Annotated in this window: 109 protein-coding genes and 1 riboswitch (2 of these 110 running past the window's edge); of the genes, 47 read left to right on the top strand and 62 right to left on the bottom strand. The window is 71.4% G+C overall.

Translation table 11 applies throughout. The features are described 5' to 3' along the window. The 12 genes from ftsZ to mraZ form a co-directional block, all read right to left on the bottom strand. A protein-coding gene (ftsZ, locus tag P5P86_RS08535; RefSeq protein ID WP_280610892.1) for a cell division protein FtsZ crosses the window boundary here: on the bottom strand, positions 1–739 show its 5' portion. 461 nt of this gene lie to the left of the window's left edge; 739 of the gene's 1200 nt are visible here — the first part of the coding sequence; the start codon lies at positions 737–739; the stop codon falls past the left edge of the window. Between the two features lie 415 nt (positions 740–1154). After that, entirely contained in the window at positions 1155–1934 is a 780-nt protein-coding gene (locus tag P5P86_RS08530; protein ID WP_280610891.1) for a cell division protein FtsQ/DivIB, read from the bottom strand. Further along, entirely contained in the window at positions 1927–3360 is a 1434-nt protein-coding gene (gene murC, locus P5P86_RS08525; RefSeq protein WP_280610890.1) for a UDP-N-acetylmuramate--L-alanine ligase, read from the bottom strand. Before murC ends, P5P86_RS08530 begins: the two co-directional genes overlap by 8 nt. 76 nt (positions 3361–3436) lie before the next feature. Further along, complete coding sequence (gene murG, locus P5P86_RS08520; protein WP_280610889.1) at positions 3437–4513, bottom strand: undecaprenyldiphospho-muramoylpentapeptide beta-N-acetylglucosaminyltransferase; 1077 nt, start codon at positions 4511–4513, stop codon at positions 3437–3439. 12 nt (positions 4514–4525) lie between these two features. Continuing rightward, positions 4526–5791, bottom strand: coding sequence for a putative lipid II flippase FtsW (gene ftsW / locus P5P86_RS08515; protein WP_280610888.1), 1266 nt, complete (start codon positions 5789–5791; stop codon positions 4526–4528). A gap of 23 nt (positions 5792–5814) precedes the next feature. Next, entirely contained in the window at positions 5815–7323 is a 1509-nt protein-coding gene (gene murD / locus P5P86_RS08510) for a UDP-N-acetylmuramoyl-L-alanine--D-glutamate ligase (protein WP_446724935.1), read from the bottom strand. Further along, positions 7305–8396 carry a phospho-N-acetylmuramoyl-pentapeptide-transferase gene (gene mraY, locus P5P86_RS08505; RefSeq protein ID WP_280610886.1) on the bottom strand — a complete coding sequence of 364 codons (1092 nt, stop codon included), beginning with the start codon at positions 8394–8396 and terminating at the stop codon, positions 7305–7307. Before mraY ends, murD begins: the two co-directional genes overlap by 19 nt. Before the next feature lie 79 nt (positions 8397–8475). Further along, a complete protein-coding gene (locus P5P86_RS08500; protein ID WP_280610885.1) occupies positions 8476–10101 on the bottom strand; it encodes a UDP-N-acetylmuramoyl-L-alanyl-D-glutamate--2,6-diaminopimelate ligase in 1626 nt (541 codons plus the stop codon). Between the two features lie 97 nt (positions 10102–10198). Then, entirely contained in the window at positions 10199–12016 is a 1818-nt protein-coding gene (locus tag P5P86_RS08495) for a peptidoglycan D,D-transpeptidase FtsI family protein (protein ID WP_280610884.1), read from the bottom strand. A 77-nt stretch (positions 12017–12093) separates the two neighbouring features. After that, positions 12094–12699: a cell division protein FtsL gene (gene ftsL, locus P5P86_RS08490; protein ID WP_280610883.1), complete on the bottom strand. Its 606-nt coding sequence runs from the start codon at positions 12697–12699 to the stop codon at positions 12094–12096. Then, positions 12696–13661: a 16S rRNA (cytosine(1402)-N(4))-methyltransferase RsmH gene (gene rsmH, locus P5P86_RS08485; protein ID WP_280611231.1), complete on the bottom strand. Its 966-nt coding sequence runs from the start codon at positions 13659–13661 to the stop codon at positions 12696–12698. Before rsmH ends, ftsL begins: the two co-directional genes overlap by 4 nt. Positions 13662–13902: 241 nt before the next feature. Continuing rightward, complete coding sequence (mraZ, locus tag P5P86_RS08480) at positions 13903–14319, bottom strand: division/cell wall cluster transcriptional repressor MraZ (protein ID WP_280610882.1); 417 nt, start codon at positions 14317–14319, stop codon at positions 13903–13905. Positions 14320–14571: 252 nt separating this feature from the next. Between mraZ and P5P86_RS08475 the strand changes: the two genes are divergently transcribed. From P5P86_RS08475 to P5P86_RS08465, 3 genes are read left to right on the top strand one after another with little or no spacing between them, the layout of a single operon-like run. Then, the gene (locus tag P5P86_RS08475) at positions 14572–15531 is read left to right on the top strand and encodes an AAA family ATPase (RefSeq protein WP_446724928.1); all 960 of its coding nucleotides are present in this window, start codon (positions 14572–14574) and stop codon (positions 15529–15531) included. A 22-nt stretch (positions 15532–15553) separates the two neighbouring features. Further along, a complete protein-coding gene (locus P5P86_RS08470; RefSeq protein ID WP_280610881.1) occupies positions 15554–16828 on the top strand; it encodes a DUF58 domain-containing protein in 1275 nt (424 codons plus the stop codon). After that, a complete protein-coding gene (locus tag P5P86_RS08465) occupies positions 16828–19125 on the top strand; it encodes a transglutaminase TgpA family protein (RefSeq protein ID WP_280610880.1) in 2298 nt (765 codons plus the stop codon). Before P5P86_RS08470 ends, P5P86_RS08465 begins: the two co-directional genes overlap by 1 nt. A gap of 9 nt (positions 19126–19134) precedes the next feature. On the opposite strand, the gene P5P86_RS08460 is transcribed toward P5P86_RS08465, so the two are convergent. From P5P86_RS08460 to P5P86_RS08450, 3 genes are all read right to left on the bottom strand, one after another. Then, complete coding sequence (locus P5P86_RS08460; RefSeq protein ID WP_280610879.1) at positions 19135–19581, bottom strand: SCO2097 family morphological protein; 447 nt, start codon at positions 19579–19581, stop codon at positions 19135–19137. A 119-nt stretch (positions 19582–19700) separates the two neighbouring features. Then, positions 19701–20417, bottom strand: coding sequence for a class I SAM-dependent methyltransferase (locus P5P86_RS08455; RefSeq protein ID WP_280610878.1), 717 nt, complete (start codon positions 20415–20417; stop codon positions 19701–19703). A 29-nt stretch (positions 20418–20446) separates the two neighbouring features. After that, positions 20447–20959, bottom strand: coding sequence for a hypothetical protein (locus tag P5P86_RS08450; RefSeq protein WP_280610877.1), 513 nt, complete (start codon positions 20957–20959; stop codon positions 20447–20449). A gap of 46 nt (positions 20960–21005) precedes the next feature. Here P5P86_RS08450 and P5P86_RS08445 point away from each other — a divergent pair, with 46 nt between their 5' ends. Together P5P86_RS08445 and P5P86_RS08440 are read left to right on the top strand one after the other, a co-directional pair. After that, positions 21006–21479 carry a YbaK/EbsC family protein gene (locus P5P86_RS08445; protein ID WP_280610876.1) on the top strand — a complete coding sequence of 158 codons (474 nt, stop codon included), beginning with the start codon at positions 21006–21008 and terminating at the stop codon, positions 21477–21479. Between the two features lie 59 nt (positions 21480–21538). Continuing rightward, positions 21539–22858: a phytoene desaturase family protein gene (locus P5P86_RS08440; protein ID WP_280610875.1), complete on the top strand. Its 1320-nt coding sequence runs from the start codon at positions 21539–21541 to the stop codon at positions 22856–22858. Between the two features lie 29 nt (positions 22859–22887). On the opposite strand, the gene metF is transcribed toward P5P86_RS08440, so the two are convergent. Further along, positions 22888–23778: a methylenetetrahydrofolate reductase [NAD(P)H] gene (metF, locus tag P5P86_RS08435; protein ID WP_280610874.1), complete on the bottom strand. Its 891-nt coding sequence runs from the start codon at positions 23776–23778 to the stop codon at positions 22888–22890. Positions 23779–23818: 40 nt separating this feature from the next. Between metF and P5P86_RS08430 the strand changes: the two genes are divergently transcribed. Beyond that, on the top strand, positions 23819–24886 hold the full coding sequence (locus tag P5P86_RS08430) for a polyprenyl synthetase family protein (RefSeq protein WP_280610873.1): 1068 nt from the start codon (positions 23819–23821) through the stop codon (positions 24884–24886). An 80-nt stretch (positions 24887–24966) separates the two neighbouring features. On the opposite strand, the gene P5P86_RS08425 is transcribed toward P5P86_RS08430, so the two are convergent. Beyond that, positions 24967–25386 (bottom strand): Rv2175c family DNA-binding protein, encoded by a 420-nt coding sequence (locus P5P86_RS08425; protein WP_280610872.1) that lies wholly within the window; start codon positions 25384–25386, stop codon positions 24967–24969. Between the two features lie 107 nt (positions 25387–25493). Between P5P86_RS08425 and pknB the strand changes: the two genes are divergently transcribed. The 5 genes from pknB to P5P86_RS08400 all read left to right on the top strand — a co-directional run bounded on the left by pknB (position 25494) and on the right by P5P86_RS08400 (position 30391). Further along, positions 25494–27515, top strand: a complete 2022-nt coding sequence (pknB, locus tag P5P86_RS08420) for a Stk1 family PASTA domain-containing Ser/Thr kinase (protein WP_280610871.1) — start codon at positions 25494–25496, stop codon at positions 27513–27515. A gap of 68 nt (positions 27516–27583) precedes the next feature. After that, entirely contained in the window at positions 27584–28498 is a 915-nt protein-coding gene (locus tag P5P86_RS08415; protein ID WP_280610870.1) for a deoxyribonuclease IV, read from the top strand. Further along, positions 28495–29394 carry a DMT family transporter gene (locus tag P5P86_RS08410; RefSeq protein ID WP_280610869.1) on the top strand — a complete coding sequence of 300 codons (900 nt, stop codon included), beginning with the start codon at positions 28495–28497 and terminating at the stop codon, positions 29392–29394. Before P5P86_RS08415 ends, P5P86_RS08410 begins: the two co-directional genes overlap by 4 nt. Before the next feature lie 62 nt (positions 29395–29456). Beyond that, positions 29457–29909: a zinc ribbon domain-containing protein gene (locus P5P86_RS08405; RefSeq protein WP_280610868.1), complete on the top strand. Its 453-nt coding sequence runs from the start codon at positions 29457–29459 to the stop codon at positions 29907–29909. 20 nt (positions 29910–29929) lie between these two features. Continuing rightward, positions 29930–30391 carry a GNAT family N-acetyltransferase gene (locus P5P86_RS08400; RefSeq protein ID WP_280610867.1) on the top strand — a complete coding sequence of 154 codons (462 nt, stop codon included), beginning with the start codon at positions 29930–29932 and terminating at the stop codon, positions 30389–30391. A 78-nt stretch (positions 30392–30469) separates the two neighbouring features. Here the strand turns inward: P5P86_RS08400 and P5P86_RS08395 are convergent, their stop codons facing one another. Together P5P86_RS08395 and P5P86_RS08390 are read right to left on the bottom strand one after the other, a co-directional pair. Next, positions 30470–31477 (bottom strand): threonine aldolase family protein, encoded by a 1008-nt coding sequence (locus P5P86_RS08395; protein WP_280610866.1) that lies wholly within the window; start codon positions 31475–31477, stop codon positions 30470–30472. 153 nt (positions 31478–31630) lie between these two features. Continuing rightward, complete coding sequence (locus P5P86_RS08390) at positions 31631–32962, bottom strand: class II 3-deoxy-7-phosphoheptulonate synthase (protein WP_280610865.1); 1332 nt, start codon at positions 32960–32962, stop codon at positions 31631–31633. Positions 32963–33018: 56 nt separating this feature from the next. On the opposite strand from P5P86_RS08390, the gene P5P86_RS08385 reads away from it, so the two are divergent. Then, a complete protein-coding gene (locus tag P5P86_RS08385) occupies positions 33019–33963 on the top strand; it encodes a quinone oxidoreductase family protein (RefSeq protein WP_280610864.1) in 945 nt (314 codons plus the stop codon). On the opposite strand, the gene P5P86_RS08380 is transcribed toward P5P86_RS08385, so the two are convergent. After that, positions 33947–34543: a nucleotidyltransferase domain-containing protein gene (locus P5P86_RS08380; protein WP_280610863.1), complete on the bottom strand. Its 597-nt coding sequence runs from the start codon at positions 34541–34543 to the stop codon at positions 33947–33949. The genes P5P86_RS08385 and P5P86_RS08380 overlap by 17 nt on opposite strands. A gap of 31 nt (positions 34544–34574) precedes the next feature. Between P5P86_RS08380 and P5P86_RS08375 the strand changes: the two genes are divergently transcribed. Next, entirely contained in the window at positions 34575–35372 is a 798-nt protein-coding gene (locus P5P86_RS08375) for an endonuclease/exonuclease/phosphatase family protein (RefSeq protein ID WP_280610862.1), read from the top strand. An 80-nt stretch (positions 35373–35452) separates the two neighbouring features. On the opposite strand, the gene P5P86_RS08370 is transcribed toward P5P86_RS08375, so the two are convergent. Together P5P86_RS08370 and P5P86_RS08365 are read right to left on the bottom strand one after the other, a co-directional pair. Beyond that, positions 35453–37009, bottom strand: coding sequence for a lipase family protein (locus P5P86_RS08370; protein WP_280610861.1), 1557 nt, complete (start codon positions 37007–37009; stop codon positions 35453–35455). Positions 37010–37092: 83 nt separating this feature from the next. Further along, a complete protein-coding gene (locus P5P86_RS08365) occupies positions 37093–38769 on the bottom strand; it encodes an APC family permease (protein ID WP_280610860.1) in 1677 nt (558 codons plus the stop codon). A gap of 90 nt (positions 38770–38859) precedes the next feature. Here P5P86_RS08365 and P5P86_RS08360 point away from each other — a divergent pair, with 90 nt between their 5' ends. Genes P5P86_RS08360 through P5P86_RS08350 form a run of 3 tightly spaced genes read left to right on the top strand, consistent with a single transcriptional unit; the run spans position 38860 to position 42577 of the window. Beyond that, on the top strand, positions 38860–40269 hold the full coding sequence (locus P5P86_RS08360) for a hypothetical protein (protein ID WP_280610859.1): 1410 nt from the start codon (positions 38860–38862) through the stop codon (positions 40267–40269). Beyond that, positions 40266–41096 (top strand): DUF1028 domain-containing protein, encoded by an 831-nt coding sequence (locus P5P86_RS08355; protein WP_280610858.1) that lies wholly within the window; start codon positions 40266–40268, stop codon positions 41094–41096. Before P5P86_RS08360 ends, P5P86_RS08355 begins: the two co-directional genes overlap by 4 nt. After that, positions 41093–42577, top strand: coding sequence for an FGGY family carbohydrate kinase (locus P5P86_RS08350; protein WP_280610857.1), 1485 nt, complete (start codon positions 41093–41095; stop codon positions 42575–42577). The genes P5P86_RS08355 and P5P86_RS08350 overlap by 4 nt, the downstream gene beginning before the upstream one ends. Before the next feature lie 316 nt (positions 42578–42893). Here P5P86_RS08350 and P5P86_RS08345 read toward each other — a convergent pair whose 3' ends face one another. Genes P5P86_RS08345 through P5P86_RS08335 form a run of 3 tightly spaced genes read right to left on the bottom strand, consistent with a single transcriptional unit; the run spans position 42894 to position 45030 of the window. Beyond that, positions 42894–43778 carry a hypothetical protein gene (locus P5P86_RS08345; protein ID WP_280610856.1) on the bottom strand — a complete coding sequence of 295 codons (885 nt, stop codon included), beginning with the start codon at positions 43776–43778 and terminating at the stop codon, positions 42894–42896. Further along, a complete protein-coding gene (locus P5P86_RS08340) occupies positions 43775–44272 on the bottom strand; it encodes a flavin reductase family protein (protein WP_280610855.1) in 498 nt (165 codons plus the stop codon). The genes P5P86_RS08345 and P5P86_RS08340 overlap by 4 nt, the downstream gene beginning before the upstream one ends. Beyond that, positions 44269–45030: a lysophospholipid acyltransferase family protein gene (locus tag P5P86_RS08335; RefSeq protein ID WP_280610854.1), complete on the bottom strand. Its 762-nt coding sequence runs from the start codon at positions 45028–45030 to the stop codon at positions 44269–44271. Before P5P86_RS08335 ends, P5P86_RS08340 begins: the two co-directional genes overlap by 4 nt. A 64-nt stretch (positions 45031–45094) precedes the next feature. Here P5P86_RS08335 and P5P86_RS08330 point away from each other — a divergent pair, with 64 nt between their 5' ends. From P5P86_RS08330 to P5P86_RS08310, 5 genes are all read left to right on the top strand, one after another. After that, positions 45095–45895: an alpha/beta hydrolase gene (locus P5P86_RS08330; protein ID WP_280610853.1), complete on the top strand. Its 801-nt coding sequence runs from the start codon at positions 45095–45097 to the stop codon at positions 45893–45895. A 45-nt stretch (positions 45896–45940) separates the two neighbouring features. Next, entirely contained in the window at positions 45941–46384 is a 444-nt protein-coding gene (locus tag P5P86_RS08325; RefSeq protein WP_280610852.1) for a hypothetical protein, read from the top strand. Positions 46385–46733: 349 nt separating this feature from the next. Beyond that, positions 46734–47993, top strand: coding sequence for an HNH endonuclease signature motif containing protein (locus tag P5P86_RS08320; RefSeq protein ID WP_280610851.1), 1260 nt, complete (start codon positions 46734–46736; stop codon positions 47991–47993). Positions 47994–48042: 49 nt separating this feature from the next. Beyond that, a complete protein-coding gene (locus tag P5P86_RS08315) occupies positions 48043–48606 on the top strand; it encodes a DUF6318 family protein (protein ID WP_280610850.1) in 564 nt (187 codons plus the stop codon). A gap of 98 nt (positions 48607–48704) precedes the next feature. Beyond that, a complete protein-coding gene (locus P5P86_RS08310; protein ID WP_280610849.1) occupies positions 48705–49385 on the top strand; it encodes a hypothetical protein in 681 nt (226 codons plus the stop codon). 8 nt (positions 49386–49393) lie between these two features. Here the strand turns inward: P5P86_RS08310 and P5P86_RS08305 are convergent, their stop codons facing one another. Genes P5P86_RS08305 through P5P86_RS08285 form a run of 5 tightly spaced genes read right to left on the bottom strand, consistent with a single transcriptional unit; the run spans position 49394 to position 53517 of the window. After that, positions 49394–50374, bottom strand: coding sequence for an ROK family protein (locus P5P86_RS08305; protein WP_280610848.1), 981 nt, complete (start codon positions 50372–50374; stop codon positions 49394–49396). A 5-nt stretch (positions 50375–50379) separates the two neighbouring features. After that, on the bottom strand, positions 50380–51324 hold the full coding sequence (locus P5P86_RS08300) for an ROK family glucokinase (RefSeq protein WP_280610847.1): 945 nt from the start codon (positions 51322–51324) through the stop codon (positions 50380–50382). Next, positions 51321–51836, bottom strand: a complete 516-nt coding sequence (locus P5P86_RS08295; protein ID WP_280610846.1) for a hypothetical protein — start codon at positions 51834–51836, stop codon at positions 51321–51323. Before P5P86_RS08295 ends, P5P86_RS08300 begins: the two co-directional genes overlap by 4 nt. Further along, entirely contained in the window at positions 51833–53083 is a 1251-nt protein-coding gene (locus tag P5P86_RS08290) for an ArsA family ATPase (RefSeq protein WP_280610845.1), read from the bottom strand. Before P5P86_RS08290 ends, P5P86_RS08295 begins: the two co-directional genes overlap by 4 nt. Further along, positions 53080–53517: an SRPBCC family protein gene (locus P5P86_RS08285; protein WP_280610844.1), complete on the bottom strand. Its 438-nt coding sequence runs from the start codon at positions 53515–53517 to the stop codon at positions 53080–53082. Before P5P86_RS08285 ends, P5P86_RS08290 begins: the two co-directional genes overlap by 4 nt. A gap of 165 nt (positions 53518–53682) precedes the next feature. On the opposite strand from P5P86_RS08285, the gene P5P86_RS08280 reads away from it, so the two are divergent. The 10 genes from P5P86_RS08280 (at position 53683) to P5P86_RS08235 (ending at position 65009) form a co-directional block, all read left to right on the top strand. After that, complete coding sequence (locus tag P5P86_RS08280) at positions 53683–55470, top strand: AMP-dependent synthetase/ligase (RefSeq protein ID WP_280610843.1); 1788 nt, start codon at positions 53683–53685, stop codon at positions 55468–55470. Positions 55471–55776: 306 nt separating this feature from the next. Then, positions 55777–56487 carry a Flp pilus assembly protein CpaB gene (gene cpaB / locus P5P86_RS08275; protein ID WP_280610842.1) on the top strand — a complete coding sequence of 237 codons (711 nt, stop codon included), beginning with the start codon at positions 55777–55779 and terminating at the stop codon, positions 56485–56487. Positions 56488–56492: 5 nt separating this feature from the next. Next, on the top strand, positions 56493–57677 hold the full coding sequence (locus P5P86_RS08270) for a CpaE/TadZ family protein (protein WP_280610841.1): 1185 nt from the start codon (positions 56493–56495) through the stop codon (positions 57675–57677). Positions 57678–57681: 4 nt separating this feature from the next. Beyond that, on the top strand, positions 57682–59289 hold the full coding sequence (locus P5P86_RS08265; RefSeq protein WP_280610840.1) for a TadA family conjugal transfer-associated ATPase: 1608 nt from the start codon (positions 57682–57684) through the stop codon (positions 59287–59289). A 5-nt stretch (positions 59290–59294) separates the two neighbouring features. After that, positions 59295–61217 (top strand): type II secretion system F family protein, encoded by a 1923-nt coding sequence (locus P5P86_RS08260; RefSeq protein ID WP_280610839.1) that lies wholly within the window; start codon positions 59295–59297, stop codon positions 61215–61217. A gap of 1 nt (position 61218) precedes the next feature. Next, positions 61219–62148: a type II secretion system F family protein gene (locus P5P86_RS08255; protein WP_280610838.1), complete on the top strand. Its 930-nt coding sequence runs from the start codon at positions 61219–61221 to the stop codon at positions 62146–62148. Continuing rightward, on the top strand, positions 62145–63761 hold the full coding sequence (locus tag P5P86_RS08250; protein WP_280610837.1) for a sensor histidine kinase: 1617 nt from the start codon (positions 62145–62147) through the stop codon (positions 63759–63761). Before P5P86_RS08255 ends, P5P86_RS08250 begins: the two co-directional genes overlap by 4 nt. Next, on the top strand, positions 63758–64405 hold the full coding sequence (locus P5P86_RS08245; protein WP_280610836.1) for a response regulator transcription factor: 648 nt from the start codon (positions 63758–63760) through the stop codon (positions 64403–64405). Before P5P86_RS08250 ends, P5P86_RS08245 begins: the two co-directional genes overlap by 4 nt. A 153-nt stretch (positions 64406–64558) precedes the next feature. Further along, a complete protein-coding gene (locus P5P86_RS08240; protein WP_280610835.1) occupies positions 64559–64780 on the top strand; it encodes a Flp family type IVb pilin in 222 nt (73 codons plus the stop codon). A gap of 4 nt (positions 64781–64784) precedes the next feature. After that, positions 64785–65009 carry a Flp family type IVb pilin gene (locus P5P86_RS08235; RefSeq protein ID WP_280610834.1) on the top strand — a complete coding sequence of 75 codons (225 nt, stop codon included), beginning with the start codon at positions 64785–64787 and terminating at the stop codon, positions 65007–65009. 12 nt (positions 65010–65021) lie between these two features. On the opposite strand, the gene P5P86_RS08230 is transcribed toward P5P86_RS08235, so the two are convergent. The 5 genes from P5P86_RS08230 to P5P86_RS08210 all read right to left on the bottom strand — a co-directional run bounded on the left by P5P86_RS08230 (position 65022) and on the right by P5P86_RS08210 (position 70482). After that, complete coding sequence (locus P5P86_RS08230; RefSeq protein WP_280610833.1) at positions 65022–66245, bottom strand: M48 family metallopeptidase; 1224 nt, start codon at positions 66243–66245, stop codon at positions 65022–65024. Next, positions 66242–67492 (bottom strand): hypothetical protein, encoded by a 1251-nt coding sequence (locus tag P5P86_RS08225; protein WP_280610832.1) that lies wholly within the window; start codon positions 67490–67492, stop codon positions 66242–66244. Before P5P86_RS08225 ends, P5P86_RS08230 begins: the two co-directional genes overlap by 4 nt. A 53-nt stretch (positions 67493–67545) precedes the next feature. Next, positions 67546–68532 (bottom strand): C40 family peptidase, encoded by a 987-nt coding sequence (locus P5P86_RS08220; protein ID WP_280610831.1) that lies wholly within the window; start codon positions 68530–68532, stop codon positions 67546–67548. A gap of 13 nt (positions 68533–68545) precedes the next feature. Next, positions 68546–68719, bottom strand: a riboswitch (cyclic di-AMP (ydaO/yuaA leader). A gap of 168 nt (positions 68720–68887) precedes the next feature. Next, a complete protein-coding gene (locus tag P5P86_RS08215; protein ID WP_280610830.1) occupies positions 68888–69094 on the bottom strand; it encodes a hypothetical protein in 207 nt (68 codons plus the stop codon). A gap of 83 nt (positions 69095–69177) precedes the next feature. Next, complete coding sequence (locus P5P86_RS08210; protein ID WP_280610829.1) at positions 69178–70482, bottom strand: NYN domain-containing protein; 1305 nt, start codon at positions 70480–70482, stop codon at positions 69178–69180. A 73-nt stretch (positions 70483–70555) separates the two neighbouring features. Between P5P86_RS08210 and P5P86_RS08205 the strand changes: the two genes are divergently transcribed. Together P5P86_RS08205 and P5P86_RS08200 are read left to right on the top strand one after the other, a co-directional pair. Further along, positions 70556–72349, top strand: a complete 1794-nt coding sequence (locus tag P5P86_RS08205) for a DEDD exonuclease domain-containing protein (protein WP_280610828.1) — start codon at positions 70556–70558, stop codon at positions 72347–72349. A gap of 10 nt (positions 72350–72359) precedes the next feature. Next, positions 72360–72638 (top strand): Lrp/AsnC family transcriptional regulator, encoded by a 279-nt coding sequence (locus P5P86_RS08200; protein ID WP_280610827.1) that lies wholly within the window; start codon positions 72360–72362, stop codon positions 72636–72638. Positions 72639–72685: 47 nt separating this feature from the next. Here the strand turns inward: P5P86_RS08200 and trpD are convergent, their stop codons facing one another. Genes trpD through P5P86_RS08185 form a run of 3 tightly spaced genes read right to left on the bottom strand, consistent with a single transcriptional unit; the run spans position 72686 to position 75357 of the window. Beyond that, positions 72686–73717, bottom strand: coding sequence for an anthranilate phosphoribosyltransferase (gene trpD / locus P5P86_RS08195; RefSeq protein ID WP_280610826.1), 1032 nt, complete (start codon positions 73715–73717; stop codon positions 72686–72688). 17 nt (positions 73718–73734) lie between these two features. Then, complete coding sequence (locus P5P86_RS08190) at positions 73735–74139, bottom strand: Rv3143 family two-component system response regulator (protein ID WP_280610825.1); 405 nt, start codon at positions 74137–74139, stop codon at positions 73735–73737. Between the two features lie 24 nt (positions 74140–74163). Beyond that, entirely contained in the window at positions 74164–75357 is a 1194-nt protein-coding gene (locus tag P5P86_RS08185; protein ID WP_280610824.1) for a putative hexosyltransferase, read from the bottom strand. A 130-nt stretch (positions 75358–75487) separates the two neighbouring features. On the opposite strand from P5P86_RS08185, the gene ctaE reads away from it, so the two are divergent. The 5 genes from ctaE to P5P86_RS08160 all read left to right on the top strand — a co-directional run bounded on the left by ctaE (position 75488) and on the right by P5P86_RS08160 (position 80889). After that, positions 75488–76066: an aa3-type cytochrome oxidase subunit III gene (ctaE, locus tag P5P86_RS08180; RefSeq protein WP_446724927.1), complete on the top strand. Its 579-nt coding sequence runs from the start codon at positions 75488–75490 to the stop codon at positions 76064–76066. Between the two features lie 31 nt (positions 76067–76097). Beyond that, positions 76098–76973, top strand: a complete 876-nt coding sequence (gene qcrC / locus P5P86_RS08175; RefSeq protein ID WP_446724926.1) for a cytochrome bc1 complex diheme cytochrome c subunit — start codon at positions 76098–76100, stop codon at positions 76971–76973. Then, entirely contained in the window at positions 76970–78064 is a 1095-nt protein-coding gene (gene qcrA, locus P5P86_RS08170; RefSeq protein WP_280610823.1) for a cytochrome bc1 complex Rieske iron-sulfur subunit, read from the top strand. Before qcrC ends, qcrA begins: the two co-directional genes overlap by 4 nt. After that, positions 78061–79749, top strand: coding sequence for a cytochrome bc1 complex cytochrome b subunit (gene qcrB / locus P5P86_RS08165; RefSeq protein ID WP_280610822.1), 1689 nt, complete (start codon positions 78061–78063; stop codon positions 79747–79749). Before qcrA ends, qcrB begins: the two co-directional genes overlap by 4 nt. Before the next feature lie 102 nt (positions 79750–79851). Next, a complete protein-coding gene (locus P5P86_RS08160) occupies positions 79852–80889 on the top strand; it encodes an LLM class flavin-dependent oxidoreductase (RefSeq protein WP_280610821.1) in 1038 nt (345 codons plus the stop codon). A gap of 49 nt (positions 80890–80938) precedes the next feature. Here the strand turns inward: P5P86_RS08160 and P5P86_RS08155 are convergent, their stop codons facing one another. The 4 genes from P5P86_RS08155 to ctaC form a co-directional block, all read right to left on the bottom strand. Beyond that, positions 80939–82222 (bottom strand): L,D-transpeptidase, encoded by a 1284-nt coding sequence (locus P5P86_RS08155; protein WP_280610820.1) that lies wholly within the window; start codon positions 82220–82222, stop codon positions 80939–80941. Positions 82223–82371: 149 nt separating this feature from the next. Then, complete coding sequence (locus P5P86_RS08150) at positions 82372–82788, bottom strand: cytochrome c oxidase subunit 4 (RefSeq protein ID WP_280610819.1); 417 nt, start codon at positions 82786–82788, stop codon at positions 82372–82374. Further along, positions 82785–84497 carry an aa3-type cytochrome oxidase subunit I gene (gene ctaD / locus P5P86_RS08145; RefSeq protein ID WP_280610818.1) on the bottom strand — a complete coding sequence of 571 codons (1713 nt, stop codon included), beginning with the start codon at positions 84495–84497 and terminating at the stop codon, positions 82785–82787. The genes P5P86_RS08150 and ctaD overlap by 4 nt, the downstream gene beginning before the upstream one ends. Continuing rightward, on the bottom strand, positions 84494–85417 hold the full coding sequence (gene ctaC / locus P5P86_RS08140; protein ID WP_280610817.1) for an aa3-type cytochrome oxidase subunit II: 924 nt from the start codon (positions 85415–85417) through the stop codon (positions 84494–84496). The genes ctaD and ctaC overlap by 4 nt, the downstream gene beginning before the upstream one ends. A 96-nt stretch (positions 85418–85513) precedes the next feature. On the opposite strand from ctaC, the gene P5P86_RS08135 reads away from it, so the two are divergent. Then, positions 85514–86662 carry a cysteine desulfurase family protein gene (locus tag P5P86_RS08135; protein WP_280610816.1) on the top strand — a complete coding sequence of 383 codons (1149 nt, stop codon included), beginning with the start codon at positions 85514–85516 and terminating at the stop codon, positions 86660–86662. Beyond that, a complete protein-coding gene (locus P5P86_RS08130; protein WP_280610815.1) occupies positions 86659–86922 on the top strand; it encodes a sulfurtransferase TusA family protein in 264 nt (87 codons plus the stop codon). The genes P5P86_RS08135 and P5P86_RS08130 overlap by 4 nt, the downstream gene beginning before the upstream one ends. Before the next feature lie 22 nt (positions 86923–86944). Here P5P86_RS08130 and P5P86_RS08125 read toward each other — a convergent pair whose 3' ends face one another. Then, complete coding sequence (locus P5P86_RS08125) at positions 86945–87925, bottom strand: carbohydrate kinase family protein (protein ID WP_280610814.1); 981 nt, start codon at positions 87923–87925, stop codon at positions 86945–86947. 62 nt (positions 87926–87987) lie between these two features. Between P5P86_RS08125 and P5P86_RS08120 the strand changes: the two genes are divergently transcribed. Then, positions 87988–88218: a hypothetical protein gene (locus P5P86_RS08120; RefSeq protein WP_280610813.1), complete on the top strand. Its 231-nt coding sequence runs from the start codon at positions 87988–87990 to the stop codon at positions 88216–88218. Between the two features lie 75 nt (positions 88219–88293). Here the strand turns inward: P5P86_RS08120 and P5P86_RS08115 are convergent, their stop codons facing one another. Both P5P86_RS08115 and P5P86_RS08110 read right to left on the bottom strand, forming a co-directional pair. After that, positions 88294–88650, bottom strand: a complete 357-nt coding sequence (locus P5P86_RS08115; protein ID WP_017933943.1) for a HesB/IscA family protein — start codon at positions 88648–88650, stop codon at positions 88294–88296. Between the two features lie 65 nt (positions 88651–88715). Beyond that, positions 88716–89846, bottom strand: a complete 1131-nt coding sequence (locus P5P86_RS08110; protein ID WP_280610812.1) for a glycerate kinase family protein — start codon at positions 89844–89846, stop codon at positions 88716–88718. Between the two features lie 127 nt (positions 89847–89973). On the opposite strand from P5P86_RS08110, the gene nadA reads away from it, so the two are divergent. Then, positions 89974–91125 (top strand): quinolinate synthase NadA, encoded by a 1152-nt coding sequence (nadA, locus tag P5P86_RS08105; protein WP_280610811.1) that lies wholly within the window; start codon positions 89974–89976, stop codon positions 91123–91125. A 16-nt stretch (positions 91126–91141) separates the two neighbouring features. Here the strand turns inward: nadA and P5P86_RS08100 are convergent, their stop codons facing one another. From P5P86_RS08100 to P5P86_RS08050, 11 genes are all read right to left on the bottom strand, one after another. After that, the gene (locus P5P86_RS08100; protein WP_280610810.1) at positions 91142–92590 is read right to left on the bottom strand and encodes a sensor histidine kinase; all 1449 of its coding nucleotides are present in this window, start codon (positions 92588–92590) and stop codon (positions 91142–91144) included. A gap of 44 nt (positions 92591–92634) precedes the next feature. After that, positions 92635–93378: a response regulator transcription factor gene (locus P5P86_RS08095; RefSeq protein ID WP_280610809.1), complete on the bottom strand. Its 744-nt coding sequence runs from the start codon at positions 93376–93378 to the stop codon at positions 92635–92637. A 48-nt stretch (positions 93379–93426) separates the two neighbouring features. Then, positions 93427–95256, bottom strand: coding sequence for an efflux RND transporter periplasmic adaptor subunit (locus P5P86_RS08090; protein ID WP_280610808.1), 1830 nt, complete (start codon positions 95254–95256; stop codon positions 93427–93429). Next, entirely contained in the window at positions 95253–96182 is a 930-nt protein-coding gene (locus P5P86_RS08085) for a hypothetical protein (protein WP_280610807.1), read from the bottom strand. Before P5P86_RS08085 ends, P5P86_RS08090 begins: the two co-directional genes overlap by 4 nt. A gap of 13 nt (positions 96183–96195) precedes the next feature. After that, a complete protein-coding gene (locus tag P5P86_RS08080) occupies positions 96196–97425 on the bottom strand; it encodes an ABC transporter permease (protein ID WP_280610806.1) in 1230 nt (409 codons plus the stop codon). Continuing rightward, positions 97422–98138, bottom strand: coding sequence for an ABC transporter ATP-binding protein (locus tag P5P86_RS08075; RefSeq protein WP_348537916.1), 717 nt, complete (start codon positions 98136–98138; stop codon positions 97422–97424). Before P5P86_RS08075 ends, P5P86_RS08080 begins: the two co-directional genes overlap by 4 nt. A gap of 41 nt (positions 98139–98179) precedes the next feature. Continuing rightward, entirely contained in the window at positions 98180–99418 is a 1239-nt protein-coding gene (locus P5P86_RS08070; RefSeq protein ID WP_280610805.1) for an efflux RND transporter periplasmic adaptor subunit, read from the bottom strand. A 164-nt stretch (positions 99419–99582) separates the two neighbouring features. Further along, positions 99583–100170 (bottom strand): PspA-associated protein PspAB, encoded by a 588-nt coding sequence (gene pspAB, locus P5P86_RS08065; RefSeq protein ID WP_280610804.1) that lies wholly within the window; start codon positions 100168–100170, stop codon positions 99583–99585. Positions 100171–100182: 12 nt separating this feature from the next. After that, a complete protein-coding gene (htpX, locus tag P5P86_RS08060) occupies positions 100183–101100 on the bottom strand; it encodes a zinc metalloprotease HtpX (RefSeq protein ID WP_280610803.1) in 918 nt (305 codons plus the stop codon). Between the two features lie 57 nt (positions 101101–101157). Continuing rightward, complete coding sequence (gene pspAA, locus P5P86_RS08055) at positions 101158–101436, bottom strand: PspA-associated protein PspAA (protein WP_280610802.1); 279 nt, start codon at positions 101434–101436, stop codon at positions 101158–101160. Then, positions 101433–102224, bottom strand: coding sequence for a PspA/IM30 family protein (locus P5P86_RS08050; RefSeq protein ID WP_280610801.1), 792 nt, complete (start codon positions 102222–102224; stop codon positions 101433–101435). Before P5P86_RS08050 ends, pspAA begins: the two co-directional genes overlap by 4 nt. Positions 102225–102373: 149 nt before the next feature. Between P5P86_RS08050 and P5P86_RS08045 the strand changes: the two genes are divergently transcribed. Continuing rightward, entirely contained in the window at positions 102374–102958 is a 585-nt protein-coding gene (locus P5P86_RS08045) for a DUF3043 domain-containing protein (RefSeq protein ID WP_280610800.1), read from the top strand. An 86-nt stretch (positions 102959–103044) separates the two neighbouring features. Here the strand turns inward: P5P86_RS08045 and dapB are convergent, their stop codons facing one another. Beyond that, on the bottom strand, positions 103045–103791 hold the full coding sequence (gene dapB, locus P5P86_RS08040) for a 4-hydroxy-tetrahydrodipicolinate reductase (RefSeq protein WP_280610799.1): 747 nt from the start codon (positions 103789–103791) through the stop codon (positions 103045–103047). A 100-nt stretch (positions 103792–103891) separates the two neighbouring features. On the opposite strand from dapB, the gene P5P86_RS08035 reads away from it, so the two are divergent. After that, a complete protein-coding gene (locus P5P86_RS08035; protein WP_280610798.1) occupies positions 103892–104407 on the top strand; it encodes a class I SAM-dependent methyltransferase in 516 nt (171 codons plus the stop codon). A gap of 395 nt (positions 104408–104802) precedes the next feature. On the opposite strand, the gene P5P86_RS08030 is transcribed toward P5P86_RS08035, so the two are convergent. From P5P86_RS08030 to rpsO, 3 genes are all read right to left on the bottom strand, one after another. After that, positions 104803–106176, bottom strand: a complete 1374-nt coding sequence (locus P5P86_RS08030; protein WP_280610797.1) for a M16 family metallopeptidase — start codon at positions 106174–106176, stop codon at positions 104803–104805. Next, a complete protein-coding gene (locus P5P86_RS08025; RefSeq protein WP_280610796.1) occupies positions 106173–108416 on the bottom strand; it encodes a polyribonucleotide nucleotidyltransferase in 2244 nt (747 codons plus the stop codon). The genes P5P86_RS08030 and P5P86_RS08025 overlap by 4 nt, the downstream gene beginning before the upstream one ends. A 150-nt stretch (positions 108417–108566) precedes the next feature. Beyond that, complete coding sequence (gene rpsO / locus P5P86_RS08020) at positions 108567–108842, bottom strand: 30S ribosomal protein S15 (protein ID WP_017933961.1); 276 nt, start codon at positions 108840–108842, stop codon at positions 108567–108569. A 173-nt stretch (positions 108843–109015) separates the two neighbouring features. Here rpsO and P5P86_RS08015 point away from each other — a divergent pair, with 173 nt between their 5' ends. Continuing rightward, positions 109016–109795, top strand: coding sequence for a L,D-transpeptidase family protein (locus P5P86_RS08015; protein WP_280610795.1), 780 nt, complete (start codon positions 109016–109018; stop codon positions 109793–109795). A 5-nt stretch (positions 109796–109800) separates the two neighbouring features. On the opposite strand, the gene P5P86_RS08010 is transcribed toward P5P86_RS08015, so the two are convergent. Further along, the gene (locus tag P5P86_RS08010; protein WP_280610794.1) at positions 109801–111948 is read right to left on the bottom strand and encodes an MMPL family transporter; all 2148 of its coding nucleotides are present in this window, start codon (positions 111946–111948) and stop codon (positions 109801–109803) included. 130 nt (positions 111949–112078) lie between these two features. On the opposite strand from P5P86_RS08010, the gene P5P86_RS08005 reads away from it, so the two are divergent. Then, positions 112079–113290, top strand: a complete 1212-nt coding sequence (locus P5P86_RS08005; protein ID WP_280610793.1) for a sensor histidine kinase — start codon at positions 112079–112081, stop codon at positions 113288–113290. Beyond that, a complete protein-coding gene (locus P5P86_RS08000) occupies positions 113242–113883 on the top strand; it encodes a LuxR C-terminal-related transcriptional regulator (RefSeq protein ID WP_280610792.1) in 642 nt (213 codons plus the stop codon). The genes P5P86_RS08005 and P5P86_RS08000 overlap by 49 nt, the downstream gene beginning before the upstream one ends. Positions 113884–113927: 44 nt before the next feature. On the opposite strand, the gene P5P86_RS07995 is transcribed toward P5P86_RS08000, so the two are convergent. Next, positions 113928–114193, bottom strand: partial view of a DUF475 domain-containing protein gene (locus P5P86_RS07995; RefSeq protein ID WP_280610790.1) — the 3' end only. Its footprint extends 760 nt past the window's final position; 266 of the gene's 1026 nt are visible here — the last part of the coding sequence; its start codon lies beyond the right edge, outside the window — the gene reads right to left on this strand; its stop codon occupies positions 113928–113930.

Genomic DNA, 114193 nt, shown 5'->3' with positions numbered 1-114193 from the left:
GCAGCGGGCTCGCCACGGCGATCTCGGCGGCAGCGACGGCCCGGTCCTCGCCTCGCGCCGAGCCGATGCCCATGAGCGCGGAGCCGGCGTTGGACATGACCGCCTTGACGTCGGCGAAGTCGACGTTGATCAGGCCGGGCGTGGTGATCAGGTCGGTGATGCCCGAGACGCCCTGGAGCAGCACCTGGTCGGCCTGCTTGAACGCGTCGATGACCGAGACGTTGCGGTCCGAGATCGACAGCAGCCGGTCGTTGGGGATGACGATGAGGGTGTCGACCTCCTCGCGGAGCTTCTCGATGCCCTCGTCGGCGGACTTGCGGCGACGCGCGCCCTCGAAGGCGAACGGACGGGTGACGACACCGATGGTCAGGGCGCCGAGGCTGCGCGCGATCCGGGCGACGACCGGGGCACCGCCGGTGCCGGTGCCACCGCCCTCACCGGCCGTCACGAAGACCATGTCGGCCCCCTTGATGACCTCCTCGATCTCGTCCATGTGGTCCTCGGCGGCCTTCTCGCCGACCTGCGGCTGCGCCCCGGCGCCAAGGCCCCGGGTCAGCTCGCGACCGATGTCGAGCTTGACGTCGGCATCGCTCATCAGCAGCGCCTGCGCGTCGGTGTTGATCGCGATGAACTCGACCCCCTTGAGGCCGACCTCGATCATGCGGTTGACGGCGTTGACACCGCCCCCACCGATGCCGACGACCTTGATGATCGCCAGGTAGTTCTGTGCAGCTCCCACGGTGGTCGCCCCTCACTTATCGCTTGCTTGCCGACGCTGTTGCTTCCGAAGTCTTCCGGCGAGTCTCTCAACCCTGACCCTCATCCTGAGGGTTATAGTTATGTCAACCTCGCCGTGATCAGAACACTAGGCAGCGCAGCCCGCCAGATCGCGCAGACACGCGGGCCCGCTCGTGACTGGCGCACAATTCGCCGTACGACGTGGCGCGCCGAGCCGGGCCGGGTCTGCGACGCTGCCGGAGGACGGGGCGCCGGGTCGGGGGCAGCGGGCGGCGCCGAAGCGGCGCTGCCGGAGGACGCGCCGGCGAGGAACGAGCCGCCGCGCGGCCGTAGGCCTGCCGCGAGGGGCCGACCCGCGGCCCCCGGCCCGACTCACCACGGACGGAGGCCCGACTCAACCGGGACGGAGGCCCGACTCAACCGGAGGTGACAGGCTGTCCTGGGACCGACACGTCGTAGGTGCGCGCATCGGGCTTCGCCTTCATCAACGCCGCCAGCACCTCGGCCTTCGTGGCCGAGTCCGATGCGCTCCCCCACTGCACGTTCTTCCCCGACGACAGCGCGAGCGAGATCTCGTCGACGCTCTTGACCTCGACGTGGTCGACGTCGGCGGAGAGGTCGCGCGGCAGGGCGGTCACCACCTCCGCCGCCTGCTGCAGCGCCGAGGCGTCGGTACCGGCCGGCGTGGAGACCTTCGGCAGGCCGCTCGGTGCGCGCTTGTAGGAGGAGAACACCACGCCGTCGGCGTCCAGCGCGTGCAGCGCCCCGCCGATCTCGATCACCGCGACGGGGGTGCGCTCGACGACGTCGATCCGGACCTTGGAGGGCCACTCCCGCGACACGTCGACCGACTTCACCGCCGCCAGGGCGGCGACCCGGCGCTGGACCGCGGCGAGGTTCGCGCGCAGCAGCGGACCCCCGGTCGGCACGTCGGCGGCGCGACGGATCTGGGCGGAGGTCAGCGTGGTGTCACCCGAGACCCCCTGGACGTCGACGCTCTTGACCGAGAGCCAGGAGGAGAAGTACGCCGCCCACAGGCCTCCTGCGACCAGCAGGAGGACCACGAGCACCGCGACGACGTACCGCCAGGCGAGCCAGCGGCGACGCCACTGCCGCCGGGCGAACCGCCTGCGGGTGCGCTCGGCGGTGTCGGCCTCGGCGGCGCCGGTCCCCGCGCGTCGGCGCAGGCTAGGCACCCCGCTCCCCGAGCAGCTCGAGCACCTTCGGCCCCACCTCGGTCACGTTGCCGGCACCGAGGGTGAGGACCAGGTCGCCGGGTCGCGCGAGGTCGGCCAGCGCGGCGGCGGCCTCGTCCAGGCTCGCCACCAGTCGCTTGCGTTCGTGCGGGATCGCATCCGCCACCAGCGCGCCGGTCACCGCCGGGTCGGGCTCCTCCCGCGCGAGGTAGACGTCGAGCACGACCACCTCGTCGGCGGCGCCGAGCTCGCGGCCCATCTGTGCGCCGAAGATCCGGGTGCGGGAGACCAGGTGGGGCTGGAAGGCGACGATCAGCCGACCGGCTCCGGCGACGGACCGGGCCGCCACCAGGTCGCCCGCGATCTCCGCCGGGTGATGGGCGTAGGAGTCGTAGACCCGGACGCCGGCGGCCTCGCCCTTGCGCTCCATCCGCCGCCGGGTGCCCGTGAAGCTCTCCAGCCCTGCCTTGAGCCGGTCGAAGTCGTAGCCCAGCCGCAGCCCGACGGTCAGCGCGGCCAGCGCGTCGGCGACGTAGTGCCTGCCCGGGATCTGCAGGGTGATCCGGCCGAGCTCGCGGACCACGGCGCCGTCCCGGTCGAACACGGTGAAGGAGGAGGTGGTCCCTTCCAGGACGACGTCCACGGCCCGGACGTCGGCCAGGTCGGACTCGCCCACGCCGACGAACCTGCGACCCAACGAGGTCGCCACCGAGCGCAGCGCCGCAGCACCGTCGTCGTCCACGCAGGCGACCACCAGGCCACCGCGCTCGGCCGGGTCGACCCGGCCGATGAACTCGGCGAAGGCCTCCTGATAGGCCTCCTCGGTGCCCCACTGGTCGAGGTGGTCGGCCTCCACGTTCGTCACCACCGCGACGTGCGGGCGGTAGACGAGGAAGGCGCCGTCGCTCTCGTCGGCCTCGGCCACGAACAGGTCGCTGCCGCCCTGCCCCGCGTTGGTACCGGTGTCGGACAGCTCGCCACCGACGGCGTACGTCGGGTCGGCACCGGCCGCCTGGAGCGCCACGGTCAGCAGCGAGGTGGTGGTCGTCTTCCCGTGCGTGCCGGCGACCGCCAGCACACGGCGGCCGGCCATCACGGCCGCCAACCCGGCCGAGCGCGGCAGCAGCCGCAGCCCCAGCCGGCGGGCCTCGACGATCTCGGGGTTGTCCTCGCGCACGGCGGTGGACACGACCAGCGTGTCGGCTCCGTGGACGTGCTCGGCGGCGTGCCCGACGAAGACGGTCGCGCCCGCCTCTCGGAGCCGGTCGAGCGTCGAGGAGGCGACACCGTCCGATCCGCTGACGGTGATGCCGCGCGCCAGCATCAGCCGGGCGATCGCCGACAGGCCGGCGCCGCCGATGCCGACGAAGTGCACCCGGCCGAGCTCCTCGGCCGGGAGGATCCGCTCCGGAACGGGAACCCTCATCGACCGGCCCGCTGCGCTTCGGGCGCCGAGCCCGCGGGTGACCCGCTGGACCGGACGATCCGCTCGATCCCCGTGCTCATCGCCGCGCCACCTCCAGCACGATGCGCGCCAGCTTCTCGTCGGCGTCGCGCGGGATGAGTGCGCTCGCCCTGGCGCCCATCGTGGCGAGACGGTCCGCGTCCGAGGCGAGCGGCACGACCGTGTCGGCGACCCAGTCGGCGGTGAACTCGGCATCCGGCACGAGCAGCGCACCACCCGCCTCGACGACCGGCAGCGCGTTGAGCCGCTGCTCGCCGTTGCCGATCGCCAGCGGCACGAAGACGGCCGGTACGCCGACGGCAGCGGCCTCGGTGACGCTGGAGGCGCCGGCCCGACAGACCATCAGGTCGGCGGCCGCGAGGGCGTAGTCCATCCGGTCCACGTAGTTGACGGCGACGTAGGGCACGCCGCTGGCGGGCACCCGGGGCAGCTCGTTCCTCGGCCCGACCACGTGCAGCACCTGCACGCCGGCGTGGGCGAAGACCGGCGCCGCGGCGGTGATCGCCTCGTTGAGCCGGCGCGCGCCCTGGGAGCCACCGGTCACCACCACCGTGGGACGCGAGGCGTCGAGGCCGAAGAACGCCCGGGCCTCGGCCCGGACGGCCGCCCGGTCCAGCGTGGAGACCAGCCTGCGGATGGGCAGGCCGACGTACTCGGCGTGCGGGAGCGGGGTGTCGGGGAAGCTCACACCGACACGCGCTGCCACCCGCGCGCCGATCCTGTTGGCCAGCCCCGGCAGCGCGTTCTGCTCGTGCACCACCACCGGCACCCTGCGGCGGCGGGCGGCCAGGTAGACCGGCAGCGAGACGTAGCCGCCGTACCCGACGACGACGTCGGGCTCGACCCGGTCGAGGACGGCGCGCGCGGCCCGCACGGCGCGACGCAGGTTGGCCGGCACCCGCATCAGCTCGGCGTTGAGCGCACGCGGGAGCGGCACCGGCGGGATGAGCTCGAGCGGGTATCCGGCGGCGGGGACGACGGCGTTCTCCAAGCCTCGCGGCGTGCCGACGCAGGTGATCTCCGCGCCGGGTTCGAGCCGGCGCAGGGCGTCGGCGGTGGCGAGCAGGGGCGAGGTGTGGCCGGCGGTGCCGCCGCCGGCGAGAAGGACGCGCATGGTGCTTGAAATCTACCGGGCCGAGACGCCGGCCGAACGGGACCTCTTGCGCTGCGCGAGCGCCTCGGCGGCCTCCGGCTCGCGGCGGGCGAAGCCGATCACCAGACCGAGCGCGACCAGGGAGGGCAACAGCGCCGATCCCCCGTAGGAGACCAGGGGCAGCGGGATGCCGATGACCGGCAGGAAGGCGAGCACCATCCCGATGTTGATCACCGCCTGCCCCACCAGCCACACCACCACGCCGAAGGTGACGTACCGGACGAACGGGTCGCTGGTCTGGCGCGCCACCCGGATGGCCGCGTAGGCGAGCACCACGAACAGTCCTATCACCAGCATCGTTCCGACCAGGCCGAGCTCCTCGCCCAGGACGGCGAAGATGAAGTCGGTGTGCGCCTCGGGCAACTGGCCCCACTTCTGCCGCGACGCGCCGATCCCCTCGCCGAACCACCCGCCGGAGGAGAGCGCGTAGAGGCCGTGACCGGCCTGCCACCCGGCCCCTTGGAAGTCCTTGAACGGGTTCAGGAAGTTCTCGATGCGCACCTGGCGCTCGTGGCTGATGCCGACGAAGAAGAGCGCTGCCGAACCGACCACGAGCAACGCGATGACGAACCACTTGCTCGGGAAGCCGACGACCCAGAGCAGACCGAGCAGGATGGCGCCGAAGACCAGCGCGGTCCCGAGGTCGTGCCCCACCAGCACCAGCATCGTGGCCAGCAGCAGGCCGGGCACGACCGGCATGATCATGTGGTGCACGCTGCGCAGCCGGCGCTCCTTGAGTGCATAGATGTGCCCGGCCCACAGCACCAGGGCGAGCTTGGCGATCTCCGAGGGCTGGATCTGGATCGGGCCCAGCGCCAGCCAGTTCTTGTTGCCGTAGACCGAGATGCCCATGAAGGCGGTCATCAGCAGCAGACCCAGGGAGAGCACGTACGCCGGCCACACCAGCCGCCGGATCCAGCGCTGCGACATCCGACTCGCCAGGTAGGCGACGGGAAGACCGAGCAGCACCCACATCAGCTGCTTCTTGACCACGGCGTAGGAGTCGCCGTTGTAGTAGTGGTAGGCGTAGACGCTGGACGCACTCATCACCATGATCAGCCCGATGACCAGCAGCAGCGCCGAGGCGCCGAGCAGCAGGTAGTAGGACGTCAGCGGCCGCTCGAGCGCCTCCTGGAGCGTGGTGAGCCGGTGGCTGAGCCACGAGCCGGCCCACGCGCGGAGCGGGAGCCGCTCGGGAGAGGCGGCGCCGGCGGTCTCCTCGGGGTTGGCCGTGGTCACCGCTCCCCCTCTCCGCTCGACAGCTAGCTGATCTGGTCCCGCACCGCGGCGACGAACGCGTCGCCCCGCGCCTTGTAGTCGCGGAACTGGTCCTGACTCGCGCAACCCGGCGCCAGCAGCACCGTGTCTCCGGCGACTGCGAGCCGGGCGGCGGCCTGCACCGCGTGCCCCATGACTGCGGCACCAGTCTCGTCGGCGGGCAGCGCGATCACCGGGACATCGGGGGCGTGTCGCGCAAGAGCCTCGGCGATCACGTCCTGGTCACGTCCGATCAGCACCACGCCCCGGAGGCGGTCGCGCACCGACGGCACCAGCCCCTCGAAATGGGCGCCCTTGGCCAACCCGCCGGCGATCCACACCACCGGGTCGTAGGCCTGCAGCGAGGCCTGGGCGGCATGCGGGTTGGTGGCCTTGGAGTCGTCCACCCAGGTGATGCCGCCGTGAGTGGCGACGGTCTCGATCCGGTGTCCGTCGGGGCGGAAGGAACGCAGCCCGTCCCGGACCGCCCGGGGGCTGACGCCGTGCGCCCGGGCCAGCGCGGCCGCGGCGAGAGCGTTCTGCACGTAGTGAGGTGCCGGGGTGTGCCCGAGCGCCTGGCCCAGGTCGTCGATCGTGCACAGCTCGGCAGCGCTCGTCTGCCGCTCGGCGATGAACGCCCGGTCGACCAGGATGTCCTCCACCACCCCGACCATGCCGACGCCGGGCATGCCCAGGGTGAAGCCGATCGCCCGTGCACCCTCCTGCACCTCGGCCTCCTCGACCAGGTGGCGGGTGAGCTCGTCCGCGGCGTTGTAGACGCACGCCCGGCTGACACGTTCGTAGATACGGCCCTTGTCGGCGGCGTACTCCTCCATCGAGCCGTACCAGTCGAGGTGGTCCTCGGCGAGGTTGAGCACCGCTGCGCTCTCGGCCGCCATCGACTGCGTGTAGTGCAGCTGGAAGCTGGAGAGCTCGACCGCGAAGACGTCGTAGGGCGCCGGATCCATCACCGCCTCCACGATCGGCAGGCCGACGTTGCCGACGGCGACCGAGCGCAGGCCGGCGGTGCGCAGGATGGTGTCGAGCATCTGCACGGTCGTGGTCTTGCCGTTCGTGCCGGTCACCGCCAGCCACGGCGCGGCGTTGCCGCCGGGTCCGGTGTCGCGCAGCCGCCAGGCCAGCTCCACCTCGCCCCAGATCGGGATCCCGCGGTCGCGGGCCTGCGCCAGCAGCGGCGCCGACGGCCGCCACCCGGGAGAGGTCACCAGCACGTCGACGTCCTCGGGCAGCCGCGCCGTCTGGCCCGCACCGAGCCGTACGTCGGCGCCCAGCACCCGGAGCAGCTCGGCCTTCTCCTGACGCTCCTCGTCCCCGGTCGACTCGTCGAGCGCCGTCACCTCCGCGCCGAGATGGAGCAGGTTGTCGGCGGCGGCGAAGCCGGAGACGCCGAACCCGGCGACGACGGCGCGCACGCCCTCCCAGGAGTCGCGCCGCCCCAGGGCCGCGGGGTCCGGGCCGGTGGATCCGGAGCGGGTCACGAGACCGCCACCCAGGCGCCGTAGAAGAGTCCGAGGCCGGCGGCCACGCAGATGCCGGCGATGATCCAGAACCGGATCACGACGGTCACCTGCTCCCAGCCGAGCATCTCGAAGTGATGGTGGATGGGCGTCATCCGGAACAGTCGCCTGCCGGCGCCACCGTTGCGCTTGGTCAGCTTGAAGAAGCTGACCTGCAGGATCACCGAGAGCGTCTCGAGCACGAAGATGCCGCCAATCACGGCCATCAGCAGCTCGGTGCGGCTCATGATCGCGAAGCCGGCCAGCGCGCCGCCCAGCGCGAGCGAGCCGGTGTCGCCCATGAAGATCTTCGCCGGGGAGGCGTTCCACCACAGGAAGCCGAAGCAGGCCCCGGTGATGGCGGCGGCCACGATCGCCAGATCGAGCGGGTCGCGCACGGTGTAGCAGTGCAGCTGGTCGACGTTGGGCCTGGTGCTGCCGCAACGCTGGTTGTTCTGCCAGATGCAGACCAGGGTGTAGGCGCCGAAGACCATCATCGACACGCCGGTGGCCAGCCCGTCCAGGCCGTCGGTCAGGTTCACCGCGTTGCTGGTGGCGGTGACGATGAACCAGATCAGCACGATCACGATGACCAGCGGAAGCTTCGGTCCCCAGTCGTGGATGGTCGAGAGGTAGCGCGAGGCCGGGTGCACGCCCCGGTCGTCGGCGAAGAACATCGTGGCCAGGATGCCGAAGATGACCGCGACCGCTGTCTGGCCGATCATCTTCGCACCGCTGCGCAGGCCGAGGTTGCGCTGCATGAAGACCTTGATGAAGTCGTCGAGGAAGCCCACCAGGGCGCACCCGAAGAACAGGAAGATCAGCAACCAGCCGCTCGCGCTGGGCGCGTCGCCCTCGGCGAACTTGGCCACCAGGTAGGCGACCACCGCCGCCAGCACGATCGCGACGCCGCCCATCGTCGGCGTACCGCGCTTGGTGTGGTGGCTGGTCGGGCCGTCGTCGCGGATCTCCTGGCCGTAGCCCCACTTGGTGAACTGCCGGATGGCCAGCCGGGTGCCCAGGAGCGAGAGGAGCAGCGCGATGACGCCACTCAACAGGATCGCTCTCATGCACCCACCTTCACTTCGCTGACACGGCCGTCGCCATTCTTCCTCACCCGGGACCCGGGTGGTCGCTGCCCCGCCGGGGCTATGCGTCGGTTGTGAGACTGCTCTCGGGCGCGGCCCCTGCGGCCTCGACCTCGAGGCGTGCGCGGATGACCTCGCGCGCCACGTCCCGGTCGTCGAACGGGTGCGTCCGCTCGCCCACGATCTGTCCGCTCTCGTGCCCCTTGCCGGCGATCAGCACGATGTCGCCTGCGGCGGCCGAGACGATGGCGGACAGGATCGCCTCCCGCCGGTCGCCGATCTCGCTGACCTCGGCGCGGCCCTCCGCGGCGCCGGCGAGCACCGCCGCCCGGATCGCGGCGGGGTCCTCGGTCCGTGGGTTGTCGTCGGTCACCACGAGTACGTCGGAGAGGCGTGCGGCGATCTCGCCCATGATGGGCCGCTTGCCCGGGTCGCGATCGCCACCCGCGCCCAGGACCGTGATGATCCTTCCCGCGGTGAGCGGGCGCAGCGTCCGGATGGCCGCCTCGACGGCGTCGGGCTTGTGGGCGTAGTCGACGACGACGGTGAAGTCCTGGCCCTCGTCGATCCGTTCCAGCCGGCCGGGCACGCCACCCGAGCCGCCCAGCGCCGCGGCGAACGCCTCGGCGTCGAGCCCGGCCTCGGCCACCGCCGCCACCGCCGCGAGCGCGTTGCTGACGTTGAAGTCGCCCGGCAGCGGCACGCGCACGTCGTAGCGTCCGGTCGGTCCCACCGCGGTGAAGGTGGAGCCCTCGGGCTGCAGGTGGATGTTGCGGGCGCGCCAGTCGGCCTTGGCCCCTTGCGCGGAGAAGGTGCGGACCGGGAGGTCGGTCTCCCGCGTGAGCCGGCGACCGTGCTCGTCGTCGATGCAGATCAGGGCCAGCCGCGCGCGCTGCGGGGTGAAGAGGGAGGCCTTGGCGCGGTAGTAGTCCTCGAGGTCGGCGTGGAAGTCGAGGTGGTCGCGACCCAGGTTGAGGAAGACGGCCACGTCGTAGACGACACCGTCGACCCGTCCCATCACCAGCGCGTGGCTGGAGACCTCCATCGCGCAGGCCTCGACGCCGGCCTCCCGCATCACCCCGAAGAGCGCGTGCAGGTCGGGGGCCTCCGGGGTGGTCAGCGCCGTCCTCAGGTCGCGGCCGGCGACCCGGGTGCCGACCGTGCCGATCACGCCGGCCGGCACCTCGGCGGCCTCCAGCCCCGCGGTGATGAGCCGCGTGGTGGTGGTCTTGCCCTGGGTCCCGGTCACGCCGATCATGCGCATCTCGGTGGCCGGCTCCCCGTAGATCCGGGCGGCCAGGCGGCCGAGCAGCCGGCGTGGGTCGTCGGCGAGAAGCACCGGTACGCCGGCCAGCACGGGTGCGTTCGGCCGCACCCGCTCGATGCCCTCCTGGTCGGTCAGGACCGCCACCGCACCGGCCTCGACCGCGTCCTCGACGTACTCGATGCCGTGCACCCGGCTGCCGGGTAGGGCGGCGTAGAGGTCGCCGTCCAGGATGCGCTGGGAGCTCAGCGAGATCCCCGTGACCTCTGTGTCGGGATCGCCCGCGAGGGTCAGCATCGGGTCGCCGGTCTCGGCCAGGATCTCGGCCGCGAGCGCACCGACCCGCGTCCGCAACGGTCGCTGGGGGCGGGTACTGGCGATCTGGCGCTGATGCTCGCGCCGCTCGCGGTCGGCAGGACTCATGGTGGGCTCAGGCTAGTCCAGCACAGGCACGAGGCCGCACCGACCCGCCTCCCGTCCGGCCGCGCATCGTGGCGAGCGCGAGGAGGTCAGGCGTGGGTCAGGGGCGACCGTGCTTGTCGTTGCCCTTGCCCCACATCGTCGGCAGGTTGGAGGGCGTCGTGTCCGTCGGGGCGACGCCGTAGCGACGCAGCGCGAAGCTCATGATCTTCTGCCACACCGGGCCGGCCGTGACGCCGCCGCCGACCGCGCCGCGGCGGGCGTCGTTGACCACCACGTAGACGGTGAAGCGGGGGTTGTCGGCGGGCGCGAAGCCGGCGTACGACACGGTCAGGCTGCCGTCGTAGCACGTGCACGCCGGGTTCACCCGCTGCGCCGTACCGGTCTTGCCGGCGACCCGGTAGCCGGGGATCTGGGTCGCGGGGGCGGTGCCGGTCTTGGGATCGGGGACCCGCTCCATCATCTTCATCATCTGGGTCGCCGCCCGGGCGCTGACGACGCGGTGACTGGTGGTCTCGTCGGTGCCGACCTTCTCCCCCGCGTCGGTGGTGGCAGCGCCCTGGATGATGTTGGGATCCACCCGGACACCGCCGTTGGCGACCGCGTTGACGGCGCTGACCATCTGCAGCGCGTTGACCGAGACGGACTGGCCGAAGTCGACGCGGTCCTGGATCTGGTGGTTCCACTGCGTCGTGGAGGGCAGGATGCCCGGCGACTCGCCGAGCAGGCCCACGTTGGTCCGCTGACCGAGGCCGAACTGCTCGAGGTACTGGTGCAGCTGACCGTCACCGAAGCGGTCGGCGGCGAGCACCGTGCCGATGTTCGAGGAGTTGGCGATGACACCGGCCAGGGTCAGCCGCAGCGTGCCGTGGGTCCACCAGTCGTGGATGACCCGGTCCTGCCGGTGCAGGTCCGGAGGCACGACCAGCTTGGTCCGGTCGGTCACCTTGCCCGCATCGATCAGGGCTGAGAGCGTCAGGATCTTCTCCACCGACCCCGGCTCGTAGACCTCGTTGAGCGAGCGCGCACCGCGATCGGCCTTCGGCGAGGCGCCGGGGTCCGAGGCGTCGAACGTCGGGTCGTCGGCCAGGGCGAGGATCTCACCGGTCTTGACGTCCTGCACGATCGCGATGCCGTTGAGGGCGTCGGCCTTCTCGTCGGCCTGGCGCAGCACCCGCTGGGCGTACCACTGCAGCTCGCGGTCGATCGTGGTGTGCACGTCGGTGCCGTTGACCGGCTCGACGGTCGAGGAGTCACCGAGCGGGATCCGGGTGCCGCCGGAGACCTCGTAGGTCTCGTGGCCGTCCTTGCCGGCGAGCTGGTCGTTCAGCGACTTCTCCAGACCGGCGAGCGGTCCGTCCGTGCCCAGGAAGCCGACCACGTTGGCGGCCACGTCACCGGCCGGGTACTCACGGATCGGGTCGTCGGCGGTGTAGAGACCCTTGTAGCCCGCCGCCTCGGCGGCGTCGACGGCCTCGGTCACCTTCGCGGCGGGCTGCTTGCGCGCGACATAGACGTAGTGCTCACCGCTGCCGCTCGCCTTGCCCTCCAGCGCCGTCAGCGTCGTGGTGTAGTCCAGGTCGAGCTTGTTGGCGAGCAGGGTGGCCAGCTCCGGGGCGTACTGCTGGGTGATGGTCGGGTCGGCCGTGATCATCAAGCCGTCGGCGGAGTCGGCGAGCGGCTCGCCGTTGCGGTCGAGGATCTCGCCGCGCTGCGCCGGCAGCACCTGGTGCTGCAGGTTCTCCTGCTCGGCGGCCTGGGCGTAGGCGTGCGGATCGAAGCCCTGCAACTGGATGAGTCGGGCACCGAAGAGGGAGAGCACCATCGCGATCAGCAGGAAGCCGATCCGCATCCGCAGGTGCGGGGAGCCGCGGCGCAGGCCTCGGCGCTCGTCGGTGGGGCGCACTGAATCCCTCATCTGTGACTGGTGTGACTGTTGAGCACTTGTCTACCGTGCGCCGGCCCCGGCACAGGGCAGCCCGCCCGCGTGTCGTCTCAGTGCTGCGCGGCGTTCGCCCCGGCAGCCTTCAGCGCCGCCTTGTTGGCAGCCTTCTTCGCAGCCTTCTTCGCAGCCTTCTTGGCAGCCTTCTTCGCCGCGGCGCTCGCCGACGGCCCCATCATCGGCTTCGCCTTCGGGGCGGTCGTGGCCGGCTTCGGGTTGCGCGCCCACAGCTGCGGCGTGGAGTCGGCGGTCGCGGGCACGGGCGTGCCCTCCACCTTCCCCGACGGCACGTTCAGCACGGCCGGGCTGCCGGCGATCACCATGCCGTGGGCCTGTGCCTTGGCCGCGATCACCTGCGGGTCGTCGAGCTGCTGCAGGTCGGACTGGAGCGCCTGCTGGCGCGCGGCGAGGTTGTCGGCCTGGGTCTGCAGCCGCGCCTCCACGAAGGCCGCCTGCTGCATCGAGGTGTTGAACATCAGGAGTCCGATCACGCCGGCGAGCAGGATCGCGGTGATCAGCGCGATGAACGGCAGCCGCGGCGCGCGCGAGCGACCCACCCGCGGCACCACGGTGAGCCGGGCGCGCTGGAGCGCGACCGGATCCGCCCAGGCCGCGATGCGACGTACCGAACGAACGGCTGCTGCGGCGGTGTTGCTCATCGGCGTGCTCCCCGGGTGGATGTTGTCCTGATGCGTTCGACCGCGCGCAGCCGGACCGAGGCGGCACGCGGGTTCTGCTCGATCTCCTCGGGCGTGGCCTGCTCGGCGCCACGCGTGAGGAGTCGGAAGTCGGGCTCCATGCCCTCGGGCACGAACGGCAGATCCGGCGGTACGTCGAGGCGGGTCACCGCGGTGAACGCCTGCTTGACCAGCCGGTCCTCGAGCGAGTGGTAGGACTCGACCACGACGCGACCGCCGGGGCCGATCGCCGCCAGCGACGCCGGCAGCGCCCGCCGCAGCGCGCCGAGCTCGTCGTTGACCTCCATCCGCAGCGCCTGGAAGGTGCGCTTGCCCGGGTGACCGCCGGTCCGCCGCGCGGGCGCCGGGATCTCCGCGTAGAGCAGCTCCACGAGCGGACCGCTGGTGCTCCACGGCTCGACCTCGCGGCGCCGCACGATCGCTGCAGCGATCTTCTTGGCGAATCTCTCCTCGCCGTAGTCACGCAGCACCCGGGTCAGCTCGGCGGCGGAATAGGTGTTGAGCACGTCGGCGGCGGTGAGGCCGCCGGTGGCGTCCATCCGCATGTCGAGCGGAGCGTCCTCCGCGTAGGCGAAGCCGCGCTCACGCTGGTCGAGCTGCATCGAGGAGACGCCGAGGTCGAACAGGACCGCGTCGGCGCCCCCGACCGGGTCGAGTCCCTGGCCCTCGAGCACGTCGGCGATCTCGTCGTACACCGCGTGCACGCCCCGCCACCGCTCGCCGAACCCGGCCAGGCGCTCGCCGGCCAGGGTGAGCGCGGAGGTGTCGCGGTCGATCCCGAGGATCCGAACACCGGGCAGCCGTCGCAGCACCGCCTCGGCATGGCCGCCGTGCCCGGTGGTGGCATCGACCAGCACGGCCGGCGCTTCGGGCGTGCCGTGGGCGAGAGCGGGAGCGAGCAGGTCGACGATCCGGTCGAGCATCACCGGCACGTGCTGCTGCTCCACTTTCCCCCACCTCCCTGTGGCGTCGAACGTGTCTCGGACTCGGCGCGGGCCACACGGACCCGAAAAGCGGACCCGCAGAGCCAGGTCTCATGCCCGCTCCCGGGGTTGCGTCGAACCCCGTGGAGACCTCTTCTGGAGCCGGGGAAGTGACCCCAGAGAAGTCGGGAGAGCGGGACTGAGACCTCGTCCTGCGGATCCGCTGTTGTGTTGTGTCCTGCTACTGCACGGGTGCCTCGTCGAGGTCGGAGAACTTGTCCGCCGTCTCGGCGTCGTACTCCAACCAGCGCGCCTGGTCCCAGATCTCGAGCCGGTCGCCGACGCCGATCACGGCGACGTCCTTCTCCAGCCCTGCGTAGGCCCGCAGCAGCGGCGCGATGGCGATCCGCCCCTGCTTGTCCGGGGTCCCGGAGTCGGCGCCGGAGAAGAAGGAGCGGGTGACGTCACGCGTCCCCCGCAGCTCCCGCGGCTGCGCCATCACCCGGGCCGCCTCGGCCGAGAAGACGTCCTCGGGCCACACGACCAGGCATCGCTCCTGCCCCCGTGTGATCACGACGCCCTCCGCCAATCGGTCCCTGAACTTGGCCGGGAGGATCAGCCGCCCTTTCTCATCGAGCTTGGGAGTGAAAGTCCCCATGAAGAACATGGCGCCCCTCCACTCCCATGGCCTCTTCCTCCACTTTGCTCCACACTACTCCACTTCCCTCCACCGTCAACCACATCCCAGGCGTTTCGCTCCCCCTGCCACCCCCGGCCACGCGGTGGCGCCCTCCCCGTGCGCCCCGTGCGCCCCCGTGCGCCCCCGTCGCGGCGCGGGTGGCCGATGAGTGCCCGATGAGTGCCCGATGAGTGGCAGACACCCCCACCGCCCACGCCGTACGGTTGAGGCGTGAGTACGCCGAGCGCCGACCTGGAGACCGTGGCCCGGGTCTCCGGCCGCATCCGGGGCAACGTGGAGCGCGTCATCGAGGGCAAGTCCGACGTGGTCTTCTCGACCCTGGTCGTGCTCCTCGCCGAGGGCCACCTGCTGATCGAGGACGTGCCGGGGGTGGGCAAGACGCAGCTCGCCAAGGCGCTGGCCCGCTCCATCGACTGCACCGTGCGGCGGGTGCAGTTCACCCCCGACCTGCTGCCCTCCGACGTCACAGGGGTCTCGGTGTTCAACCAGAACACCCGCGAGTTCGAGTTCCGGCCCGGCGGCGTGTTCGCCAACATCGTGGTCGGCGACGAGATCAACCGGGCCTCCCCCAAGACCCAGTCGGCGCTGCTGGAATGCATGGAGGAGCGCCAGGTCACCGTCGACACCACCACCTACCAGCTCGAGTCGCCGTTCCTGGTGATCGCCACCCAGAACCCGATCGAGATGGAGGGCACCTACGTGCTGCCCGAGGCGCAGCGCGACCGCTTCATGGCGCGGGTCTCGATCGGCTACCCGCCGGCGGCAGCCGAGATGGCGATGATCGCGGCGCACGCCGGAGCCAACCCGCTCGACGACCTCGAGCCGGTCACCGACGCCGCCGAGATCCGCAAGCTGATCGGCATCGTCAACCAGGTGCACGTCTCCGAGCCGGTCCAGCGCTACGCCGTCGGCATCGTGAGCGCGACCCGCGCCACCAACGAGCTGTCCCTGGGCGCCTCGCCCCGCGCCACCCTGCACCTGGTCCGCGCCGCGAAGGCGGCCGCGGCACTGCAGGGCCGCGACTTCGTGCTGCCCGACGACCTCAGCGGCCTCGCGGTGCCGGTCCTCACCCACCGCCTGCTCCTCAGCGCCGAGGCTGCCCTCGGCGGCCGCCAGGTCCCCGACGTGCTGCGCAGCCTGCTCGGCGCCGTCCCGGTCCCGTCGGCCTGATCGACGAAGCGAAGCGAGAGCGATGCGCGAGGCACTGCGAGGACTCACCCTCCGCGGCCGCGCCTTCCTCGCGGCCGGCGTGACGGCGATCGTGTGTGCCGTGATCCTCGGCCAGCCGGGCCTGACCCGGATCGGCGTCCTGCTGGTGGTGCTGCCGCTGCTGGTGGCGATCGTGGTGGCGCGCAGCCGTTACCGGCTCGCGCTGACCCGGTCGGTGGTACCCGCCGTCGCGGCGGTCGGGCAGCCCGTGCGGGTACGGATCCGGGTGAGCAACGAGGGCGCCCTGCCGACCGCACCGCTGCTGCTCGAGGAGGCGGTGCCGTTCACGCTGGGGGCACGACAGCGCTTCGTGGTGCGTCGGCTGGGTCGCCGCCGGGAGCTGGACTACCAGGTTCGCGCGGAGCTGCGCGGACGCTACGAGCTGGGCCCGCTGACAGTGAACGTGTGCGATCCGTTCGGACTCGTCCGGCTGGGGCGTGCGTTCTCCTCCACCGCCCCCCTCGTCGTCACGCCCCGAACGGTCCCGCTGGACCGGATCAACCTGACGCCCGCTCGCAGCGGCACCGGCGACAACCGGCCGCGGGCCTTCGCCGGCGGGAGCGCCGAGGACGTGACAGTGCGCGAGTACCGTCGCGGCGACGACCTGCGGCGGGTGCACTGGCGCAGCTCGGCACGCATCGGCGAGCTGATGGTGCGGCGGGAGGAGCAGCACTGGCAGGCGCGCGCCACCGTGCTGCTCGACACGCGTACGGCCGCCCATCGTGGCGCCGGCAGCACTGCCTCCTTCGAGGCCGCCGTCAGCGCGGCCGCGTCGGTGGCGGCGCACCTGACCGAGCGCGGGTACGCCGTACGCCTGGTCGCCACCGACGGCCGCGACCTCACGGCGTGGCAGCAACCCTCGGTGGAGGCCGCCAGCACCGCGACCCTCCTGGAGGCGCTGGCGGTGGTGCAGACCGCCCCGAGCACGGGCATCGAGGTGGACTGGCTCGACGGTCCCGGCGCCGGGGGGCTCCTGGTGGCGGTGCTCGGCGCCCTGGACGGTACCGAGACCGCAGCGCTGCGGCGGCTGCGCAACCAGTCCCCCGCCGCTCTCGCACTCGTCCTCGACGTCGCCGGCTGGGGTGCCGCCGAACCCGGCGAGATCGCTGCCCCGGTCGAGGCCACGGTGCTGCTGACCCAGCAGGGCTGGCAGGCCGCGCCGCTCGGGGCCGGCGACCGGCTGGAGACCGCGTGGCGGCGACTGACGGTCGGTCGGGCCGGGGCGTCGACGGCTGTGCGCGCGGGCGGAGTCGGCTGATGCGTGCCTCCCGCGACTTCCTGCTCACGCTCCTCACCGCGGCGACCGTCCTGCTCGCGATCGCCTCGTGGAGTCGCATCACCGTCGGGATCAGCCACGCCATGGCGGCGATCGTCCTGACCGGCGCCGTCGTGGTGGTGGCCGGCTGGGGGCTGCGGCTGACCCGCACACCGCGCTGGGTGATCCCGCTGGTGCAGCTGGCGCTGGCCTGGTCGGTGGTGTCGATCCGGCTCACCCGCGCCCCGGTGCCGCTGCGGCACGTTCCGCGGCTGCGGCTGGAGGACGCGTTCCTCGCCGCCGGCGACACGGTCGCGCACTCCGCCCCACCGGTACCGGTGGTGCAGGGCGTGCTGCCGTTCGTGCTCTGCGGGGCCGCGCTGGCCTTCGTGGTGGCGGACCTGCTCGCCCACACCCTCCGGCTGCCCGCGGTGGCGGGGCTGGTGCTGCTCACCGTCCTGGCCGTGCCGATCAGCGTGGTCAGCAGCGAGGTCGGCATCACCGGCGCCGCTCGCAGCGGCGTCTCACCATGGCTGTTCGCCCTGGTCGTGGCCGGCTGGCTCACCCAGGTGGTGGTCACGGAGGGCGATCGGCTCGAGCGCTGGGGGCGTCACCTCGACGACGAGCCACCAGGTCCGCAGGTCAGCACCCGCTCGCTCACCGGCACTGTCGCGGTCGGCGGCACGGCCACCGTGCTGGCCCTCGTCGTCCCGCTGGCGGTCCCGACCATGCACGTGCGGCTGGACGGCTTCGGCGGCGGTGCGGGCAGCGGTCACGTCACGGTGACGAACCCGATGGTCGACGTACGGCGCAACCTGGTGCAGGGGCAGGACGTCCCGTTGGTCCAGGTGCGCACGGACGACCCCGATCCGGGCTACCTGCGGATCGCCGTGCTCACCCGGTTCACCGCCACCCAGTGGTCGGCCGGCGACCGCAGCATCCCCAAGACGCAGGACTCGCACGGCGCGGTGCCGATTGCCGGGCTGTCCCCGCAGACGCCCGTCACGACGCACCGCTACAGCATCTCGGTGAACCCGGACTTCGACTCGCGCTGGCTGCCCACCCCGGCGCCGATCGACGCGATCGAGGCCGCCGGCGACTGGCGCTACGACACCAACACCGACGACTTCGTCGCGGTCGGCAAGGGCCTGACCACGGCCGGCCTGGACTACACCGCCGTCAAGTCCGAGCCCGACCTCACCGCCGCCGAGCTGGACGACGCGAGCTCCGCCCTGGGCCAGGTCTCGGCCACCTACACCGACCAGCCGGCGGATCTGCCCTCGATCGTGTCGCAGCTGGCGCAGAAGGTCACCCGGGACGCCGATGCGACGACCCCGCTGGAGCAGGCGGTGGCCCTGCAGAGCTGGTTCCGCGACAGCGGCGAGTTCACCTACTCCACCGCCACCGACCTGGGCTCGGGGGCGACCGACCTGGCCCGGTTCCTGGGCACCGGCCCGGACAGCAAGACCGGCTACTGCCAGCAGTTCGCCGCGGCGATGGCGGCGATGGCTCGCACGCTCGGGATCCCCTCGCGGGTGGCGGTCGGCTTCCTCAGCCCGACCCGGGAGTCCGACGGCAGCTATGTCTACTCCAGCCACGACATGCACGCGTGGCCCGAGCTGTACTTCGCCGGCGCGGGCTGGGTCCGGTTCGAGCCCACTCCCGCCTCGGGCACCGTCGTGCCCAGCTACGCCCATGCCCCCAGCGCCGTCACGCCCGAGCCGTCCACGGCTCCCAGCGCCTCCGCGTCGGCGCAGCCGCGGACGGCGCAGACGGCGAAGCCGCGGGCCAACGCCCAGCAGAACGCCGGCGAGAAGTCGAGCCCGATCCCACTCACCGACCACCACACCTGGCGCTGGGTCGCGCTGGGTGCGCTGATCGCGGTGCTGGCCGCGCTCGTCGCGCTGCCCGGAGCGGTACGCCGCAGGCGTCGGCGTACCCGCCTGCGCAGCGGATCGGCCGAGGAGGCCTGGTCCGAGATGCGTGACACCGCCATCGACCTCGGCATCCCGTGGGCCGACGGCGTCTCGCCGCGGGCGACCCGGCAGTTGCTCGACCGCTACCTCGGCACGCACGACGGCTACGTCGCTCTCGACCGGCTGGTCGAGGCGGTGGAACGGGAGCGCTACGCCGCCACCAGCGACCCGTTCGACCGCCAGGTGCTCACCGACGTGTTGCACGGGCTCGAGCAGGGCGAGCCGGCACGGGCGGTGCGGCGGGCCGCGTGGTGGCCGCGCTCGGTGCTGCGCGGGCGCCGCGACACCGGGTCGGCCGATCGGACGATGGACCGGGTGGGCTGATCGCCGCTTCTACCAGCCGAAGCCGCCGCGTCGACGACGCCAGCGGGCCTCGACCTTCTGCATGAACGTACCGCTGCTGCGCTGGTTGCGCCGCCCACCGCGACCGGCGCGGCCGCCGTCGAACACGGTGAAGCCGTGGGAGGGGCGCGGACGGTGCTGCTGGTGGCCACGGCCGGCGAACGGCAGCGAGCGGCCGCGCATGGTCGTCAGGCCGACGGTCGCGGCACCGAGCATGATCAGGAAGCCGACGATGCCCAGCGCCCACAGGCTCGTGACCACGCCGGCCATCAGGAGCCCGACCCCGATCAGGAAGGCGATGCCGGCGATGATCACGCGCCGCTGGGCGGCGCGTCGCAGCGAATGACCGCGCAGCGTGGAGGCGAACTTGGGATCCTCGGCGGAGAGGGCGCGCTCCATCTGCTCGAGCAGTCGCAGCTCCTCTTCCGACAGCGGCACCGGATCCTCCTTGGTTGCGGTGCGGACAAGTCTAGGCAGGCAAAGCCGGTGGCGGTAGCGGGCGGGGTGAAATTCCTGACGCCCTCCCAGGCGGCAGCGGTACCCCGCGGCCCGACGACTCACGCGCGAGCAGCGAGCAGGTGCAGCTGCGAGGCCAGCGGCAGGAACTCGGCGCGCTGGGAGACGGCCCGCTCGAGCTCGATCAGCGACGCCGTCGCGCCGGTCTCCAGGTCGAGCAGGGACCCCGGGACGAGGTCGGCGAAGACGCGCACCCCATGGACGGCGAGCACCTCGAAGTCCGCGCTGACCGCTGCCACTGTCGCCTCTCCCGCGGTGAAGCGGCGACCGGCGCGACCGGTCGGCGCGGGATCGTCGAGCATCGCCAGCGCCTGGGTGAAGTGCCCGGCCATGGCACGTGCCACCACCGCGGCGGTGCGCTGGGCGACCATCAGGCTCAGCACGGCACCGGGACGCAGCACGTCATGCAGGCTGCGCATCGCCTCGCCGACGTCCGCGACGTGCTCGAGCACACCGTGACACAGCACGAGGTCGGCACCCTCGGCGCCCACGACGCCGAGGAGGTCGGCCAGGTCGCCCTGCTGGGCGACGACCTCGGCACCCTCCTCGCGGGCCCGGCGGTCGAGCGCCGCCAGCGCGTCGGGACTCGGGTCGATGACCGTCACGCGGTGCCCGAGCCTGGCCACCCGTACGGCGAACCCGCCGGTGCCGCCGCCGATGTCGACCACGTCGAGCGGGGCGCCCTGCAGGTGCGGCTGCAGCGCCTCCCACACGATCGCCTCGCGGGCGACGCTGCGCCGCTCGCTGGGAGTGCTCATCGAGGTGTCCACGACTGCTCTGCTCTCGTTCAGCCCCGGGCGGCGGGGACGGCCGGATGCGCGGGCTGTGCCGCCACACTCGGGTGGATGTAGCGCGTCACCGGCGGCAGCCACATCAGGACCAGCGAGGTCACGCCGGTGATGATCGCCACGATCGTGCAGACGACGAACAGAGCCGGCGGGTCGGTGAGGATCGCGCCGACGCTGGCCACCGCCGAGCCGAGCAGCAGCACGGTGATGCCGATCCGGCCCCACTCGAAGCCGTTGCGCAGGAACTGCGCGAGCACCCACAGCAGGCCGACCATGACGACGTAGAGCGTGAGGGCCGGCGCGACGAAGTGCGGCGGCTTGACGGTGCCGGCCCGCACCGCCGCCAGCCCCTGCGTGCGGAGCAGGTGGCGGGTGGCCGGGTTGCCCTCGGCCCACGCCCGAGCCAGCGAGTCGCGGAAGAGCACCACGAAGAGCACCGTGATGCCACCGATCACCACGAGTGCGGTCAGAGCCTGCAGCGCGCGGGTCAGCTCGACTGGTCTCTCGTCCACGTGTCTCCTCCTCCGGCCCGCTCCGCGCCTGGGTAGGGTCCCGGACGTGGCGAGCGAACATCCCTCGATCAGCATCTTCCGGGCCGCGCACCAGGAGCGGGGCGGCACCGGCGACATCGTCATTCTGCCCGACTCGGTCCATACCGCGGCACTGGCGGCGGAGGCGCTGGGCTGCGAGGTCGGCGCGATCGCGAACAGCCTGCTCTTCGAGGCGGCCGGAGAGCCGGTGCTGATCCTCACCTCCGGCGCCCATCGGGTGGACACCGCGCGGGCCGCCGAGCGGATCGGCGTGCCGAGGCTGAAGCGCGCCCGCCCCGAGTTCGTCCGCGAGCACACGGGTCAGGTGATCGGCGGCGTGTCACCGCTGGGACATCCCACGGCGGTCCCGACGTACCTGGACCGCTGGCTCGCCCGCTACCCGGTGGTGTGGGCCGCCGCGGGCCACCCCGCGGCGGTCTTCTCCACCACCTATGCGGAGCTGCTCGCGATGACCGGCGCGACCGAGCTGACCGTGGACTGAGCGCTGCTGCCGAACCGCCCGGGTGAGCTGCGCGCTCCGCACCCGCTAGCCTTCCGCGAATGGCGCGTGTGGTGGTGATCGGTGGCGGGTTCGGCGGGATGGCCGCGGCCGCCCGGCTCGCCAAGCTCGGCCACGAGGTGACGCTGGTGGAGGCGTCGGACCACCTCGGCGGTGCGCTCGAGCCGATCCGGCAGGACGGCTTCACCTGGGACGGTGGCCCGACCATGACCCTGCTGCCGGCGGTGATCCGCGACCTGTTCCGCAAGTCGGGCAGGCCGCTGGAACGCGAGCTGGACCTGGAACCGGTCCAGGTGATCCGCGAGCACCGCTTCGAGGATCGCAGCAGGGTGCAGATGACGGGCGGCTCCCGAGCTGCGCAGCTAGAGGCGTTCGACACGCTCGGCACGGGCCTGGGCAAGCAGTGGGTCGACTTCGTCGCGTCCTACGCCGAGGACTGGGAGGTGCTGCGCCAGCACTACTTCGAGGTGCCGTGGACCCCGGCGGCTCTCCCCCGCGAGGTGGCCGCGCGGCTCGACTCCCGTGAGACGCTGGCCAAGCGGATCCGCCGGCGGTTCAAGGACCGGCGGATGCGGCAGGTGGCCGGCTTCCCGTTCGAGGCCGAGGGCCACAGCCTGCGCGACGTACCGGCCTGGGCGGGGCTGGTGCACTACCTCGAGCAGCGCTTCGGCGCCTGGAGCGTGCCCGGCGGGATGTTCCAGATGGCCGGGGTGCTCGAGCAGCGGCTGGCCACCCGCGGGGTGGACGTGCACACGAGCACCGTGGCGACCGACGTGGTGCTGCGCGAGGGCCGGGTCGCAGCGGTCACCCTCAGCGGTCCCACCGGCGAGGTCGAGCTCGCGACCGAGATGGTCGTCGCCGCCATCGACCCCCGCCGCCTGCCGGTCACCGAGCGCTACGCCGAGCGGACGCTCCCCGCGATGCCGCCACAGATCGTCCACCTCGGCCTGGCGGACGGCCCCGAGCTGCCGGCCGCGGAAGTGGTCCTGCACGGCGACCCGCTCCTGGTCGTGCGCGGGTCGGGCAACGCCTGGACCGTGCACGTGCGAGGACGGCTGTTGGAGGACGTCACCGTCGCGCTCGCGCGGCATCGGCTCGACGTCCGCGACCGCGTCCTGAGCCGGGTGGATCTCGGTCCGCGCGAGCTGGTGGGTCGCTGGGGCGGGTCGCCGTACGGGCCGGCGTGGATGGGGCGCGGCACGGTACGCCGACGGCTCGGTCCGACCACCCCGATCCCGGGCCTGTACGCCGCCGGAGCGCATGCCACGCCCGGCGCGGGGCTGCCCTTCGTCGGGCTCTCGGCCGCGCTGGTGGCGCAGGCGGTGACCACCGACACCGGCGGGGGCGACCTGCGGGCCTGACCCGCGCCCGACCCGGGGCCGAGCCCGGCTCAGACCCGGACGTTGAGCCGGTCGAAGATCTCCAGCGTCGCGGTGGAGCGGTTGAGCGTGTAGAAGTGCAGGCCCGGTGCACCGCGGTCCAAGAGCTCCTCGCACAGCTCCGCGGCGATGGCGATGCCCTCGGCCCGGATGGCCGCCTTGTCCTCGCCGTGGCGCTGGATCCGTTCGACCACACCCGCCGGCACCGAGGTGCCGATCAGGTCGCCCTGACGCTGGATCGCGCCGAGGTTCAGGATCGGCATGATGCCCGGGAGGATGGGGAGGTCGACGCCGCGCTCGCGCACCCGCTCCACCAGCGCCACGTAGTCGTCGGCGCTGAAGAACATCTGGGTCACGGCGAACTGCGCACCCGCTCGGGCCTTGGCGGCCAGCACGTCGGCGTCGGCGTCCAGCGAGGCGGCGGTCGGGTGGCCCTCGGGGAAGGCGGCCACGCCGATGTCGAACCCGCCGCGGCGCCGCACCAGCTCGACCAGCTCGCTGGCATAGGTCAGGCCGCCCTCGGTCGGCGTCCACGGGGCGCGCGGGCCCTCCTGCGGATCACCACGCAGCAGCATGACGTTGGCGATGCCGGCGGCGGCGTACGCATCGAGCACGCCCTCCACCTCCGCGACGGTGTGCCCGACGCAGGTCAGGTGCGCCATCGGCAGCAGGCTGGTCTCGCGGGCGATCCGGCCGGTCACCCGGACGGTGGTGTCGCGGGTGGACCCGCCGGCGCCGTACGTGACGGACACGAACGTCGGACGGTAGGGCTCCAGCGCCTCGATCGCCCGCCACAGCTGCGTCTCCCCGGCCTCGTCCTTCGGCGGGAAGAACTCGAAGGAGAAGGAGCGCTCACCCGAGCGGAGCCGCTCGGCGATGCCCTGCGGTGAGACCTCTGACATGACCCGAAGTCTAGGGTCGACCCGCCGCTAGGGTTGAGCCGTGAGCAGTACGTGGGACGCCGAGGGTTTCCGCAGCAGCGTCCAGACGACGCTCGACGCGTTCCTCGACGCCCAGGCCGGGCTGCTCGCCCCGCTGGGTGCCGACGCCTCCCGGCTCGTCGCGCAGGCCCGGGTGTCGGTGACCGGTGGCAAGCGGTTCCGGGCGGCCTTCTGCTACTGGGGTCACCGGGCGTTCCAGGCCGCTGTGCCCGATGAGGCAGCGTTGCTGCGCGCCTGCTCCTCCCTCGAGCTGCTGCACGCCTCGGCGCTGGTCCACGACGACCTCATGGACGCCTCCGACACCCGCCGCGGTCGCCCCTCCACCCACCGCGTGCTGGAGGCTCAGCACCGGGAGTCGGGCTGGCGCGGCTCGCCCGAGCAGTACGGCGCAGCGGGCGCGATCCTGCTCGGTGACATCCTGCAGGCCTGGGCCGATGAGATGCTGCGCGGTTCCGGCTTCCCGGTCGCGGTGACCCTGGCGGCGCTCGGGCTGTTCGACGTCACCCGCAGCGAGGTGATAGCGGGCCAGTTCCTCGACGTGTCGGTGCAGGCGCGCGGGCACGCCTCGATCGAGACGGCGATGACGGTGCTGCGCTACAAGTCGGCGAAGTACTCGATCGAGCGGCCGCTGCACATCGGCGCCGCCCTGGCCGGCGCCTCGGCCGGCGAGCTGGAGGCGCTCAGCGCGTTCGGCCTGCCGCTGGGCGAGGCGTTCCAGCTGCGCGACGACCTGCTGGGCGTCTACGGCGATCCGGCGACCACCGGCAAGCCCGCCGGCGACGACCTGGTGGAGGGCAAGCGCACGGTGCTGGTCGCGCTCGCCCTGGACGGCGCCTCGGTCGAGGAGGCGAAGCTGCTGGACTCATCGCTCGGCCAGCAGCTCTCCGCGGCGGAGGTCGACCGGCTCCGCGCGCTCATCACCGGCTCGGGTGCGCAGGAGCGGGTGGAGACGATGATCACCGAGCTGTGCCGGCAGGCCGTGGCCGCGCTCGAGTCGGCCCCGATCGATGGCGCTGCCCAGGAGGTGCTGCGCGGGCTGGCCGCGGCTGCGACCCAGCGGGCGCTGTAGCCCGTCGGCGGGGTAGTCCGGGGCGGAAATCAGGGGTTGTCGGCCGGGAGGGCTGATGTGCGCCCCGGACTACCCCGACGTCAGAACGCCATCGCCTGCGCCCGGCGCTTGACCTCCGAGCCGCGGTTCTCCCGCAGCGCGTCGATCGGCCGGCCGGGCAGGTCCTGGTCGAGGAACAGCCACGCGATGCACTCGCGATCGTCGTACCCGCCGTCGTGCAGCACCGTCAGCAGCCCGGCCAGTCCCTTGACCGGGAAGCCGTCCTGGACGAACAGCGCGGGCACCCGCTGGCCCGCACCCTTCTCCCCCGGGTTCGGTACGGCGGCGGCCAGCTGGTGCTCGCGCACGAGCGTCCGGACCTTGGCGGGCGTGACCCCGAGGAGCTTGCCCGCCTGCGCCCAGTCGAGCCAGTCGGTGACGAGCTCGGCCAGGTTGTGATCGGCGAGTCGAGGCTGGTCGGCGGCGGGAGCCGCGGCGTGCTCAGGGTTGTGCTCGGACATGGCCTCACTCTCCCACCTCACGTGTCGCGGCGGGAAACTCGCTCCCGCCTCCGTACCATGGGGGTCCCGGTCGCCTTCCCCGCCCGGGTCAGCAGGAGGAGTTCCACGTGCAGCCAGACCGACGTGGTCGCACGCGCGACGAGTCGCGCGCGCAGCGTCGTGCGCACGCCTCCTCCGGCGCCGCCGGCGACCCGATGATCGGCCGCGTGCTGGACCGGCGCTACCGCATCACCGAGCGGATCGCCCGTGGCGGGATGGCCAGCGTCTACCAGGCGCACGACCAGCGGCTCGACCGCATCGTCGCGGTCAAGATCATGCATGCCGGCCTCGGCGACGGCGGCGGTGACGACGCCGCGTTCGCGGCCCGCTTCGTGCGCGAGGCGCGCGCCGCCGCCCGGCTCGCCCACCCGAACGTGGTCGCCGTCTACGACCAGGGCGAGGACGACGGCACCGTCTTCCTGGCGATGGAGTACGTCCCCGGTCACACCCTGCGCGACACCGTGATCGCTGAGGCCCCGATGCCGGCCCGCAAGGCGCTGGCGGTGATGGAGCCCGTGCTCGGCGCGCTGGCCGCCGCCCACCGGGCGGGCCTGGTGCACCGCGACGTCAAGCCCGAGAACGTGCTCATCTCCTCCGACGGCCGCCAGATCAAGGTGGCCGACTTCGGCCTGGCCCGCGCCGTCACCTCCGAGACCCAGCACACCTCGACCGGCGTGCTCATCGGCACCGTCTCCTACATGGCGCCCGAGCTCGTCACCGACGGCACCGCGGATGCCCGCGCCGACGTCTACGCTGCCGGCGTACTGCTCTACGAGCTCCTCACCGGCACCAAGCCGCACGCGGGCGAGACGCCGATCCAGGTGGCCTACAAGCACGTCCACGCCGACGTTCCACCACCGTCGCGGCAGGTGCCCGGCCTGCCGGCGTACGTCGACGCGCTCGTGGCCCGCGCCACCGCGCGCGACCGCACGCTGCGCCCCGCCGACGCCGGCGTCTTCCTCCATCTGCTGCGCCGGGTCCAGCACGCGCTGGCCAACGGCGTCACCGACGACCCGGCGCTGGTCGCCGACCTGGCGCTGCCCGCCGGGGCGCTGCACGCCGATCCCGAGACGGCGTACGCCGAGCGCACCGAGGCGCTGCGCTCGCCCACGACGTACCTGCCCGACGGTCGCACGCAGCACGTGCGCACCACGCCCAGCGCGAGCCGGGAGACCGCTGCCCCCTCCGGCCGGGGCCGCCGTCGGCGCCGGCGCGGACCGATCCTCGCGGTGCTGGCGCTGCTCCTCGCCGTCGCCGTGGGCCTCGGCGCGTGGTGGTTCGGCTTCGCCCGCTACACCTCCACGCCGGGAGTGCTGCAGCTGACCCAGGCCGCTGCGACCAGCAAGCTGCAGGCGGCCGGGCTCGAGGTGAAGGTGTCCGATCCGGCCTACTCCGACACCGTCGCCGAGGGCAAGGTGATGGCCTCCGATCCCGGTGCCGGCGACCGCGTGCTGCACGGAGGGACGGTGACGATCACCGTCTCCAAGGGCATCGAGCAGTACGCGGTGCCGTCCCTCGCCGGCAAGACGCTGGCCCAGGCCAGGGCGGCGCTGGCCCAGATCAAGATGGACGTCCCCGACCCGACCCAGGCCTGGTCCGAGACGGTCCCGGCGGGTCAGGTCATCAGCACCTCGCCCAAGGCGGGCACCGTGCTGCGCCCGGGTACGGCGGTGACGATCACCGTCAGCAAGGGCCGCCAGCCGATCAAGGTCGGCACCTGGGTCCGCAAGAGCGCCAAGCACGCCGAGGAGGTGCTCACCGGCCGCGGTCTGGTGGTCAGGACCACTCAGGACTACAGCGAGAGCATCCCCCAGGGTCAGGTGATCAGCCAGTCCCCCGGGAGCGGCACGCTCTACAAGGGCGACACCGTGACGCTGCTGGTCTCCAAGGGGCCGCCGGTGGTGACGATCCCCGGCGGTCTGCGGGGCAGCGGCGTCGATGATGCCACCTCGAAGCTGGAGGCGCTCGGGCTCAAGGTCGTGGTGAAGCACTCGGAGTTCTACGCCGGCCTCGGCTACGTGATCTCGGTCGATCCGGGATCCGGCACCGAGGTCCGCAAGGGCTCGACGGTGACGCTCTCGCTGTTCTGAGCGAGCGGGGAGTGCCAGGCGCTGCCCCGGCGCCGCGCCGGCACTCACAACGCCTAGAGTTCTCCCTCGTGCTGCGCAACCCCATCGGCTCCCACGTCCCCGTCGGCAAGGGGCTCCGGGCCGGCGCGCTGGCGACAGCCGACGCACTCGGCTGCGAGACCTTCCAGATCTTCGTCGGCAACCCGCGCGGCTGGGCCCTCTCGGCTGGCAAGCCGGCCGAGGACCGGGCGTTCCGGACCGAGCTCGAGGCCCGCGGCATCCGGGCCTACGTGCACGCGCCGTACCTGGTCAATCTCGGGTCCCCGACGCCGGCCACCTACGAGAGGTCCGCGGCGGTGCTCGCGCACAACCTGACGCGAGCCGCCCGGATCGGCGCGGAGGGGGTGGTCGTGCACACCGGCTCGTTCGTCACCCCGGCGTCCACCGACGGCGACGCCGAGGAGCAGTACGCCGCGGCGCTCGGCCGGGTGCGAGAGGCGCTGCTACCGGTCCTGGACACGCTCGGTGACGACGGGCCCTGGCTGCTCCTGGAGCCCACGGCCGGGCAGGGGCGCTCGCTGTGTGCCGGCGTCGAGGACCTGGCGGCGTACCTCGGTGCACTCGACTTCCATCCGAAGGCAGCCGTCTGTCTGGACACCTGCCACGTGTTCGCCGCCGGCGCGCCGCTCGACGAGCCGGGTGGTGTCGCGGCCACGCTCGATCGGATCGTCGCGATCGGTGGCGCCGGGCGGCTGCGACTGATCCACGCCAACGACTCGATGGACGTGCGCGGGGCCTTCCGGGACCGGCACGAGCGCATCGGTGCCGGCCACATCGGCGCCGACGCCTTCCGCGACCTGTTCGCCCATCCGGCGACAGCGGGCGTGCCGTTCATCCTGGAGACACCCGGCTCGGGCGAGCCGGGGTCCCCCGACCTCCCGCTGCTGAAGGCCCTACGCGCCGAGGCACAGGCCCTGCGACCCAACGCAGCGCCGGTGGCATGACCCGACCCGGACGGCCGGGTACGGAGTCACTCGGCGCGCTGGCGCTGCTCGCCCTCACCATGGGGTGGGGCTCGACGTTCTTCATGACCAAGGACCTGCTCAGCCGGGTGCCGGTACTCGACTACCTCGGCGTCCGGTTCGCCATCGCCGTGATCGCCCTGCTCGTGGTCGCTCCCCGGGCGGTGCTCGGCCTCCCGCGACCGGCACTGGCCCGGAGCCTGCTGCTCGGTGCTGTCTACGGCCTCGCCCAGATCCTGCAGACCACCGGCCTGGACAGAACCCCCGCCTCGACCGCCGGGTTCGTCACCGGCCTCTACGTCGTGATGACACCCCTGCTGGCCGCACCTCTGCTCCGCCAGCGCATCCCCGCAGCGGCCCGGATCGCTGTCGTGCTGGCCACCGCCGGAATGGCGGTGCTCTCCCTGCGTGGTCTCCAGGTCGGAGCCGGCGAGCTGCTCGTGCTGGCCTCGGCCCTGCTCTATGCCCTCCACATCTGCGGCCTCGGTGCGTGGTCGACGCCCGAGACGTCCATGGGCTCCTCGATCGTGCAGCTGGGGGTGATAGCGGTCATCTGCCTGGCCGGAGCGGCACCCGGCGGCCTCACCCTGCCGCACACGGGCGTGGACTGGGCACGGATGGCCTACATGGGCGTCGTCGTCGGAGCCCTCGGCATGCTCGCGCAGGTCTGGGCCCAGGCCCACCTGCCCCCGACCCGCTCGGCGGTCATCATGTCGATGGAGCCGGTGTTCGCCGCCCTGTTCGCGGTCCTCTTCGGCGGGGAGTCGGCCACGCTCCGGATGATGGTCGGCGGCGTGATGGTGCTGGCCGCGATGCTGCTGGTCGAGCTCGCGCCGCGGCGCAAGGTCGAGTCCGAGGTGCTGCATCCGGCGCAATGACCGGCCCGGCCGCCGTGATCGGATCGGGTTTGAGCACGGCTGCCGCGGGAAGCCTGGCACCTATGGAGTTCTGCGGGCGGTGCGGCACCGAACTCGGCCGAGGCCTCGATCGGGGTCGGTTCTGCCCGGCGTGCGGACACGAGGCACCGGGCAACGCGCGCTACCCGCTGTACGCCGACGGCACCGTCGCCGTGACCCGACGCCGGCCGCCCTCGGTCTCGCAGCTGCCCGACGCCACGGTCGTCGCACGCCCGGCGCGCGAACGCCTCGCGGCCCGGGTGCCGGTCGCACCCCTCGTGGAGCCGCAGGATCGCGTCCTCACCCGGCCCCGGCTGCCGGTGGTCGATCCGGCGCCGGCGCCGTTCTTCGCCTCGGCCCGTTCCGCAACGACCCCGCCTGCTCCGTCGGTGCGGCACGCCAGGAGCGGCCGGGTCGCGGTCGCCGTCGCGGCGACGGCCGCGCTCGGCGCGATGCTCCTCGTCGTACTGCTGGGGCTGTTCCTGCTGCTGCGCTGAGGCACGGCTATCGTTCGGGAATGCCCCGGATCCTCGTCGACGTCGTCAGCTCGACGCCGGAGCGCGAGCTGGCGATGCGGGTCTGGCGTGCGGCCAACCACGCGCGCCGACGCCCGGCCGGCGAGCTGCGTGCCAGCCGGGTGCAGGAGAAGATCGATCGCGCCGAGCTGCTGCTGCTCGCCCACTACGGCACGCGCCCGGCCGGGATGCTGCTGGCCGAGCAGTTCGTCGACGGCTCGCCCGAGCCGGACACGGGTCATGTGTCGATGCTGTACGTCGATCCGGCGGTCTGGGGATCCGGTGTCGGCACCAAGCTCCTGCGCAGCCTGCAGGAGCATCGGTGGGACCGACTCTCGGCCTGGGCGCGCGCCGACAACCGCCGCGGACAGCGGGTGCTGCTGGCCGCCGACTTCGCCGAGACCGCGCATCGGTCGCAGCTTCAGGACGGCGAGGAGATCGTGCAGTTCCACTGGGTGCGGTGAGCGCGGCTGCGCGGTTTTGACCCCTGGGGGTCACGACCGCCGGGCGGTTTCGACCCCCAGGGGTCAAAACCGCCGGCCTCACAGCCGCGCCAGCACCGCCGCAGCCCGCTCCGCATCGGCCTTGCTGACGTCGAGGTGCGTGACCAGCCGGACCGCCTTGGCGCCGACGGCACCGATCAGGACGCCCTGCTCGCGAGCGGCGGCCACGAAACCCGCGGCGTCCTCGCGCGGTGCGACCACGATGTTGGTCGGCACCGTCACCGGGTCGACCCCGCAGGCCTCGGCGAGCAGCCGGGCATGGGCGTGGTCCTCCGCGAGCCGCTCGAGGTGGTGGTCGAGCGCGTACAGTCCGGCCGCGGCCAGGATGCCGACCTGACGCATCCCGCCGCCGAGCCGCTTGCGCCGTACCCGGCTCTCGGCGATGGCCTCGGCGCTGCCCACCACCAGCGAGCCGACCGGAGCGCCGAGCCCCTTGGAGAGACAGACGGCGAGTACGTCGGCGACCGCGCCGTACTGGCTCAGCGGCGTCCCGGTGGCCACGTGCGCATTCCAGATCCGAGCGCCGTCGAGGTGGATCCCGACCTTGGCGCCCGGCGTGGACTGGGCGTCGGCGAAGCCGCGCAGCGCCTCGAGGTCCTCGATCGGCAGCACCGCGCCGCCGGCGAAGTTGTGGGTGTTCTCCACAGCGATCGCTGTGGTCCGCACGAAGAACGGACCCAGGTCGGGGGCGAACATCGCCGCGATGGTCGGCAGATCCACCTGACCGCGCGGGTCGTACCAGGTGCGCATCGTGATCCCGGAGAGCGCGCCGTGGGCGCCCAGCTCGGCGCGCGCGATGTGGGCGGCCGACTCGCAGAGCACCTCCTGCCCCGGCTCGACCAGCGTGCGGACGGCGAGCACGTTCGCCATCGAGCCGGTCGGGGTGAACAGCGCCGCCTCCTTGCCGAACAGCCCGGCGACACGCTCCTCGAGCTCGGCGACGACGGGATCCTCGCCGTACACGTCGTCTCCGACCTCGGCGCGGACCATGGCCGCGCGCATCGCCTCGGTGGGCTTGGTGACGGTGTCTGAGCGCAGGTCGATCACGGACTCAACCTACCCACCGCCCCGAGGCGTCACTTCCTGCGGGTCGAGTGGTCGGATACGTCCGCAGCAGATCCACCCGCCGGGCATGGGTCGGCCGCCGGGGCCGTGGTCAGACGTCACGCGATGACCCCTCCACCGGGCGAACGTGACCTCTCAGCTCTTGCGCAGCATCTCCGCGACCAGGAAGGCCATCTCCAGCGACTGCACCCGGTTCAGCCGTGGGTCGACGACCGACTCGTAGCGGTGTGCCAGCCCCTGCTCGGACAGCTCCTCGCCGCCACCGATGATCTCGGTGACGTCGTCGCCGGTGTTCTCCACCAGGATGCCGGCCGGGACGGTGCCGAGGGAGCGGTGCACGTCGAAGAAGCCCTGCACCTCGTCGAGCACGTCCTCGAACCGCCGCGTCTTGTAGCCGTTGGAGGCCTCGAAGGTGTTGCCGTGCATCGGGTCGCAGATCCATGCCACGTCGACACCCTCGGCGGTGACCTTCTCCACCAGCGACGGCAGTCCGTCGCGGATCTTGCCGGCGCCGAAGCGGGTGATGAAGGTGAGTCGGCCCGGCTCGTTGTCCGGATTCAGCTTCCGGGCCAGGGCCAGGGCGTCGTCGGCGGTTGCGGTGGGACCGAGCTTGCAGCCGATCGGGTTGCGGATGTGGCGGAAGTACTCCACGTGGGCACCGTCGAGCTGCCGGGTGCGCTCGCCGATCCAGACGAAGTGGCCCGAGACGTTGTACGGGTCGTCGGTGCGCGAGTCGATCCGGGTCAGGGCGTGCTCGTACTCCATCAGCAGCGCCTCGTGGCTGGAGTAGAAGTCGACCCGGTGGAACTCGTCCGGATCGGCCCCGATCGCCTTCATGAAGGTCAGCGCGCGGTCGATCTCCTTGCCCATCGCCTCGTAGCGGGCGCCCACCGGGCTGCTGCGCACGAACTCGGAGTTCCAGGCGTGCACCTGACGCAGGTCGGCGTAGCCACCGGTGGTGAAGGCGCGCACGAGGTTCAGCGTCGAGGCCGAGGCGTGGTAGACCTCGAGCAGCCGCTGCGGGTCGGGGATGCGGGACTCGGGGGTGAAGTCGTAGCCGTTCACCGCGTCGCCGCGGTACGCCGGCAGGGTCACGCCGTCGCGGGTCTCGGTGTCGCTCGAGCGCGGCTTGGCGTACTGCCCCGCGAGCCGACCGATCTTCACCACCGGCACGGACGCGGCGTAGGTGAGCACGACCGCCATCTGCAGCAGCACGCGCAGCTTGTTGCGCGTGTTGTCGGCCGTCGCATCCACGAAGGTCTCGGCGCAGTCGCCACCCTGGAGGATGAACGCCTCGCCCCGCGATGCGGCAGCGATCTTGTCCTTGAGCTCGTCACACTCGCCCGCGAACACCAGCGGCGGCAGGGTGCGCAGCCGGGCGACCGCCGCGTCGACGGCGGCCTGGTCGGGGTAGGTCGGCTGCTGGGCGGCGCCGATCTGGTGAAGCTCTTCGAGGGACGGAATCACCCGACAAGCCTACGGCGTTTCGGAATGCCCCGGGCACGACGCCGGTTGTCGCGGACATGAGCGAGCTCACTGCGACCTATGTCAGCGCCGACGAGCACGGTGACGTCGACGTCCTCCGGCTCCGCGAGGAGCAGCTGCCCGAGCCCGGCCCGGGCCAGGTCCGGCTGGAGGTGCGTGCGATCGGGGTCAACCCCATCGACCTGAAGGTGCGCCAGGGCATGCGTGGCAACGCCGACGGTCCCTTCCGTCTCGGCTACGAGGTCGCGGGCGTCGTCGAGGCGGTCGGTCCGGACGTCACCCAGGTCACCGTGGGCGAGGAGGTGATCGCGTTCCGGATCGACGGCGGCTACGCGTCGGCGCTGATCGTGCCGGCCGCCGACGTCGTACCGAAGCCCGCGGCACTGCCCTGGCCGGAGGCCGCCGGGCTGCTGCTCGCCGGGGTCACCGCGGTCCACGCCCTCGAGGTCACGGGGGTCGGCGAGGGCGACGTCGTCCTGCTGCACGGCGCCGCAGGGGCCGTCGGGCAGGCGGTGATCCAGCTGGCGCTGTTGCGCGGTGCGCGGGTCATCGGCACCGCGTCGGCGCACAACCACGACCTGCTGCGGTCGCTCGGGGCGGTGCCGGTGGCGTACGGCGAGGGCGTGCGCGAGCGGATCCAGGCCGCGGCCGCCGACACCGGCGCTCCCACGGCATCGATCGACGCGGCCGGCACCGAGGAGTCGCTGGCCACCTCCCTCGACCTGGTCGGCCGCGAGCGCTCGGTGACCGTCGTGGTCTCGCCGCGCAGTGCCGAGGTGGGCATCCAGGGCATCGGCGGCGCACCGGGAGCGGACCCGGGCACCGAGATCCGCAACGCTGCCCGCGCTCCGCTGGCCCAGCTGGCCGGTGAAGGCAAGCTGGCGGTCCGGGTCGTCCGCGAGTTCCCGCTGAGCGAGGTGCGCGAGGCTCACCGGTTCGTCGCGGAGAATCACGCGGCGGGCAAGGTCATCCTGCTCCCCTGACCCGCGCGCCGGGCTGGTCGGCGATGCGCAGCCGGTCGAGCAGGTAGAGGAACGCCGAGGCGTAGGGATTGTCCGCGACAGCGTGGCGAACCCTGTCCCACTCGACCTGCTCGCGCACGGCGCGCGCCGCCGGCAGGGCAGCGGAGAGGTTGCAGGCGTGCTCCTCCATCGCGAGCATCTTGTCGATCATCAGGGTGGTCGCGGAGAGCACCGGCATGGCGACGGACTCGACCTCCAGCTCGTCGACGCCCTCGAAGTGGCGGCGCGTGACCGGCGACCCGGCGCTGCGGTACAGCACGTCGACCATCGCCGGCTGGGCCGGGCCGGAACCGATGAAGACCTTGAACAGCCAGTCCTCCGGGGGCTGCACGACCTGCAGACCGTGCTCGGCCAGCCGTTCCATCACGCGCGGCGCGTCGTCCTCGGCCACGATGAAGTCGACGTCGTGGTCGGGCTCGGGACCACCTCGCGCCCACAGGCCGTAGCCGCCCGCCAGCGCGAACGGGACGCCGACCGCCTTGAGGGCTACGGCGACGGTCTTGAGGGCCTCCCGAAGCCCGTGGCGTACCTCGTCTGGCATGGCGCCCCGATACCCCAGGGGGTGATCAGGCATGCCGAACGGGTACCGCACGCGGGTGCGACTGGTGACCTTCAACATCCTGCACGGCCGCTCCCCCGAACGCGACGAGGTCGACATCGCCATCTTCGCCGAGGCGATCGCCAGCCTGGAGGCCGACGTCCTCGCCCTCCAGGAGGTGGATCGCAACCAGGCGCGGTCCGGGCGGGCGGACCTGACCGCTGTCGCCGCCGAGGCGATGGGCGCGGACGACCACCTGTTCGTGGCAGCTCTCTCCGGAAGCCCCGGCGCGACGTGGACCGCTGCGACGGGGACCGAGCAACCCGACACGGCCGCCTACGGCATCGCACTCCTGAGCCGCTTCCCGGCGGTCTCGTGGGAGGTGGTGCGGCTGCCGGTGGTGCCCGGGCCGGCGCCGATGCGGTTCCACGGCAAGCGCCTGCCCACGCTGGTCCGCGAGGAGCCGCGGGTGGCGGTGGCGGCGTGCATCGACTCGCCGCTGGGCCAGCTCACCGTGGCGACCACCCACCTGTCCTTCCTGCCGTGGTGGAACGGTCATCAGCTGCGCACCCTGGTCCGCTCGCTACGGGCCGCACCCCGCCCGCTGCTGCTGACCGGCGACCTCAACATGGACACCGCGAAGGCGGCCAGGGTCAGCGGGATGCGGCCACTCGGCGCGCGCTGCCCGACCTTCCCGGTGCGGACGCCGCAGGTCCAGCTCGACCACGTCCTGGCCGACGGCTTCGAGGGGCTGGTCGCGAAGGCCTCCGTACGCCGCCTGCCGGTCTCGGACCACCTGGCCCTGGTGGTCGATGTGGAGGCGGCGGGCTGAGGCGTTCGCTGGGGTAGTCCGGGGCGCAGATCAGGGCGAATCCGCCAGAAGACCTGACGTGCGCCCCGGACTACCCGAGCTCAGCGCAGCTTGAGCACCTTCGTGGTAGCACTCGAGGTCTTCGCCGTGGCAGCGACGTGAGCCCTGTAGCGGGTCCTGGCCGAGCCGTTGTGGTCCTTGACCTTGATGGTGACCTTGCCGTTGGCGGCGACGACACCGTGGCCGAGCACCTTGCTGTGGCCGGCCTTGGTGATCGTGACCGTCGCGCCGGCGGCGCTCACGCTGCCCTTGACGGTCACCACGAGCACGTCCTTCTTGCCCTTCGAGTGGCCCTTGATGGTGGCGTGGACGGTCGTGGGCGGCGCCATGGGCTTGAGGAGCAGAGTCGCACAGTTCGTAGCAGCGCTCTTGCCTGCGAACCGATCGCCGAGATAGCTGAGTCCCTGGAGCATGAACGACGCGCCTACGGCCGCATGCTTGCCCGCCTGCTCGGTGTACTGCACCGGGAGACCGGCCTTGCAGTAGGTCGTGGCGAGCGCCTTGACGTCAGCGGCCACCATCACGCCGTCACCGATCCCGTCGGCATTGCCCTGCACCATCAGCATCGGCGTCTTCGGCGTGGCCCCCTCGCCCATCACCAGGCCGCTCACGATCTGCTTCACGTCGGGCAGGTTCAAGAAGTCGACGTTCGGCTTGAGCAGGTCGGCCACATGGAGGCTCGGATAGTTCGCGGCGAAGTCGCCGATGCACTTGTCCGCGACCGCCTGGGTGTCCGCGAGGCCCTCGGAGCTCAGGATGTCGCTGAAGTCGTCCCCGTATCCGCGGCTCAGCGAGACCATGGCGGCCGGGATCACGCCCGCCCAGTTCGCACGGTCGCTGTCGGCACTGCTGTCGACGTACTTCATCACGTGCGCGAGGTTGACCGGCACACCGCCGATCGCGGCGCCGACGATGTTGAGCCCGGCAGCGTAGGACGGCGCGAGCTCGCTCGCCCACTCCCCCGCGATCGAGCCGCCGGAGTAGCCGATCATGCCGACCTTGGTACTCGCGGGCAGGCCGAGATTCTGCTCGGTGGCGGTGATCGCGTCCAGGGTGTCCCACCCGGCCTCGTGACCGGCCGCCCAGTCCAGTGTCTCCCCTTCGAAGTCGGGGATCGTCACCGTGTAGCCGGCCGCGAGCAAGGCATCGATCACGAACTTCTCCCCGTTCGGGGTCGCACCCTGGAGCGTGTAGCTCGGATCGCAGGTGTCACTGAGACCGTCGTAGTAGCTCAGGTACGCGACCACACCCTTGCTCTGCGCAGCCGGGTTGATAACGCTGGGCTGGATCACGGTGGTCACCGTCTCGCTCATGCCGCCGGACGCGTTGCGCGTCCGGTAGAGCACCTGCTTCGCGGTGTAGGGACCCTGCGGCGTGCCCGAGACGTCGTTGAGGGTCACGCTGACCGGCCGGTTGGCGATCACCTCGCCGTGGGTGTAGTCGCCGAGGCTGCCGGCGTCGGTCGTGTAGAAGCTGTCCGCCGACGGGAGCGGGATCGCGGCGGGATCGGCATGTGCCGGGCTGAGCACGAGCGCGCTCGGCGCGAGCACGACGGTTGCGGCGGCCAGGGCGGCGGCAGCGCGGGTGAGGAGTGACATGCGCCACATCATCGCCCACCGCTCGCTCCGCATGCACAGCGCCCCTCCGGCGTGTCCTGGCCGGCGGGCGCCGCGAGCCCGCGTCAGTGACCGGCGGGTACGGCGAGGTCCTCCTCCTCCGGCACCACGACGTCCTCGATCATCCGCTCGATGACGTGCCGGGGCAGGGCCACCGCCACGGCCCAGTAGTAGACGACCAGGGCGAGCACGGCGGTCAGGCCGAGGGAGGGCCACACGCCCATCTGGTGGCTGGAGGCGCCGTCACCGCCGAAGGTGGAGAAGTAGGTGATCACCCCGATGCCGATCAGGTAGACCGGAAGCCAGGAGGCGGCCCGCCAGTTCATGTGCTCGCGGTCCATCTCGCGGTTGAAGATCAGCAGGCTGCCCAGCACGATCAGGATGCCGAGCTTCCACTGCGTCTCCCAACCGGTCCACAGGATGATCCAGGTCGAGACCACGAAGGCCAGCGGCGCGAACACCTCGCCCAGCGGCAGTCGGAACGGCCGCTCGGCATCCGGCAGCCGGCGCCGGAAGGCACCGAAGGAGAGCGGCGCTCCGGCGTACATGAGGACCGACGCCGAGGTGATCAGCCCGACCAGCGACTGCCAGCTCGGGAAGGGCAGGAAGCAGACGCAGCCGGCGATGAAGGAGATCAGGACCCCGAACCACGGCACCCGCGCCCGGGTCAGACTCGCGAAGACCGAGTGGAAGTAGTTGTTCCGCGCCAGGCCGTAGGACACCCGCGATCCCGCCGCCGTGTAGATCAGTCCGGTGCCGGCGGGCGAGACCACCGCGTCGAGGTAGAGCACGCTGGCCAGCCACCCGAGGCCGACGCCGGAGGCGACCTGCGCCCAGGGGCCGTCGAAGGAGCCGAAGTACGGCTTGCTCATCGTGCTCCAGGTGTCGCCGATCACCGACGGCGGCAGCGCGAGCAGGAAGGCGATCTGCAGGCCGATGTAGATGATCAGGCCCAGCACGATCGAGCCGATCACCGCCAGCGGGATGTCACGCTTGGGGTTCTTCGACTCCCCCGCCAGCTGGTCGGCCTGCTCGAAGCCGAGGTAGGAGAAGATGATGCCGGCGGCGGGGATCGCGACCAGGATGCCCTTGACGCCGCCGGGGTCGAAGCCGTCGGCGGCGTGGAAGTTCGAGGTGTGCAGCCCGCTCTTGGAGAAGAGCACCACGATCACCACGGTGAAGACCGGGACGATCACCTTCCACCAGGTGAGCGCGCTGTTGGTGAACGCGAGGATCCGTACGCCGAGGTAGTTGACCACGCACATGATCGCCATCAGCACGATCGCCACCGCCAGGCCGGTGTGGGTCAGCGTCTGGTCCTGACGCAGCCAGCCGCTGGCGAAGTCGTAGTGGGTGAGGTACAGGATCATGGCCGAGACCTCGATCGGGGCCACGGTGACGGCCTGCAGCCACGAGAACCAACCGAAGCCCGCCCCGGCGACACCGCCGAAGGCATAGTGCGGGAACCGCGCCGACCCGCCGGAGAGGGGGTACATCGCGCCGAGTTCGGCGTGCACGAGCGCGAGCACCAGGATGCAGGCGCCACCGATGCACCAGGAAAGGATCGCGGCCGGTCCGGCGTTGATCAGGCCCTTCTGGGCACCGAAGAGCCATCCCGAGCCGATGATCGAGCCCATCGAGGCCCAGAGCAGACCGATCACGCCGATCTCACGGGCCAGCGAGGCGCCGCTGCGGCCCCCGCCACCAGAGGCGGCGGAGTCGGTGGTGGGACTGTCGGTCATGGCGCATACCTCCTGCCGTATTTCGTCCAGCACTGGCTAGTGCCCCGATGCGACACATCCCACGCGCCACGCAGCCGTAGAGTCACGCCCGTGCCCCGGTCCGCAGGCGTGTCGTTCCCCGTCTTCGGCCGCCGCCTGGTCCTCCTGGTAGCCACGGCCGTGGCGGCCTGCACCTCCCCTGCCCAGGGCGACACCTGGTGGGCGCTGCGGGCCGGTCGCGACATCTGGCATCGCCGCACCGTGAGCCTGACCGACCGCTACTCCTACACCGCCTACGGCGACCGCTGGCCCGACCACGAGTGGCTCTGGCAGGTGCTGGCCTACGCGCTGCACGCCGTCGGCGGCCTCCCGCTGCTCACCCTCGCGGTCGGCCTGATCGCAGGCGGGACCCTCGCGCTGTCCACCGCCGCGGGCGAGGTACGGCGTACCGACCTCGTGGTGCTGATCCTGGCGGTCCCGGGTGTCATCGGCGGCTGGGCGCTGCGCCCGCAGGTGCTCAGCATGCTGCTGTTCGCGCTCACCCTGTGGCTGCTGCGCAACCGGCGCTGGTGGTGGTGCGTGCCGGTGATGCTGGTGTGGGCCAACGCGCACGGCGGGGTCGTCTTCGGTGGGCTGGCGCTCGGCTCGGCGTGCGTCGCGGCGCTCTGGCACCGCCGCCACCTGCCGGTGCTGCTGGTCGTGACGGCGCTCGGCGCGCTCGCCACGCTGGCGACGCCGCTGGGCACCGGGCTGTGGCACTACGTGCTCACGTCCGGCAGCCGTCCGTTCGAGGAGCGCATCACCGAGTGGCGCCCGGCGTACGAGCACCTGACCTTCTACACACTGGCCTTCTGGGTGTGGGTGGGGCTGACGGTGCTGGCCCTCGCCGTACGCCGCCGGCGGCTGGGGACCTTCGAGGCGAAGCTGGGTCTGGTCTCGACGCTGGCGGTGCTGCCGCTGGCGATCGACGCGAACCGCAACATGACGATGTTCGTCCTGGCCGCGACGCCGCTGCTGGTCGTGCTGCTGCGACGCGAGCGGCCGGCGGTGCGCGCGCACGACACCGTGCCGTTCGGCCGACCGGTGCTGGCCGGTGCAGCGGTCGTCGCAGCGGTGGTGACGGCACTGGTCTACCTCGCCCCGCCCGACGACCTGGGCTGGCACCCGATGAGCACCCCCGTCGCGCGGGCGATCGAGCGCTGCCCCGGGCACGTCTACACCAGCTACGACTCCGGGGCGTACCTGATCTGGTTCACCCCCCAGGTGCCGGTCTTCGCCGACAATCGCCAGGATCCCTACCCCGAGCGGATCCTCGACCTGAGCGTGCTCGCCGCCGATTCGCCCTACGTCGGCGTCTTCGAGCAGTACGACGTCAGGTGCGCCGCGCTGCTCAGCTGGGGCACCGGCGCCGTCGACACGCTGCACCGCGACGGCTGGACCACCGCACTCGACGACGACGGCTGGGTCGTGCTCACCGCTCCGGGCACGACGCTCGCGCGTGCCCTAACCTCGGCGTCATGACGTTCTCGATCGTGGCCAGGTCCGCCGACGGCAGCACGTGGGGTGTGGCCGTCGCCTCCAAGTTCCTCGCGGTGGGCAACGCCGTGCCGGCCGCCGTCGCCGGCGTGGGCGCCATCGCCACCCAGGCGAGTGCGAACGTCGCCTACAAGGGCCTCGCCCTGGCCCACCTCGACGACGGCGCGACCGCCGCTGTCGCGCTGCAGCGGCTGCTCGAGGAGGACGAGGGCCGCGACCACCGGCAGGTCGGCATCGTCGACGTGGACGGCGGTGCCGCCTCGCACACGGGCCCGGCCTGCTTTCCGTGGGCCGGCAGCCTGACCGGCGAGGGCTACGCCATCCAGGGCAACATCCTCACCGGCTCGGAGGTGGTCGAGGCCATGGAGCGCGCCTGGCTGGACAGCGCCGAGGAACCCGACCTGGCACGGCGTCTGCTGGCCGCGCTCACCGCCGGCGACGCCGCCGGGGGTGACTCGCGGGGACGGCAGTCGGCCGCGCTCCTCGTCGTACGTGAGGAGGCGGGGTACGGCGGCGCCGACGACATCGCCGTCGACCTGCGCGTCGATGACAACGGCTCCCTGCCGGACGGCGATCCGATCGCCGAGCTCGCCCGGCTGCTCGACCTCAACGACCTCTACCTGACCGCCTCCACCGAGGAGGAGAAGGTGCCGGTGACCCCGGAGCTCGAGGCCGAGCTGAGCGCGTTCGCCGAGCGCGAGGGCTCGCGTGACTTCCTGTCGTGGGTGGGTGCGCAGAACTACGAGATGCGGGTGGCCGAGGACCTGTCCTGGATCGACCAGCGGATCCTGGCGATCGTCCGGGCGTCATGAGCGATCCGGCCGGCGCCGATCGCGCGATCCTGGCCATCGACGCCGGCACCACCGGGGTCACGGCACTGGTGGTCGGCCGCGACGGCGGGATCCTCGCCCGCGGCTACCAGGAGTTCGGCCAGCACTTCCCTCGGCCGGGCTGGGTCGAGCACGTGCCCGAGGAGATCTGGCAGGCGACCCTGGAGGCATGCCGGGAGGCGCTGCTCGGCGTCGGCCGGGAGCGGCTGGCCGGGATCGGCATCACCAACCAGCGCGAGACGGTCGTCCTCTGGGACCGCGAGACGCTCGGCTCGCCGCGCCGCGCCATCGTGTGGCAGGACCGGCGCACCGCCGGACTCTGCACGGAGATGGCCGCACACGAGGACCGGGTCTCCGCCCTGACCGGGCTTCGGCTCGATCCGTACTTCTCGGCGACCAAGCTGGCCTGGATCCGCGAGCACGAGCCGCACACCTGGGCGCACGTGGAATCGGGTCGGTACGCCGTCGGCACGGTCGACTCCTACCTGATCGCGCGGATGACCCGCGGCCTGCACCACCTCACCGACGTCTCCAACGCCTGCCGCACCCTGCTCTTCGACCTGGAGAGCGGCGACTGGTCCGATGAGCTGTGCGCGCTCTTCGGCGTACCGCGCGATGCGCTGCCCGAGCTGGTACCCAACTGGGGCGAGCTCGCCGTCAGCGACGCACGCTCCTTCCTGGACCTGTCGCTGCCGGTGGCGGGGATCGCCGGCGACCAGCAGTCCGCTCTGTTCGGGCAGACCTGCTTCGCGCCCGGCGAGGTGAAGTGCACCTACGGGACGGGCTCGTTCATCCTGACCAACACCGGCTCGTCCGTGGTCCGCTCGGATGCGGGGTTGCTCTCGACCGCCGCGTGGCGCTCCCCGGCGGGCGAGCTGACCTACGCCCTGGAGGGCTCGATCTTCGTGACCGGCGCCGCCGTGCAATGGCTGCGCGACGGACTGCAGATCGTCGGCTCTGCGGCCGAGACCGAGGCGATCGCCACCACCGTGCCGTCCTCGGACGGCGTGGTGTTCGTGCCGGCCCTGACCGGCATGGGCGCACCGCACTGGGACCCGACGGCGCGCGGCCTGATCATCGGGCTGACCCGCGGCACCACACGCGGGCACATCGTCCGGGCGACGCTGGAGGCGATCACCTTCGAGGTGCGCGACGTGGTCGCCACGATGCCCTCGGTCCGGGCACTCAAGGTGGACGGCGGCGCCGCCGCCAACAACCTGCTGTGCCAGCTGCAGGCCGACCAGCTGGGCCTCGAGGTGTCGCGCCCGCGCCACGTCGAGACGACCGGGCTGGGGGCGGCGTTCCTGGCGGGGTTGGGCGTCGGGGTGTGGTCGTCGTACGACGACCTGCGCGAGACCTGGGCCCTGGACCGGACCTTCTCGCCGGCGGCCGACCGCTCCAGCGCCGACGCCGATCACGCGCGGTGGCTGAAGGCGGTGGAGCGGGCCAAGTCCTGGAGTTGATTCGGGCCTCCGTCCCGGTCGAGTCGGGGCTCCGTCCCGGTCGAGTCGGGGCTCCGTCCCGGTCCAATCGGGGCTCCCTCCCGGTCCAATCGGGGCTCCCTCCCGGTCGAGTCGGGGCTCCCTCCCGGTCGAGTCGGGGCTCCCTCCCGGTCGAGTCGGGGCTCCGTCCCGGTCGAGTCGGGGCTCCGTCCCGGTCCAGGCCCCACTCAACCCGGACGCAGGCCCCACTCAACCCGGACGCAGGCCCCACTCAACCCGGACGCAGGCCCCACTCAACCCGGACGCAGGCCCCACTCAACCCGGACGCAGGCCCCACTCAACCCGGACGCAGGCCCGACTCGACCTGGGCGGCAGCGTCCCGGCGGCGTACGGCGGACGCCACGGCCGTCTCCGCCTGGGTATGGGTCTCCTCGGCCTCGGCGAGCTCGTCGTCGACCTCCTGGGCGGTCTCCTCCAGCTCGGCGAGCCGGCGCCGGAGTTCATCGAGCTCCGCCTGCACCTGGAGCGACCGCGCCTGCAGCCGTTCCAGGTCGGCCGCGGCAGCGTCCCGCTCCGCCTCCGCCTCGGTCACCGCGGTGTCCGCCTCGGCCAGTGCCGCCCGGGCCTCCTCCAGGGCTCGCCGATCGGGCTCGGGGTCGGGGACGACGCGCAGCGAGACGGGCGGATCGGCGACCGGCGCGGCCGCGAACCCGAGCGCGTCGGGCAGCGCCACCGCCGAGGCCGCGTCCACCGGGCCGACACCGGTAGCGCGCAGCGGAGCCACCAGCAGGCCCGAGCGCACCGCCTGGGCTGCGAGCGGGTCGATCATCGCGGCCGTCAACGTCTCCTCGACCTGCTCGGCCACCTGCTCGGTCACCTTCAGTCCCACCGACCTCGCCAGGGCCCGCGCCCGCACCGTCAGGGCGGCGGTCAGCTGGCGCCGCTGCTTGGTCAGCTCGCGCAGCGCTGCCGCGTCCATCCCCTCCTGGGCCTGCCGCAGCGCATCGCCGACGGCGATCATCCGGGTCACCTGGTCGTTCTCGCGGCGTACCAGCAGGTCGACCACCCAGGCCGCGGTCGCAGGCTTGCGCAGTGCCTTCACCGGCCCGGCGAGCTGCTGGCCCTTCAGCTCACGCGCCCGGGCGTCGCGCGCGGCGGTGAACTGCGCCAGCGGCAGGCCGTAGAGATCCTCCGCGATCGCCAGCAGCGCATCGGCGGTCATCGCTGGAAGCGTCCGCGGCGGTGGTGCAGCGCCTCGGCGTCCTCACCCAGCTCGATGTGGTCGATCTGCGCCGTCACCAGCAGCGACCAGCCCACCTCGGCGAGCTCCTCGACCGTCACCGCCGCCCAAGCGGCCGCGTCCACGAGCCGCGGCCCCCACTCGGAGTCCTCGAACGTACCGGTACGGAACGGGCCGCCGGGAGCCGGCGCCGTACCCCCGAAGGCCTCGGCCAGCTGGCGGTGCGACCAGGCCAGCAGCTGCACCACCGCCCGTGAGCCGACCTCCAGGGACTCGCCCAGCTCACTGTCCGGATCGACGAGCAGCAGCAGCCGCCCCGGCGTGCCCTGGGCCACCATGAGCGAGGAGACGGTCAGACCCGCCCGGTCCGCACCCGACCCGTGGGTCACGAGCGCGACAGCGCCACCAAGCCGACCGCGTAGCCGCCGTACGGGGTCGTCCTCGGTCGGGAACGGGTGACCGCTGTGGATCGTCACGCGGCCGGCTTGTCGCCCGTCCGGTTGCGCTTGTCGTCGGCACGGTCGCCGGACCGCTCACCCGAGGTGCCGGTGTCGCGCTTCTTGGCCTCGGTCGCGTAGAGGTCGACGTACTCCTGACCGGAGAGGCGGAGGATCTCGTACATGATCTCGTCGGCGATGGCCCGCAGGATGAAGCGGTCGTTCTCCATGCCCTCGTAGCGGGAGAAGTCCAGCGGCTTGCCGTAGCGGATCACCGGCTGCACGATCTTGCCGAACTTCTTGCCGGGAGGCGCGATGACGTCCGTCCCGATCACGGCGACCGGGACGACCGGCGCCTTGGTCTCCAGCGCCAGCCGGGCCACGCCGGTGCGGCCGCGGTAGAGCTTGCCGTCGTGCGAGCGGGTGCCCTCGGGATAGATGCCGAAGAGCTCGCCGTCGCCCAGCACGCGACGGGCGGCGATCAGTGCCCCCTCGGCCGCGGACGCACCGGAACGATCGATCGGGACGTTCCCGGTGCCGGCGAAGAACGTCCGCTGGAACCAGCCCTTGGGGCCCTTGCCGGTGAAGTACTCGTCCTTGGCCACGAACCGCACCATCCGCGGCAGGCCGAGCGGCATGAAGAGCCAGTCGGAGTAGGACAGGTGGTTGCTGGCCAGGATCGCCGGGCCGGTGGTGGGGACGTTCTCCACGCCTTCCCACCGGGGCCGGAAGACCAGCTTGAGCCACGGGCCGATGACGACGTGCTTGAGCACCGAGTAGAACGTCTTCTCGTTCACGGGCCGAGCCTATCGGCAAATCGATCGGTGGCCGCCCTGCGATCACTGCGGCACAATGCCGGGCATGGCGGAGCAGACCGAGACGTCCACGTCCTCACCGGACCACGCAGACCTCCACGCGCCGCTGTCGGTGGCCGCGCGGCCCGAGCTGACCGGCGGCCGCCGCATCGGCGTACTCCTCTCGCACGGCTTCACCGGGTCGCCCTATTCGATGGTCCCGTGGGGACGCTCACTGGCCGATCTCGGGTACGCCGTCGAGGTCCCCCGGCTGCCCGGCCACGGCACGACCTGGCAGGAGATGAACGGCACCACCTGGTCCGATTGGTACGCCGAGGTCTCGCGCGCCTTCGCCAAGGTGCAGGCCGAGAACGACGTGGTGGTGGTAGCCGGCCTCTCGATGGGCGGTGCCCTCGTCCTCCGCCTCGCCGCCGACCACGCCGATGCCATCGCCGGGGTGGTGGTGGTCAACCCGGCCGTCGCGACCAAGCGCCTGGACGTGAAGCTGCTGCCGGTCGTGAAGCACCTCGTCCGGTCCTTCCCCGGCATCGCCAGCGACATCAAGAAGGAGGGCGTGGCCGAGCACGGCTACCTCCGCACACCGCTGAAGGCCGCGCACTCGATGTTCCGTGCGTGGCCCGAGCTCGTCGCCGACCTGCCGAAGGTGACAGCGCCGGTGCTCTACTTCCGTTCGACGGTCGACCACGTCGTCGACGCCGCCTCCCAGCCGCTGATCACCTCGCGGGTCTCCGGCCCGGTGACGGTGCGCGAGCTGCCCAACAGCTACCACGTCGCCACCCTCGACAACGACGCACAGCTGATCTTCGACGAGTCGGCCGCCTTCGTCGCCCGGGTGACCGCCGGCTGAAGACTCGGACTAGGTAGCCCTGGATCGCCGTCCTACTCTGGTGGGGTGAGCGAACCGGTGAGCGACCCGGACAAGGCTGCGCAGGACGCGGCCTGGCAGGAGATCGTGGAGAACTTCGGCGAGCGCGTCGAGCTCTCGGACGATGACCTCGCGCGGCCCGAGCCGGTCGAGCTGATCTTCGACGACGATGTCGACGAGCCGTTCGAACCCGACCCGGAGATGTACGACGAGGACTACGACGACGGCTTCGTCGCCCCCAGGCCGGCACTCCCCCGCCCCTCTCCGGACCGGCTGTTCGCCTGGATCGGTGTACTCGGGGCCCCGGTGATCGCCATCGTGCTGTTCGTGCTGCGCGCGACGCTCAACTGGTGGATCCCGAACTGGGTCGTCGACTTCCTGATCCTGGGATTCCTGGTGGGCTTCGGCTACCTGGTCTTCCACATGCCGCGCGAGCCGCGCGATCCGTGGGATGACGGGGCGCGTCTGTAGGTCGACTCGGGCCTGCGTCCGGGTTCAGTCGGGCCTGCGTCCGGGTTGAGTCGGGCCTGCGTCCGGGTTCAGTCGGGCCTGCGTCCGGGTTGAGTCGGGCCTGCGACACCGGCCGTCGTTCGGGGTTGGTCTGAGGAAAAACGAAAGGCGTGGGCCAGTACCAGCGTGGCCCGGTGTCTTGGCTGGGTCGGGAGCCTTCCCTACGGTTGCGTCGGGCCACCATGGCTGTGATCCAGTACGACGAGCACGCGCCCCGATGTGGCATCACAACAGGGGGTTGACCACACACATCCGACCACCTAGGATTCGAACATGCGTTCGAACTGATCTCTCTCGGTGGTGATCCCTCATGCATCAGATCCAGGCGACACTCGCCACGATCGCTGCTGCCCTCGATGAGGCCACGGACGCGAACCCGGTCTTCCTCGCGACACCGGACAAGGCAGACGTGCTCGCACGACTGGAGCAGATCACCGCACGTGTGGCCGAGCTACGACTCCGCGTGATCGCCTCCGCACAGGACGTGGCCGAGGAGGTCGGTGCCCGCGATGTCGCAGCCTGGCTAGTGGCGCAGCACCGGGTCGAGAGTCCCGCCGCGCACGCCACCCTTCGGTTGGCCCGGGAATTAGAGACTCGGCCGGTGGTCCGGGCAAGGCTCGCGCAGGGTCGGTTCAGTCTCGAGCACGCCCGCGTGATCCTCCGTGGCTTGGACGACCTGCCCGACGACCTACCCGCCGAGGTGCTGGCGCGGGCGGAGGTCACCCTGTGCGACCTCGCCGGGGAGCACCGCCCCAAGGACCTGCGCCGCCTCACCAGCCACCTGCTGGAGGTCATCGCCCCCGAGGTCGCGGAAGCCGCCGAGGCCGAGGCGATCCGTCGGCTCGAGGAGACCGCGAACGCGAACGCCACGCTGTCGATCACCGACCAAGGTGACGGGACGACCAGGATCCACGGCATCGTGCCCGAGGTCGTGGGTCATCGGTTGCGGACCTACCTGCAGGCCTACACCCAGCCCCGCATCGCCGCCCTGGAAGCCGACGGGAAGGTCCAGCCCCGCAGCCGGCTCCTTGCGCACGCGTTCGCCCAGCTCCTGGAGAACACCGACCCCACCCGACTCCCCGCCCACGGCGGCGACGCGACCACGGTGGTGGTGACCATGACGCTGGACCAGCTACGGGCCGGTCTGGGTGTTGCGTGGCTCGATGACGGCACCCCGATCAGCACCGGGGAGACCCGACGGCTGGCCTGCACCGCGGGGATCATCCCCGCCGTCCTCGGCGGCAACTCCGAACCCCTCGATCTGGGCCGCACCCGACGACTCTTCACCCCAACCCAGCGCAAGGCCCTCGCCCTACGAGACAAACACTGCCGCACCGAAGGCTGCACCGTCCCCACCGCCTGGTGCGACGCCCACCACGACCAACCCTGGAGCCACGGCGGCCACACCAACCTCGCCCACGGATCCCTCCTCTGCGGACACCACCACAGACGCGCCCACGACCCGAACTATTACACCGACAGATCGAAAAATGGAGAATACCGGTTTCGACTCAGAAACAACCGAGGAACCTTCTCCACAGATATGAGTTCACGGCTTCCCTCTACATAACCCGTCGCGTTACGGTCAGCGTCAGCGCCATTCCGCTCGGGAGGGATCGATGCGCCGTTTGTTGTTGCTGTCTGTTCTGCTGACCGCACCACTCGCCGGTTGTGGCGGTGGGGCGCAGGACCGTGCCGACGGTCCCTCCAGGGGATCTGTCACCGCGCCCGGGATCCCTACGATCACCGCCGGCTCTTCGAGTGCGAAATCGTCGATGCCGACGCGTGAAACGGCGAGGCAGTTCATTCGTCGCTGGCAGGAGACCGCCGACGATATGCAAAGGACGGGCGACACATCGACCTTCGACGGCCTGAATGACGCATCGTGCCATTCATGTGCCACGTTCGAGAAAAGCATCATCCATATCTACGCCGCCGGTGGACACGTGGAGGCAAAACCGACGCACATTAACTGGGTGAGACGCAGCCTTGCGGTCAAATACGGGGCCGAGGTCAGCTATCGCGTGCGCGAGACCGCTGGACCGAGCCGCTATCAGGAGAAGTCGGGAGGCAGCTGGAAGTACCTCGCGGGCGGCACCGACACTCAGATCCTGTACCTGAGGAGAAGCTCAGGAGCATGGCAGGTGGTCGAGTACGCGCAGCTCGCAGGGAGTGCCTCGTGAGGCTGATCCTCGCCCTTCTCTGCGCCACGGCGACGGTTGCACTGGTTCCAGCAGCCTCGCATGCAGAAGGCTGCACGGGAGGCGCGACGCTGCAACAGGTGGGCGAGATCTGCGCTATCTCCGGGCATGACGCGGCCACCATCGCCAGCTCCGGCGACGGCGGAGACCGCATCAACTACACCTTCAAGCCCAACTGCCACGAAGGAACACGGGTCTGCTCGGAGACTCCCACCTGCACGGCGGAGGACGGCGGCGAGGGCGAGGATCTGCTGGTCTACGAGGGCTCGGCGAAGGTCGGCGAGACGTGTTGGACCGGGAAGGCCGCCGACCCGCAGCTGCCGACCCCCGATCGGGTGATGGCGGCGGCACGCAGGCTCTCCTGGCCGGCCGCCACCTTGATCATCCAGCCGCCGGACGGCGAGACCCTGGTCAACTTCGCGACGAACTTCTACACCACCACCACCCAGCACCAGATCCGGACCGTGTCGCTCCTCGGCGTTCGCGTGACCATCGACGCCGCGCCGGCGGCGTACACCTGGCTCTTCGGTGACGGTGAGAGGCAGACCGGCAGCGATCCCGGCGCGGCCTACCCGGCGATGGGCGTCGAACACCGCTACCGGACCAGGGGAACGGTGAGCGCGCAGGTCGACGTCACCTACCGCGGCCGCTACCGCTTCGGCACCGGACCCTGGCAGCCGCTGCCCGACACGCTGGCGGTCCCCGGCACCGCCCGACAGCTCCGCGTACGCACCGCCACCCCGCTCCTCGTCGGCGGCTGAGCCCGTCCTCAGCAGACCGCGCGCGCCAGCGCCGCTGCTCCCACGACGCCGGCCTCGGGGCCGAAGTGCGCCCGCACGACCGGCGGGACGATGCGGTGCGCCGCCCCGACCAGCGACTGCTCCAACGCCGACCGGGCAGGGGCGAGCAACAGGCCGTCAGCAGCGGAGACGCCGCCGCCAACCACCACCAGCTCCGGGTCGAACGCCGCGACCAGGTTCGCGATGCCGATGCCGAGCCACTCCCCGACCTCCTCGAAGGCCTGCAGCGCGAGGCTGTCGCCCCGCTCGGCCGCGGCCGTCACCATCGGGCCGGTCAGCGCGTGCGGGTCGCCCCCGGTGAGCTCCGCGAGCAGCGTGGTGCCGGCGTACGACTCGTGCCACATCCGGCCCCGGGCGTAGCGCACCAGCGCGTTCCCGGAGGAGTACTGCTCCCAGCAGCCCTCGCCACCGCACTCACAGCCCCGGCCGTCCGGCACGACCTGCATGTGCCCGAACTCCCCGGCCATGCCGTTGCGCCCGCGCAGCAGGGTGCCGCCCAGCACCACCGCACCTCCGATGCCGGTGCCCATCGTCACCATCAGTACGTCGCGCGCAGCCCGCGCCGCACCGAGAGCGATCTCGGCCCGGGCCGCACAGTTGGCGTCGTTGTCCAGGGCGACGGGCAACCCCCACCGCGTCTCCAACCGGGACCGGGTCGGATCGTCGCGCCACGGCAGGTGGGGAGCGAACATCACCCGCTCGCCGTCCGCGTCGACGAAGCCCGCCGCCGCGATGCCCACCGCCGCGATCGGCCGGCCGGCGGCCGCCTCCTCGATCGCCTCGGTAAGCGCGTCCTCGACCAGCTCCACCTCGACCCGTCGGCCGGGCGTGGTACGGCGCGCGATCGGCCCGACCTCACCCTCCTCCGAGACGGTCGCCGCCATCACCTTGGTGCCGCCGATGTCGACGCCGATGTACACGCCCGCGGGTGTGTCCGTCCCGTCGGCCATCGGCGCTACCGCCGGGCCAGGTCTGCCGCGCCGATGAGACCGGCGCTGTTGCCCAGGCTCGCGCCCCGGATGTCGAGCTCGGGACGGTGGCCGCGCCCGGTCAGCTGGTTGCGGAAGGCCGTGCGCGCCGGGCCCAGGAGCAGCTCCCCGGCATCGGCGACGCCGCCGCCGATCGCCACCACAGCCGGGTCCAGCACGGCAGTGAGCGAGGCGATGCCCTCGCCCAGCCAGGTGCCGAGCGTGGCCAGTGCCTCGATCGCGAACGGGTCGTCGGCCTGCGCGGCGGCCGTCACCATCGGTCCGTTGATCGCCGCCGGGTCGCCCCCCGCGCGCGCCAGCACGCCGTCGGCACGACGGTCGCCCTCCAGGGCGGCAGCGCGGACGTCACGCACCAGCGCGTTGCCCGACGCGTACTGCTCGAAGCAGCCGAGGTTGCCGCAGCCGCAGATGATCCCGTTCGGGACCACCCGCATGTGCCCGATCTCGGCACCGACGCCGAAGGCGCCACGGTAGAGCTCGCCGTCCAGCACCAGGCCGCCGCCGACCCCGGTGCCGACGGTGACGAGGAGAAGGTCGTCCACGTCGGCACCCGCGCCGTACGCGAACTCACCCCACGCCGCCGCGTTGGCGTCGTTCTCGATCACGACCGGCAGCTCGACCTGCTTCTCCAGGCCCTGGCTCAGGTTCACGTCGCGCCAGGCGATGTTCGGCGCGAACATCACGGTGCTGCGCCCCTTGTCGATGTAACCGGCGGCTCCGACGCCGACCGACGAGATCTCGTGACGGCTCTTCAACTCGAGCACGACCGAGGCGATCGCCGCCTGGATCGCGTCGGGGTCGGTCGCCGGGGAGGTCACGCGCAACTCCTCGACGATGGTCCCCTTCTCGTCGACCACGCCTCCGAGGATCTTCGTGCCGCCGACGTCGACGCCACACGCGAGTGCGGTCACTCCTGGTTCTCCTGTCCATCGCTGGAGTCATCCGGCCAGTCATCGGACCAGCCATGCTCCGGGTCGAGGTCGATCTTCTCCACCGAAGGGCCTCTACGGGAAGTCGAGCCCGATTCCGCCGCTGCGGTGATCACCGCCGAGACGGCTTGCATGAGCGAGGCGGCCGCCGAGGCGAGGTGCACCATGACCTCGGGCGAGGCCTCGCGTACGACGTGCACGGTGCGGCAGATCGGGCAATAGGTGCATTCGGGCGCGCCGGTGGCCAGGTGCTCGCCGAGGTCGCGCGCCGCCTCCCGGCCGAGGTCGGACGCGGCGGCCTGCGCGTGCCCGGCCAAGCCGGCCAGACCCGTCGTCAGACCGACGGCGAGGTTGTTGGCGACGTCGCCGCCGTGCTGCTTCGCCCAGTCGCCGAGCGCTCCGAAGAGGCGGGCCGCCTCCTCGGCGGCGCTGCCCAACGGCTCGTGTCCGGACTGGTGATCGGCACCTGGCCGATCACCCGCATCCTCGGTCACAGCTGCTCCTCCCCGGCTCCGGCTGCGGTCTTTCGCTCGCGGAACCGTACCTGCAGCTCGCCCTTCTCCACACGCGCCCCCGCCACCTGGAGCCTGGCGAGTCCCGCCGGCAGGCTCAGCAGGCGTCGGTAGGACCCGACCGTGACGACCAGGTCGTCGCCGTTGCGACCCAGGTGCACCTGCTCGCGCGCCGCGCCCGGCAGGGCCAGGTGCGCGATCGCGCCCTCACCGGTACGCGTGATCCGGAACGGCCCCGCCCCGCTCGGTACGGCGAGGGCGTCGGCGCCGGCGTAGACCCCGTCGGCCAGTGCCACCAGGGCGGCCACGCCGACGGGCTCCCGCGGCCGGTAGACCGACCGCCAGACGGGCAGCCCCGGGAACGACTCGTCCACCTCGGCCAGGACCTCGTCCTGCGCCACCACCCACCCGGCGCGCCAGTCGTCGGCGCCGTCGGCGGGGAAGACCCGGTTCGCGACCACGCCGTCGACCCGGTAGCCGTAGAGCGAGAGCGTGGTGAAGCTGCGTCGGGCCTCCGCCGCGACGACCCGCTCCGGGGTGAGCACCAGCCGGACCGAGGCCGCCGGGCCCGCCAGCAGCTCGCGCACCTCGCGCAGCTCGGCATGCAGTCGCTCGACCGCGTCGAAGACGGACTCCGCGGGCATCGGCACCCCGGCGGCCCGGGTGAGCACCGGCTTGAGGGCCTTGGTCAGGCGGCGCTGCATGGGCAGGATCCGCTGCATGTACCAGCCCAGTGCCTCCGGCAGCGCCAGCAGCCGCAGCGTCTCGGCCGTCGGCGCGCAGTCGACCACGATGACATCCCAACGGCCCGAGCGCGCCTGCTCGCGCAGCTCCAGGAGCGCCAGGACCTCCTCGGCGCCCGGGATCACGGTCAGCTCCTCGGCGGCGACGGGGTCCACCCCTACCACCTCCAGCACGCTCAGCAGGTAGCCCTGGATGTCGGCCCACGACTCCTCGAACCGCCGCTGCGCATCGATCTGCTGGACGAACAGGCCCGGTGCCACCTCCGTGGGTGAGCCGTCGGGGATGGCCGCGCCGTACGCGTCGGCGAGTGAGTGCGCGGCGTCGGTCGACATCACGAGGGTGCGCCGGCCCGCAGCGGCGGCCTGGGCGGCCGTGGCGGCGGCGACCGTCGACTTGCCGACGCCGCCCTTGCCGGTGAAGAGCAGGACCCGCATGCCCTCGGACCGGCCGGGCGTGCGGCTCTCGGGGGAAGAGGCCGCTGTCACAGCGACTCGACGCGCGTCTTCAGCCCCCGCAGCGCGGTCTCGATCAGGATCTTCTCGCCCTTGCGCTTGAGCATGCCGATCAACGGGATGCTGACGTCGAGGGAGAGCTGGTAGGTGACCTCGGTGGAGCCGTCACCGAGGTCGCGCAGCAGGTAGGCCCCGTCGAGCGTGCGCAGCAGGGTGCCCTTCACCAGGGTCCAGGAGACCTTGCGCTCGCCGTCCCAGACGTAGGACAGCGTGTAGTCGTCCTTGATCGGCGGCACGTCCAGGACGAAGTGGACCTGCTCGGCACGGCCGTCGGGGCTCGTCGAGAGCGGCTCGGCGACCTTCATGCCCTTGGCCCAGGTCGGATACGACGGGAAGTCGGCGATCACGTCCATCACCGCGCCAGGAGCCGCCTGCACGACGATCGATGAGGTGGTCTGTTCGGCCATGAGATGCCTTCGCGTTTCGGGCCGGTGCGGCGGGCTCGGTTGACGGGCTCCGACCTTTGTCGGACGGATTCGCAGCGTACCGGATGGCGGGGAGGGATCCCGCGGGACATCTGGTCGGAGTAGTGTGCCGGAGTTCACCTACCAGCAGTATGTGCGGAGGAAGTAGTGCGCGAGTTCTCGACCCCGGCCACCCTCGAGCTCCCGACCGCGGGAAACCTGACGGACGACGTCGTGAGCAACGCGCGCGACTTCCCCGAATCGGTGGCCTTCAGCCGCCCCGGCCCCGGCGGCTGGGAGGACGTCACCGCCGCGCAGTTCCACGCCGAGGTGGTGGCGGTGGCCAAGGGCCTGATCGCCTCCGGCATCGAGCAGGGCGACCGGGTCGCGCTGTTCTCCAAGACCCGCTACGAGTGGACCCTCCTGGACTACGCCATCTGGTTCGCCGGTGCCGTGACGGTGCCGATCTACGAGACCTCGTCGGTGGAGCAGGTGCGCTGGATCCTGGAGGACTCCGGTGCGCGCGGGATCGTGGCCGAGGGGCCCGACCACATCGCCCGGGTCGCCGAGGCGCGTCACGACCTGGAGTCGCTCACCAGCGTCTGGTCGTTCGCGGACAACGCCGTCGACGTGTTGGTCAGGCTCGGCGGCGACGTCGCCGACGAGGAGGTCGAGAAGCGTCGTACGGCGATCGTCCCGGCCGACCCCGCCACCTTGATCTACACCTCCGGCACCACCGGACGGCCGAAGGGCTGTGTGCTCACCCACAGCAACTTCATGGTCGAGCTCGGCGTCGCCGTCGACGAGCTGGAGCGGCTCTTCCAGACCGAGAACGCCAGCACGCTGCTCTTCCTCCCGCTGGCGCACGTCTTCGCCCGGATCATCCAGATCGGCTGCGTCAAGTCGCGCACCCGACTGGGCCACTCCCCCGACATCACCCATCTGCTCGACGACCTCGGCGGCTTCAAGCCGACCTTCATCCTCGCGGTCCCGCGGGTCTTCGAGAAGGTGTACAACACCGCCTCCCAGAAGGCCGCGGCCGACGGCAAGGGCAAGATCTTCAACGTCGCCACCGATGTGGCCATCAACTACTCGCGCGCCGACGAGGCCGGCCGGGTGCCGCTCGTGCTGCGTGCCAAGCACGCCCTGTTCGCCCGGCTCGTCTACGGCAAGCTGCTGGCGGCGCTGGGGGGCAGCTGTCAGTTCGCGGTGTCCGGCGGCGCGCCCCTGGGCGAGCGGCTGGGTCACTTCTACCGCGGCATCGGGCTGACGGTCCTGGAGGGCTACGGCCTCACCGAGACCACCGGCGCCCTGACGGTCAACCTGCCCGACGCGCTCAAGATCGGCACCGTCGGACGGCCGCTGGCCGGCACCTCGGTCAGGGTCGCCGACGACGGCGAGCTGCTCTTCAAGGGCGGGCAGGTCTTCGGCGGCTACTGGAAGAACGAGACCGCCAGCCGCGAGGCGCTCGACGACGGCTGGTTCCACACCGGCGATCTCGGCGAGGTCGACGACGAGGGCTTCGTGCGGATCACCGGCCGCAAGAAGGAGATCATCGTGACCGCCGGCGGCAAGAACGTCGCTCCCGCCGTCCTCGAGGACCGGTTGCGGGCGCATGTGCTGGTCGACCAGTGCATGGTGGTCGGTGACGGCCAGCCGTTCATCGGCGCGTTGGTGACGCTCGACCCGGAGTCGCTGCCGACCTGGGCCGAGGCGCACGGCAAGCAGGGCGGCGTGGAGGAGCTGTACGACGACGCCGACCTGCGGGCCGAGGTGCAGCGCGCCGTGGATGACGCCAACAAGGCGGTGTCGCACGCCGAGGCGATCAAGAAGTTCGTCATCCTCCCCGACGCGTGGACCGAGGAGGGCGGCCAGCTCACCCCCAGCCTGAAGCTGAAGCGCGGCGTCGTGATGCGGGAGTTCCACGACGAGGTGGAGGCGCTCTACCGGCGCTGAGAGCAGGGCACTGCGGCGGCGATCTCGCCGCGGTGCCGAACGACGGTGCCGCACCACAGGGCGGACACAGCAGCCGGACAGACACGCCCGAACATTCGGGACTCTCGACCCAGAAAAATGGCCCGATCGCGCTACGGTCGGCGCCGGGGGACGACTCGAACGGATCGCTGGAAACTCCTTACCAACTGTCCTGGTCATCCCTACAGTCGTCCCCGGGGAGCAAGGGTCCGCAGTCGCGGAGGCCTGGGGGACCTCCCCGGACTGATGTGACGGAAGGCCGTGATGGACCGACGCAGAATTCTCGTGGTGGCTGCAGCGGTGGTGGCGGCGCTCGGCGTCGTCCTGGTGCTGCTCTACGTCCGGGGCGCCGATCATCGGGCCCAGGACAGGTTCGCCACCGTCGAGGTCCTCACCGCCACCGGACAGATCAATCCCGGCGAGACGGTCGAGCAGGCGTCCGCCGCCGGCAGGCTGGCCCTGCGCGCCGTCACCCGCAACGAGCTCCTGGACGGCTACCAGACCAACACCGCCGGCCTGGCCGGCCAGGTCGCGCTGACCACGATCTACCCGGGCGAGCAGATCATCGCCTCGAAGTTCGGCACCAGCGCGGCGCCGATCTCGGCGCTGACGATCCCCGACGGGATGGTGGCCATCTCGGTCAATCTCACCGACCCTGCTCGCGTCGCCGGCTTCGTCGTCCCCGGCTCGCAGGTGGCCGTCTTCGTCAACGGCACGACGGCAGGGCAGCCCTACACCCGCCTCCTGCTGCCCAAGGTCCAGGTGCTGGGCGTCGGCTCCACCACGCCCGTCTCGACCACCACCGCCGGCAGCCAGGGCCAGACGACCGGCGAGCAGCTGCCGAGCACGCTGCTGACCCTGGCCGTCGATCAGCAGGAGGCGCAGAAGGTGCTCTTCGCCCAGGGCAACGGCCAGCTCGCCTTCGCCCTGCTCACCGACAGCAGCAGGGTCGCGCCCGGCCCCGCCACCACCCTCGGCAGCCTCTACAAGCAGGGCTGAGGACCATGCCCGTCGTCGTCGAAGCCGATCAGCAGGTGGCCGCCGGCCTGCTGCGCAGCCTCCCCTCCGGCACCCAGGCGGTGCCCGACACGGAGCGCATGCGCGCGTGGATGGCCCAGCACCCGGACGAGTACGTCGTCGTCCTCGGGCCGACCATGCCGCTCCCGGACGCACTGGCCGCCTGCGAGGGCCTCCGTGTCACCCGTCCGGCCGCCTCCGTGGTGCTGGCGCGCGCCGAGGTCTCGGCCGAGGTCTTCGCGCAGGCCGTCGCCGCGGGCGCGCGCGAGGTGATCCCGGCCGGATCGCCCGAGGCCGTCAGCGAGGCTGCGGAGCGTGCCTATCGTCTCTTCACCGCGCTGCGTGGTGCTGCAGCCGTGGGTCCCAGCGAGGGCAAGGTGCTGACCGTCTGGTCGCCGAAGGGCGGCGTCGGCAAGACCACGATGGCGGTGAACCTCGGCCTCGCGCTGGCCGAGAAGGGAGCCCGGCGTGTCTGCGTGGTCGACCTGGACCTCGCCTTCGGCGACGTCGCGATCACCATGCAGCTGTTCCCGACCCACTCGATCGAGCACGCCGTCGGCTCGGAGGACGCGATCGACACCGAGCTGCTCGAGGGTCTGCTGACCCGCCATCACGACGCGATGATGGTGCTCGCGGCCCCCTCGCACCCCGACGTCCGTGACCGGATCTCGGCGACCCTGGTCTCCCAGGTCATCCGGACCCTGAAGCAGACGTTCGACTACGTCGTCGTCGACACCGCACCGGCGTTCGACGAGCAGACCCTCACGGCCCTCGACGAGACCGACGACATCGTTGTCGTGGCCACCCTCGACGTACCCACCCTGAAGAACGTCAAGGTCGCCCTGGAGACCCTCGACATGCTCGACATCGCGTCCGATCACCGGCACCTGCTGCTCAATCGCGCCGACGACGAGGTCGGGATCAGCGCCGACCGGGTGGAGGGCATCCTCGGGATGCGGCCCAGGGCGCGGGTGGCCAGCTCGATCGAGATCGCCGCCGCCACCAACGCCGGCAAGCCGATCGTGCTGCGCGACCCGCACCATCCCACCAGCCTCGCCATCCGGGAGTTGGCCTCGCTGCTGGCCGGTCAGAGCGTCGGGCCGCCGGCCGGGGTGAGCACGGCCACCCGAACGGCGCCGCAACAGCGGGGGTTCCGGTGGAAGCGCAGGTAGGCCGATGAGCCTCGCCGATCGGCTCGCCGCCGCACGACGCGCCGAGGTCGAGAACCACGGCGTGGGATCACCCCCGGACGAGCCCGAGCACGCGCCGGCCCGAGCAGCTGACAGCGGCAGCGAGACCGGCAGCGAGACCGGCAGTCACCCCGGAGACGACGCAGCTGCCGAGCAGGCAGGGCCTGCGGAGCCGCCGCGCGCCGCCGACGACTCCCCCGTGGCCCGCGCCGTACCGGACCAGACCGCCGGCAAGCGCCGCGCCGACAGCCCCGGCCGTGCGCCGACGCCTTCGGGCGACGGCCTGCCGCAGCGACGGGCGATAGCGGTCCAGCAGCAGGAGCGGATCGAGGAGCTCAAGGCCAGCGTGCACGCCGAGCTGGTCAAGCAGCTGGGCCCGCACCTCTACGACGTCGACATGGACCAGCAGGAGCTGGACCGGCAGGTCCGGGCGGTGCTCGCGGAGGTTCTGGGCAGCCAGGACCGTCCGCTGTCCAGCAGCGACCGCGCCCGGGTCAGCCAGGAGATCGGCGACGACATCCTCGGCTACGGCCCGATCGAGCCGTACCTTCGCGATCCGGAGGTCTCCGAGGTGATGGTCAACGGCCACGACCGGATCTGGCTGGAGAAGGGCGGCCGGCTGACCCGTGCCGAGGCGCACTTCAGCGACGAGGCCCACCTGCGCCGCACCATCGACAAGATCGTCTCCCGGATCGGCCGCCGCGTCGACGAGTCGTCCCCGATGGTCGACGCGCGGCTGCCCGACGGCTCCCGCGTCAACGCTGTCGTGCCGCCGCTGTCGATCGACGGCTCCGCGCTGACCATCCGCAAGTTCGCGGCCGATCCCTACACGGTGGCCGACCTGGTCCGGTTCGACACGCTCACCGCCGCGGCCCGCGACTTCCTGGAGGCGGCGGTGCGCGGCCGGCTCAACATCGTGGTCTCCGGCTCCACCGGCGCCGGGAAGACCACCACGCTCAACGTCCTGTCCGGCTTCATCCCCGGCGACGAGCGCATCGTGACCATCGAGGACGCCGCAGAGCTGCAGCTCAAGCAGGACCACGTGGTCCGGCTCGAGTCGCGGCCGGCCAACATCGAGGGCAAGGGCGCCGTCACCATCCGCGACCTGGTCCGCAACAGCCTGCGGATGCGGCCCGACCGGATCATCGTCGGCGAGGTCCGCGACGCCTCCGCGCTCGACATGCTGCAGGCGATGAACACCGGCCACGACGGCTCGATCTGCACCCTGCACTCCAACGGCCCGCGCGACACGCTGTCCCGCCTGGAGACGATGGTGCTGATGGCGGGCATGGACCTCCCCGTCCGGGCGATCCGCGAGCAGATGGCGGCCGCCGTGGACCTGATCGTGCACCAGACCCGCTTCAAGGACGGCACCCGCCGGATCACCCACATCACCGAGGTCGAGCGGATGGAGGGCGAGGTGATCACCCTGCAGGACGTGTTCGCCTTCGACAGCGCTGCCGGCTTCGACGCCGAGGGACACGCACGCGGGCACCTGCGACCCACCGGCCTGCGGCCGAGGGTGTTGGAGAAGATGGCCTACGCCAACGTGACGGTCGACCCGCTGCTCTTCACCACGGATCGGTTCCGGTGACCGGCGTGGGCAGGCTCGTGCGTGCGGCGCCTCTCGCGCTGGCGTGCCTGACGCTGCTGCTGGCCGCACCGGGCATGCCCGCATACGCCGCCGGCGGCGCCCAGATCGACCACTTCGAGCAGACCCCGGGCGGGCTGTCGATGCTGGTCGCGGTGCCGGCCGACGCCACCGTGGAGCTGGGTGCGGTCACGGTGAGTGTGGCGGGACGCCCCGCCACGGCCGCTGCACAGGAGGGGTCGTCCGGGCGGGTCCGGCGTACCGCCGTGCTCGCGATGGACACGAGCGTCTCGATGACCGGCGCGAAGTTCGCAGCCGCGAAGGCGGCGGCCGCCGCCTACGTGCGGGCCCTGCCCGCCGACGTCTACCTGGGCATCGTCACCTTCGGCGGCTCGGTACGGACGGCTCTGGTCCCGACCCGGGACCGTTCCTCGGTGGCCGGCATCCTGGACGGGCTGTCGTTGAGCGCCGGCACGTTGCTCTACGACGGCGTCGGGGCTGCACTGAGGGCGGCCGGCAGCTCCGGACAGCGCTCGATCCTGGTCCTCTCCGACGGCACCGACACCCGGAGCGCCGAGAGCCTCGCCCGGCTCACCGGCGCCGTCGCGCAGGCCGACGCGCTGCTCGACGTGGTCGCCGTCTCCGACGGTGGTGGCACCAGGCCGTCGCTGCAACAGCTCGCCGCGGCCGGCAGGGGATCGGTGCTGCCGTCGGACCCCACAGCGCTCGCGCGGACCTTCGCCGCCGAGGCCGGCGTGCTGGCACGGCAGGTGCTGGTCACCGCTCAGCTGCCGGCCGGCCTGACCGCCACCAGCGGGACCGTCGAGGTCATGCTGCCGACCGCCGAGGGCGGCACGCTGGACGCCTCGGCGTACGACGACCGGTTGCAGGCGTCGGCGCCGGCGCCGGCTGCCGATCCGACACACCGTTGGGTGCTGCCCGCCTGGGTGATGTACGCCGGCATCGGGGCGCTCGCCGTCGGACTCGCCGGCCTGGTCCTGACGCTGCTCCCGCGGCGCCGGGCCGGGACAGCGGAGGAGCTGGTCACGAACTACACCGCCCGCACCGGCGCCGGCACGCTCGTGAGCGGCGGTACCGGCCGTGGCCTCCCCCGGCTGGACGCGGAGCAGGCGCTAGCCTCGGCTACGACCGCCGCCGCCGGCCTGCTGCGACGCAGCAGGGGGCTCGAGGACCGGATCGCGCACGCCCTCGACGGTGCCGGCAGCGACCTGAAGCCCGCCGAGTGGCTGCTCCTGCACGTGGCGATCGCGCTGGTGGCCGGCGTGGTCGGGCTCCTCGTCGGCGGCGGCTCGGCCCTGGTGGCGCTCGTCCTGCTCGCCGTGGGCGTGCTCGGCCCCTGGGCCTCGTTGCTCCTACGGCGCCGCCACCGCCGGCGCCGCTTCGACGACTCCCTGCCCGAGACGCTGCAGCTCATGTCCGGCTCGCTGTCGGCGGGGCTGTCGCTGGCGCAGACCGTCGACACCGTCGTCCGCGAGGCGAACGACCCGATCGCCGGCGAGTTCCGCCGGGTGCTGGTCGAGACCCGGCTCGGCGTGGAGCTGGAGGACGCCCTCGACGGTGTCGCCGACCGCTTCGACAGCCCGGACTTCAGCTGGGTCGTGATGGCGATCCGGATCCAGCGGCAGGTCGGCGGCAACCTGGCCGAGCTCTTCGACACCGTCGCCGCGACCCTGCGCGAGCGCCAGTACGTCCGCCGGCAGGTGCTGGCGCTCTCCGCCGAGGGCAGGCTCTCCGCGATGGTCATCGGCGCGCTTCCGCCGGTCTTCCTGCTCTACCTGCTGCTGACGAACCGCGCCTACCTGCACCCGCTCTTCCACGACCCTCGCGGGATCGTGCTGCTGGTTTCCTCTGTCGTGTGGCTGGGCATCGGAGCCTTCTGGATGAGTCGTCTGGTGAAGGTGGAGGTCTGAGGTGGTAGCGCTGCTGGTGCTCGGCGTCGTCCTCCTGCTCGGGGCGCTCCTCCTGCTCAGCCTGGCGCTGCGCACCGACGAGGAGTCAGCGGGCGTCAATCGGTCGTTGGCGGTCCTCGAGACCATGGGCCAGGCGCCCAAGGAGCTCCGAGCCGAGCTGGATCTGCCCTTCGCGGACCGGGTGATCGCACCGCTGCGCGCGCGAGCACTCACCGTCGGCCGGCGGATCAGCGGCTCCGATGCGGGTGAGCGGCTCCGCCGCCGGCTCGATGCCGCCGGGAACCCGCCGGGGTGGACCGTCGACCGGATGGTCTCGGGGAAGGTGCTGTTCGGCGTCCTGGGGCTGATCCTCGGCGTGGCGATCGCCGCTCTGTTCCAGATCGGCCCGCTCACCGGCGTCGTGGTAGCGCTGGCGGGCCTGCTCGTCGGGTTCTTCGGCCCCGATCTCTACCTCTACCAGCGCACCTACGACCGCAACGAGCGGTTGCAGCGTGACCTGCCCGACGCGATCGACCTGCTGACTATCAGCGTCGAGGCTGGCCTCGGCTTCGACGCGGCCGTCCAGCAGGTGGCGGTCAAGACGCACGGGCCGCTCGCCGACGAGTTCACCAGGATGCTGCGCGAGATGCAGCTGGGTCAGGGTCGCTCCGAGGCCTTGCGGGGACTGGCCGAACGGTGCACGGTGGACGACGTGCGCGCCTTCGTGAGCGCGATGGTCCAGGCCGACGGCTTCGGCATCCCCATCGCCCAGGTCCTGCGGATCCAGGCGGGCGAGATGCGGATCAAGCGTCGCCAGCGCGCCGAGACCAGGGCGCAGCAGGTGCCGGTCAAGATCACGGTGCCCCTGATCTTCTTCATCCTGCCGTGCCTGTTCGTGGTCGTGATGGGTCCGGCGCTCCTCCACTCGATGGACAGCTTCTCGCGCCGATGAACCCGACCACGCCCGAGGCCAGCCTGTTGACCGACCCGCACCACCGCCGGGTCGCGGGGCTGGCCCGCGGGTTCGCGCTGGTCGCGACGCTGGTGCCGCTGCTGTGGACCCGGGACACCGGCTCGCTGGTGGCACTCGGGTTCATCGCCGCGATCTGGGCCGCCGTGACGCTGCTGGAGTGGCGCAGCCGCGTCACCCTCGACGTCATCGGGGGGATCGAGGCAGCCGGCGTCGGGCTGATCAGCGGCGTCGCCCTGGACCGGTCGCCAGTGGTCCTGGCGGCGCTGGCCATCGTGCCGTTCAGCGCCGGCCTGTACCGCGGCATCTGGGGTGTCGCGCTCTCGCTGGCGACCGAGCTCTTCGCGGTGCTCACCGCCGCGCTGGCCGTGCGGCACGGGATCACGCCCGAGCAGGGCTACAGCATCTTCAGCTGGTGCTTCGCAGGCCTCGGCGTCGGTCTGATCGCCACCTTCCTGCACAGTGCGCTGCAGCAACGCGCCGATCCGCTGGCGCCCTACCTCTACGCTCAGTCGCTGCTGCGCCAGCTGATCGACATCAGCGGCGGCTTCGACGGCGGTCTCGATCCGGTCGCGCTGGGCGGCGGGATCCTGGGCCAGGTCCGCGACGAGCTGCCGACCAGCTCGATGGCGCTCTACGTGACCCGCGGGGAGACCCTCACCCCGCTGGTGACCAAGGAGGTCGGCGCCACCATGGGCACCGGGTGGGAGGACGCGGCGCTGGCTGCCTGGGCCACCGCCGGGACCTTCGTGGAGGGCAACCTGTTCGCGGTGCCGCTGCAGTCCGCCCACGACGGCAGCGTCTCGGCCGTCGTGGTCGCGTGCCTCTCCGAGCGGGTCAGCGCCGAGAGCATGGGCCTGCAGGACCGGCTGGAGCGGTTGCGCCGCTCGCTGCAGGTCGGCGCGGTGCAGCTCGACACCGCGTTGCTGTTCGTGGCCTTCCGCGACTCCGCCACCGCCGAGGAACGACGGCGGCTGGCCCGCGAGATGCACGACGGGGTGGCCCAGGACATCGCCGGGCTCGGCTACCTCGTCGATGCCCTCGCCGGTACGGCGTCGACCCCGCAGCAGGCCGAGCGGATCGCTGTCCTGCGCGAGCGCATCAGCGCGGTGGTGGCGGAGATCCGCCGCTCGCTGGTCAACCTGCGCACCTCGGTCGGCGCCAGCGAGAGCCTGGGGGCGGCGATCGGCTCGATCGCCCGCAACCTCACCGAGGTCTCCGGTGTGCCCATCCACGTCACCCTCGACGAGACGACCGACCGGCTGCGGCCCGAGGTGGAGGCGGAGCTGTTCCGCATCACCCAGGAGGCGATGAACAACGCGATCAAGCATGCCCGGGCCTCTGCGATCGAGGTGCACTGCCAGGTGCGTGCCCCGCAGGCGCGGATCACCGTCAGCGACGACGGGCGCGGCATGCAGAGGCCGCGGACGGGCTCCCACGGACTCTCGATCATGCGGGAGCGGGCGCTGCTCATCAACGCCACCCTCGCGATGACCGAGCGGGACGGCGGCGGGGTGTCCGTCACCGTCGAGATCACTGATGGAACTGATGACGCCTCCGCTGCGGAGGCCGGGAAGGCGAGGGTGGACGCATGACCTCGGTGCTGTTGGTGGACGACCACGAGCTGATCCGCGAGGGCCTGGCGGGCGTGATCGACCTGGAGGAGGATCTCGACGTGGTCGCTCAGGCCGGTACCGTCGCCGATGCGCTCGCGCTCTACGCCCGGCTCTCCCCCGACGTGGTCGTCGCCGATCTGCAGCTGCAGGACGGCACCGGGCTCGACATCCTGCGCGCGATCCGGCGCCAGAGCAACACCACCGGCGTGGTGGTGCTCACCATGCACTCCGGGGACGACCAGATCTTCGCCGCGATGGAGGCCGGCGCCTCGGGCTTCGTCGGCAAGGACGCCCCCTCCCAGGAGGTCGTCCGCGCCGCCCGGCATGCGGCCGTCTCGCCGCGGTCGTTCGTCTGCTCAGGGCTGGTCGGAGCGATGATGCGCCGGCACACCAGCGAGTCGACCCGCCTCTCCGATCGCGAGCACGACGTGCTGGTCCTCCTCGCCGACGGACTGGGCGCGGCGGCGATCGGCGAGCGCCTCTACCTCTCGGAGTCCACCGCCAAGTCGCACATCGCCCGGATCTACCAGAAGCTCGGCGCCGCCAACCGGGCCCAGGCCCTCGTCACCGCCATGCGGATCGGGCTGCTCTCCAGCGTGAATCCCACCGGCTCCACGAGCTGACCCGGGACCACCCCGCTCCCCCGGATAGTCCGAACGGACTACGCCGGTCGGCACCATCACCCGATCCCCCGCGAGCCCTCCTCAGGTGACCATGGACACATCGGCGGGTGCGTTCGCCCCGCCCGGGGGAAAAGATCCTGAGGGGGACTCTTCATGCTGGAATATCTGCGCATCATGCTGGACGCGCGCCTGGCCAAGATGGACGAGCGCGGTGCGTCCGCCGTCGAGTACGGGCTCCTGATCGCCGGCGTCGCCGCACTGGTGGTGGGCATCGTGTTCGTCTTCGGTGACAAGCTGCACAGCGTCTTCCAGAACACCTGCAACTCGGTCAGCAACTCGGACTGCTCGAAGGCGACCAACACCACCGGCGGCTGACCGCATGACCCGGGCGAGCACGCCGACCGGCATCCGCCGGATAGCGATGACCGAGCAGCGACAGCGCACCGACCGCGGGGCCTCCGCGGCCGAGTACGCGCTGCTCGCCGCCGGCATCGCCGCCCTGATCGCCGGGATCGTGTTCCTGCTCGGCCCGCACGTGAGCGATCTGTTCGGCAACACCTGCGACAAGGTCGCGGGCGCTACGCACCAGGGCGCGTGCACGTGACGGCGGCGCCGCTCACCTGCCGCCCAGCACCCGCTTCGCGACGGCGATCCGCTGCAGTGCCGTCGGGTGTGACCCGAACAGGAACTGCGACCACGCCGGCGGCGTCGGGTCGGCCAGCGCGCTGATCGCCAGCCGGCGCTGCAGCGCGACGAACGAGCCCTCGTCCCCGGTGGTCTCCAGGGCGGCCACGTCGGCCCGGGTCTCGATCTGCCGGCTGATGGTGTTCTCCACCGGCAGCGCCAGCACCGAGGCCAGGGCGAAGAGCGCCAGCAGCAACGGCACCACGGCCGGGTCACGCAGCCGGGTCCCGCGACGGCCGAGGAGGAGGCCCAGCAGACCGACGCCGAGGAACGCCGCCGCCACCCCGAGCAGGGTCCCGCTCAGCACGTCGTCGTGGTGGGCGTGCCCGAGCTCGTGGGCCACGACCGAGAGCACCTCGCCTCGCGGCAGGTCGTGGATCAGGTTGTCGTAGAGCACCACCCGGCGGGTCGATCCGAAGCCGGTGACGTAGGCGTTGAGCTCGGTGGTCCGCTGCGAGGCGTCCACGACCAGGACGTCGTCGAGGTGGACGTGCTCCTTCGCCGCGAGCTGCATGATCTGGGTGCGCAGGTCGCCCTGGGGCAGTGACGTGAAGTCGCTGAAGAGCGGCTCCACCAGGACCGGGTAGACGAAGGAGCCGAGCAGCACCAGCGCGGCGATCACGACGCCGGCGATCGCGGGCCACGCCCGCTGCCAGCGTCGTGCGATGCCGAGCAGCACCACCACCGCGATCGCCGTGGCCACCACGGTGACGCCGGTCCCGATCCCCAGGTCGGAGAGGTACGACGCCCAGCTCTGCCGTGACAGCCCGTAGCGCAGTTGCTGGTGCTGCAGCGCGATGTCGAAGGGCAGGGTGACGATCCGGCCGAGGACCGTCACCAGCACCACCAGCACCGTGGTCCGCAGCCACCACGGGCCGCGCAGCCGCGCGTCCACGGCCCGTCCGAAGCGGGTGAAGCCCAGCAGGCAGGCGACCAGCACCGAGACGACCAGGCTGCTGCGGCCCAGCCAGCGCGCCGCGTGGGAGTACGCCGTGGCGCGCTCGATCTGCGCCGGGGTGAAGACGCTCTGGGCGCTGGGCGGGTGCAGCCGGCCGCCCGGGTAGGGGTGCCAGGGCACCAGCACGACGGCGAGCACGACGAAGGCCACCGCTCCCCCGGCTGCCATGGCGAGCGAGAGCCGCCGCACGGTGATCACCGGGCGAGCCCCTGCAGCTCCCGGCGCCACTGCGTGGTGAAGTCGGTGAGCCCGAAGCCGAACTGGCGGCGCATCGTCGCGTCCAGGCCGGCACCGCCGCGGACGTCGTCGTACAGGTGGACCAGGGCCTGCTCGCCGCCCAGCCGGGCCAGCAGCCGGCAGGCCAGCCAGGCCGCCTCGTACTCGGCGCCGAAGGACTCCGACTGGTCGTTGAACTCGGCCGAGCCCGGCAGGTGCGCCGGCGCACCGTCCGTGCGCACCTCGGCGATGATCTGGCGGGCGGTCGTGGACAGGGGCAGCGTGACGTCGCGCAGCGCGACGTAGTCGGCGAAGCCCTCCAGCAGCCACGGGGGGAGGGTCTGGTTGGTGGCCACGTCGGTCGCCGCATGCGTCGCCTCGTGACTGAGCACGATCTGCGCGCCCTGGGTGTTGAGGCCACCGATCACCTGCGGGTTCACCAGCACGTGCACGGGGCCGCTGGCGCTGCCGTCGACGCTGGCGGTCACCGCGGCGACGCCGTGGTAGGTGCCGCTCGCAGCACCCATCATGCGCTCCAGGCCGGCCTCGTCGGACGGCACCTCCAGGACCAGGTCGGGGTGTGGCCAGGGCAGCACCTTGCGTACCGCCGCGACGGCGCGGTCCGCCAGCGTGCCGTACCGCGCCGCGCGCCGCTGCGCGGCCACACCGCTGCCGGCGAGCACCACCGTCGCGTCCTCCGTACGCCGGACCTGCACGGGGCCGGCGAGCCACAACGGCAGCCGCCCCTCACCGGCACCGAAGCCTGTCACCTCGACACGGCCGCCGCCGTCGTCGCCGGCCGGGGCGAAGGTAGCGCTCACGTCCGTCGAGGCGGTCGAGGCGTCGACGCCGCCGAACCGCCAGGTGATCGCGACGTCGGCACTCCACGAGCCGTCGCGCGCCACCGCACCGTCCTGCGCGACGTAGCGTGCGGTGAAGTCCTGCACCCGCAGCGCCACCGCGTTGGCCACGGCCGTCCGAGCGGCCGTGCCCTGGACCTGGTCGGGCCGAGCGTCGCGCACCGCTCGCTGCAGGGCGTTCAACGCGGCCGCCGCCTCACCCGGTTGCTCGGCCGCCGGCCGGCCCGAACGGGCGGCTCCTGCGGGCACCACGTAGGTGTCCCGGCCGTGCAGCCGCCAGGCGAGCACGCCGAGGGCCACCGCCAGCACGACGACAGCCGCCACGACGACGCGGACCGCCACTCGCGAGGAGCGGCGGTCCGTGGTCATGGCGCCGAGTCAATCAGACCCGACCCAGGTGAGGTGGTCGGGGTTGGTGCGGGTCAGCCCGGGCGGACGGCGCCCACGTAGGGCATGGAGTACAGACCGGTGACCTTGACGCCCACGCTCGGGTTCTCGGCGTTCACGATCAGGCCGTTGCCGATGTACATGCCGACGTGGCTGATCGGGTGGTAGTAGAAGACCAGGTCGCCGGGCTGCAGGTCGGAGGCGGCGATGTGACGACCGGAGTTGTACTGCGCGGCCGAGGAGTGCGGCAGCGAGACGCCCGCGGCGCCCCAGGCGCGCATGGTCAGGCCGGAGCAGTCGAACGCGTTCGGCCCGGCCGCGCCGTAGACGTAGGCCTTGCCGACCTGCGCCATCGCGTAGGAGATCGCCGTGGCGGCGCTGCCCGTGGCAGCGATGTCGTCGGTCGAGACCCGCGTCGAATCGCGGGAGAGCAGTGCCTCGCGCTGCTTGGCCTGCAGGCCGTCGAGGACCTTCTTGGCCTCGGCCAGCTTGTCGTCGATCGTCGCCTTGGCCGCCTTGAGCTGGGCCTGGGTGGCGGTGACGTCGGCGGCGCGCTTCGCTGTCGCCTGCTGGCGCAGCTCGAGCGCCTGCACCTGGTGGGAGTAGTCGGTGAGCAGGCTGTCCTGGATGCCGTCGTAGGCGGACATGGTGGACAGCCCGGCAAGGAACGCCTTGGGGTCGTCGCTGACGACGACCTGGCCCACGGCGGACATGTTCGAGCCCTCGAACTGACGCATCACCGAGTCGCGGACCTGGTCGCGCACACCGCTGAGCGCCTTGTCCTGGCGCTTCTGGTCGGCCTGGAGGTCGGAGAGCTCGCTGCGCAGCTGCTTGAGCCGGACGTTCGCGGCGTCGTACTTCTCACCGGCGGCGTCAGCCTGCTGGTAGAGGTCGTCGACCTGTGCCTGGACGTCCTTGATGGAGGGGGTCGCGTGGGCGGAGGTCGAGGGCAGGATCCCCACGACTCCGGCGACGGCGAGCGTCGCGATACCAGCGATGAGGCGGTTCCGACCGTTCAGCACGAGCGGGCGTTCTCCCTTGTCTGTCGTACGCCTACCGGGTGAGCTGACGGATTCGGGCACGACATGCCCTACTCCCACTCCTCACGTCCACCTCGGACGTGCCTTGCGGGAGATTCACCCCAGATGACGGCCAGGCCGTCGATGGTTCCCCGGCTCGTGATCCACCCCGATGTGGCTCACGACTCAGCGCGGCACCCGCGCGGATCCGGTGTGATCCACTGCCTCGGGCACCAAGTGACCTAGACCTTAACCGAGGGCGGCACAGCCTTGCCAATCCCTCTCCACAGTGTGTCGATATCCAATCTGACCCACGCATCACTCCTGTCACATCCGTATCAGGAGCCCCACGCATCGGCTAGGCCGACTCGATCGCGGGACCCTCCACCGGGGAGACGAGCCGCAGCGGTGGCACCAGGCCACCGTCGGCGAGCACCTGCAACGCCCGCCTCTCCTCGTCCTCCATCGTCAGCTCGGGTGGCAGGCCCAGCAGCACCGTCACCACGCAGTCGTGACACTCCAGGCCTCGCACCACACAGGTGTCGCAATCGATCGTCGTGCTCATGTCGGCGACGTTCGCAGCCACCACCGACAGTTTTGGTACGGCGGTCGGCCGGTGTGTCGCAGCGATGCCGACCCCGGCCCCGGTCAGCGCAGCGCCTGCAGCAGCACCGGTGTCGGCACCGGCCGGCCGCCGCTGAGCGCGATGTCGCGCGCCACGGCCTGGTCGTCGCTCACCACCAGCACCACCCGCCCCGGGGGCTCGGCCGCTACCAGCTCACGGATCACGTCGTCGGCGATCACGCCGGCCGGGCTGAACACGACCCGCACGCCGCGCGGCGCGCCGGCCAGGTGACGGGCAGCGGCACCGGGCACGGCTGCGGCGTCGAAGACGACGGTCGTCTCGGCACCGGTACGCGCGACCAGCGGCGCCAGCGCCTGCATCAGCCGGATCCGCTGCGCGTCGAGCGCCGAGGCGGGCCAGGCCTGCTTGGTGACGTTGTAGCCGTCGATGACGAGCCTCGCCCGGGGCATCGCCAGGTAGCCCTCCAACTCGCCGAGGCTGGCGACCGTGCGACTGCGTCCGGCGGGCCCGGGCGGTGCCTCGGCGTACGTCGCCTCCACGCTCTCCCCCGGCGTGCCGCTGGCCTGAGGCAGGGCGAGCTCGCGGCGCAGTCCGGAGGCGGCGTCGATGATGGTGTCGAGCAGTAGCCGCGAGCGCAGCGTGGCCTCCTCGCGCTCGCTGCGCGCTGCCCGGCGCTCGTCGCCGGCTTCGGCCTCGAGCTGGGCGACACGCGCCCGCAGCTGGCGCAGCTCCCGGGCCTGGCCGGCGACCGTAGCCTCGGCCTCGGTCCGGGCGGCCTCCGCGACGGCGAGGGTCTCCTCGACCCCCGCGAGCGCCTCGCGCCCGCCGGCCCGCGCCTCGCCCAACCGGCGACGCAGCAGCAGGTTCTCCTGCCTGGCCGCCTCGAGGTCGGTACGGCGACGCTCGCGGGCCTCGCGCAGCTCCTGCTCGAGCTGGTCCACCCGGCGCTGCAGGCGGGTCACGTCCTGATCGGCGACCCGGGTCCGGGTCTGCAGCCCGCGCAGCGCCTCGTCGAGCTGCTCGGTCCAGCCGACCGGCCGCACCAGCCACGCGAACGCCGCCGCCTCGGCCGGGTCGGCACCGGAGGGCAACCGGTCCGCGGCGTAGCGCGGACGGGAGGAGCGCAGCTGCACCGCGAGCCGCTCGCGCAGCCCCTCCTCGGCGTCGGGCTCCGCCTCGAGCGCGGCGGTGATCGCCGTACCTCCGGCCCGCGCCCGGCGCGCGGGCGCGAACGCCGCGATCCGTCGCAGGGTGGCGGGCAGCTCGGGGACCTGCGGGAGCACCTCGGCGCTGAGCGCGACGATCCGCGTCCGCACCGGCTCGGGGAGCTCGGCGACGGAGGGCACCGGGCCCGGGGCTGTGGTCACGAAGTGAAGGATAGGTGCGCCGACACAGCGCGCCGCCCCGGAACTGTCGGTGCTCGGTCCTACGGTCACGGACATGAGCAGCACCGCAGCAGCGACAGCGCGATCGCGTTGGGAGTCCCAGCGCAGCTTCGACGAGCTGGGGCGCCAGCTGCGCGACGTGACGTTCTGCGTGGTCGACCTGGAGACCACCGGCGGCTCGGCCGAGGCCGGGTCGATGATCACCGAGATCGGCGCGGTCAAGGTCCGTGCCGGCGAGATCCTGGGCGAGTTCCAGACACTGGTCAACCCGCACAGCGCGATCCCGCCGTTCATCGCGGTGCTCACCGGCATCAGCGACACCATGGTGGCCGATGCGCCAGGGATCGAGTCGGCGCTGCCGGCGTTCCTGGAGTTCGCCGCGGGGTGCGTGCTGGTGGCTCACAACGCACCCTTCGACGTCGGCTTCCTCAAGCACTTCGCCGCCCGCCAGCAGCGGCCCTGGCCGGCCTTCGAGGTGGTCGACACCGCGAAGCTGGCGCGCCGGGTGATCACCCGCGACGACGCGCCCAACTGCAAGCTGTCCTCGCTCGCGCAGGTCTTCCGCTCCGGCACCACGCCGAACCACCGCGCGCTCTCCGACGCGCGCGCGACCGTCGACGTGCTGCACGGCCTGATGGAGCGGCTCGGCGGCCTCGGGGTGCACACCCTGGAGGAGCTCCAGACGTTCTCCGCACGGGTCTCCACCGCGCAGCGCAAGAAGCGCCACCTCGCCGAGTCGCTGCCGCACGCACCAGGGGTCTACCTGTTCCGCGACGACCGCGAGCGGGTCCTCTACGTCGGCACCAGCCGCGATCTGCGCACTCGGGTGCGCTCCTACTTCACCGCCTCCGAGACCCGCTCCCGGATCGGCGAGATGGTCGGCCTGGCCGCCACCGTCACCGGGATCGAGTGCGCCACCACCTTGGAGGCACAGATCCGCGAGCTGCGACTCATCGCCGAGCACAAGCCGCGCTACAACCGACGCTCGCGCTTCCCGGAGAGGATGCACTTCGTCAAGCTCACCCGGGAGCCGTGGCCGCGGCTGTCCCTGGTCAAGCGCGTGCTCGACGACGAGGCCGACTACCTGGGGCCCTTCTCGTCGAAGAAGGTCGCCGAGAAGGCGCTCCAGGCGCTGCACGACACCTTCCCGGTCCGCCAGTGCTCGGACCGGCTGGCGCGCAGGGCGTCGAAGTCCCCCTGCGTGCTCGCCGAGATGGGGCGTTGCCTCTCCCCCTGCGACGGCAGCGCCGACGAGGAGGCCTACGCCGCGGTGGTCAGGCAGCTGCGCGACACCCTGCTGCGCCGACCCGACGAGGTGATCACCTCGATCAGTGAGCGGATGCAGGCACTGGCGGCAGCGGAGCGGTTCGAGGAGGCCGGGGTGCACCGCGACCGGCTGGCGGCGTTCCTGCGGGCCGCGGCGCGCACCCAACGGCTCTCGGCGCTGGCCCGGTGCGGCCAGATCGTCGCCGGCCGCCGCCGCGACGACGGACGCTGGGAGGTGCACGTGGTCCGACGCGGCCGGCTCGCCGCCGCGGGAACACTGCCACCGGGCGGCGATGCCCACGATTACGTCCGCCAGCTGTGCGCCTCGGCCGAGACCGTGCTGCCCGCCCCCGGACCGGTCCCCGCGGCGAGCGCCGAGGAGAGCGAGCTGGTGCTCAAGTGGCTGGAGTCGCCCGGGGTCCGGCTGATCGACGTCGACGGGGAGTGGACCTGCCCTGTCGCCGGCGCCACCCGACACCTCGCGGTGCACGATGCGGTCGAGGAGTCCCGCCGTACGCTCGTGCCCTTCGACGAGCGTCGTGAGCTGTCGACGGTCCATCAGGGCGTGCCGCTGGCGCGGTAACGTGCCGTGCGTGATCACCGCCATCGTCCACGTCTCCGCCGAGGTCGCCAGCATCCCCGAGGTCGCCGAGGCGATCGCCGCCATCGACGGGGTCAGCGAGGTCTACTCGGTCACCGGCCCGATCGACCTGATCGTGCTGGTCCGGGTGCGCACCCACGACGAGATCGCCGCCGTCGTCGCGGACCGGCTCAACAAGGTCCCGGGCGTCCTCGACACCGAGACGCACATCGCTTTCCGGACCTACTCCCGCCATGACCTGGAGGCGGCCTTCTCCCTCGGCCTCGACTGAGTCGAGTCGGGCCTGCGTCCCGGTCGAGTCGGGCCTGCGTCCCGCCGTCAGCGCGACGAGCCGGCGATCCACCGATCCAGGGCCGCCGCGGCAGCACCCGAGTCCACCGCCTCCGCGGCCCGTTCGACACCGGCGGCGAGCCGGTCCTCGATCGAGCCGGCGGCGTCGTCGTAGACCGCTAGGGCGGCGCCGGCGTTGAGCAGCACCGCATCGCGCACCGGCCCGCGCTCGCCCCCGAGCAGCCGCCGTACGACGTCGGCGTTGTGCGTGGCATCCCCGCCGCGCAGATCCTCGGCCGTCGCACGGCCGATGCCGAGCCGCGCCGGGTCGATCTCGTGCCGGGTGGTCTCGCCGCCGCGCACCGCCCACAGCGAGGAGGTGGTCGTCGTGGTCAGCTCGTCGAGCCCGTCGTCGCCACGGAAGACCCAGGCGTCGGTGCCGCGGGCGGCGAAGACGCCCGCCATCACCGGGGCCATCCGCAGGTCGGCACAGCCGATCGCGCTCGCTCCGGCATGCGCCGGGTTGGACAGCGGGCCGAGGAAGTTGAAGGTGGTGCCCACACCCAGCTCGCGCCGGGTGACGGCGGCGTGGCGCATCGCGGGGTGGAAGACAGCCGAGAAGAGGAACGTGATGCCTGCCTCCTCGGCCAGCGCGGCCACCCGCTGGACCGGCAGGTCCAGCCGGATCCCGAGGGCCTCCAGCACGTCGGCGGAGCCGGAGGTGGACGAGGCGGAGCGGTTGCCGTGCTTGACGACCTTCGCGCCCGCCCCGGCGGCCACGATCGCCGACATCGTCGAGATGTTGACCGACATGGAGCGGTCGCCCCCGGTGCCGACGATGTCGAGCAGCCGGCCCGGGATGGAGATGGGGGTGGCGCGCTCGTACATCGCCGAGACCAGCCCGACCAGCTCCTGCGACGTCTCACCCTTGGCCCGCAGCGCGATCGCGAAGCCCGCGATCTGCGACGCGGTGGCCTCGCCCTCGAGGATCTCGCCCATCGCCCAGGCGGTCTGCTCGGCGCTGAGATCGACGCGCGCTACCAGCGACCCGAGCACGTCGGGCCACGTGATGGTGGACATCTCCTCCCCAGCCGCGCTCAGGCGGGAACGCCGGCGCGGAGCAGCCCCACGACGGTCTCGGCCAGCACGATCGGGTCCAGCGGCTGTGACACCGCCGCGTCGGCCCTCGACCAGGTCGCCAGCCAGGCGTCCTGCGGTCGCCCGGTCAGGACCACGATCGGCGGGCAGGAGGCGATCTCGTCCTTCATCTGCTTGGCCACCCCGATGCCGCCGGCGGGCACAGCCTCGCCGTCGAGGATCGCCAGGTCGATGGTGCCGGCGTCGAAGTTCTGCACGACGATGGGCTCGGTGGCTACCTCGACGTACTCGACGTCGGGAAGATCGGGGTGAGGCCTGCGCCCGAGGGCCAGGATCACCTGCTTCCGGACGCTGACGTCGTCGCTGTAGACAAGCACCTTGAGCGGCTTCGCGGAGGCGGTCACGGCGCGACTCTACTCGCGAGAGGCCTACGGCGGCAGCAGGGAACCAGCGGTCGGGATCATGAAGTGGTCCACCCAGCCGACCTGCATCCGGATGCCGACAGCCGCCACGACCCCCATGGTCACCACCCGGATCCACCGCTGCGTCCCGGCCGGGGCGAGTGCCGGCAGCGGCAGCCACGGCACCGCCGCCAACAGCATGTAGCGCTCGATGGAGCTGGTCGGGCGCAACGTCAGCGCCAGGTAGAGCCCGTAGGCCATCGCCCAGACCCGCAGCTCGAGGGGCCACGCCCGCGCAGCCGGTACGACGAGGGTCAGCAGCAGCACCAGCAACACCAGCACCGCCCTGACCGCCGTCTCGTGATCGGCGCCGCCGAAGAACCAGCCGAGGTAGCTGCTGCGCAGGCTCAGCTGGTTGCTCCAGGCTCGCTGCGTGGCGAAGTAGGCGTCCCAGCGGCCGGTGACCAGACCCGTCACCGCCGGCCACAGCAGGACCAGGGCGCCGGAGGCGACGGTCAGCCCGGCGAGGGTCCAGCGCTGCCGGGGGCTGGAGTCGTGCCGGTGCCGCCAGCCGTGCACCACGATCACCGGCGCCGCGACGACCACGATCGGGCGGGTCAGGGCGAGCAGCAGCAGCACCGCGAAGACCTCGCCGTACCGGCGACGCGTCAGGCACCAGATGAGCAGCGCGATGCCGAACAGTGCCAGGCCCTCGGTGTAGGCGGCCTGCAGGATGGGCGCCGAGGGGAAGACGCACAGCCCAAGGACCGTGATCGCCGCGGCGAAGCGGTCCGCGCGGTCGAGGACCACCCGGTAGATCAGCGCCAGTCCGGCTGCGGCGAACGCCATGCTGACGACCGACGCCGCCGGACCGAACCCGAGCGGTGTGACCAGCATCACCATCCGCACGATCAACGGATAGAGCGGGTAGAAGGCCCAGGCGGTCTGCGGGACCGGGCCGCTGGCCGGCAGCACGTGCGGGTAGCCGTGGCGCGCGATGGTCTCGTACCACTGGCCGTCCCAGTTGCTCAGCGCTGCCCAGTAGCCCGGGTGCGCGGGCTTGAGCTCCTCGACATGGATGCCGAACGAGCCGTCCATCGGCACCTGTGCATGCGCCGCGTGGGCGATCACGAAGACGTCGACGATCCGGGTCAGGGCGAAGATCGCGAGCGGCACGAGCCACCACGTCGTACGCGCGGACGTGCCCGCGGAGAGCCTCACGGCCCGAAAACTATCGTTTAACTGAGGGGGGCGGGGTGCCCTCGCCGAGAGGTCACGACATAATGGCGCCGTGGCGACAGTTTCGACTCTTCCGGCTTCCCGTCTGCACGGGCATCACGACCGGCCCAGCATGGTCAGCGTGGGAACGATCATCTGGCTCTCCAGCGAGCTGATGTTCTTCGCGGCGCTGTTCGCGGCGTACTACACGATCCGCGCGGTCAGCCCGGACCTGTGGGCCCAGAGCACCCCCCACCTCAACGTGCCGTTCGCCTCGGTGAACACCACGATCCTGGTGCTCTCCTCGTTCACCTGCCAGTGGGGCGTGTTCGCCGCTGAGCGGGGCCAGGTGGGCCGCACCGGCTCCCTGTTCAACGTCGCCAAGTGGGGTCTGCGCGAGTGGTTCGTGCTCACCTACCTCATGGGAGCGATCTTCATCGCCGGCCAGGCGACGGAGTACGCCAGCCTGATCCAGGAGGGCATCAAGATGAATGCCTCCGGCTACGGCACGGTGTTCTACCTGACCACCGGCTTCCACGGCCTGCACGTGACCGGCGGCCTGATCGCCTTCCTCTTCGTGCTCGGCCGCACCTTCGTGGCCCGTCGCTTCACCCATGAGCAGGCGGTGAGCGCGATCGTCGTGTCGTACTACTGGCACTTCGTCGACGTCGTGTGGATCGGTCTGTTCGCGACCATCTACCTCATCAAGTAGTTCGACCGCCTGCGTAGATCAAGGACTGAATGTGCGTCTCCTGAACCGCTCCGCCGGTCGCCTGTCGCGGCACCGTCGCGGCCCGATCGCCGGCCTGGTGCTGCTCCTCCTGGGCCTGGCCCTCTCCGGTGGTCTCTACGCCGCCTTCTCCCCCTCCTCCTCGGCTGACACCGCCGAGGACCAGGCCGCGATGGCGGCCAAGGGCCGTCAGCTCTTCCTGGTCAGCTGCGCGTTCTGCCACGGGCAGAACGGCGAGGGCCTCACCGCCAAGGACGGCCAGCTCATCGGCCCGGCGCTCGCCGGCGTCGGTGCCGCCGCGGTCGACTTCCAGGTCGGGACCGGTCGCATGCCCATGGTGCAGCCGGGTGCCCAGGTCCAGAAGAAGAAGAACATCTTCACCCAGGACGAGATCAACGAGCTCGCGGCGTACGTCGCCAGCCTCGCGCCCGGCCCGGCGATCCCGTCCAAGGCGGACTACAGCACCGACGGCATGAGCGCTGCGGAGAAGCAGGAGGCCATCGTCCGCGGTGGTCAGATCTTCCTGACCAACTGCACCGCCTGCCACAACTTCACCGGTGAGGGCGGCGCGATGCCGCGTGGCGGCTTCGCCCCGAAGCTGCTCGACACCGACCCCAAGCACATCTACGAGGCCATGCTCACCGGCCCGCAGTCGATGGACTCCTTCTCCAACGGCAACCTCTCGCCGGAGATGAAGCGCGACGTCATCGCCTACATCCAGTCGATGAAGACCCAGCCGGGCTACGGCGGCTTCAGCCTGGGCAACCTCGGCCCGGTGAGCGAGGGCCTGTTCGCCTGGATCGTGGGTCTCGGCGGCCTGGTCGCCTTCGCCGTCTGGATCGCGGCCCACACCGCGCGCACGAACAAGAAGAAGGGAACGGCCCAGTGAGCGACACTCACGAGATCGAGGCGCACACTGACGCGCTGCTGCCCGACCCGGGTCATCCGGAACACCACTGGCGTCCCACCGACGTCGACCCCCGGGCGGAGCGCCGCGCCGAACGCCAGGTGGCCACGCTGTTCGGCCTCTCGGTCGTGTGCACCATCCTGTTCGTCGTCGCCTACGTGACCCTCCAGACCGGCGTCGGCGGTCAGGAGATCATCGGTCTGGGCGCCTCCAACGTCGCTCTGGGCCTCACCCTCGGTGGCGCGTTCCTGTTCATCGGCGTCGGCGTCATCCAGTGGGCGCGCAAGCTCATGGCCGACGTCGAGCTCGTCGAGGAGCGCCACCCGGCCTCCTCCTCCGAAGAGGACCGCAACGCCACCCTGGCCGCCCTGCAGGCCGGGCTGGAGGAGTCGGGCATCGCCCGGCGTCCCCTGATCCGCAACTCGCTGCTCCTCTCCGTCAGCGTGCTGGTCGCGCCGGCGGTGGTCATGCTCCGCGACCTGGGCCCGCTGCCCGGCGACAAGCTGCGCCACACCGTGTGGGCGAAGAACATGCGCGTGGTCCGCGACGTCGTCGGTACGCCGATCCGTCCCGCCGACCTCGAGATCGGCGACCTGGTCAACGCCGAGCCGGAGATCATCTTCGGCACCGAGAACGGCCAGTCGGTCCCCTCGGGCGAGGCCCTCGAGGGTGCCGCGCTGCAGGACGCCCGCGCCAAGTCCGCCACGATCCTGCTGCGCATGGACCCCGATGACATCGTCTCCGACGTCACGCGGAACTGGTCCGTCAGCGGCATCGTCGCCTACTCCAAGATCTGCACCCACGTGGGTTGCCCGATCTCGCTCAACGAGCGCACCACGCACCACCTGCTGTGCCCCTGCCACCAGTCGACCTTCGACCTCGCCGACTCCGGCAAGGTCGTGTTCGGCCCGGCGGGTCGTCACCTCCCCCAGCTTCCGCTGGGCGTGGACGACGAGGGCTTCCTGGTGGCGCTGAGCGACTACCCGGAGCCGGTCGGCCCGAGCTTCTGGGAGCGCGAGACCAAGTCGCCACAGGCGATCTACGATGAGTGGAGCAAGGAGACCGGACAGTGAGTGTCGACACGAGCAAGGTCGCCACGAGCAACACCTCCGCTGCGACCGCAAGCAAGCCGACCAAAGTCGGCGCCGTGGCCCAGTGGTCCGACGAGCGCCTCGGCCTGGCCGCCATGGGCAAGAAGAACCTCCGCAAGATCTTCCCTGACCACTGGTCCTTCATGCTGGGCGAGATCGCGCTGTGGAGCTTCGTCGTCCTGCTGATCACCGGCGTCTTCCTGACGCTGTGGTTCCGGCCGTCCATGGCCGAGGTGACCTACCAGGGCAGCTACGCCAACCTGCGTGGCATCTCGATGTCGGAGGCGTACTCCAGCGCGCTGAACATCTCCTTCGACGTGCGCGGCGGGTTGCTGCTGCGCCAGATGCACCACTGGGCCGCGATGCTGTTCATCTCGGCCATGATGATCCACATGCTGCGCGTGTTCTTCACGGGCGCGCACCGCAAGCCGCGTGAGCTCAACTGGGTCATCGGCTCGCTGCTCCTCCTGCTCGGCACCCTCGAGGGCTTCACCGGCTACTCGCTGCCCGACGACCTGCTCTCCGGTACCGGCGTGCGAGCCGCGGACGGCTTCATCCAGGCCATCCCGATCGTGGGCACCTACATCGGGTTCTTCCTCTTCGGCGGCGAGTTCCCGGGTGACGCGATCATCCCGCGCCTCTACACCATCCACGTGCTGCTGATCCCGGGCATCCTGCTCGCCCTGGTCGCGGCCCACATGCTGCTGCTCGTCTACCACAAGCACACCCAGTGGGCAGGCCCCGGCCGCAAGGAGACGAACGTCGTCGGTTACCCGATGCTTCCGGTGTACGCCGCGAAGGCGGGCGGCTTCTTCTTCGTCACCTTCGGTGTCACCGCCATCATGGGTGCGATCCTCTCGATCAACCCGGTGTGGAAGTTCGGGCCCTACGACCCGACCAAGGTGACGGCCGGCTCGCAGCCCGACTGGTACATGGGCTGGCCCGACGGCGCGCTGCGGATCATGCCCGGTTGGGAGTCGCACTTCTGGGGCTCGACCTGGTCCTGGAACATCTTCATCCCAGTCATCCTGATGCCGATGCTGTCGTGGATGGTGGTCACCATGCTGCCGTTCCTGGAGGCCTGGGTCACCGGTGACAAGCGCGAGCACCACCTGCTCCAGCGGCCGCGCAACGCGCCGACCCGCACGGGCGTGATGGTCGCGCTGATGGTCTGGTACGCGATGTTCTGGCTCGCGGGCGGCAACGACATCATCGCCATCAAGCTGCACATGTCGATCAACCAGATCACCTACTTCCTGCGGGCGGCCGTGTTCGTCGGTCCGGTGATCGGGTTCTTCGTCGCACGTCGCTGGTGCATCGCGCTGCAGCGCCACGACAACGAGGTGCTGCTGCACGGCTACGAGACCGGTGTCATCATGCGGTCGGCCGCCGGTGGGTACTCCGAGGCCCACCTGCCGATCAACGAGGCCAAGGCCTACGCGATCACTGTCCGCGACCGCGGCCCCGAGGGTGCTGGACCGGCCGACGGCCCGAAGGCCAACGGCAAGGCCACCCTGCGGGACAAGCTCCGCACGCTCTACTACGAGGACGACGTGCAGAAGCCGACCCCCGAGGAGATCGAGGAGGCGCACGCCCACGCCGCCCACGCGGTCGAGGGTGGTCACGACGACGCGCACGCGATCGAGGGTGGCCACACCGAGCACTGATCGTCTCGAGCCGACGGCAGACGAGACGCAGGCACGACGAGGGCCCGGGAGCACCGCTCCCGGGCCCTCGCCCATCCCGCCAGCCCGCATGAGGAGAAACCCGTGTACGACGTGAAGTTCGGCCTGGACACCTTCGGAGACGTCACTCTCGGTCCCGACGGGACACCCCTCCCCCACGCGGACGTGCTGCGCAACGTCGTCGAGGAGGGCGTCCTGGCCGACCGGGTCGGCATCGACGCCTTCAGCGTCGGTGAGCACCACCGGCCGGACTTCGCGATCAGCGCTCCCGACATCGTGCTGGCCACGCTCGCTGCCCGCACCGAACGGATCACGCTCGGCACCGCGGTGACGGTGCTCAGCTCGGACGACCCGGTCCGGGTCTACGAGCGCTTCGCGACCCTCGACGCCCTCTCCCACGGCCGCGCCGAGGTCACCCTGGGACGCGGCTCCTTCACCGAGAGCTTCCCGCTGTTCGGCCTGGACCTGGCCGACTACGAGGTCCTCTTCGAGGAGAAGCTGGAGATCTTCGCCGCCTTGCGCAGCGAGCGGCACGTGCACTGGGAAGGCACCACGCGTGCTCCCCTCGACGCCGAGGTGCACCCGAAGACGGAGCGTGGCTCGCTGGCGGCCTGGATCGGCGTCGGCGGATCACCCGAGTCGGTGGTGCGTGCGGCTCGGCATCGATTCCCCCTCATGCTCGCGATCATCGGCGGTTCCCCGGAGCGCTTCGTGCCGTACGTCGACCTCTACCACCGCGCGCTGGATCAACTCCATCCCGACCAGCCGCGACTGCCGATCGGCGTGCACTCCCCCGGCTTCGTGTGGGACGACGACGCCCAGGCCCGCGAGCTGCTCTTCCCGCATTTCAAGGCGAACCGTGACCGGATCGGCCGCGAGCGCGGCTGGCCGCCCAGCTCGATCGCCGAGCTCCATCAGGAGGCCGAGCACGGTGCGCTGTTCGTCGGCTCGCCGGACACGGTCGCTGCCAAGATCGCCGGCACCGTCCGGGCGCTCGGCCTCAGCCGCTTCGACCTCAAGTACAGCAACGGCCCGATGCCGCACGAGCAGCTGATGCGCTGCATCGAGCTCTACGGCACCGAGGTGATCCCTCGGGTCCGACGGCTTCTCGCCGAGGAGTGATCGAGACCCGCCGAGCGAGCCGCCGCTTGCCCGGCGCCGGGCGGCGACCTCAGGCGAGCGCCGAACCCGCCTTGTAGTCCTTGAAGGACATGTTCCAGTCGCCGTACCCGTTGGTGACCTCCATCTTCCGGGAGGTGCCGAACTCGTTGACGACGTCACCGACGCGCGTCAGGTGGTAGAGCCAGTCAGCGTTGGCGGTGCTCATGCCGGTGCAGCCGTGGGACACGTTCTCCCGGCCTTGCGAGGAGACCGACCAGGGCGCGGCGTGGATGAACTCACCGGAGTAGGTCATCCGCATGGCCCACTGGACATCCTTCATGTTGTAGTAGTTCGGGTCGCCCTTGGGGATGCCGATGGTCTCGGAGTTCATCGTGTGCTTCTCGTACTTCTGCACGATGACCTTGATGCCCGAGCGGGTGATGAAGCCCGGCTGCCCGGTGGTGACGGGGATCGTCCTCAGCAGCTTGTCGTTGGAGTAGACCTTCATCTGGTCGGTCTTCATGTTCACCCGGTAGACGTGCTTGGCACCGACCTTGAAGGTCACGTCGCGGTCGCTCTGGCCGTAGATGCCGTTGCCCGCCGGGACGCTGTTGATGTCGGCGTGCACGGTGACGGTGCTGCCGGCCTGCCAGTAGTGCTGGGGGCGCCAGTGCACCTCGGTGTCGGAGAACCAGTGCCAGGAGCCCTTCTGGGCCGGCTGCGCCTGCACGGAGAGGTGCTTCTCGATCGAGGCCCGGTCGGTGACGGGTACGTCGAAGTGCACGATGACCGGGAAGCCGACGCCCACCTTCTGGCCGTTGAGCGGCGAGACCGAGGCGTAGGTCTGCTGCGAGAGCGCCAGCTGCTGGGTGTGGAAACGGCGCTTCCAGCTGGTGTCGCCGCCGCTGGAGGACATCGACGCCTTGAGGACGTACGTCGTGTTCGGCTCCAGCAGGCTGCCGGCTCTCCACGTGCTGCCGTCGCCGGCGAGCGTCCCCTCGATCGCGTCGCCCGCCTTGCTGGTCAGCGTCACGTCGTGCAGCTGGCCGCCGGTGCCGGTCACCTTGACGGTGGTATCCACCGGGACCGGCTTGGCCCGCGTCACGTTCGCGCTGATCGAGGTCGGGCCGCCGGTGCCGTCGGCCGAGGGTGACGGCGAGGACGCGCCCGAGGCGCCACCGGCGCCACCGGCACCGCCGCCACCGCCGCCACCGCCGGCCCCGTCGGCGTCCGAGGAGGTGCCGGCTCCGCAACCGGCGAGTCCCAGGGCGACCGCCGCGACGACCGCCGAGACCCCCAGCCGGAGGCTTCGTGCCCGCCTGATGCGGCGCGACGGTGGTGCGGTTGCGGTCATGCTGACTCCCGGAAGCTCTGGTCATGAAGGGGACCCGTCCCCCCGGACGAGTCCGCCAACAGGGTAACCGTTGCACCCCCCAGACGACCGAACCCCGCGCGCTGGGGTGTCCCAGCGGCACGGGGTCCTGTCGATGTCTCAGCGGGCACTCAGTGGCTGAACTCGCCTCGGTAGTACTCGAAGATCCAGCCCGAGAGGGCGATGATCCCCACGACGCCGGCGATGATGAAGAGCCACCAGGCCATCATCGCGAGCGAGAAGGCGATGAACGCCACGCACAGCGCCGCCCACAGCGGCCACCAGGAGAACGGCGGGAAGAAGCCGAGCTCACCGGCACCGTCGGCGATCTCGCCGTCCTTGCGGTCCTCGGGGCGGTCGTCCATCTGCCGGGCGTGGAAGCCCAGGTAGGCGGAGATCATCGCCAGCAGCAGCGTGCACATCGTCAGCGCGGACGTGCCCGTCCAGTCGCCGCCGTGGCTCGAGCCGGCTGTCACGAACCAGTAGGTCGGCGTCACCAGCACGAGGAAGATCGTGCAGCCGACGAACATCCAGGCTTCGGCCTTCATCGGGCCCCTCCTTCGTCATCGACGGAACGACCGGGGATGTGCGCGTCGAGCTCCTGCTCGGACTCCAGCTCCAGCGCCGCGATCTCCGGGTGGTGGAGGTCGAAGGCCGGGGACTCCGAGCGGATCCTCGGCAGCGTGTGGAAGTTGTGCCGCGGCGGCGGGCACGAGGTGGCCCACTCCAGCGAGCGGCCCCAGCCCCACGGGTCGTCGACCATGACCTTCGGCGCATGCCGGGACACGTAGAGGTTGAGGAACCACGGCACCATCGACAGGCTCAGCAGGAAGGCGCCCACGGTCGAGACCTGGTTGAGGCCGGTGAAGCCGTCGGTCGGCAGGTAGTCGGCGATGCGCCGCTGCATGCCCTCCACGCCCAGCCAGTGCTGCACCAGGAAGGTGGTGTGGAAGCCGACGAACAGCAGCCAGAAGTGCACCTTGCCGAGCCGCTCGTTGAGCATCTTGCCGGTGATCTTGGGCCACCAGAAGTAGAAGCCGGCGAACATCGCGAAGACGACCGTGCCGAAGACCACGTAGTGGAAGTGCGCCACCACGAAGTAGGAGTCCGAGACGTGGAAGTCCAGCGGCGGGCTGGCCAGGATGATGCCGGTGAGGCCGCCGAAGAGGAAGGTCGTCAGGAAGCCGATCGACCACAGCATCGGGGTGTCGAAGCTGATCGATCCGCCCCACATCGTGCCGATCCAGTTGAAGAACTTCACGCCTGTCGGTACAGCGATGAGGAACGTCATGCCGGAGAAGAACGGCAAGTCGACAGCGCCGGTCACGAACATGTGGTGGGCCCACACCGCGACCGAGAGGATGGCGATGCCGAGGGTCGCGCCGACCAGGCCGACGTAGCCGAACACGGGCTTGCGGCTGAAGACCGGCAGGATCTCGGTGATGATGCCGAAGAACGGCAGCGCGATGATGTAGACCTCGGGGTGACCGAAGAACCAGAACAGGTGCTGCCACAGGATCGGGCCGCCGTGGCTGGCGTCGAAGACGTGGGTGCCGAGCTGTCGGTCCGATTCCAACATCAGCAGGGCGCCGGCGAGCACCGGGAACGCGATCAGGACCAGCAGCGAGGTCACCAGCGTGTTCCACACGAAGATCGGCATCCGGAACATGGTCATGCCCGGAGCGCGCATGCAGATGATCGTGGTGATGAAGTTGACCGCGCCGAGGATGGTGCCCAGACCGGCGATGTAGAGACCCATGATCCACAGGTCACCGCCGACGCCGGGCGAGCGGACGGCGTTGGACAGCGGCGTGTAGGCGAACCAGCCGAAGTCGGCCGCACCCTGCGGGGTCAGGAACCCGGAGCCGGCGATGATGCCGCCGAACAGGAACAGCCAGTAGCTGAACATGTTCAGGCGCGGGAACGCCACGTCCGGAGCGCCGATCTGCAGGGGCATGATCATGTTGCCGAACGCGAAGAACAGCGGCGTCGCGAAGAGCAGCAGCATGATCGTGCCGTGCATCGTGAACATCTGGTTGTACAGCTCGTCGTTGAGGATCTGCTGACCCGGGAACGCGAGCTCGGAGCGGATGAGGAGCGCCATCACGCCGCCGATGAGGAACCAGCAGAACGAGGTGACGGCGTACATCTTGCCGATCAGCTTGTGATCGGTGGTGGTCAGCAGCGCGTAGAGCTGCTGGCCCAGCGGCCGGCGCACGGGCACGGCGGTGGTGGGGTGAGGTGCTGTCGCGGTCACTCTGCTTGTCCTCCGGACTGGAGACCGGCCTGGCTGCGGGCGTCCGTGCCGCCGATGAGCGGCTGGGCGGCCGTGAAGCCTTCGGTCTCGAGGTTCTTGAGATACGCCTCGTAGTCAGCCTTCGAGACGACCTTGACGTTGAAGAGCATCCGCGAGTGGTAGAGGCCGCACAGCTCGTAGCAGGCACCCCGGTAGTTGCCGATGCGCGTGGGGGTCACCGCGTAGTGGTTCACCCGGCCCGGGACGACGTCCATCTTCATGTTGAAGTGGTCGACACCGAAGTCGTGGATGACGTCGGGCGAGTGCAGGTTGAACCGGGTGGTCTCGTCGACCGGGAGCACCAGCGTCGGGATGTGCGAGGCGGTGCCCGCGTCGTACACGTAGTTCGTGTAGGGGTACTTCTGGTCGGCGGCGTCATCGTTCGCCGAGGCGTCCATCGAGCCGATGCCGTAGTTGAAGGTCCAGGTCCACTGCTGGCCGGTGACCTCGATGGTGTTGTCGACCGGGAGCTTGTCGTCCAGGATCGCGTCCTGGGCCTTGACGGTGTGGAAGAAGAACACGATGACCATCAGCACCGGAGCGATCGTGTAGAAGATCTCCAGCGGAAGGTTGTAACGCGTCTGGACCGGGATCTCGTCCTCGCTGCGCCGGCGGAAGCGCCAGATCGCGTAGAAGATCAGACCCCACACGATCCCACCGGTCACAAGCGCGGCGATCCAGGCGCCCCGCCAGAGGTGGAGCACGTGCTCGCCCTGCGTGGTGGCGGGCGACGGCATGCCGAAGTTCTTGGCGGCGGTGGAGCAGCCACCCAGCAGGACGGCGCTGGCGCCGAGCCCCGCCACCAGGGCGAGCCGGCGCATGCGTGCCGCCGTCCCCTTGGCGCGCTTGGGCCCGGGCGATCCGGGCATCTGCAGACCCACGAACGAGCCTCTCTCTCTACGACCAGTCACGGATAGCCGCAGACTATCGGAATCGACGCCGAGTTGAGAGGGCGGGTGGGCCGTTAGGCTTCGGCTGTGACAAATGCCGCCGTGTATCTCGACGCGGCGTCCGCCGAGCCGCTGCACCCCGCTGCGCGCGACACGCTTCTCGCCGCTCTCGAGCACGGCTACGCCGATCCGCGCCGCCTCCACGGGCCCGGCCGCAACGCCCGGCTGCTGCTCGACAACGCCCGGGAGGTCGTCGCCGAGGCGCTCGGAGTACGCCGCGACGAGGTGCTCTTCACCTCCTCCGGCACGCGGGCGGTCCAGCTCGGCCTGCTCGGCCTCGCCGCTGGCCGGTCCGCCCCCGCCCTCGGCTCCGATGGCGGTCGGTCCGGGCGGCGGATCGTGCACACCGCCGTCGAGCACCAGGCCGTCACCGATGCCGCCGCGTGGTGGGGTGAAGCGGTCGAGGTGGAGGTGGATCCGCTCGGCCGCGTGCTGCTCGAGCAGTTGCGTCGGGTCGCTCCCGGGGCCGCCGCGATGGCGGTGCAGAGCGCCAACCACGAGGTCGGCACCGTGCAGCCCGTCGCTGCCGCGGCCCAGGTCGCCGCCGACCTCGGCGTACCGCTGTTCGTGGACGCCTGTGCCTCCCTGGGTCGCCTCCCCCTCCCCGACGGTTGGGACGCCCTGGCCGGCTCCGCGCACAAGTGGGGCGGACCCGCGGGTGTCGGCGTGGTGCTGGTGCGGCACCGGGCACGCTGGAGCCATCCCTTCCCCAGCGCGGACCCGCTCGCCCGGGTGGACGACGGCTTCCCCGACGTCGCCGGAGCGCTCGCCGCGGCCGCGGCGCTGCAGGCGGTGCTCGCCGAGCAGGAAGCGGTCGGTGCGCGTCAGCGCGCGCTGATCGACCTGATCCGGGCCCGGGTGGCCGAGCTTCCCGACGTCGACGTCGTCGGCGATCCGGAAGAGCGCCTGCCCCACCTGGTCACCTTCTCGTTCCTGTACGTCGACGGCGAGGCGCTGGTGACCGAGCTGGACCGACTGGGCTTCGGACTGGCCAGCGGCTCGGCCTGCGCGACCGACACCCGGGAGCCGTCCCGGGTGCTGGCAGCGATGGGAGCGCTGACCCACGGCAACGTGCGGCTCTCACTGACCCGGGACGCCGATCGGGCCGAGGTCGATCGGTTCCTGGAGGTGCTGCCCGGCGTGGTCGGCTCGCTGCGCGAGCGGGCGGGGCTGTGACGGCGCCGGCCGACGGACTTGGGAGCGAACCCGACCCGGAGCTCCTCGACTGCCGCGGCCTGCTGTGCCCGGCACCGGTCATCGCGCTCGCGCGACGGATCACCGGCATCCCCGTCGGCGGCCTGCTCGCCGTGGCAGCGGACGACGTCGCCGCGCGCCACGACGTACCGGCCTGGTGCCGGATGCGCGGCCAGCAGTTCGTCGGCGAGCGGACGGCGCCGGACGGGGTGCCGATCTACGTGATCCGCCGGATCACGTGATCAGGTAACAGGCAGCGGGAGGTCAGCTCGGCAGGTGCTTGGCGACCTCGGCGGCGGCGTCAGCGCCGTACGCCTCCTCCAGACGGGCGAGGAACTCGGGCCCGGTGAAGGAGTACTCCTGGGTCCCGACGGTCTCCACGACGTAGGCGGCGAGCACGCAGCCCACCTGCGCGGACCGCTCGAGCGAGAGGCCCCAGGCGGTGGCCGCGAGGAAGCCGGCACGGAAGGCGTCGCCGACCCCTGTCGGCTCCACGGCGGCCACGCCCTGGACGGCGGGCAGCACGATCGGCTCCTCGCCCTTGCGGGTGATGCGTACGCCGTCGGCGCCGAGGGTGGTGACCTGGGTGCCCACGCGCTCGAGGATCTCCTCGGCCGACCAGCCGCTCTTCTGCTCGATCATGTGCGACTCGTACTCGTTGGAGAACAGCAGTGCCGCGCCGTCGACCAGCTGGCGGATGAGCTCCCCGGAGCCGAAGGCGAGCTGCTGGCTCGGGTCGGCGATGAAGCGGTAGCCGCGCTGGCGGCACTCCTCGGTGTGCCGCAGCATCCCGTCGGGATCGTCCGCGCCGACCAGGACGTAGTCGGGCTCGCCGACGGCGGCGACGATCGGGCCGAGCTCGATCAGCCGGGCCTCGGCCATCGCGCCCGGGTAGAAGCTGGCGAACTGCGCGTGCGTCTCGTCGGTGGTGCACACGAAGCGAGCGGTGTGCTTGGCCTCGGAGATCCGGACGTGGTCGCAGTTCACACCGTGCCGCTCCAGCCACGAGCGGTAGTCGGCGAAGTCCTCGCCGGCAGCGCCGACCAGGACCGGCTGCAGGCCGAGCCGGCCGAGTCCGAAGCACATGTTCGGGGCCACACCGCCGCGGCGGATCTCCAGGTCGTCGACCAGGAAGCTCACGGAGAGCTTGTCGAGCTGCTCGACCACCAGGGAGTCGGAGAACTTGCCCTGGAAGGTCATCAGGTGGTCGGTGGCGATGGAACCGGCGATGAGGAGTGAACCCATGCGCGGAACACTACCCAGGGGTACTCCTGGAGGTACTCCACGGTAGCCCCTAGCGTCGAGGCATGACCTCCAGCCGCACCGCCTACGACGACCCCGCCACCCCCGCGCAGCTGCGCGCGGACTGCCGCGAGACCGAGCGCCGCCTCGCGATGACCGGCGTGGCTCGCGCCGCCCTGCGGCCGAGCCCGAGCCTGCGGTTCGAGGACCACGCGCAGGGTCTGGCGAAGCGGGACATCGACCTGCTCGCCGCTGCGCACCGGCTCTCGGCCGCCCTGGGTCTCGACCTGGACTGAAGCGACGTAGGACACGACGAAGGGCTCCTGCCGATCGGCAGGAGCCCTTCGTCGTGTCGTCTCTACGACGTCAGCTCAGTGGAAGGAGTCTCCACAGGCGCACGAGCCGGTCGCGTTCGGGTTGTCGATCGTGAAGCCCTGCTTCTCGATCGTGTCCACGAAGTCGATGGTCGCGCCGTTGAGGTAGGGGACGCTCATCCGGTCCACGACGACGCCGACGCCGTCGAAGTCCGTCAGCACGTCACCGTCGAGGCTGCGCTCGTCGAAGAAGAGCTGGTAGCGCAGACCCGAGCAGCCACCAGGCTGCACCGAGATCCGCAGGTTGAGGTCGTCGCGACCCTCCTGCTCGAGGAGGCTCTTCACCTTCGCGGAGGCGACGGGGCTGAGGTTGATGCTGTCCGTCCGGTGCTCGAACTGAACCTGCTCGGTCATGCTGTGCTCCCTGCGATTCTGGGGTGCGGAGTCTGTCTTCGGGTTCAATCGTCGCACATGCCCGGTTATTCCGCTGGGCTCCAGGTTCGCGCGACCCGCTCCGCGAGATCGGCCAAGGCGGCGCTCGGATCGCGCAGGGCGCGCTCCTCGCCGAGCACGTCGACGACGGCGTACGCCGACTCCACTCCGAGCGAGCGGTGCTCGCGTGCGCCCATGCCGACCCGGCCGGCCAGCACCACGCACGGGCGGGCCCGCTCCCCCGCCAGCGCTGCCACGCCGACCGGGACCTTGCCGCCGCGGCTGGAGGCGTCGAACGAGCCCTCACCCGTCAACACCAGGTCGGCGCGCCCGATCCTGTCCGCGAGCCCGACCGCCTCGGCGACGACAGCGAGCCCGGGCCGGCGGGTGCCGCCGGCCAGCAGCAGGGCGAACCCGACCCCGCCACCGGCTCCCGCTCCTGGCAGGGTGGCGGTGACGCGATCGGTCAGCTCCGCCAGGTGCTGCAGGGCTGCATCGGCCTGGAGCTGGCTCTCCTCGCTCAGGCCCTTCTGGGCTCCGAAGACCTTCGAGGCACCGAAGAGCCCTGTCAGCGGGTTGTCCACGTCGGTCGCGGCGACCAGCTCCACCCCGGCCAGTCGGGAGCGCACCGGCTCCAGGTCCACGCCGGTCAGCGTCCCGAGGGCGCCGAAGCCGCCGTCGAGCCCGGCGTCTTGGGCGTCTTGCGCGTCTTGGGCGGCTTGGGCCCGGGCGCCCAGCGCGGCCAGCAGACCGGCGCCGCCGTCGTTGGTCAGGGTCCCGCCCACGCCGACGACGACCCGGGTGGCGCCGTCCTCGACCGCATGGCCGATCAGCCTGCCCAGGGGGTGACTGGAGCGGTGTTCGGGAGCGGTCCGGACGGGCTCGGTCCCTCCGGTCCGGCCGAGCACCTGGGCGGCCTCGACGTAGGCGCTCGTCCCGACCCGCAGGATCGTGGCCGGCTCGACCGCCCCGTCCAGACCCGGGACCGGGACGAGCACGAGCTCACCGCCCAGCGCGGCATGGAGGGCGTCGACGAACCCCGGCCCACCGTCGGAGAGCGGGCACCGATCGATCTCGTCGTGCACAGCCGTACGCCGCCACCCCGCCGCGATCGCCTCCGCCGCCTCGACCGCTGTCAGTGTTCCGGCGTACTTGTCCGGGGCGACCAGGATCCGCATCCGCTCACCCTAGGGGCGCGCTGTGGCCGGGGTGGTCGCGGCCGCCGCCGATCGTCCTCAGTCTCCCTTCCGCCTTCAGTTTCGAACGCGCTCCCAGTCACACCCGCCGGCCAAATACAATGGAGCCATGACCACCGTTGACCTTCCGCTGCTGCCGCTGGGCCGCGGCGTCGACCTTGACTCCGAGCGCGGCGTGGACTGCCCCGGCGACCTGCCGCCGGCATCGGACCCGGACCTGGTCGCCCGTGCGAAGGCGGCCAAGGAGAAGCTCGGCGAGCGGGTCTTCGTGCTCGGCCACCACTACCAGCGCGACGAGGTCATCCAGTTCGCGGACGTGACCGGTGACTCCTTCAAGCTCGCCCGGGATGCGGCGGCCCGGCCGGAGGCCGAGTACATCGTGTTCTGCGGCGTCCACTTCATGGCCGAGTCCGCCGACATCCTCACCACCGACGAGCAGCAGGTCGTGCTCCCGGACCTCGCGGCCGGCTGCTCGATGGCCGACATGGCGCGGCTGCAGCAGGTCGAGGCCGCGTGGGAGGCGCTCGAGGCCGCCGGCATCGCCGACCAGGTGGTTCCGGTGACCTACATGAACAGCTCCGCCGACATCAAGGCCTTCTGCGGTCGCCACGGCGGTGTCGTGTGCACGTCCAGCAACGCCCAGGCGGTGCTGGAATGGGCCTTCGAGCGCGGATCCAAGGTGATGTTCCTGCCCGACCAGCACCTGGGCCGCAACACGGCGGTGCTCAAGCTCGGCATCCCGCTGGAGAAGAACGTCGTGTGGAACCCGCGCCTGGCCGGCGGTGGCCTCACCCCCGAGCAGCTCCGGGACGCCACCATGATCCTGTGGCAGGGCCACTGCTCGGTGCACGGCCGCTTCTCCCCTGACACCATCGACGAGCTGCGTGCCGAGATCCCCGGCATCCAGATCCTCGTCCACCCCGAGTGCCAGCACGAGGTGGTCCTCAAGGCGGACCTGGTGGGCTCCACCGAGTTCATCATCAAGACCATCGCCGAGGCCCCGGCCGGCTCCTCGTGGGCGATCGGCACCGAGCTCAACCTCGTGCAGCGCCTGGCCAAGGCCCACCCCGACAAGCGGATCGTGTTCCTGGACCGCACGGTCTGCTACTGCTCGACGATGAACCGCATCGACCTGCCCCACCTCGTCTGGGCGCTGGAGTCCCTGGTCGAGGGCACAGTGGTCAACCGGATCGAGGTCGACCCGCAGACCCAGGCCGAGGCCACCGTCGCCCTGCAGCGCATGCTCGACCTTCCCGGGTAGGACGACCGGGCGAGGCTCACTGCGGCAGCACCACGCTGATCGTCGTGCTGCCGGGCCACGACTGCAGTGAGACAGTCCCTCCGTGCGAGGTGACGATCGCCTGCACCAGCGACAGGCCGAGCCCGGCACCGCCGTCGCGGTGCTCCCGGTGTCGCGACTGGTCACCCCGGCTGAACCGCTCGAAGGCGTGCTCGACCAGATCCGGCGGAAAGCCGGGGCCGTCGTCGTGCACGCTGAACCCGTCGGGGCGCACCGCCACCGTCACGGTCGTCCCCGCCGGGGTGTACTTGCGGGCGTTGGTCAGCAGGTTGGTGATCACCTGGTGCAGCCGCAACCGATCCCCGGCCACCGACACCGGCGCCGGGTCCTCCGGGTCGCTCCCGGCCTGGAGCACCAGGCGCCAGTGGTGCTGGGGTGAGACGACGCGGGCGTCGGAGACGGCTTCGAGGAGGAGCTGGGTCAGGTCGACCGGCTGACGCTCGAGCGCGCGGCCGGAGTCGAGCCGCGCCAGGAGCAACAGGTCCTCGACCAGCGCCGACATCCGGATCGACTCCTCCTCGACCTTCGCCAGGGCGGTCTTGGTGGCCTGCTCGTCCCCGGGCCGGCGCTGGGCCAGCTCGGTGTAGCCGCGGATGGTCGTCAGCGGCGTCCGCAGCTCGTGGGAGGCGTCCGCGACGAACTGGCGCACCTGCTGCTCGCTGCGGTGCCGCGCCCGCAGCGACGCCTCGACGTGCTGGATCAGCGTGTTGAGTGCCGCACCGACCTGACCGACCTCGGTCTCCTCGTCGGTGAGATGGTCGGGCACGCGGGCGGTGACCTCGATGGCGCCGGAGGCCAGGGGCAGCGCAGCCACCGCGTGCGCCGTGCCGGCGACCTCGCGCAGCGGCCGGAGCTGGCGCCGTACGACGACGACGCCGACCCCGGCTGCGATGCCGACCCCCAGCAGGGTCAGCAGAGCCTCCCACCCGATCAGGTTGTGGATCGTGGAGTCGACGTCGGAGGTGGGCAGCCCCGTGACCATCACCATCGAGCCGCTCTCGCCGATGACCTGACCGCCCCGAGCGATCACCCGGTAGCCGCCGAACCCGGGCACCCGGACACCGTGGATCCGGCCGTCGCGCGGGACCTCGAGCAGCGCCGAGGTCGCCGCATCCGACATCCCGCGGTACTGACCCGAGACGTCGGTCAGCACCCCGCCCTCGACCTGGGACCCGGCATCGAGCGGGATGAGCGCGAGCAGCGTGCCGGGGCCGCGGTTGTGGGTGTCGGGGGCGCTGACCCGGGCCGGCAGCCGCTTCACGTCCTCGTCGAGCCGGTCCATCAGGGAGGACCGCATGGCCAACGTCGTGAGGGTGACGGTGAGCACGCAGACCACCGCCACCAGGACCACCGCCGTGATCACGAGCCGGGACGTGAGTGAGACCCAGCGCCTGGGCGGCCCCTGCGCCGCGTGGAGCGTGGACACGGCTCCCCCTGTCGGACTGTCGGTCGTGGCGACCGGTGCGCGGCTCAGTCTGCCTGCTCGAGCTGCTGGGCGGGCTTGAGCACGTAGCCCGCGCCTCGCATGGTGTGGATCATCGGGCTGCGGCCCACGTCGATCTTCTTGCGCAGGTAGGAGATGTAGAGCTCCACGACGTTCGCCTGGCCGCCGAAGTCGTAGTTCCAGACCCGGTCGAGGATCTGCGCCTTGCTCACGACGCGGCGCTGGTTGCGCATCAGGTAGCGCAGCAGCTCGAACTCGGTGGCGGTCAGGTTGATCTCGTCGCCGCCGCGGAAGACCTCGCGGCTGTCCTCGTCGAGCTCGAGGTCACCGACGCTCAGCACGGAGCGGGCGTCGGCCCGGTGGGCTCCGGCGCGGCGCATCAGCGCCCGCAACCGAGCCACCACCTCCTCCAGCGAGAACGGCTTGGTGACGTAGTCGTCGCCGCCGGCGGTCAGGCCGGCGATCCGGTCCTCGACCGCGTCGCGGGCGGTCAGGAAGACGACCGGTACGTCGGGGTCGTCGCGCCGCACCCGGCGCAGCACCTCGAGGCCGTCGATGTCGGGCAGCATGATGTCGAGCACGATGGCGTCGGGCTCGAACCCGCGTGCCGCCTGGACGGCGTCGGCCCCGGTGTGGGCGGAGCTGACCTGGAAGCCCTCGTAGCGCAGCGCCATCGTGATCAGCTCGGCGATGTTGATCTCGTCATCGACGACGAGGACCCGCAACGGGGACCCGTCGGGCCTGGTCAGCTCGGGCGCTGCAGACGTCATGGCGCACAGGTTCCCGCACCAGACTGTGGGGAACCTGTGCGCCTGTTGTCAGCCTCGACCGCCGAAGCCGCCGCCTCCGAAACCGCCTCCCCCGAAGCCGCCTCCGACCCCACCTCCGGCACCGCCGAAGGTGCGGTTGGTGGTGGTGGAGTCGCTGGTCGGCAGCGCGGTGGACATGTCAGCCAGGACGACCTCCTGGCCCGCCTTGAGGCCACTGCTCACCACCGTGCGGGTGCGACCCACCAGGCCCGTGGTGACGCGGACCCGGTCGACCCCGCCATCGGCGTACACCTCGACGGAGCCGTTGGAGATGGCGGAGGTCGGGACCGTGAGGACGTTCGTCGCCGAGCCGAGCACGACATCGACCGATGCGGTGGCACCCGCGAGGACGTTGAGCCCCACCTGGTCGAGGGTGACAGTGACCGGGTACGTCGAGGAGCCGGTGGTACCGGTCGTCGGCACCTGCCCGATCCGGGTGACGCTGCCGGCGTAGGCAGCGCTGGCGCCGGCCGGCGTGACCTCCGCCTTCTGACCGACCTTGAGCTGGGCGACCTGGGTGCTGCTGAGGTCGAGCTCGACCGTGGTGGTACCGGGCGCTATCACGACGAGCACGGCGGTGCCGGCACTCGCCGAGTCGCCCACCGACGAGGACAGCTGGCCGACCGTGCCGCTGGCCGGCGCCTTGATGGTGGCACCGGTCAGGGACCGGGTGGCGGTGATCAGGCTGGCCTTGGCCGAGTCGATGGTGGCCTGGTCCTTGGCCAGCGTCGCCGCGGTCACGGTCGTGCCGCCGGAGTAGGCGCTCGTGCCGCCGGAGCCCGAGGAGCCCGAGGAGGTGGCGGACGCGGAGGACGCGGCCGACGCGCTGGTGCCGGTGCCACCCGCCGAGCCCTTGCCCGTCGAGCCCGTCGAGCCCTTGCCCGTCGAGCCGGTCGAGCCGGTCGAGCCCGAGCCCTTGGCGTTGGACCCGCTGGACCCGCTCGCCGCCGAGCTACCGGCCACCTTCGCGGCGTTGCCGAGCGTGCTCGACAGGGCCGCGAGGGCGTCCTTGAGGTTGCCGGAGCCGGCGTACTCGGCGTCGGCGGCCTTCTGCTGAGCGGTCTGGACGGCGTCGATCGCCGCGGCGCAGGCATCGCTGCCGGCGCCGGTGGACGCCTCCGCCGAGGGTGAGGCGGTGCTGGAGGGATCGGACGAGGGATCCGAAGCGGAACAGGCGGTGGTCTCCTGCTCGGTGGCGTCCTTCGCGGCCGCGATCGCTGTATCGACGGCGGTCTGGGCCGTCTCGACGGCCTTCTGCTGGCCGGCGAGCTGGGCCAGCGCCTTGGTCAGCGCTGCCGACGACGACCCGGTCGACGACGTCGAGGACGCAGCGCTCTGACTCGACGTCGCCGAGGAGCTGCCCGTCGAGCTGCCCGACGACTTCGTGGACCCGCCACCGCCCGAGCCCGAGGAGGACCCCGAGGAGGTGGACGTGCTCGAGGCGGAGCTGGTGGTCTCGTCGGCCTGGGCGGCCTCGTCCTTCGCCAGTTGCGCACGCGCCGAGGCGAGCTCGGCATCGGCCTTGGTGACGGCCTTCCTCAGGCTGGCGGTGTCGAGCCGGGCGAGCACCTCGCCCTTGGTGACCTTGTCGCCGACCGCGACGTTCAGCGTGGCGATGGTGCCCGACGTACCGAAGGACAGGTCCGCGCGGCCGGACGGATCGACCGTTCCGGACAGCGCCAGTGTCTGCTCGACATCGCCGAGCGTCGCCTTCGCGGTCCGGTAGTGATCCCCGCCGTCGCCGTGCTCGGCGTACGCCGCGACGCCACCGCCCACCAGGACGGCGACGATCGCGATCCCGGCGCCGACCCGGACCGCCCTCGTGCGCCAACGACTCACGCCGCGCCGCCCTGCTGAGCGCCGCCCTGGCCGCCGTTCTGGCCGCGTCCGCCGAAGCCGAAGCCGGTCGAGCAGGCGCCGTCCACGGGGTCGCTGACGATCAGGCGGGTGGCGGCGACCGTGCCGGTGTCGTCGGCCTGCCCGGTGGCGACGAGGCACTTGCCGACCTTGAGTGCCGAGGAGTCGGAGGTCTTGGTGGTGGTGTACGTCGTCGAGCCGCTCACCGTGACGGTGATGCTGGTGGTCGTGCCGGACGTTCCGCTGCTCGAGCCGGTGGTCGGCACGCTGGAGGCCACCGTGAAGCCGCTGCCGGAGACGGCGGTCACCTTGCCGTTGGCCCCACCGAAGCCGCGGCCTCCACCCGGGAAGCCGCCGGCACCGCCGCTCGGGAGGTTGGTCGGCCGACTGGTGGGCATCCCGCTGGGTGCGCCACTGGGCCGGTTGCCGCCGGCTCCTGCCCCGAAGCCGCCCCCGAATCCGCCGGTGCAGGTGCCGTTCACTGCATCGGTGAGGCGGACCGTCGCGGCCGCCACGGTGGTGCTGGAGCTGGTGCTGGGGGCCGCGCCGGCCGAGCTGGTCGCGGGCGTGACGGTGACGCAGCTGCCCACGGTGACGTCCTTGAGGGCGGCCGCCACCTGGGCACTGATCGTCGTCTTGGCGGTGTAGGTCACCGCTACCTGGCCGTCGGTCTGGTTCTGCACCTGCAGGGTGGAGCCGGACTTGGCGGCGATCAGGCCCGAGGCACCCGGCGTACGACCTTGACCGGCGCCCTGGCCGGCGGCCTGACCGGCGGCTCCGCTGGACTGGGCCGAAGGCGCGGAGCCGGCACCGTTGCCCGAGGCGCTGTCGGAGGACGAGCTGCCGCAGGCGGTGAGTGCGAGGAGGGCGACCGCCGCGGTGGCGACGGCGATGACGGGACGAGACATGAACAGGCTCCTTCTATTCCGAGCGGAGGGCGTCGATGGGGGTGAGGCGGGCGGCGCGACTGGCGGGATAGACCCCGAAGCCGATGCCGAGGACCAGGGAGGTCCCGATGGCGCCGGCGGTGGCCAGCAGCGAGAGTGAGACGGGCTGGTCGATCAGGCGGGGCAGGACCTCGGCGCCGACCACGGCGATGATCACGCCCACGACACCGCCGGCCAGGCCCAGCAGTGAGGCCTCGACCAGGAACTGTCGTCGGATCACCCGCGGTGCAGCGCCGAGCGCCTTGCGCAGCCCGATCTCGCGGATCCGTTCGGTGACCGAGACCAGCATGATGTTCATGACCCCGATCCCACCGACCAGCAGCGAGATGCCCGCGATGCCGGCCAGCAGGACGGTGAGGGTCTTGTTCGTCGAGTTGGCGGTCGCCACCAGTGACTGCTGGGAGGCGATCGAGAAGTCGGCGCTGGTGGTGCTGACCCCGTGCAGGTTGGTCAACAGCCCCTCGATCTCCTGGTACGCCGCGGACAGGCTGGAGCCGTCCCGGGCCTCGACATAGATCGTGGAGACCGAGGCGTTCGTCGAACCGGTCAGCCGCTTGGCGGTGCTCAGCGGCACCACGGCCTGGTCGTCCTCGCTGGTGCCGCTGGAGGAGGACCCGCTCGAGGCGAGCACCCCGATCACGGTCAGCTGCGCACCGTCCACGCTCACCGTCTGACCGACCGGACTGACCGGCCCCGAGAACAACTCGCTGGCGGTGTCAGCACCCAGCACCACCACGTTCGCTCCCTGCGCAGCCTCGCTCGCGGAGAAGAACCGGCCCGCGGTCAACGTGCGCTTGCGGACCTGCGGCCAGCTGGTCGTGGTCCCGACCACCGAGGTCGTCCAGTTGGTGGTGCCGTTGACCAGCTCCGCACTGGAGGAGGTCTGCGGCGCGACCCGCTCCACGTCCGGCGCTACCGTCGCATCGCCGATCGCCTCGGCATCCTGCAACGTCAACGTGGACGCCGAACCGAACCCACCCCGCACTCCCGTCGTACTGGTCGTGCTTCCGGGAGACACGATCAGCAGATTCGAGCCGAGCGCACTGATCTGGTCCTTGACCTTGTCCTGAGCGCCCTGCCCGAACCCCACGGTCAGGATCACCGAGGAGATCCCGATCACGATCCCCAACATCGTCAAGATGCTGCGCATCCGATGCGCCCGCACGGCGTCCAACGCCGAACGCAACGTCTCCACCCAGCTCATGCCACACCACCAGCCGTGACGAGTTCGTCGGAGGTGATCTGACCGTCCCGGATGACCAGGTTGCGCTGGGCGCGCGCGGCGACCTCGCCCTCGTGGGTGATCAGCACGATCGTGCGACCACTGCGGTGCAGCTCGTCGAGCAGGCCGAGCACGGCCTCGGTGGAGTGGGAGTCCAGATTCCCGGTCGGCTCGTCGGCCAAGATGATGTCCGGCTCGCTGACCAGGGCCCGCGCCACCGCTACCCGCTGCTGCTGACCCCCGGAGAGCTCGCCCGGCCGGTTCTCGACGCGGTCGCCGAGCCCCACCCGCCCGAGCGCGGCGATCGCGCGCTCGCGCCGTTCGGCACGGTGCACGCCCGCATAGATCAGCGGCAGCTCGACGTTGCGCCAGGCCGGGAGCGAGGGCAGCAGGTTGAACTGCTGGAACACGAACCCGATCCGCCGGTTGCGGACGTGGGCCAGCTGGGCCTCCGACATCGTCGAGACGTCCTCGCCGCCGAGCAGGTAGGCACCTTCCGACGGGTTGTCCAGGCAGCCCAGGATGTTCATCAGGGTCGACTTGCCCGACCCGGATGGGCCGACGACGGCGACGTACTCCCCTTCGTCGATGCGAATGTCCACACCGCGCAGCGCCTCGAACTCGATGCTCCCGCTGCGGTAGGTCTTCCGGATCCCGGCCAGCTCCACCACCGGCCCCGGCCCCGGCACCGGCACCGACACCGGCGAACCGGCCAGCGCGGGCGAGCCCCCAGCACTCACTGCCCACCACCGGGGAAACCACCGGTACCGCCACCGGGGAAGCCGCCGGAACCACCGGAGAAGCCACCGCCACCGGTGAGACCGCCGCCCGTCGTCGTCCCACGCCGCGTGGTGCCCGTGCCGGCACCGCTGGGCAGGGTGACACCCGGGATCTGGACAGTGTCGCCGGCCGCGAGACCGGAGACGATCTGGGTGGTGGCGCCGTAGACGGTGCCGATCTTGACCGGCGTCTTCACGGCCTTGCCGTTCACCATCTTCATCACATAGGTGCTGCTGCCGGACGACTGGATGGCCCGGCTGCTCACCGTCAGCACGTTCTCGACCTGCTTGACGGTGATGGACGCCGTCGCGCTGGTGCCGGCGTACAGATCCTTCTGCGCACCCGTGACATCGATCGTGACCGGGAAGACAGCCGCACCGCTGTCACTGGTCTGCGCGACCAGCCCCACCGAGGCGACGGTCCCATAGATGCTCGCGGTGCTCCCGGTGACGGTGATCGTGGCCTGCATCCCCTTCTTCACCTGGGTCGCCTCATCGGCCGAGACGGTGGCGTCCACGACGTACCTGTTCGTCGAGGTGATCGTGACCGCACTGCTCGACGTGCTGGTGCTGGCCGCGTTCGACAGCGAGCTGCCCGAGCTGCCGGAGCCGCCCGAACTGCCGCTCGCACTGGAGCCGCTCGAGCCCGAGCCGCTCACCACGTCACCCACGGCCAGGTCGATCGCCGAGACGGTCCCGTTGATCGTCGAACGCAGCACCGCGTCCGCCACGTCCTGCTCGGCCGACTCCAGATCCGACTTCGCCGACAGCACAGCTGTCTGATCCGCCGCGAGCTGCACATCCGAGGCATCGTCGTCGATGTCCACGCTGTGCTGGGTCACCGCCGCGTCGTAGGAGGCCTGAGCGGCGGTCCGGGCGGCCACCAACGCCGCGCTGTCGACCTTCGCGATCGCCTGACCCTTCCGCACCGTGTCACCAGCGGCGACGTACACCTTGGTCACCGTGCCCGAGACACCGAAGTCCAGATCAGCCGTCTTCGCCGGCTCCACCGTCCCCGACGCGGACACGCTCTGCTTGACCGTCCCGGACGATGCGGTGGCCGTGAGGGCCTGGGTGGCGGCGGTCCCGTCGTCGCGGGTCGTCAGCCACATCCCGACACCGCCGGCCACCACAAGGGCCGCGACGAGCACGGCGAGCCAGCCCCGCTTCCCCGGTCGCCTCAACCTGCGCTTCACTTCACGCCACCTCTTCACGTTCGTAAGGACGGGAAGAGCCTCGCGACGATGCCTGAAAGAAGCCCATGGGCAAGGCAAAGACGATCCTGTGATCTCCTCACAGGTTCAGCTGCTGGCGGTGGCGGCGTCAGCAGGCACCAGCCAGGGGCCTGGCGCCGGGTCCCTCAGAGACCGGGAGCACCCCACAGCGCCATCCAGCGCGCCAGGTCGGGCTCCAGCGGCAGCTCGTTCTTCAGCGCATCCCTGATCTGGATCTCGAGCAGGTTGTCGCGGCTGTCAGCGCCGGTGGGGGCGAAGGGATAGAAGGTGCCCTGCTTGTAGAGGTAGACCAGCGCGACCGAGCGTCCGGCGGAGTCGGCGAACGGGATCAGCGAGCACAGCAGCCCGGGGCCGAAGCCGTCCTGCTCCAGCGTCGTGTTGACGGCGTGCAGGTCGGTGCACAGGGCGGTCAGGTCCGGTGCCTGCGGGTCGAGCGGCTCGTGGTCGACCAGCAGCCAGGTGAAGCCGTAGCCGTCGGTCTGGGTGCTGACCTGGGGCGCGCCCTCCCCCTGGGCGAGCAGGGCGACCAGGTCGTGCTGTGCGTCGGCGAAGCCCGCTCCCGCGGCCGCCCGGTAGCACACGGCGCCGTCGCCAGTAGGGACGAACCCGAGGGCGCTCTGCAGCGTCAACGCCGCAGACGGTACGCCGAAGAGCGCGTCGAGATTGGCCTGCTTGGGCTTGCTCCGCCCGGTCAGCGCTCCCCAGAAGCTCATCGTCGGCGATCCCTAGGCCGTGGGCCGGCCGAGCTCGGCCTCGATCCGGGCCAGCTGGGCGAGCCGCTGCTCCAGGGAGGGGTGCGTGGAGGTGAGGGTGCTGAGGGAGACGCCGCTGATGGCCGGGGCGATGAAGAAGGCGTTCATGGCCTGGGAGGCGCGCAGGTCCTGCTGCGGGATCCGGTTGATCTCCCCGGTGATCTTCTGCAGGGCGCTGGCCAGGGCCCGTGGCTTCATCGTCAGCTGCGCGCCGGCGCGGTCGGCGGCCAGCTCGCGGTAACGGGAGAGCAACCGGAGCAGCAGGAAGCTCACCGCGTAGGTGACCAGGGAGACGAGCAGCACCACGAGCCACAGCGGCGCACCGTTGTTGTTCCGGTCGCGACGGTCGCCGCCGAAGAGGGCGCCGTACTGCGCACCGCGCGCCAGCCCACCGGCGATGATCCCGGCGCTGGAGGCAACCGTCATCACCAGGACGTCGCGGTGCGCGACGTGGGACAGCTCGTGCGCGAGCACGCCTTCGAGCTCCTCCGCGTCGAGGCGGCGCAGGATGCCGGTGGTGACCACGACGACCGCACGCTTCGGCGAACGACCGGTGGCGAACGCGTTCGGGATGTCGGTGTCGGCAACCCCGACCCGCGGCATCGGCATGTCCGCCAGGGTGCACAGGCGCTGCACCATCCCGTAGAGCTCGGGAGCATCCTGGGCGCTGACCTCGCGGGCGCGCATCGCCCTCATCGCGACGGTGTCGGAGTTGTACCACTGCCACCAGGCCACGCCCAGCCCGATCAGCGCGATGATGGGCGCGAACTGCGGCGGCAGGATGAGCATCACCACGACGATCAGCGCGACGAAGACCGCGCCGAGCAGGAAGACCACCGAGGTCATCCGGGCGGTGAGCCCCGCATCGGGGGCGAAGCGTGTACGTGCCATCTCAGTCCCTCTCCTCCCCTGCCTTCAACGCGCGCGACGGCGTGGAGGTTCCCTGGCTCAACCGGGGATGAGGCCGTCGTCCGCGAGCATCTCGCGGACCTCCTCCAGCGCGGCGTCGGCCGGCGGAAGGATCAGGTCCGATTCGATGAAGTCGTCCTCGGCGTGCGGTGTTCCGACGCTGCGCACGCCGTCGAGCAGGGCGGCGAGGGCCGCCCGGAAGGCGCTCTCGTCGCCGGCGGCCACGGCCGTCTCCACGGCACTGTCGAGCTCGTTGAGCCGGTCGAGCGCCGCGTCGGCGACGTCGTACTGTCCCTCGGAGAGGATGCGCACGATCACGACTGGGCCTCCGGCCTGGTCTCGTTCGCCGGTACGTCGAGGGGCGCACCGGAGGCGACCTGGCCCTGCTCGATGGCCTGGGGGGCAGCCGGGGCGTCGAGGCCCTTCAGCTTCGCCAGCTCGAGCTCGACGTCGTTCTGCGAGCTGAGCTCGTTGAGCTGCTTGGCGATGTCGTCGCCCGGCTGCGCGGTCAGGTCCTCGAGCGCACCCGAGGCGAGCAGCTCGTCGACGGCGCCGGCACGGGCCTGCATCTGGGCGGTCTTGTCCTCGGCCCGCTGGATCGCCAGGCCGATGTCACCCATCTCCTCGCCGATGCCCGCGACCGCGTCATTGATCTTGGTCTGGGCCTGCGCGGCGGTGTAGGTGGCCTTGATCGTCTCCTTCTTGGTGCGGAACGCCTCGACCTTGGCCTGGAGCCGCTGCTGGGCGAGGATCAGCTTCTCCTCCTCCCCCTGCAGGTTGGCGTGCTGGGTCTGCAGGTCGGCGATCTGCTGGGTGAGCCCGGACTTGCGGGTCAGCGCCTCGCGGGCGAGGTCCTCCCGGTTGACGTTGATCGCCTGCTGCGCCTGGCCCTGGAGCTTGTCGGCCTGCTGCTGGAGCTGGTTCATCTGCAGCTCGATCCGCTTGCGGCTCGTCGCCACGTCGGCGACGCCCTTGCGCACGTTGGTGAGGAGCTCCAGCTGCTTGGTGTAGCTGTAGTCCAGCACCTCGCGCGGGTCCTCGGCCTTGTCGAGGGCCTTGTTCGCCTTCGCCTTGAAGATCAGGCTCATGCGCTTCATCAGACTCATGGACGACGACTGCCTCTCTCGCACGCGTGGGCACCACTCGGCGCCGGTGAGATCACCCTACGGCGCTGTTGCAAGCCGCTGCCAGCAGGATCGGGCATTCGGGCGGTTAGGCTGAGCGCTGCACTACTCCGAGACCTGAAGGCCGTCAGTTGTTCCGTCGCAAGTCCGAGGCCGCCGAGCCCGCCGTCATCGACACCACCAAGTCCGGCGGGAAGGGCCGTCCGACCCCCACCCGCAAGGAGGCGGAGGCCGCCGCCAAGGCGCGTGCGCGAGCGCCGCACGACCGCCGCGCCGCCGCTGCCGCACAGCGCGCGGCCCGCACGGAGGGTACGGCGAAGATGCGCGCGGCACTGCGCACCGGAGACGAGCGTTACCTGCCGATGCGCGACAAGGGCCCGGTGCGACGGTTCGTGCGCGACTACCTCGACACCAAGGTGACCTTCGCCGAGTTCGCGCTGCCCATCGTCTTCGTCTGCCTCGTCCCGGCGTTCTTCCTCCCGACGAACGTGGTGCAGATCTTCAACGACATCATGCTGGTCCTGATCGTGGTGATCGCGCTCAACATGCTCGTCCTGCGGGTCGGGCTGGGTCGCCAGCTCGCCCGCCGCTTCCCCGGGGTCCCCACCCGGGGCCTGACGTGGTACATGTGCTCGCGCGCCATGCAGCTGCGCTGGATCCGCTCCCCCAAGCCGCAGCGGCGGGTGGGCGAGCAGCTGCCGGACACCTACCGCTGAGCAGCCGCCGCCCGGGCCGGCGCAGCACTCGCGGGGTCGCACGGCCGGGGTCGCACGGCTGTTAGGTCGCTCAGCCGGTAGGTCGCTCAGTCGAGCGGGAGGAAGTGCTCCAGCCCGACGGTGAGCCCCGGGTGCTCGGCGATCGCCCGGACGCCGGTGAGCACGCCCGGGGCGAACGAGGCCCGGTCCATCGAGTCGTGCCGGATGGTCAGGGTCTCCCCCGGTCCGCCGAGGATGACCTCCTGGTGCGCGACCAGGCCGCGGATGCGCAGGCCGTGGACGTGGATGCCGTCGACGACGGCACCGCGGGCGCCGTCCAGTGCGGTGCTGGTGGCGTCCGGGACCGGTCCGAGACCGGCATCGCGGCGGGCGGCGGCGATCAGCTCCGCGGTGCGCCGCGCCGTACCGGAGGGGGCGTCGGCCTTCGTCGGGTGGTGCAGCTCGACGATCTCGACCGACTCGTAGAAGGCGGCCGCGCGGGCGGCGAAGCGCATCATCAAGATGGCGCCGATGGAGAAGTTCGGCGCGATCAGCACGCCGACGCCCGGAGCCTTTGCGAGCCACCCGCGCAGGGTCTCCAGGCGTGCCTCGTCGAAGCCGGTGGTGCCGACGACGGCGTGGATCCCCTGGTCGATGCAGTACTGCAGGTTGTCCATCACCACGTCGGGGTGGGTGAAGTCCACGACCACCTCGACGCCGGCGCTCGCGAGCTGGGCGATCGGCTCGCCCGCGTCGACACCGGCGACGAGCTCCAGATCGGCTGCCTCGGAGACGGCCGCGCAGATCTGCGAACCGACCTTGCCCCGCGCGCCGAGCACGCCCACGTTGATCACGGCGCCCAACCTACCGCCCGTCACCGTCGTGCCCGGCGCGTCCCCGCTGGGGCGAGACCTACCCGAGCGGACGGTGGCGGCATCTGGCAGGCTTGGGCCCATGGTGGTGCAGACGATTCCGGCGCGGATCCGCTGGGCGGTGGATTTCATGGACATCCAGCCGAGCGATCACGTCCTCGAGATCGGGTGCGGGCCCGGTGCCGGAGCTGAGCTGATCTGCAGCCGCCTGGTGACCGGCAAGCTCTTCGCGATCGACCGCTCGGAGTCGGGCGTCGATCGCACCAAGCGCCGCTGCCAGAAGTACCTCGACGCCGGCCGTCTCACCGTCCGGCAGATCGACCTCGCGACCCTGCGCGTCCCGGTCAAGCGACTGCACAAGGTCTTCGCCTTCAACGTCAACCTGTTCTGGGTGCGCGACGCCAGCGCGGAGATCGCCCTGCTGCACGAGCGCATCCTCCCCGGCGGCAGCGTCTTCATCTTCTACGAGGCGAGCCACCGCGAGCAGGTGCCCGAGATGATCGAGCGTACGTCGAAGGCACTCGCCGCCGCCGGCTTCCGGGTCTCGATCGTGGACTCCAAGCAGCCCGCCGCCGTCGGCATCATCGGCAAGCGCTGACTCGGGCCTCCGTCCCCGCCGAATCGGGCCTCCGTCCCCGCCCAAGCGGGCCTCCGTCCCCGTCGAATCGGGCCTCCGTCCCCGTCGAATCGGGCCTCCGTCCCCGTCGAATCGGGCCTCCGTCCCCCAGCGCACTGCTGCAGCACCGCGGGCACGGCCGGATGGGGCGAGGACGAGCGCCGGGCGGTGACCGACGTGCGCCGCCGAGGCGCTACCGGACGACGCGCCGCGACGAAGGAGCGCCGCGCGGCGGTAGGTCTGCCTCGGCGGTGGGCGGCGGGCGCCGCACGGCACCCACCCCGACCCAGCAACCCGGTCAGACCCCCGACTCAACCCGAACGCAGGCCCGACTCAACCCGGACGCAGACCCGACTCAACCCGGACGCAGGCCCGAATCAACGGGGGCCGACGATGGCCAGGATCTCGGGGCGACTGAAGATCTCGGCCGCCACGTCCCGGCACTCCTCCACCGTCACCGAGCTGATCCGGTCGAGCACCTGGTCGATGGTCAGCAGCTCGTCGTGGACGAGCTCGGCCTTGCCCAGCCGCGACATCCGCGAGGCCGGGTCCTCCAGGCCGAGCACTAGACCACCGCGGAGCTGCCCCTTGCCGCGGGCGACCTCCTCGGCGGTGATGCCCTCGGCCGCCAGCGCCCGCAACTCCTGACGCACCACGTCGAGAACCTCCTCGACCTTGCTCGGCAGGCAGCCGACGGCCACGCCGACCAGCCCGCTCTCGGCGTGGGCACCGGCGAAGGAGTAGACCGAGTACGCCAGGCCGCGGTGCTCGCGCACCTCCTGGAAGAGACGCGAGGACGTACCGCCGCCGAGGGCCGCGTTGACGATGCCGAGGGCGAACCGACGATCGTCGTCACGCCGCAGGCCCTCCATCCCGAGGACCACGTTGACCTGCTCGAAGGGCCGGGTGGCCCGCACCTCGCCCGGCGCCACCCGGAGCGGTTCACCCGTGCGCGGCGGCACCGGAGCGGCGACGCCTGCCAGGAAGCCGTTGCGGGCGAACGCGCGCTCGACCAGCGCCACGACGGTCCCGTGGGCGAGGTTGCCGGCCGCGGAGATGACGATGTTCTCCGGACGGTAGTGCTCGCGGTAGAACGCCTCGATCTGATCGCGGGTCAGCGCTTCGATGGACTCCACCGTGCCGGCGATGCCGCGGCCCAGCGGCGTGTCCTCCCCCCACGCCTGAGCGGCGAAGAGGTTATGCACCACGTCGTCGGGATCGTCGTCGTGCATCGCGATCTCGTCCAGGATGACGTCGCGTTCGGCCTCGACGTCCTCGTCGGTGAGCAGCGAGGAGGTGATCATGTCGCCGATGATGTCGACGGCCAGCTCGAGGTCCTCGTCGAGCACCCGGGCGTGGAAGCAGGTGTACTCCTTGGCGGTGAAGGCGTTGAACTCGCCACCCACCGCGTCGAGCGCGACCGAGATGTCCAGCGCGCTGCGCTCGGAGGTGCCCTTGAAGAGCAGGTGCTCGAGGAAGTGCGAGCAGCCGTGGGTGCTCGCGGTGTCGGTCGCGGCGTTCTCGTCGCGTGAGCCGACGCCGACCCATACGCCGATCGCGGCCGACCGCACGCCCGGCATCTGCTCGGTGACGACCCGCAGGCCGCTGGTCAGGACGGTGCGGTGCACCCCAGGCTCGAGCTCCTCGGTGGAGCCGGCCGGCTGGGTGGCGCCGGAGGAGGCAGAGCCGGACGGCCGGTCCGCAGTTGCCTGCCGACCGGCCGTCCGGGTGGTGCTGCTGGTCGAGCTCACTCCTCGGTCGACTCCTCGGCCGACTCGGCGGAAGCGGTCTCCTCGACGACCGGGGCCAGCGAGAGCTTGCCGCGGTCGTCGATCTCGACGATCTCGACCTGGATCTTCTGGCCGACCTCGACGACGTCCTCGACCGACTCCACGCGCTTGCCGTCGTTGAGGGCACGCAGCTTGGTGATGTGGAGCAGGCCGTCCTTGCCCGGGAGCAGGGAGACGAACGCACCGAAGTTCGTCGTCTTCACGACGGTGCCGAGGTAGCGCTCGCCGACCTCGGGCATCGTCGGGTTGGCGATCGCGTTGACAGCGGCGCGGGCGGCTTCGGCCGCCTCGCCGTTGGTCGCGCCGATGTAGACGGTGCCGTCGTCCTCGATGGAGAGGGTCGCGCCGGTGTCGTCCTGGATCTGGTTGATCACCTTGCCCTTCGGACCGATGACCTCGCCGATCTTGTCGACCGGAACCTTGACGGTGATGATGCGCGGCGCGTGCACCGACATCTCCTCGGGGCCGGCGATGGCCTCCGACATCACCTCGAGGATGGTCGTGCGGGCGTCCTTGGCCTGGTTGAGGGCCTGCGCGAGGACCTCGGCCGGGATGCCGTCGAGCTTGGTGTCCAGCTGGAGCGCCGTCACGAACTCCGGCGTACCGGCGACCTTGAAGTCCATGTCGCCGAAGGCGTCCTCGGCACCGAGGATGTCGGTGAGCGCGACGTACTCGATCTTGCCGTCGACCTCACCGGAGATGAGGCCCATCGCGATGCCCGCGACCGGCGCCTTCAGCGGAACGCCGGCCTGGAGCAGGGACAGCGTCGAGGCGCAGACCGAGCCCATCGACGTCGAGCCGTTGGAGCCCATCGCCTCGGAGAGCTGGCGGATCGCGTAGGGGAACTCCTCGCGGCTCGGCAGCACCGGCAGGAGGGCACGCCGCGCGAGCGCACCGTGACCGACCTCGCGGCGCTTCGGCGAACCGACCCGACCGGTCTCACCGGTGGAGAACGGCGGGAAGACGTACTTGTGCATGTAGCGACGCGTCTTCTCCGGGGAGAGCGTGTCGAGCTGCTGCTCCAGCTTGAGCATGTTGAGGGTGGTGACGCCCAGGATCTGGGTCTCGCCACGCTCGAACAGCGCCGAGCCGTGCACCCGCGGGATCACCTCGACCTCGGCGTGCAGCGGCCGGATGTCGGCCAGGCCGCGACCGTCGATGCGGACCTTGTCGCGCAGGACCTGCTGGCGCACTGCCTTTTTCGTCAGGGCGCGGTAGGCCGCACCGATCTCACCCTCGCGACCGGCGAACTGCTCGCCGACCTTCTCCAGCAGGGCGACCTTGAGCTTGTCGGCCTCCTCGTCGCGCTCCTGCTTGCTCAGGGCGCGCTCGCGCTTGCCGTCGACGGTGTAGAGGTCCTCGACCTCCTTGCCCACGGCAGCCTCGACGGCGGCGTAGACGTCGTCCTGGTAGTCGAGGAAGATCGGGAAGTCCTGGACCGGCTTGGCGGCCTGCTTGGCCAGCTCGGCCTGCGCCTCCACCAGCTGCTTGATGAACGGCTTGGCAGCGTCGAGGCCACCCGCCACGACCGGCTCGGTCGGCGCCTGCGTGCCGGACTGGACGAGCTCGAAGGTGCGCTCGGTCGCCTCGGCCTCGACCATCATGATGGCGACATCGCCGGTCTCGGTCACCCGACCGGCCACGACCATGTCGAAGACCGCGTTCTCGAGCTGGCTGTGGGTGGGGAACGCCACCCACTGGCCCTCGATCAGGGCCACGCGGACGCCGCCGACCGGGCCGGAGAACGGCAGGCCGGACAGCTGCGTGGACATCGACGCGGCGTTGATCGCCAGCACGTCGTAGGGCTGGTCGGGGTCGAGCGCCAGCACGGTGATGACGACCTGGACCTCGTTGCGCAGGCCCTTCTTGAAGGTCGGGCGCAGCGGGCGGTCGATCAGACGGCAGGTGAGGATCGCGTCCTCGGAGGGGCGGCCCTCGCTGCGGAAGAAGGAGCCGGGGATCTGGCCCACGGCGTACATCCGCTCCTCGACGTCGATCGTGAGCGGGAAGAAGTCGAAGTGGTCCTTCGGCTGCTTGGAGGCGGTGGTGGCCGAGAGAAGCATCGTCTCGTCGTCCAGGTAAGCGGTCACGGAGCCGGCGGCCTGGCGAGCGAGCAGACCGGTCTCGAACTTGACCGTGCGCTTGCCGAACTTGCCGTTGTCGATGACGGTCTCGACCGCAGTGATGACGGGTTCAGTCACAGATTTTCTCTTGTCGTACGTCGGAGGCCTCGCGCCTCACGGAAATGGACTTGTGTGTTCGCTACCAGACTACTGATGCGCGGCGAGAAATGCAGAACGGGCGACCCCCGAAGGAGTCGCCCGTCCGGACGCTGAGAGATCAGCCGAGGATCAACGACGCAGACCCAGGCGCTCGACGATCGAGCGGTAGCGCTCGATCTCGGTCTTCTGCAGGTAGTTCAGCAGACGGCGACGCTGGCCCACGAGCAGCAGCAGACCACGACGGCTGTGGTGGTCGTGCTTGTGCTGCTTGAGGTGCTCGGTGAGGTGGCTGATGCGGTGCGAGAGCAGCGCGATCTGGACCTCGGGCGAACCGGTGTCCCCCTCAACGGTGGCGTACTCGGCGATGATCTTCTTCTTGGTCTCCGCGTCGGTACCGATCGACATGCGGGGCTCCTCTCGACTCGTTGCGCGGCGCGCCCGGGCCTGTTCACCGGGGCACTCTTGATCCGCGGCCGTTAGACGGCAACCGGAGAAGACTATCAACGCCGTACGCCGGGGCCGAATCCGCGCCGGACCCGTCATCGCGCGCGACCGGGTCCGGATGGCACCATCGGGTCATGGACCGTCTCGGAGCCGCGCTCAGACCCGGCCTCGTCGCCGTCCTCGCCGCGATCCTGCTGGCAGGGGACCTGCTCGCACCCGGCGCCGACGCCGCGACCAGCCTACCGATGAGTGCACGGGCACCCGGTGTCGTCGCGGCGGCGCCGGGTGCCCGCGTCGCGCTGCCGGACCCGCGCGTCGCGACGTTCGCCGACCAGGTCCCGGCCGACACCACCCAGGTCGTGCGCACCATCCCCAGCCACCGCTGGTGCAAGGCGGTCTTCTGCAGCCTGACCCAGGCCTGGCGCAAGACGAGGGCCGGCGAGTGGCGGTTGGTGCGCCAGTTCCGCTCCACGATCGGCTCGCGCGGGTGGGGGAAGACCAAGGAGGGCGACGACCGCTCCCCCGTCGGCGTCTACCGGATCACCGTCACCTTCTCGACGGGAGCACGCCCGGGCCCGATGCCCTGGCGGCGGCGCAAGCCGACCTCGGTGCTGTCGATGAGCCACGGCGCCACCTACAACACCTGGCTGGAGATCCCCGGGCGGACGGCCGGCGACCGGCCGTCGATGCGGTGGGGCTGGGTGGTGGACTACAACCACCCACGCCTCACCCCCGGCAAGGGTCCCCGGCCCGTGCCCGGCAAGGGCGGCGCGATCTTCTACCACACCTCGCTGCCGGGCCGCCGGTACGCACCGACCGAGGGCTGCACCCAGGTGGGCAACCCCCGGTCGATGCACTGGTTGGTCCGCTGGTTGCGCCCGCAGGCGGACCCGCGCGTCGTCCAGGACCTCTGAGCAGCTCAGAGCTCGGCGCCGACCAGCTCCGGCTCCTCCACCAGCGTCCCGCGCGGCACGCTGATCCGGCCCGGCCACCAGGCTCGCTCCCCCAGTAGCACCAGCGCCGCCGGCAGCAGCACCTGCCGGACCAGGGTCGCGTCGAGCAGGATGGCCACCGCGAGGCCCACGCCCATGGTCTTCATCTCCAGCATGCTGAGCGTGGCGAAGATGGCGAAGACCGAGACCATCACCGCCGCGGCGCTGGTCACCACGGAGGAGGTGTCGGCGATCCCGCGCTGCACCGCCAGCCGCGGCGGCAGCCCCGCCCGGACGTGTTCGCGCACCCGGCTCAGCACGAAGACGTGGTAGTCCATCGAGAGCCCGATGAGCACCACCATCACGAACAGCGGCAGCCAGTCGACGATGAACCCCGGCGAGGAGAACCCCAGCGGCCCGGAGAGGAACCCGTGCTGGAAGACGAGGGTCAGGACGCCGAAGGCCACCCCGACCGAGGCCAGGTTCAGCACGCATGTCAGCAGCGCCAGCACGATGCTGCGGAAGGCGAGCCCCATCATCACGACCGTCAGCAGCAGGACGACCCCGATCACCCAGGGCAGCCGCTGGTGCAGCTGGTGGGTGGCGTCGTAACCCTCCGCGACCTCGCCGCCGACGTACGCCGTGCGGGTGCCGAGGGCGTCGGGGACCAACCGGTCGCGCAGGTGCAGCATCGCGTCGTCGGCGCGGGGGTCGTCGTCGGTGTAGCGCATGGTGAGGCGCAGAACGGCGATGCTGCCGTCGTCGGCCACCCGGATGTCGGGCTGCCCGCCGAGGAAGTCACGGGTGCGACCGGCCGCGGACTGCACCGCGGCCAGCTCCGAGCGGATCTGCGCCTGCTGCGCGGATCGCAGCGGGACCACCACGTCGGCGCCGACCAGCTGGGAGGGGAAGGCCGCCTCGATGGCACGGTAGGTCTGCACCTGCGGGATCGTCTGCGGGAGCGTGGCCAGGTTGGCCTGGTGGATCCGCATCCCGAGCGCCGGGGCGGCCAGACCGAGGACGACGATCGAGCCGGCCAGCAGCGCTGCCACGGGGTGGCGCACCACCGGACCGAGCAGGCGGCTCCCGATGCCGCCGCCGATGCGCCGGTTGAGCCGCCACAGCAGCGGGATGCGCGGCCGGTCCACCCACCGACCCAGCCCGGCGAGCAGCGCGGGCAGGAGCGTGATGGAGCCGAGCACCGCCGTCGCCACCACCACGATGGCGCCGGTGGCCAGCGAGGCGAAGGTGACATCGCCGACCAGGTAGAGCCCGGCCATCGAGGCGATCACGGCGCCGCCCGAGATCAGGATGGAGTGCCCCGAGGTCGCCGCGGCGATCTCCACGGCGTCGAGGGTGCTGCGTCCGGCGGCCCGCTCGGCGCGCTCACGCTTGAGGTAGAAGAGCGAGTAGTCGACCCCGACCGCCATGCCGATCAGCACGATCATGCTGCTGACCGAGTCGTCGGCGTGCACGAGGTGCGAGATCGGCGCGGTGAGGCCGATCGTGGCGGCGACGCTGGTCAATGCGACCAGGACAGGGATACCTGCGGCGATCAGGGCACCGAAGGCCAGCAGCATCAGGATCAACGTCACCGGCAAGCTGGTGAGCTCGGCCGAGGAGAGGTCCCGGCTGACACGGTCGTTGACAGCCGCGTCCAATGACACGTCGCCGGTCTCGCGGACCTTCAGCTGGGGGTGCGCTCGCTGCACCGCGTCGGTCGCCGCCTGCAGGGCGCCGACGTCCTTGGTGCCCCGGGTGAGGTCCACGGTGAGCAGGACGGCGCTGCGGTCGGGACTGGTCAGGGGGTCCGCCACGTCCGCCACCCCGGGGAGCCCGTGCAGCCGCCTCGCCGCCTCGGCGGCGGCGGCCGCGCGCTGCGGCGCCGTACCGCCGGTGAGGAGGATGTTCTCACTGTCAGGGGTCTCCATCCCGGCACCGCGGACCAAGGCGGCGGCCCGGCCCGAGTCGCCGGTGTCGTAGTCGGCGTCGCCGGTGTGCGCCGTCGGGATCGCGATCGCCAGACCGACAGCGACGACGACGAAGGCGAGCCAGCCGACAACGGCTCGCCAAGGGTGGGTGGCACTCCACCGCGCAACGCGCAGCGGGAGGCCGGAGCGGATTCGTGCGCTCATCTCAGGCTCCTTCTCCAGGGGTGCCTCCAGCCTCGCGAGCGCGCCTGTCCCTGTCGGTGGTGCGGACTCCCGAACCGATGGTGGTGCCAGCACCACTGCGCGCCGGCCCGCGGCAGGCCAGGATGGGAAGGTGACCACCGTGCCCGTCTCCGCCGACCTCCCCGCGGAGCGCCCCGGCGGCCTGCCCGCCGACCCACCCGTCGCCGGGCGGGTCCGGCTGACCCTGTACGCCGGCGGCCAGCTGCTGATGTGGGCGCCCACCCTCGCGGCCTTCGTGCTCACCGTGGTGGGCGGCGCGCTCTCGGTGATCTGCATCGGCCTGGTCATCGTGCCCTGGTCTTTGCCCGTGCTGCGCTGGCTGGCGGACCGCCACCGTGCGATGGCGGCACGCACCCTGGGCGTGCCCGTCCCGGGCGACCACCTCCCGGTGCCGGCGGGCACCCATTTCATCGGCCGGGTGGTGATCTGGGCGCGCGACCCGATGACCTGGCGCGAGTTCGCCTGGGCACTGGTCTCGCTGACGCTCGGCTTCGCCCTCGCCCTGCTCGAGGTGATGCTCCTGCTCTGCGTGGTGACGGGCATCCTGTGGTGGTTCGGCACCGAGCCGATCATGCGAGCCCGCGCGCGGCTCGACGGCCTGTTCCTCTCCTACGGCCGCACGGAGCTGTTGGAGCAGCGGGTAGCGGTCCTGACCGAGAGCCGCGCCGAGGTCGCCGACCACTCGGCGGCCGAGCTGCGCCGCCTCGAGCGGGATCTGCACGACGGCGCCCAGGCACGCCTGGTCGCGCTCTCGATGAGCCTGGGCATGGCCGATGAGGCCTTCGACGCCGACCCCGAGCGTGCCCGCCGGCTGGTCAGCGAGGCCCGGGCCACCACCACCGCTGCGCTCGGCGACCTGCGCAGCGTCGTGCGCGGCATCCATCCGCCTGTGCTCGCCGACCGCGGCCTGGCCGGCGCGGTCGAGGCGCTCGCCCTGGACCTCCCCCTCCCGGTCGAGGTCGAGGCACGGCTCGACGGACGGCCGCCGGCACCGGTGGAGTCCGCGCTCTACTTCGCGGTCGCCGAGTGCCTGGCCAACGTCGGCAAGCATGCGGCGGCCGAGCATGCCTGGGTGCGGATGCGCCACCGCGACGGGATGATGCGGGCCATCGTCGGCGACGACGGCCGCGGCGGCGCCGATCCGACGGCCGGTTCCGGCATGCTGGGGGTGATGCGCCGGCTGGCGGCCTTCGACGGGACGATGAGCGTGGCCAGCCCCGCCGGCGGCCCGACGATCATCACCCTGGAGGTCCCGTGCGCCTTGTCCTCGCCGAAGACAACGCCCTCCTCCGGGCCGGGCTGACCCAGCTGCTCGAGAGCCGCGGGTTCACCATCCTGCACGCGATCGACCACGCCGCCGACCTCTCCGCGGCGCTCGCCGACCCGGCCGCGGAGGCCGCGGTCCTCGACGTACGGATGCCCCCGACGTTCACCGACGAGGGCCTGCGTGCGGCGATCGAGGCCCGTACGGCGCGGCCGGGCTTCCCGGTGATGGTGCTCTCGCAGTACGTGGAGTCCCTCTACGCCCGTGAGCTGTTCGCGTCGGGGACCGGCGCGGTGGGCTACCTGCTCAAGGATCGGGTCGCCGACGTCGCGGAGTTCGCCGACGGTGTACGCCGCGTCGCCGCGGGTGGCACCGTGCTGGACCCCGAAGTGGTCGCGGCGGTGATGGCCCGCCGCCGCGAGGAGCCGGTGGAGCGCCTCACGCCGCGCGAGCGGGAGGTCCTGGCCCAGATGGCGGAGGGCCGCTCGAACGCCGCGATCGCCCAGCGGCTCAGCGTCACCGAGAAGGCGGTGGCCAAGCACATCAACGCGATCTTCACCAAGCTCGACCTGCCGGTGGACGAGGACGATCACCGGCGGGTGCGGGCGGTGCTCGCGTGGCTGCGGGTGTGACCTGACGCGTCGGCTCAGGCCGGCTCAGGCCGGCTCAGGCCGGCTCAGGCCGGTGCGAGCCGGTTGCGCCGCAGTGAGCTGACCAGCGCCGCGGCGATGAACGCCACCCCGATCAGCCCGGTGACCACCTCGGGGACCTCGTGCTCGACGCTGACCAGCAGGAGCACCGCCAGCGCCCCGATCGCCCAGTGCGCCCCGTGCTCGAGGAAGACCAGCTCCGAGAGCGTGCCCTTGCGCACCAGCAGCACCGTCAGCGAGCGGACGTAGAGCGCGCCGATGCCCAGACCCAGCGCGATGATCACCGGGTCGA

The organism is Nocardioides sp. BP30, from assembly GCF_029873215.1.
In the GTDB taxonomy this organism is placed as follows: Bacteria; Actinomycetota; Actinomycetes; order Propionibacteriales; family Nocardioidaceae; genus Nocardioides.
The sequence above is the reverse complement of the archived record's forward strand: the minus strand, read 5'-3'. Positions and strand labels throughout refer to the sequence as shown.

What these genes read in the sequence shown, in the direction of transcription:
- P5P86_RS08235 (WP_280610834.1), top strand. Translation starts at nt 64,785, where the DNA reads ATGACCCGGGCGAGCACGCCGACCGGCATCCGCCGGATAGCGATGACC.
- P5P86_RS08245 (WP_280610836.1), top strand. Translation starts at nt 63,758, where the DNA reads ATGACCTCGGTGCTGTTGGTGGACGACCACGAGCTGATCCGCGAGGGC.
- P5P86_RS08465 (WP_280610880.1), top strand. Translation starts at nt 16,828, where the DNA reads ATGCGTGCCTCCCGCGACTTCCTGCTCACGCTCCTCACCGCGGCGACC.
- P5P86_RS08380 (WP_280610863.1), bottom strand. Translation starts at nt 34,543, where the DNA reads ATGCCAGACGAGGTACGCCACGGGCTTCGGGAGGCCCTCAAGACCGTC.
- P5P86_RS08330 (WP_280610853.1), top strand. Translation starts at nt 45,095, where the DNA reads ATGGCGGAGCAGACCGAGACGTCCACGTCCTCACCGGACCACGCAGAC.
- rpsO (WP_017933961.1), bottom strand. Translation starts at nt 108,842, where the DNA reads ATGTCGATCGGTACCGACGCGGAGACCAAGAAGAAGATCATCGCCGAG.
- P5P86_RS08410 (WP_280610869.1), top strand. Translation starts at nt 28,495, where the DNA reads ATGACCCGACCCGGACGGCCGGGTACGGAGTCACTCGGCGCGCTGGCG.
- metF (WP_280610874.1), bottom strand. Translation starts at nt 23,778, where the DNA reads ATGTCAGAGGTCTCACCGCAGGGCATCGCCGAGCGGCTCCGCTCGGGT.
- P5P86_RS08120 (WP_280610813.1), top strand. Translation starts at nt 87,988, where the DNA reads ATGACCTCCAGCCGCACCGCCTACGACGACCCCGCCACCCCCGCGCAG.
- rsmH (WP_280611231.1), bottom strand. Translation starts at nt 13,661, where the DNA reads ATGCTCGACCGGATCGTCGACCTGCTCGCTCCCGCTCTCGCCCACGGC.
- ftsL (WP_280610883.1), bottom strand. Translation starts at nt 12,699, where the DNA reads ATGAGCAACACCGCCGCAGCAGCCGTTCGTTCGGTACGTCGCATCGCG.
- P5P86_RS08015 (WP_280610795.1), top strand. Translation starts at nt 109,016, where the DNA reads ATGGACCGTCTCGGAGCCGCGCTCAGACCCGGCCTCGTCGCCGTCCTC.
- P5P86_RS08035 (WP_280610798.1), top strand. Translation starts at nt 103,892, where the DNA reads ATGGTGGTGCAGACGATTCCGGCGCGGATCCGCTGGGCGGTGGATTTC.
- P5P86_RS08080 (WP_280610806.1), bottom strand. Translation starts at nt 97,425, where the DNA reads ATGAGCTGGGTGGAGACGTTGCGTTCGGCGTTGGACGCCGTGCGGGCG.
- P5P86_RS08110 (WP_280610812.1), bottom strand. Translation starts at nt 89,846, where the DNA reads ATGCGGATCCTGGTCGCCCCGGACAAGTACGCCGGAACACTGACAGCG.
- P5P86_RS08270 (WP_280610841.1), top strand. Translation starts at nt 56,493, where the DNA reads ATGCCCGTCGTCGTCGAAGCCGATCAGCAGGTGGCCGCCGGCCTGCTG.
- P5P86_RS08240 (WP_280610835.1), top strand. Translation starts at nt 64,559, where the DNA reads ATGCTGGAATATCTGCGCATCATGCTGGACGCGCGCCTGGCCAAGATG.
- P5P86_RS08370 (WP_280610861.1), bottom strand. Translation starts at nt 37,009, where the DNA reads ATGTCACTCCTCACCCGCGCTGCCGCCGCCCTGGCCGCCGCAACCGTC.
- pspAB (WP_280610804.1), bottom strand. Translation starts at nt 100,170, where the DNA reads ATGAGCTTCTGGGGAGCGCTGACCGGGCGGAGCAAGCCCAAGCAGGCC.
- murG (WP_280610889.1), bottom strand. Translation starts at nt 4,513, where the DNA reads ATGCGCGTCCTTCTCGCCGGCGGCGGCACCGCCGGCCACACCTCGCCC.
- htpX (WP_280610803.1), bottom strand. Translation starts at nt 101,100, where the DNA reads ATGGCACGTACACGCTTCGCCCCCGATGCGGGGCTCACCGCCCGGATG.
- P5P86_RS08305 (WP_280610848.1), bottom strand. Translation starts at nt 50,374, where the DNA reads ATGGCCGACGGGACGGACACACCCGCGGGCGTGTACATCGGCGTCGAC.
- P5P86_RS08385 (WP_280610864.1), top strand. Translation starts at nt 33,019, where the DNA reads ATGAGCGAGCTCACTGCGACCTATGTCAGCGCCGACGAGCACGGTGAC.
- P5P86_RS08405 (WP_280610868.1), top strand. Translation starts at nt 29,457, where the DNA reads ATGGAGTTCTGCGGGCGGTGCGGCACCGAACTCGGCCGAGGCCTCGAT.
- P5P86_RS08315 (WP_280610850.1), top strand. Translation starts at nt 48,043, where the DNA reads ATGCGCCGTTTGTTGTTGCTGTCTGTTCTGCTGACCGCACCACTCGCC.
- P5P86_RS08425 (WP_280610872.1), bottom strand. Translation starts at nt 25,386, where the DNA reads ATGTCCGAGCACAACCCTGAGCACGCCGCGGCTCCCGCCGCCGACCAG.
- P5P86_RS08085 (WP_280610807.1), bottom strand. Translation starts at nt 96,182, where the DNA reads ATGTCTCGTCCCGTCATCGCCGTCGCCACCGCGGCGGTCGCCCTCCTC.
- P5P86_RS08350 (WP_280610857.1), top strand. Translation starts at nt 41,093, where the DNA reads ATGAGCGATCCGGCCGGCGCCGATCGCGCGATCCTGGCCATCGACGCC.
- P5P86_RS08400 (WP_280610867.1), top strand. Translation starts at nt 29,930, where the DNA reads ATGCCCCGGATCCTCGTCGACGTCGTCAGCTCGACGCCGGAGCGCGAG.
- P5P86_RS08495 (WP_280610884.1), bottom strand. Translation starts at nt 12,016, where the DNA reads ATGAGGGATTCAGTGCGCCCCACCGACGAGCGCCGAGGCCTGCGCCGC.
- P5P86_RS08010 (WP_280610794.1), bottom strand. Translation starts at nt 111,948, where the DNA reads ATGAGCGCACGAATCCGCTCCGGCCTCCCGCTGCGCGTTGCGCGGTGG.
- P5P86_RS08155 (WP_280610820.1), bottom strand. Translation starts at nt 82,222, where the DNA reads ATGACCGCAACCGCACCACCGTCGCGCCGCATCAGGCGGGCACGAAGC.
- P5P86_RS08115 (WP_017933943.1), bottom strand. Translation starts at nt 88,650, where the DNA reads ATGACCGAGCAGGTTCAGTTCGAGCACCGGACGGACAGCATCAACCTC.
- P5P86_RS08215 (WP_280610830.1), bottom strand. Translation starts at nt 69,094, where the DNA reads ATGAGCACGACGATCGATTGCGACACCTGTGTGGTGCGAGGCCTGGAG.
- P5P86_RS08355 (WP_280610858.1), top strand. Translation starts at nt 40,266, where the DNA reads ATGACGTTCTCGATCGTGGCCAGGTCCGCCGACGGCAGCACGTGGGGT.
- P5P86_RS08125 (WP_280610814.1), bottom strand. Translation starts at nt 87,925, where the DNA reads ATGGGTTCACTCCTCATCGCCGGTTCCATCGCCACCGACCACCTGATG.
- P5P86_RS08500 (WP_280610885.1), bottom strand. Translation starts at nt 10,101, where the DNA reads ATGAGTCCTGCCGACCGCGAGCGGCGCGAGCATCAGCGCCAGATCGCC.
- ctaE (WP_446724927.1), top strand. Translation starts at nt 75,488, where the DNA reads ATGGTCAGCGTGGGAACGATCATCTGGCTCTCCAGCGAGCTGATGTTC.
- P5P86_RS08225 (WP_280610832.1), bottom strand. Translation starts at nt 67,492, where the DNA reads ATGACCACGGACCGCCGCTCCTCGCGAGTGGCGGTCCGCGTCGTCGTG.
- P5P86_RS08095 (WP_280610809.1), bottom strand. Translation starts at nt 93,378, where the DNA reads ATGACGTCTGCAGCGCCCGAGCTGACCAGGCCCGACGGGTCCCCGTTG.
- P5P86_RS08265 (WP_280610840.1), top strand. Translation starts at nt 57,682, where the DNA reads ATGAGCCTCGCCGATCGGCTCGCCGCCGCACGACGCGCCGAGGTCGAG.
- P5P86_RS08285 (WP_280610844.1), bottom strand. Translation starts at nt 53,517, where the DNA reads ATGGCCGAACAGACCACCTCATCGATCGTCGTGCAGGCGGCTCCTGGC.
- P5P86_RS08455 (WP_280610878.1), bottom strand. Translation starts at nt 20,417, where the DNA reads ATGAGCACTCCCAGCGAGCGGCGCAGCGTCGCCCGCGAGGCGATCGTG.
- P5P86_RS08250 (WP_280610837.1), top strand. Translation starts at nt 62,145, where the DNA reads ATGAACCCGACCACGCCCGAGGCCAGCCTGTTGACCGACCCGCACCAC.
- trpD (WP_280610826.1), bottom strand. Translation starts at nt 73,717, where the DNA reads ATGTCCACCATCACGTGGCCCGACGTGCTCGGGTCGCTGGTAGCGCGC.
- P5P86_RS08345 (WP_280610856.1), bottom strand. Translation starts at nt 43,778, where the DNA reads ATGACCGCCGATGCGCTGCTGGCGATCGCGGAGGATCTCTACGGCCTG.
- mraZ (WP_280610882.1), bottom strand. Translation starts at nt 14,319, where the DNA reads ATGGGGACTTTCACTCCCAAGCTCGATGAGAAAGGGCGGCTGATCCTC.
- P5P86_RS08320 (WP_280610851.1), top strand. Translation starts at nt 46,734, where the DNA reads ATGCATCAGATCCAGGCGACACTCGCCACGATCGCTGCTGCCCTCGAT.
- P5P86_RS08365 (WP_280610860.1), bottom strand. Translation starts at nt 38,769, where the DNA reads ATGACCGACAGTCCCACCACCGACTCCGCCGCCTCTGGTGGCGGGGGC.
- murC (WP_280610890.1), bottom strand. Translation starts at nt 3,360, where the DNA reads ATGAGGGTTCCCGTTCCGGAGCGGATCCTCCCGGCCGAGGAGCTCGGC.
- P5P86_RS08440 (WP_280610875.1), top strand. Translation starts at nt 21,539, where the DNA reads ATGGCGCGTGTGGTGGTGATCGGTGGCGGGTTCGGCGGGATGGCCGCG.
- mraY (WP_280610886.1), bottom strand. Translation starts at nt 8,396, where the DNA reads ATGAGAGCGATCCTGTTGAGTGGCGTCATCGCGCTGCTCCTCTCGCTC.
- nadA (WP_280610811.1), top strand. Translation starts at nt 89,974, where the DNA reads ATGACCACCGTTGACCTTCCGCTGCTGCCGCTGGGCCGCGGCGTCGAC.
- P5P86_RS08150 (WP_280610819.1), bottom strand. Translation starts at nt 82,788, where the DNA reads ATGAAGGCCGAAGCCTGGATGTTCGTCGGCTGCACGATCTTCCTCGTG.
- P5P86_RS08205 (WP_280610828.1), top strand. Translation starts at nt 70,556, where the DNA reads ATGAGCAGCACCGCAGCAGCGACAGCGCGATCGCGTTGGGAGTCCCAG.
- P5P86_RS08050 (WP_280610801.1), bottom strand. Translation starts at nt 102,224, where the DNA reads ATGAGTCTGATGAAGCGCATGAGCCTGATCTTCAAGGCGAAGGCGAAC.
- P5P86_RS08375 (WP_280610862.1), top strand. Translation starts at nt 34,575, where the DNA reads ATGCCGAACGGGTACCGCACGCGGGTGCGACTGGTGACCTTCAACATC.
- P5P86_RS08470 (WP_280610881.1), top strand. Translation starts at nt 15,554, where the DNA reads ATGCGCGAGGCACTGCGAGGACTCACCCTCCGCGGCCGCGCCTTCCTC.